The following is a 115,343-nucleotide window of genomic DNA, read 5'->3' as shown; positions in this document are numbered from 1 at the left end:
TGAAGGAATAGCCATCGCTAAATCATTAATTGATGCCGCTGTTGAACTATTTAATGGTATTTACTTAATTACGCCCTTCCTCCGTTATGAAATCACGGAAACACTGACCTATTATATTAAAGAAAAAACAAAGCAGAAAGAAAGGACGTCCATCAATGAAAACCACTCTATTCGAACAACACCTTTCCAATAGAATACTAGTTCTTGATGGAGCGATGGGAACGATGCTCCAAAATGCCGAACTTACCCCAGAAGAATTCGGAGGTGAATTATATGACGGATGTAATGAATATTTAAACATTACATCTCCTGACGTCATTGAAAGAATACACCGAGAATACTTGGAAGCGGGAGCAGATATCATCGAGACGAATACCTTTGGTGCTACGGATTTAGTCCTTGATGAATATGACCTTGGCCATTTAGCGGAGGAAATCAATATCAAAGCGTCAGAAATCGCAAAGAAAGCGGCAGAGGAGTTTTCTACCGAAGACCGCCCCAGATTTGTAGCCGGCGCACTTGGCCCCACTACAAAAACGTTGTCCGTTACAGGCGGGACAACATTCGAACATTTGACTGACGCTTACGAAGAACAAGCCAGAGGTCTGCTAAAAGGTGGAGTCGATTTACTGCTGCTCGAAACTTCCCAGGATATGCTTAATGTTAAAGCAGCTTATCGTGGAATTACACGGGCTTTTAAGCAGCTTGATGTAAAAGTACCCTTGATGGTTTCAGGAACGATTGAACCGATGGGCACCACTCTTGCCGGACAAAACATTGAAGCCTTTTACTTATCTCTTGAGCATATGAAACCGACCGTAGTCGGACTTAACTGTGCAACCGGACCAGAGTTCATGCGGGATCATATCCGTTCTTTATCCACCCTGGCCACGACCTCTGTCAGCTGTTACCCGAACGCCGGTCTTCCTGACGAAGAAGGGAACTACCATGAAACCCCGGCATCATTAGCAGAAAAAATAGCAGGCTTTGCTGAAAAGGGCTGGCTGAACCTGGTAGGTGGATGCTGTGGTACGACCCCAGCTCATATCACTGCTCTTGCAGAGGCGGTCAAAGGTTACAGCCCTAGAAAAGCTCCTGCCTCTCACCCCCATGCCGTGTCCGGGATTGAGCCGTTCATTTATGAGGACAAAAACGATCGCCCCATCTTAATTGGTGAACGTACGAACGTTATCGGTTCACGAAAATTTAAGCGGCTGATTGCAGAAGAGAAATTTGAAGAAGCCTCCGAAATCGCTCGTGCTCAAGTCAAAAAAGGGGCTCAGGTCATCGACATTTGCCTGGCTGACCCTGACCGTGATGAAGTCCGTGATATGGAAGAATTCATGAAGCAAGTCGTCAATAAAGTCAAAGTGCCTTTAATTATCGACTCCACGGATGTAGAAGTCATCGAAAGAGCACTTACTTACTCTCAAGGAAAAGTGATCATTAACTCCATAAACCTAGAAGACGGTGAAGAACGTTTTGAAGAGATCCTGCCCTTAGTCCAGCAATATGGTGCAGCTGTTGTTGTAGGGACTATTGATGAAGAAGGGATGGCCGTCACAGCGGAACGCAAATTAGAAATAGCCATTCGTTCCCGAAATATACTAGTGAAGGACTATGGACTGGATGAATCAGATATCATCTTCGATCCCCTCGTTTTCCCTGTAGGTACTGGAGATGAGCAGTATATAGGTTCAGCTAATGCCACGATCGAAGGTATTAAGCTGATTAAAGAGAAGTTACCTAATTGTCAAACAGTGCTTGGCGTCAGTAATGTATCATTTGGCCTTCCTCCTGTAGGAAGAGAAGTTTTAAATGCAGTCTACCTGTATCACTGTACGAAAGCTGGACTTGATTATGCGATAGTTAATACTGAAAAGCTGGAACGCTTCGCATCAATTGCTCAGAATGAAATCGACCAGGCTGACAAGCTGCTTTTTGAAACGACAGATGCTACCTTAGCCGACTTCACAGCCTTTTACCGCGGTAAGAAAAAGGAAGTTAAGGCCCCCACCTCTACGATGAGCCTGCCTGAACGACTGGCTCATTATGTGGTGGAAGGGACTAAAGAAGGATTACTCCCTGACCTGGAAAAAGCTTTGGAGGAATACCCTACGCCTTTAAAAATTATCAACGGTCCGTTAATGGAAGGGATGGCTGAGGTTGGGCGGCTGTTCAACGATAACCAGCTTATTGTAGCAGAGGTTCTGCAAAGTGCTGAGGTTATGAAAACTTCCGTCGCTTACCTTGAACCGCACATGGAAAAAGACGATACCTCAAACAAAAAAGGCAAAGTTCTTCTTGCAACCGTTAAAGGTGACGTCCATGACATTGGTAAAAATCTCGTCGATATCATTCTTAGTAATAACGGTTTTGATGTGGTCGACCTCGGAATAAAAGTGACTTCTACAGATTTGATTGCTCAGATCAAGGCTGAAAACCCGGACTTTGTAGGACTGTCCGGCTTACTCGTGAAGTCGGCCCAGCAAATGGTGCTGACCGCACAAGATTTGAAACAACAGAAAATAGATATTCCCATTTTGGTGGGAGGAGCTGCGCTTTCCAGGAAGTTCACAAATACTAAGATAGCTCCACAGTATGACGGGACCGTATTTTACGCTAAAGATGCTATGGATGGTCTTTCTCTATCCAATCGATTAAGTCAAAAGGAAGACCGAGAGCTATTAATACAAGAACAAAAAGAAAAGCAGGAAAAAGCAGTGGCACTTGGAGCGAAACAAGCCGCCGTCAGCAAAAACGCCACCGCCGTCATCGAAAAGCCGGTCTCAAACGTATCCAAACGCGTGCCCATTTATAAGCCGCACGATTTCAATCAGCACCTTTTACGCAATTATTCCGTTGCCCATATTGAGCCATTCATCAACATGCAAATGCTCATAGGCCACCACCTAGGATTAAAAGGCAAATTCTCTAAGCTGATGGAAGAAAAAAATGAAAAGGCGCTGCACCTTAAATCGGTCGTAGATGAATTAATAATAAAAGCTCAGAAAGAAGCCTTAATTCAACCATCAGCTCTTTATCAATTTTTTCCTGCCCAGTCTGATGGAGATGACGTCATCATTTACGATCCTAACGATAAAAAAACTATCATCGAACGGTTTACGTTCCCAAGACAGAACCGAGAGCCTTTTCTATGTTTGGCCGATTATTTGCGCTCCGTATCAAGCGGAGAGATGGACTACGTCGGCTTCTTCTCCGTCACAGCTGGAAAAGGAATTCGTGAGCAATCCGTTGAACTTAAAAATCAAGGCGAGTACTTGAAGAGCCATGCTCTGCAGGCTCTCGCCCTCGAGACAGCAGAAGGTTTAGCCGAACATGTGCACCAGCTTATGCGGGATAAATGGGGGTTTCCGGACGCTACAGATTTTACAATGCAAGAGCGGTTTTCCGCCAAATACCAGGGACAGCGCTATTCATTCGGATACCCGGCATGCCCAGACTTAGAAGATCAAAGGAAATTGTTCAAGCTAATCAAGCCTGAACAAATTGGAGTGGAACTGACCGAGGAATGTATGATGGAGCCTGAAGCTTCTGTAACAGCGATCGTCTTTGCTCACCCTGAAGCACGTTATTTTAATGTTCATTAGTAGGTGAAAATGGGTAGACTCGATACCAATGCCGTCATCTTAATGAGTGGAAATTGGTTTCAGGAATGGGCTTACTTTCCGTTGGATTAAGGTGAGCTCTCTTCCCACAGAAGTCTCGCCCACTCCAGCAACCACCTATTTATAATTAACGGATAAATTGAACCATAATCTACATCTCTCACATAAATGACCAACTATAGCATGTAATCTTATTCTTATACTTGAGTAGAAATATTAATAGGGATATTTCTAAAACAAGTATATCAAGCAGGAGGTACTAATTTTCTTCTACAAGTTCTAATAACTTAATAGTGTACATTCATAACTCTCTCTTTGTAATCAATTAATAATGGTTTCGTTCCTTAAACTTTTTTAATAGGTTCTTGGAAATGGGGAGACTCCTGCGGGAATGGATGGACTGGCTAGCCCCCGGAGATCGTTAGATCGAGGAGGCTGGCCGTCATCCCCGCGGAAAGCGAGCCATTTCCAAGAACCTATTTCTCTAGCAAAAATAACGAAACCTATCTTCCAGACAAGGGAGATAAGCGGTATTGATAAGATAAAAATCTGTATTGACGCCTACCTCCTTCTCCCTCACAATAAATCTAACGAAGGGAGCGCTTATTATGGCTGCAATTCCATTAATGATCGACCTAAAAAATAAAAACATAGTCGTCGTTGGAGGCGGGAAGATTGCCGAACGACGAGTTCGTACTCTTCTAAACAGTGAAACTAACATTAAGGTAATCAGTCCTTCACTTACTTCTTCGCTCACAACCCTTCATCAAGAAGGAAAGCTGGACTGGCATGAAAAACCCTTTTCAACTGAGGATCTCCAAGATGCTTTTCTTATCGTTGCGGCTACCAATGATTCGGCAGTCAATCAGGCTATCATCGAGGCTGCTCCTAAAAACACGCTGCTTAATAGTGTCGAGGATGCAGCGTCAGGGAATATTCAATTTCCTACGCAATTCTCAAGAGGAAAGCTTTCGATCAGTGTGTCAACGAACGGCTCAAGCCCTATATTGGCTGCAAAAATCAAACGTGATTTAGCTGTGCAATATGATGAAAAGTATGAGGATTACTTAGATTTCTTATTTGAAGCGCGTCAGCTGATTAAAAGCTCCTCTCTATCTACTGAAAAAAAGAAACAGTGGCTCCGCCGCCTCGTTGAGGAAGATCATTTTCACCCTGAAGACCAGGAATTTGTACTTAAACAACTTAATAACATACAATAAGCCCACCACCTTATAGAAGGTGATGGGCTTTTTTATACTAGAGCCTGCTCTTTATAGTAGTTTGTAAGGGCTACGATCATGGCGCCCATTTTGGGTGTATCCGGTTCAATCAGATAGCTGACACCATTATGACGGAGTTCATCGGCGGTCACTTGACCTACGGCCACAGGCAGTACGTGGTGATGAAATGGTTCAATCAATTCTTCACCAGCGTATGCGAATAGATTCTGGACTTGTGTTTTGCTTGTGAATAGAACGGCATCCAGTTTGTGACTCACGATCAATTTTCTCAGGTCTTCCAATACCTCTTTGTCTGGGGAAATGTAATGGTAAGGTAAGGATTGATAGAGTTCTATAGGCAGGGCTTGAAGGTTCTCAAGTAGCTCCTTTTCATCTTTGTTGTATTGCTGCAGGAAGATTCTATGGCCTTTGATCTCCTCATGTTTCAGTTGCTGAATAAGCTCGTCCATTGTTCCATCATCAGAAAGTAAGTCCGGTTCCAGCCCTTTTTCTTTCAGCCATTTCACGGTTTTGCTTCCGCGAATTGCTAATTTCGTTTGCTGCAGCTTATTAAGATACTGCTGTTGACGGCCGATTCTGATGGAGGCTTCTTCCAAAGCCCGAGCTCCTATGCCAGTCGTTAAAATCACCCAGTCGAATGACGAATCGATTAACCGTTGCACGTCTACTTCCGCTTCTTTCTCGTGAAGCCACTTTTCTCCCTGGATGGACCTTATGATTGGTCTTCCATTCTGTTTTCGAATAATTTCTTCCATCGCTTCTGAGTTCCGTTCCGCAGCAACTGCAATTTTCTTTCCTGCGAGCGGCTTCACTCCGGTAAATGGAGTGTCAAAAGCCTCATGTACTCGGTCAATCATTGCTTTCTTCATGATTTCATGATCATTCAAATGATGACATAGTGAAGCTTGGCCGCCATTTTGATTATAGAACTGGACTTTTTCCTTCATGGACTGAATCAATAATCCGTCGAACCATAAATAAGGAACCACTACTACTGAGGTACTGTTATCCATTTTTTCGATAGCTTCGTTAAACGATGGTTTTGCTGCAGCCAGGTAAGCGATATCCACATCTTCTATACCAAGCCGCTTCTTCAAACCATCCCCGACAGCTCCGATGTCTCTTTTGGTGGCGGGATCATAACTGCCTCTGCCCACCAGCAGTAGTTTCGTATGGGCGTCGACGGGTTCCTTAACTTCTCTGACCCGCTCTTCTACTGCATCAATAATGCGTTCCTGGACACCTAAGGGTTCACCGTAGGTCAGGGTGAGCTGCGGATATTTTTTTTGGACTTTCTCTAATTCGATAGGTATATCACTAAGGGCATGACCGGCTTTCAGTAATAAAACTGGTATGACGGCCACAGACGTAGCCCCTTTATTGACGAGCTCGTGTATACCTTCTTCTATATTCGGGGAAACGATTTCTAAAAAGCAGATTTCCTGTAAGGGTGCATTGACATAAGACTGTATGGACTTTAAAAAGTCTATTGCTTCTTGTTTCCCTCTTTCATAGCGTGTTCCATGACTAACATATAAAACTGCCTGCATAATGAATCTCCTTTACGTTAGATAGCCGGTGATACATCGGGAAGCTGGACCTTTTCAAACCATTGCAGCTGCTCTCGAAGGCGGACCACTTCCCCTATAACGATCATAGATGGATTGGCCACTTCATGTAATTGTTCATGAATTGTCGAGAGGGTTCCCGTAATCGTTTTCTGTTCCTGAGTCGTTCCCCAGTGGATGATGGCGACGGGCATCTGTGGATCCATTCCATGAGCTTTCAGCTGTTCACACGTATACGGGAATTTTTTCACTCCCATATAAATGCAGATGGTGCCTTTACTGCGTGACAGGCCTGTCCAATATTCTACTGTATCCTGCTGAGGATTGAATCCGGAGACAAAAGTAACGGAAGAACTTAATTCCCGGTGTGTTAAGGGAATACCAGCGTAAGCGGGTGCAGCGACACCTGCCGTAATACCTGGAACAATATCAAAATCGATACCCTGCTCATTCAGGACAGCAGCTTCTTCTCCTCCTCGTCCAAAGATGAATGGGTCTCCACCTTTTAAGCGGGTAACTACCTTGTTCTGTCTGGCATACTTACACAATAATTCATTGATTTTTTCCTGTCGTAACGTATGCTGGTCCGGCTTTTTCCCACAGTATATTAATTGTGTTCCTTTTGAGGCAAACTCAAGCAGCTCTTCATTGACTAATCTGTCGTACAAAATGACATCTGCTTTCTGTATAGCCTTCATTCCTTTTACTGTGATTAAGTCTGGATCCCCGGGACCTGCACCAACTAAATATACTTTTGTCATCGTTGTCCCCCTCCCCTCATTTTTATATCCATCGTTTATCTTTTAATAACTGTATGATGCGATCAGCAGACTCTTCTTCGGATTCTTGGTTCGTATATACTACGATCTCACTATTTGACGGCTCCTCGTATGGAGAATCGATACCTGTAAAGGATGGAATTTCTCCGTTTCTCACTTTTTTGTATATCCCTTTTGGATCACGACCCTCACATTCCTCAAGCGGACAGCTTACGAATACTTCGATAAATTCTCCTTCATCTAAACTTTGACGAATTTGGTCTCGATCCGATTGGAATGGAGAGATAAATGAGGCAAGAACGATTGTACCGCTGTCGGCAAACAATTTAGCAACTTCTCCGACACGGCGGATATTTTCCTGACGATCGCTGTCATTAAATCCCAAGTCATTGTTTAAACCATGACGAACGTTATCTCCGTCAAGGACATAAGATTGAAGACTTTTTTCGAAAAGCTTTTGATTTACAATATTTGCGATGGTCGACTTTCCAGAGCCAGACAGCCCTGTCAGCCAGATTACCCCGCTCGAATGTGCGTTTTTCTTGCGGTAATCCTCTTTTTTAATGGTGGTTTGATGCCATGTTAAATTCGAACTCACGTTTACCGTCTCCTTTACTGACTGACTTTTTGTAACCCTTGAATGAGAATACTCGCGACCTCAGGACGGCTGAACGTTTCTGGAGGATGCTCTCCATTGCGCAGCATCTCACGCACTTTCGTACCTGAAAGGATGACGTGTTGATCACTGTCATGCGGACACGTTTTACTCGAAACCATGGCTTTACAGGTGTGGCAATAAAAGCTGTGTTCAAAAAACAACGGCGTGATGCCAAGTTCATCCTCTGTGAAATTGGAGAAAATTTTCTGAGCATCATACGTTCCGTAATAATCACCCACACCGGCGTGGTCTCTGCCTACGATAAAATGAGTGCAGCCGAAATTTTTGCGGACGAGCGCGTGGAATATGGCTTCACGAGGTCCGGCATAGCGCATTGCGGCGTTGAACACACCGAGAAACACGCGGTTTTTCGGGTAATAATTTTCGAGCAGCACGTGATAACTTCTCAGTCTTACATCGCTTGGTACATCATCACTTTTCGTTTCTCCGACCAGCGGATTCAAAAAGAGTCCGTCTACCGTTTCCAGTGCCGTTTTTTGAATATGCTCGTGGGCTCGGTGGACCGGGTTACGCGTTTGAAAGCCAACTACCTTCTTCCATCCCAGCTCAGCAAATTCTTTTCTCGTTTCTTCAGGGTCTAAGTAATACACTTCAGAATGTTTACGAGGTGGTCTTTTCACTAAGTGAATCGGCCCCCCTACGTAATAATCAGGGCGATCGAACAGTTTTTTGACGCCTGGATGCTCAAGCTCTGTCGTCTGATAAACTTTATCCGCTTCTGTATCTTTATCAGAAAGATAGATTTCTTCTATTTCAATATAGCCATAGATTTCTCCATCTTTTGATAGACTTGCCCAGCGGCCCGATTCAAGCTCTTTCGCTTTGACTTCATCCACGGGAAGCGTAATAGGAATACTCCAGGCAGTATCGTCAGCCAGCCGCATATTATGTACGACTGACTCGTAGTCTTTTTGCTTTAAAAAGCCGGTAATGGGACTGTACGCTCCATTTGCAATGAGCTCCAGGTCACTTAAAGCGATATCATCCAGCTCAATATCAAAGGATACCTCTGTTTTTGTCCATTTAGATTCCTCAACGATTCGATTAACTAATACTCCTCCGTGCGGCTTGCTTATTGTCATTTTAAAACTCCTCCTTCAATGTATGGTGTTTACTTTTATTAACAATGGCTCCCCTTCCAAAGTTCGTAAGGATCAAGGTGGCTACTATACCACTTGCAATGATAGCTACTGTATAGAAGTTCGATTGCAGAAGAACTTCTGTCAGACAGAAAGCGATAACCAGCGATATCATCGGAGAGGCTACCCAAACTTTTACGATTTGATGGATGACTTTATTTTCCCAAATGCCTTTCCAATCCTTCACTGCACCTGTACCTACAATGGCTGAAGTCGTAACTTGGGTCATAGGAATAGGAATGCCGATGATCGAAGCGCCTAATACAAGAAGTCCTGAAGTCCCTGAGATGACGACACCATCCGAAAGTGATAAGTAAGAGATCTTCTTGCCATTTGTCTCGAGTACTCTGCCTCCCAAAAACACGCTGCCTAACGCCATGAATAATCCACCTGTGAGTAGTCCAGCATTCATGGATAAAACATCAGCGCCGACAAGTGGTCCAATCGCGTTGGCCACATTGTTCATCCCTGCAGCGAAAGCTTCAAGGAAGCCCGTGAGCACTAATAATATAGAAAGGATCTTTGTCGTCCTCTTAGATGGAAGAAAACGATACTTGCTTTTGTAATGCTTCAAGAGGATCCCTAATATAAACGTCGTAATAAATGCAGCAACAGGGATAATGATCCAAAAAGACAGGATTTCCAGTAAATTTCTCAAATAGAGTTGTTGCAGGGAGATGCTGACCCCCACAATTGCACCGACGGTTACTTCACTAGTAGAAAGCGGAATACCAATGATATTCGTAAAACAAAGAGTCGCAGCAGAAACAAATAAAATGATAGCTGCCGCCTGAATAGTGAGTAAGTCGGAGGAAATCAATCCTTTTCCTATTGTCTCGACGACCTCTCCTCCCCAAAATGCTCCAAGCATACAGCCAGCTCCACTAAGTAATAAAGCTATTCTTTTCTTCTTTACCACTCCTGTGCCGTACGCTATGCCCATTGTTGCTGCTGATCCACTCGCCCCTACGTTAAATGCAAAAAAATGAGCAACAAACAGGCATACAATAATTAACGTCATGTAGCAGAACCTTGATCAGCCGAAGTGTGTAATCCACACTCCGTTTTGCCAAACCCTTCCCATCTTCCTGAACGATCATTAGGATCTTCTGATGGAGAGGTACACGGCATACACCCAATACTGGCATAGCCTTGATCATGAAGGTCATTATATGGCAGATCATTGTCTTTAATATGGTTCCAAACATCATCCCACGTCCAGTGGATCAGGGGGCAGACTTTAATAGACTGAAACCGCTCATCTTTATTGACAAAATCGGTTTTACTGCGGCTCAATGACTGCTCCCTGCGCAACCCGGATACCCAGGCTGTTGCTCCCTGCAACGCTTCTTCCAGAGGTTTAACTTTTCTAATATAGCAGCATTTGTCAGGGTTTGAATTCCAAAGCTTATCTCCGTGTTTATCTGCCTGCTCCTGCAGCGTCAAGTCCGGTTGCTTCATCGTAATCTTCAAATCTGGAAACCTCTTTTTCATTCTGTCGATCAAGTCGTACGTTTCCTGAAAATGGACACCTGTATCTAAAAACACAATGTGGGCATCCTTCCTGACTCTTGAAATCAAGTCGATGAGCACAATTCCTTCTGCCCCAAAGCTGCAAGCATAAACAATGTCATCGTAAGTACTGTAAGCCCACTCTAATACGTTCAAAGCCCCTTTCGTATGGTCGTCAAACTTCTGACCCGAAAAAGGATCGTTTACAAAGGAATCATAAGTTATCAAACTGCTCATCATACAAACCTCCTCTTGTTCTTTCAAAGACCGTCTGACTGAAGAAACATGCACCGCAGCTTATCCTGTAATATAAGAAATCCTCTTCTTATTAGTCATAAGAAGAGGATGAGGGTACCGACTCGGTCTCTTCTTATCTTTCAAGCGATCAAGCTTGCTGGAAGTAGCACAGTACTTACTAAGTCTGTTGCCGAGGTTTCAAAGGGCCAGTCCCTCCACCTCTCTGGATAAGAATTTAATTTTATGTGATTAAATGGAAATATACAGCATCCTTTTCAAGCTGTCAAAGGGGTTAAATGCCTATTACTATGGGAAAAACTCTTCAAACCCTTTTATTCCTAGTGTTTTAGTCGGTTTTTAAAAAATAAAAAAAATTTTGAGAGGTCAGAAATTTGACCTCTTCTAGTTTATACAATTAGATAAGTTCTTGATACAGTCTTTTGTTTTCATCGTCAAAACAAACAAAATATACTTCATCTATATGATCATTCTGCCGTAAAAATGCTTTTACTGTTTTAATAGCTACTTCAGCTGCCTGCTCTTTTGGAAATCCATAAATGCCTGTGCTTATATTAGGAAAGGCGATCGTTGTAAATCCTTCATTCACGGCCAGTTGCAATGAATTTTTATAACAAGAAGCAAGTTGCTCCTCTTCTTGCTGGTCTCCCCCACTCCACACAGGACCGACCGTGTGAATGACTTTTTTTGCGGGGAGACGTCCTGCGGTTGTAATGACCGCTTCACCCGTTTCACACTCGCCTATTCCACGGCATTCTTCCATAATTTCCGGTCCGCCGGCTTTATGAATGGCTCCATCCACTCCACCACCTCCCATAAGCTGGCGATTGGCAGCATTGACAATGGCATCTACTTGAAGTTGAGTGATATCTTTCTCTGTAATATCGATTAATGAACTCATATGAAAACCTCCTTCACCTGTCCTCCATTTTTTTATAAATAGGGATACAAATAATAACAAACAACAAAATTAAGCTTGTGGATGCAATTCCGATCCATTTAAAGGTTTCCCATAGGTTCCCGACTGCCGTACTTCCGACAGCGACCCCAATATAGTAGCTGATCAAATAAAAGCCTGAAGCCCCGCTGCGATGGTGGGAGGCTGATTTGCTGACTAGAGCTGCAGCCATCGAATGAGCAACAAAAAAACCCATACAAACGAGTCCGAGACCGGTCAGAATGAATATTACAGGCTCAACAACTGTTAACCAGACTCCTAGAAGCAACAGACTTAATCCAGCTAACATGACCTTTGGCAATCCGAAACTATTAGCCATTCTCCCGGCCAGCGGCGGGGCAAGAACTCCGAAACCATAGGCTAAATAAGTAAAGGATATCCATTTAAGCGACCATTCATAAGGAGCGGACTGCAGGTAAAACGGTAAATACGTCCATACAGCAGTAAATACAATTTGCAGCACTAACCCCATCAGAAACAATGCAAGCATATTCTTATTCGTTAAATGGATGAGCATTCCTCTTATATCTTCACGTAGGGGAGCAGATTGTTTTTTAAAAAATCGCTCTTTCGGTAACAATAAAATAAATAGAATTGTAGTGATAATTCCAAATGCTGAAACAGAGAGCAGCATCATCTGCCAATCTAATATATCTGTCAGATAACCTGATACTACACGACCGCCCATTCCTCCTAAAGCGTTGCTCGAAATATACAATGTCATAGCAAGTCCTAAATCTCTTGAAGATACCTCTTCCCCCAAATACCCCATCGCTGCCGCAGGTACTCCCGCCAGAAAAAATCCTTGTAAAAGCCTAAATATCATTAACCATTCAAAAGATGCGGCAAACGGCATCGCTGCCAGCAGCAGAACTGTTCCCGTGAGAGAAAGACGCATCATCAGTATTCGTCCGTAACGATCAGCCAGAAAACCGAGAATAAACAGTCCTATGACCATTGAAAGAACCGAAGCCGACATGAGCACACTTGCTTGCGTAGCCGTTACTTGGAATTCATCTACGAATACAGGAAGTAACGGCTGAAAAACATATAACGTAGAAAATACTAGCAAAGAAGCCAGCATCAGAGCGATGGTGACTCGCCAAAATGCCCACTCTTTCGGTGTATAGGGCTTAACCGCCTCTTGACTGATCACCATAACGTCCATCCTTTATTCATTATTGAATTGTTCAGGGAAAGTGGTTAAATCTATTCCCCATACGAGAGGTAAATAATAGTAAATGGCCAGGGTCACTAATACGATAGCCATTACGTTGAGCAGAAATCCTGCTCTCGCCATATCTGGAATCCGCAGATACCCGGAGCCGAATACAACAGCGTTTGGCGGAGTGGCAACTGGAAGCATAAATGCACAGCTAGCCGCTACCCCTGCCCCAATCATTAAGCTGTATGGATGAACATTAATAGCTGCTGCTAATGATGCCATAATCGGAAACATCATCGTAGCCGTGGCCGTATTTGAAGTGATTTCTGTCAAAAAGATAACGAGAGCAATGACGATTGCGAGTATTAGTATAAAACTGACTCCTTCTAAGATCGTTAACTGAGTACCGACCCACTCAGCCAGCCCTGATTCCTCGAATCCGGCAGCTATTGCAAGACCTGCACCAAATAACAAGAGAATACCCCAGGGAAGCCCCTTCGCCGTATCCCAATCTAAAAGGAATGATCCTTTGTGATTTTTAGAAGGAATAAGAAAAAGTACGATGGCCGCAATCATCGCTATGATCGTGTCATCTATATTTTCATTAATATAAGGAGCGAGTAAAAAGGAACGAGTAATCCACGCAAAAGCAGTTACGGAAAAAATAGTCAGTACAATTTTCTCTTCCCAGCTCATTATCCCTAGAGCCTCACGCTCTTCACGGATAACTTGCTTACCTCCTGGAAGCTCCTTCATTTCCATAGGATAAGCTACCTTCACTAAGTAAATCCAGGCAATGGCCATAAAGATCACTGCCAACGGCACCCCAAAAGCCATCCATCCGGCAAAGGAAATCTCGATGCCGTACTGATTTTCCACTACACCTCTGAAAATAGTGTTCGGAGGCGTCCCGATCAACGTAGCCAATCCACCTATAGAAGCGCTGTAGGCAATGCCAAGCATCGTCACTTTGCCAAAATTGAACGAGGAATGATCTATGGAACCATCCCCTTGCTTTTTCAACTGCTCCGAAGCTTGATAAATAACGGCTAATCCTATAGGCACCATCATCATAGCTGTCGCCGTATTAGAGATCCACATTGATAAAGCACCCGTAGCGACCATGAAACCGAGCACGATTCGTTCTGTACTCGTCCCTACGTTTGAAATGATAAATAGCGCAATTCGCTTATGTAAATGCCACTTCTGCATCGCGAGAGCAATTAGAAAACCTCCCATAAATAAGAAAATCGTATTATCTCCATATGAGGAAGCTGTATCGTCACCATTCAAACCACCCGTTAAAGGAAATAAAATCAACGGAAGAAGTGACGTTGCCGGAATCGGCATGGCTTCTGTAATCCACCACGTAGCAATCCACAATGTGCTGGCTAATACAGCAACCCCGCTTTGGGATAATCCCTCGGCCTCAAAAAACAATAATGTAAGCGCAAACAAAATAGGTCCTAAAAAAAGACCGATTTTCTGCCTGTTGTCAAAAGAAGGACCATCACCATTCGGCTTCTCTTCCGCCTTTTTATCATCAGATTGTGCATCAGACATATCATCAGAATGACCGGTTACTGTAAATTTCATCAAATCCTTCGCCTGGTCATGCATATCCCAAAGCCGAGCCCAATAACTTTTTAATAATGACAAATAATGCATATTTTTCCTCCCATCGAGTTTGTTGAGTCATATATGTAAGAATATTCAAATATATTATCAAATTTTAGCACACATAAATATTGGAATATATAGGACGATAGGGTGTAATTCTTGAAGGCAACCCCTGCATAGGGAAAGGGATTGCCTTCAAGCAGGATCTGTTTCGAAAGGTTTTGCCATGTTGTTGACCTTAGAATTTTCAGGCGCTGTCGATCGGTACCAGTGAAGACATAGGATGAACACAATAACCAAGTCTATCCCGTCACCCCCGTAGTACATAAGCATGCCTCCGCTCTCAGCTTGATCGACCGGCACCCCTGCCGGCGGATTTCCATAAATGTATTTTGATAAGATGCCATGACCCGCAAGAGCAGCAATCAGAGTGACAGCTCTATACACATAACCGTTTCTATGAGGTGTGGGATCGATATAAATCATAGAAACGGTAAATAGATAACCCGCAATGAAAACGTGAGCATGAATGAACACATGCAAATAACTATTTTCATGCATCTCCTGATACAAAGGTGTCGTATAAAGAATCCATAACCCCCCGACGTTAAGTAAAGAAGCAGCGACAGGATCTGTTAATACCCGTGACGGCCATGATTTCAGAAATCGCGAAAGCCGCTTTGCCTGCCCTTGAGGAAGCGCACGCAAAAACAGAGTCATCGGGGCAGCTAAAGCCATTAGGAGAGGAGCGAGCATTCCTAACAGTAAATGCCCAAGCATATGCATCGTAAAATCCATATGAGCCAATTGAGCAAGAGGACCACCGACTGCAACAAGGGCACAAGCGATCCCCAGCACCCATAAAACTATCCGGTAAAAGGGCCAAGGTCTTTGACGCTGCCTTGAGAAAAATACTGCTGCGCCATATAGTATGAGGGCGAAAATAAAAGGCAGCGCTAAAAGAATTTGCACCCATTCAGAAAGCTCGGCACCTGTGGTTTGACCATGAATGTGAGAAGTACTAATCACGCTGCTCACCCTTATGTTTCTTCATTTTTTTCTTCGTCCATACTAGAAGAAACGCGCCTGCAAGGATCATGACAACGGCTGTAATATTCCAAACCAGATCATATATAATCAGATTATCCACATAGCGAATCTGGTGAATGCGCATGACCTTATGCTGGATTGTTCCATCGTATAATTGAAAAGCCCCCGCCCCAAGTAAAACGCCGCTCCACCACCTGGTCAGCCATAAAGCGTTCCTTCTCCGCAAATCTGCAAACAGAAATAAACTGCCGATTGTCGCAAACCAGCTGAATGCATGGAATAAACCATCAGATACCAACCCGGCATCCGTGGTCGACTTATCATAAAAATGGTGCCAGTGTAATAGTTGATGAAAAAGAGTTTCATCCAAGAAAGCTGCTAAACCGACACCGAATAAAATACCTGACCACAAATTACGAGTGGAATACGAAAATTGATTGGAAATTATAGAACTTTGATAAGTATTTGCCGTCATAGGAACCTCCTGAAATCGTTAAGTAACGTACAAATAAAATTCCCCCAATATCTTCCTGTAAACTTCTAATTCCTATAATTTCATTAAAAATTCTAAACTATAATCCTTAATCAATATATAATTTTCGACAATTCCAGATTTCTGGCATTATTTTATTTAAAATAGGGAAAGGGTTCTGGAAGGTCACTTATTGAATAGCTAAGAAACGGGGTGTTCTTCATAACAGTTGGCCGATACTTAAGTTTGAACGTGTGTAGATTTAAGACATAATTTTAAATGTTAAAGGAGGCAATGTGATGGACAAATCAAAAAAGAAGTGGAAATTTATGAACAGGGTATTTTTAATCTCTTTTTCTATCATCTTCTTATTCGCTTTATGGGGTGGTCTGGCACCTGAGACCCTCGCTTCGCAAGCTGAAGGAATTTATGGATTTATTGCAGAAACTTTTGGCTGGTTTTATTTAGTCTTTGTGCTATTTTTAATCATCTTCAACTTTTATTTAGCATTTAGTAAATACGGAAAAATCCGCTTAGGCGGGGATGACGTCCGTCCGAAATATCCGCTTTTCACGTGGATCGCCATGCTATTCAGCTGTGGATTCGGTGTAAGTATCGTTTTCTGGGGTGTTGCTGAACCGATGACCCATTTCGGCTCTCCACCTCCGTTTGATGCCAGCATTGAAGCTGAAACGCCTGCCGCTGCGCGTGAAGCCATGTGGAACGCATTTTTCAACAACGGGATCCACCAGTGGGCTTCCTTTACTTTCGTGGGACTGGCTCTCTCCTACTTTATTTACCGTCAGGATGAGCGAAGCTTAATCAGTGATACGATGAATTCCGTCATCGGAAGCACTGGAAAAAAACCACTCCGGAATACGATCGATATCATTGCTATCATAGCAACAGTTATGGGTGTAGCAACGACTTTAGGGTTGAGTGTATTACAAATAAACAGCGGACTTGGAAGTGTATTCAACGCACCAGGTGGAGCTGTCACTCAAATCTCTATCGTTGCTGTCATGTTCATCTTCTTCATGCTTTCCACCCTTTCCGGACTGGACCGCGGTATTAAATACTTAAGTAATGCAAACTTAGGGATCGCCCTTATCCTTATGATTATCGTTTTGTTTATAGGGCCGACCCGTTTCATTTTAGAAACTCTTACAATGGGTGTAGGAGATTATCTGCAGAACTTTTTCCAAGCCAGTTTAAGGCTGGACTCTTATACTGACAGCACGTGGGTGCAGGACTGGCCTGTTTATTACTGGGCATGGACCATTGCATGGGCGCCATTTGTCGGAATGTTCGTAGCCCGTATATCTAAAGGGCGTACCGTAAGAGAATTCGTACTTGGCGTCATGGTCGCCCCGCCTGCTATCGGAATTATCTGGATCGCTATATTCGGCGGAACCGCGATTCATCTCGATCTATTCCAGGGTACTGATATTGCAGCCGCAGTAGCAGAAGATGAAGCAACAGCACTATTTAACATGCTGGATAATCTTCCATTTGGAACGATTTTATCTGTGCTTTCCATCTGTCTGCTGTTCACTTTCCTTGTAACCTCTGCTGACTCAGCAACATTCGTACTGGGAATGATGAGTTCAAATGGCGATAATAACCCTTCTGTGGTGGTAAAAGTGGTATGGGGTACCCTGATTGCTGCACTAGCCACCGTATTAATTATCAGTGCCGGCTTAGAAGGACTTCAGACGGCATCGCTGATTGGAGCACTGCCATTTTCAATTGTCTTGTTCATCTCGTGTGTCTCTCTGTTGAAATCAGTCAGGGAAGATTACAGAGAAGCTAGACTTGAAGAAGAGCGAAAAAGACATCGTCGCATCCAGAAGCAAATTGAAGATTATAATTCAGATGACTAATCGAGACATGTGTTTCTGGTCATCTCGCTTTTAAAAATAACTAAGTACGGGGCTGTCCTAAAAGTCTAAGAAACAGGCTTTTATGGTCAGCCCTTTTTCTTTGCCATCCTCTGTTAATCCTCACCCTTACACACATGATCCCTTTTTTTGAAAACTCCGTTTCGAGACTTTGATATGAGGAAATGGCGGGTTAGAAAACGGATCGCTTTCCGTGACCACTTAAAAACTAAGCTATTTTAAAAAATCGATAAGTACACGTCCATATGAAGGTGCAGCTATGAATGATAGACCCTAATATGGTGGGTAATCATCTGGATTTTTCATTAGCAAGCACTTTTTCATTGGCCACAGTCATTCCTCGCCGCCCCTGTGCACTTACTAAATGAATTATTAAGTGTTCATCCCATAAAAAAACACACCAGGGACTTCCTGTTATGAATTTATAGAACTGTTATTTTAATCTCTGAGTGATTAAAAGATTCGTATGATAAAATAGAAGAATCTTTTACTAGATGATCACAAAAAGCTTAGGAGTGGACGATTGATGGACAAAAAAGATATAGCCGGCATCCGCCGACAGCTTAAAGTGGATAATGACTTATTGAAGATCACTGACATCTTTAACGTATATATCATGAAAGAAACGACCGACATTTACCATCACCAGAGTCAGCCATTTGAAATGCTGGATAGAGATCAGCAGGAGCTGTTCATGGCAAACTTCAAAAAAGTACTGACCGGACAACTTGATGAAAAATTATTCGAGCTGAAATTCAAGCGTGAAGCAGAAGATCACAGTCAGCTCATCCTGCATAAAGGATTACTGAGCAGCGGTGTTGAAGAATGGAAAGAACAAATGCTGCAGATGACAGAAAAAATGATCCATGATCACCCTTATGAAAAAGATGTGGTCATCACTTTTATTCGCGCGGAATACTTAATGAAGACGAAACGAAGTAGTGAAGGATCCGACGAAAGTGAAAGAGATTCCGTTTACGCGAATCCCTTTATCCTTTGCAGCATCAACAAAACGGAGGAACCTAAGAAAGAGATTCAGTTCGACTATATCGAGAAAGAATTCAAGTACAAAATAGAGGTCGATCCAGTCATCGACCTGAAAAATCCAATGTCCGGGTTCCTCTTCCCTACCATCACGGAGGGAGCTTCTGATGTGAACCACGTACTCTATTCCTCAGGCAAAGCCAATGAGCCGGACTATCGCTTTATCGAGGACGTACTAAATGGAGAAGAATTCATGACGGCTCAGGAAGACAAGGCAGTGTTTGAGGAAGTCATCAAGGATGTAGTGGGAGATCAACTTAACCCTTCCACCCTGTCCAGCGTTTACGGAGAAATCAATAGAGTCGTGGAAGAAAACGAAGACGACGAACCACCAAAGCTAGATTACAAAGACGTGGAACGCGTGCTGACCCAAAGTGGCGAACAAGTCGATTCTGAAAAGATTAAAACCGCTTTTAAAAGATTTACCGATGACGAAGGCTATGAGCTGAAAGCAAGCAGCATCGTGCCTAAATACAAATCAAAATCTATTAAAATCAACACCAAGATCGCCAACATCTCGATCAGCCCTCAGGACCTTGAGTATGTGAGGCAGGTCAATTATAAAGGGAAACGATGTATTATGATTGAAGTGGAAGAAGATGCGGAGATTGATGGATTTAAGATGCTTCCTGAAGCATTTGGTGAATGACAAAATTAAACATTAGCTTTCGGTTATGAAAACAGATGGAGGGGTTTTTCTCTATCTGTTTTTCTTATATAGGTGGCCTTGAGCTGAAATTATTGATAGAAAAGCCCGAAGTAAGACCAACATCTTTTTATAAAAAACTCCTTAAATTCAAGTGTACGGTCCACATTTCTGAATATCTCCTATTCCCCTTTCAGTGCGATAATATTTCTCAAATATTCTTTAAAAACACTAAAATCTACTTTATTTTCAGTAAATTTGTTAAAATAGGAATGAAGCCATTTCACCCCCCCCCACAGTCTGCTTTTGATCCAGTCTGCTCCATCCCTGTCATTACACATTCTTTGCTGTCCAATTGAAAATTATTTTCGATAATCTATGTATCTCGCTTTCAATTTCGATTCTAATTTATTATAATTATAATCTAAGAGTGATTTTAATTGTTTGATTCTAACATAAAGAAGGGGAGTATAACTTATGGACAAGAATGAAATGCATGAAAGTCAAGCTGGTAAGTGCCCTGTATCACATGGTAAAACGGAGGAAGAAAGTGCCGTAACGACCTCAAAAGTTGGTACCACAAATAAAGACTGGTGGCCGAACCAGCTGAATCTCCACATTCTCCATCAGCATGATAAGAAAACGAATCCCATGGGTGAAGACTTTGATTATGCGGAAGAATTCAAAAAGCTGGACTATTACGAACTGAAACAGGATCTTCATCAGTTAATGACAACTAGTCAGGATTGGTGGCCTGCTGACTTTGGACACTATGGTCCACTTTTCATCCGTATGTCATGGCACGCAGCTGGAACGTACCGTACAGGAGATGGACGCGGCGGCGGTGCCACTGGTACCCAGCGCTTCGCACCTCTAAACAGCTGGCCGGATAACGCGAACCTTGATAAAGCCCGCCGCCTGCTTTGGCCGATCAAACAAAAGTATGGAAACAAAATCTCATGGGCTGACTTACTCGTTCTGACTGGTAACGTTGCACTTGAGGACATGGGCTTGAAGACATTTGGATTTGCTGGCGGACGTGAAGACGTTTGGCATCCTGAAGAAGATGTCTACTGGGGTACTGAGAAAGAATGGCTGGAGGACAACCGTTACTCAGGCGACCGCGAGCTTGAAAGTCCACTTGCTGCCGTACAGATGGGGCTTATCTATGTGAACCCTGAAGGACCAAACGGAAACCCGGATCCACTCGCAAGTGCTGTAGACATTCGTGAAACATTCGGCCGTATGGGAATGAACGATGAAGAGACTGTGGCTTTGATTGCCGGCGGTCACACATTCGGTAAAGCTCACGGAGCTGGCGACCCTGAAAAAGTTGAAGCGGCACCAGAAGCCGCTGATATTGAAGAACAAGGCTTAGGCTGGCACAGCACTCACGGAAGCGGTAAAGGCCGCGATACCATTACCAGCGGTGTAGATGGTGCATGGACCGCTAACCCGACAGTTTGGGATAACGGATTCTATGATCTATTATTCGGTTACGAATGGGAACTTACAAAGAGCGCTGCAGGCGCCAACCAGTGGGCGCCTGTAAACCCTAAAAAAGAAGATATGGCACCAGATGCCGAAGACCCATCTCAACTCGTTCCTACGTTTATGACAACAGCCGATATGGCGTTACGCATGGATCCTGACTACGAAAAAATTTCACGCCGTTACCATGAAAATCCGGCTGAATTCGCTGATGCCTTCGCACGTGCATGGTTCAAGCTGCTTCACCGTGACATGGGACCGAAATCAAGATACCTCGGCCCTGAAGTTCCAGAAGAAGATTTGATTTGGCAGGACCCGATTCCTACAGTTGATTATGAATTGTCAAACGCTGAAATAACTGAGCTGAAAGCGAAAATCCTTAATACTGGATTGACGATCAGCGAGCTTACTTCAACAGCATGGGCTTCCGCAAGTACGTACCGCGGATCCGATATGCGCGGTGGCGCGAATGGCGGCCGTATCCGTCTAGCCCCTCAAAAGAATTGGGAAGTAAACGAGCCTGAGAAACTGGAAAAAGTACTTTCCGTCTATGAAGACGTGCAAAGCAAGCTTGATAAAAAAGTCAGCATTGCTGATTTAATCGTTCTAGGAGGCAGTGCAGCCGTAGAAAAAGCTGCAAAAGATGCAGGCGTTGACATCACTGTTCCGTTCGTACCAGGACGAGGCGATGCACCCCAGGAACAAACAGATGTAGAAAGCTTTGAAGTATTAGAGCCGATGGCCGATGGCTTCCGAAACTATGAGAAGAAAGCCTACACACTGAGTCCGGAAGAATTATTAGTGGACAAATCTCAGCTTCTTGGCCTTTCCGCACCGGAAATGACTGCATTAATAGGCGGTATGCGTGTGCTTGGTACAAACTATAAAGGAACAGACCACGGCGTATTCACAGACCGTGTCGGCACACTTACGAATGACTTCTTCGTGAATCTGCTTGATATGGGGATTGAATGGAAACCGTCAGACTACAACCTTTACGAAGGACGCGACCGTCAAACTGGCGAACTCGTGCGCACAGCTACACGTGTAGACCTCGTATTCGGTTCAAATTCTGTCCTGCGTGCCCTTGCAGAAGTATATGCACAGGATGACAATCACGAAAAATTCGTGCGTGACTTCGCAGCTGCATGGGTGAAGGTCATGAACGCTGACCGTTTCGACCTTACAACGAAGAGCGATTCTATGATGTATCATAATGCATAATTAAAAAGCACCTTACCTGGATGCCTGGAGCGGAATCTTTCGCTTCAGGATCATTCGGTAAGGTGCTTTTTCAGGTTTTACGACGAGGGTATATAAGTGGAGCGAGAAAGAAGACAGCATCCTCTAATAGTTAGCTGCCTTCTTTTTTTATATTTAGAGCCCCACACTCCGCATCACTAACGTATTTGCTTTTTTTATCGTTTGCTTTTTCCTTTACCAGGCTTTTCACATGGATCGTTTCCGTTTCCTTTCGCATCACATTTCACAACTACAGTCGTTAGTGGATCTATCGTAATTTCGTTTGCATTTTTACTAAATCCAGTCGGTTCACTTACTTTGTCTGTTCCTGCTTCATCGTCATCTACAATCACTTTGCCAGGAGCTAAATTGTAATCTTCCATCGTAAACGTGCGCTCTTCTTCATCCGCATTTACGAACACAAAATACTTACCTGTATCATCTGTAGATTCGGCTTTATAAGCAAGAGCCAAATCATTTTCTTCAATCTCAGGAACTTCAAGCTTTGTCACATTCTCATCCACCTCGTCCATCGTACCTAACCGGAAGGCGTCTGTAGATCGGCGCAGCTCAATTAAACCAGTCGTATATTCACGAGTTAAATTATGAATTGGGTATTTGTCAGAATTCGTTGCTTTTTCCCAGTCAATCATATTTATCGCGTCCGTTGAATCATAAGAATCATGGATGAAATAAGGATAGTTGAAAGGTTCACCCTCTTCGTCTTCCATGTATGTTGATTTGTAAGGAGCTTCATCTGTTTCTGCTTTAAATTGCTTCGTCCGGCCAAACTCCTGGCCTGCATGAAGGAAGGATGTACCTTGAGACATTAACACCATAGAGTTGCCGAGACGGATTCGTTCGTGTATTTCTTCTTCGTGCTCATCAGGGTCCTTTTTTATAGATTGGGCAATCACGTCATGAAGGGTCAAATTATCGTGAGCTGCGATATAAGGTACCACATCCCCAGGATCTGATGCTTCAAAGTTGTGAGGTTTTGCGGTGACGTTATCAAAAATCTGCTGCACGTTCCGTGGACCTCCAGTTAAGAAGCGCGCTTCGCCTTCACTTCCAAATCCAGACTTCAACTCATTACGAAAATCATCAGAGAAAACACCGACACTCTCGGTATCCTTCATCCAGTCCTGGTCAGCCGCCTGCACATTACCGCCATTTTCATCGCCAGCGTAAGTTCTCCAACCTTCCCCGATCATTAAAATGTTCGGGTTTAATTCTTTTGCTTCATCATAAGCGGTTTGAATGCTTTCTGCATCGTGATCGCCCATCATATCAAATCGGAATCCGTCTACTTTAAATTCATCCACCCAATATTTAATGGAATCTACTAAAACTTTGCGAGACATATCATGGGTCGTACCTAAGCGGCCGCCGCCAAAGCTTGTTCGTGGTGTGCCGTCTGCATCCATAAAGTGGTAGTAGTTAGGGACTAAGTCTTCAAAAATACCAACATCAGCCGTATGGTTGTAGACTACGTCTAATACTACACCCATATCACGCTTGTGAATTTCATCAATTAAATGCTTAAGCTCTTGAATTCTAAGTTCCGCATCATCCGGATTCTCAGAATACATCCCTGTAGGGGAGAAATAGCTCTGAGGATCATAACCCCAGTTATAATTGTTGTCATCAGAATCGTAGTCGGGCATACGCTCTGCGCTAGCCCCTTCATCACCAAAGTAATAACTCATCACGGGAAGCAGTTGAATATGAGTAACTCCTAAATCTTCAATGTAATCAAGCTTATCAATAAAAGCTTCAAACGTACCAAATTGCGAACTCAGTTCATCTTCAATGCTCGGATCAGAAGTAAAATCACGTACATGAACTTCATAAATAATAGCATCCTCGCGTTTTTCATACCCATCAATTTCAGCATAATCTAATGCTGGCCCAATGGAGGATGGATCGACAATCGCTGCTTTTCCAATAGAGTCATCGCCTTCATTATTCCATTTGGCCATGGATTTAGCGTAAGGGTCTAACCCTGTTTTCGTTTCGCCTTCACGTTCAATTTCTAAGTGATAATAATATCCAGTTAAGTCATCGACCCCGGTATTGCTCTTATCAAGCGTCACGTTCCATACACCGCGATCTTCCAGGTTCATGTCAACATTCTCTACGACTTCATCTTGATTATCCTTGTTATAAAGTTTTACAGAGACGCGGTCAGCTCCAGGTGACCAAAATTTAAGATTGGCACTGCCGTCTTCTTGAAGATCCATACCCAGGTCTCCATCATACCCATATGTATCATCGATGTAGCGCCAGCTGACATTGGCTGTCGTCGATTTTTCGTTAAATGTAATTTTGTAAGGAGCGGCTTCCACATCAAACGTACCGCTGATTTCTACTTTTCCATCTTTCTTTATCTTCACTTTTTCAAATGAAGCTTCCTCGCCATTCTGATCCTGGATGATTAACCCTTCATGAAGAGCTTCCTTTGTTAATCCCTCTGTCGAAGAGAAAAGTATTTCTAAGGTATTCTCGTTTATGAGTTCCGCTGAGTTAAGACCGATTTCAGGTAAATATTCAGGGTTTGTATAGACCGTGTCATCTCCTTCACGAATATAAAGGTCATCATACTCATCGACGCTGCCCGCCAATTTATCATTGCCGTCCTTGTCTTCATTTTCTGTATTAACGACTACAAATCCAATATCTTCAGCATCCTCCGCTAGTTCTACGTCGATATAAGCTCCACTTTCACCAACCTGCTCGTCTGAAAAATTAGAGGCTCCCGTGGGCCAGGCGCCCGCCTGATCAGAAGGCATAGCAACATCTTCAAACAGCCAAAGCCCCCAATCGCTGTAGCTTTGATCCGACCGATCATAATGGATTCGTACTGTATCTTCTCCTTCTTCTGCTTTTAAATCGCCAGAAACAAAAGGAATGAGACTTAAACTGACGGCTGCTGCAATAGCTGAAATGTACTTAGATTTTCTTTTCACCAAATCATCCTTTATTAGTTTTTTTGTGAAACCGCTTGCATTAATTATATAATTACCGCTCGTTAAAAAACAACTCTATATCCATAATATTGAAAAAATAGATATATAGTTGTGCAAGTTTGTCTTGTGAAATTGTGCACTCGCTTGCATGAAAGATATCCCAAATGGACGACAGGACCTAATTATAATAACAAAATTCACTAAGATTACGCGCAAAATAGATTGTAAGAGTTTTGACATAGATTTAGAAATGTGTGCAAACAAAAAAGGCTTGCCTGCCCTGACACAACTCTCTAACGTTATTGATACCGAATCAATAACAAACGAGGAAGTGAGAGTGCTTGCAATGCCTGAGATCATGAGTATTACAGCTTTAGATTTTAATGAGGTGCGCTTTAAATGTTACTGCTGATATTTATATGGATGTGAAATCATGAATCATGCTGAACCACATGTTTTACACCAGAGGTCATGATATAAAGACGCGCTCCGCCTCCTAATATTAGTGGAAAAAAGGAAGGTATGTCATCAACAATTCACAAGTATCGTTACCACGTTTTTCACATTATTCATATCGTTAAGGGTCACACCAGCACTTGAGCTTTGTCTATCCAATTTGCTAAACGATTAACTTATCATCTCCTAAATAAAAAAAGCAGGGAAGTTTCTCCCCGTTTTTCCTTCACTCATCCATCTCTACTACCCTGACTACTTTATTTCCACAGTTTTTGCATTTTCCCTCCAACATCACTCCCTCAGGATGATCGACAATAATAAAGTCCGTGATAGTGACTGCACCTCTGCATTTGGCACAGAAGCCGTTGTTTATTAGTTTCTTTCTGAATTCATCGGGTATTGATAACCACTTTTTATTCGCTTCCATTGTTGACCCTCCTTATACTATCACCAATTTTGTTTGTACTGCTCCCTCACCGAAAAATCTCGTATTCTGAAAAGCCCTCTAAGGCTTTCTGAGTTCTTTCCTCTCTATTTTTTAACATCGAATCATCGAAAGGTACTTTTCCTTCTAATACTTTGACCGTTTCCCTAATGGCGGCACGTACTTTTCTATAATCGATCTCTTCCCATAATTGCAAGTAAGGAATAAAAGCCTTGTTTCCGGACGCTTTAATTTTCTCAAGCATAAGAAGGATCATCTGCCTGTCCCGATCCTTTAGATAGGTCATGTCGGGATCCTTTTTCCCTTCTCCAATCCACTCTTCCCATTCACGAACCAGTTTATCCGCATACTGAGAGGATTGAATCAGCCACCCCCGGTCTGTGAAAACAATCAGGGGAAGCCTCCCGAATTTTTCGAGCTTTAAAAAATCACGTTGAATCATCCAATTGATCTTGCTTGTAATGTCATCAAGTTTTTCACTATTATAAAACCCATAACCCGGACTTTTGTCCAAATCGCGTTCTAACAGTTTCTTCTCCTTTGATCCCTTCAAGATCTTGGCGAGTTGTGTCCGGCCTCCCCGGGCAATGATCCAATCTGCGGTGGCCAGGATGGTTTTGATTTCTTTATGAGTTAAGGGATTAGGGGCCATTGTACACACACCTCCGAATCAAGGATTACTCATAGCTTCTTCTCCAACCAGGTCACGCACTCCACATGACTCGTCTGCGGAAACATATCTACAGGCTGAACCTCTTTCGTCTCATAGCCTCCATCTTCAAGAACACGCAAATCACGTGCGAGCGTCGATGGATTACAGGATACATACACAATACGCTCAGGCTCCATCTCAAGCATCGCCTGCAGGAGTGCTTCATCGCACCCTTTACGTGGGGGATCGACTACGATCACGTCAGGGCGCAGTCCCTGGTTACGCCACCACGGCATGATTTCCTCGGCTTGGCCTACATAAAATTCTGCATTGTCCATGTTGTTCAGGCGGGCGTTTTTCTTCGCGTCGGTTACGGCTTCAGGAACAATCTCAACGCCATACACTTTCTCAGCTTTCTGAGCTAAAAACAGGGAGATGGTTCCAATGCCGCAATAGGCGTCGATCACGGTTTCTCCGCCGCGTAAGTCGGCATACTGGAGTGCTTGATCATACAGCTTTTTCGTCTGGGTGGGGTTCACTTGATAAAAGGACTTTGGTGAAATCATGAATTTCACGTCGCCGATGGTATCGTAAATGTACTCGCCGCCCCAGAGTACGTGCGTTTCTTTTCCAAGAATTACGTTCGTCCGTCCGCTGTTAATGTTATGCACTATGGATTTTACGTTTGGGAACGCATCGCGTATTTCATCGATCAGCTTTTCTTGATGTGGAAGCTTCTTCGTTCGTGTGACAAGCACGACCATAATATCTTTCGTTGTCTGGCCGGTCCGCACCATGATATGACGCAGCACTCCACGGTGGTTTTCTTCGTCGTACGCGTGAATGCCAAGCCGGCTTGCTATGCGCCGCACGGTTTCGACCATACGATCATTCATTTCGTCTTGAATGAGACACGTATCCATATCAATGATATTATGACTCCGCTTTTGGTAAAAACCTGTCATCAGTTCGCCGTCTTCTTTTTGTCCGACAGGGATCTGGACTTTGTTCCGATAGCGCCACGGATCGGCCATACCTATTGTTTCATGGACGGGTACGTGATCGAGATGAGCCACTTTCTTCATCGCGTTTTTCACTTGATTGTGTTTCATCTCAAGCTGCATACTGTAGCTCATATGCTGCAGCTGGCAGCCTCCACACTGGTAATATACATCACAGGGCGGCTCCACTCGTTCTTCGCTCGCTTCCTCTACGTCCAGCAACTTCCCGAATCCGAAGTTTTTCTTCACTTTGACGACTTTGACTTGTCCTTTTTCTCCGGGAAGCCCATAAGGTACAAACAAAGGATATCCGTCTACTTTGCCCACTCCATTGCCTTCGTGTGTCAAATCCTCAAATGTCAGCTCAATCGTCTGATTTTTTTGTACGGGCGGCTTTGGTTTCGCCATATTACATCCGTCCTTTTCGTTTCTTAGCTGTTCACAGCTTATCACAAAAACGCCGCCGTCACTAGGACAGGCAGCGTTTGACTGTTATCATTTATTCGTTAGATCGGGTGAAAATTTATCTTTTGGTACGAAGAATTCGATATGACGATAAAGATTGACGAACTCTCCAGGGAGCATGCCGCCGAACTCTCCATCTATGTTCAACTGCATCTTCTCTTCTGTATGAACCTTCACTCGACTTGCTGTCGTATGAATGAATTTGGGATGGTTCAAGTGGTTGCCCTGGATTGCTAACGTAGCTAGACGCGCAAACTCCGCAATGTTCATTTTCTCAATGATCATCAGATTGAATAAACCATCATCCATTTTCGCTTCAGGCGCAAGCTTTTCAAGACCGCCGACTGAATTGGTATTAGAAACGAGAAACAGCATGACTTCACCTTTATAGATACGACCGTCATGTTCCATTTCAACATACGTCGGTCTTAATGATGGGAGCATCTCAATCCCTTTAAGATAGTAAGCAAGTTGTCCAAGCATCGTTTTCAGTTTACTTGGAACTTCATAAGACACTTCGGTAATTTTCCCGCCGCCTGCGATATTCATGAAATAATGACCGTTCACTCTGCCAATATCAAGCGGTGTTGAATAATCACCTAAAATGACATCGACAGCTTTATGGATATTACGTGGTACACGAAGTGCACGCGCAAAATCATTCGTTGTCCCTACGGGTATGATGCCGAACTTCGGTCTGAAGTCCTGCTCAGCGATTCCATTAATGACCTCATTAATGGTCCCGTCTCCGCCAGCTGCAACCACGACATCAAATTTCCGTTCCACAGCAACTTTAGCTGCTTTCGTCGCATCACCTTCACACGTCGTCGCGTGGGCAGATGCTTCGTAACCAGCTTGCTCGAAACGTTGTAAAATATCAGGAAGAACCTTTCTGACGATCTCTCTCCCTGATGTCGGATTATAAATAATACGGGCACGCTGCATAGTATGACCCCCTCATCCATCATGCTCCAAATAACATCATAGCGTGTTTTTCAGCATTTGAAAACATTAAAGTGTCTCATTTAAAAAACACACACGAGGAGTGCGTGCTTTTTAATATGGCCGGAGAAGGAGGGTTTCCTTCTCCGATTCATATTATCGCTTGTCCATTTCCTCTAAAATGATCTTGTTGACCATTGGTGGATTAGCCTGACCTTTCGTCTGCTTCATGACTTGACCGACAAGGAAACCTAAAGCTTTATCCTTACCGTTCCTGTAGTCTTCAATCGACTGCTGGTTGTTATCAAGAATGCCGGAAATGATTTCACGAAGCTGTCCTTCGTCAGAAATCTGAACTAGCCCCTTATCTTTAACAATCTTCTCAGGATCTCCACCTTTTTCTACTAAATCACTGAATACTTTCTTGGCGATTTTAGAAGATATCGTACCATCTTCAATCAGCTTAATCATTTTCGCCAGTCCTTCAGGAGTCAGGGCAATATCGCTGAACTCTTTGTAATGCTTATTCAAATAAGCGGATACTTCGCCCATCAGCCAGTTCGAAGCCTGCTTGATGTCCGCACCCTGCGCAATCGTCTCTTCGAAGAAATCGGACATTTCCTTATTATTCGTTAAGACCATCGCATCATAGGCCGGCAGCTGTAATTCTTCGATATAGCGCTTCTTACGTGCATCTGGAAGCTCAGGAATCTGGTTGAAAATACGATCCTTCCACGCTTCATCAATATGAAGTGGAACAAGATCCGGTTCCGGGAAATAACGATAGTCGTCAGATCCCTCTTTGACACGCATCAAAATCGTTTCTTTCGTCTGCTCATCATAACGACGCGTTTCCTGAAGGATCTCTCCACCGGAAAGCAGTACTTTTTCCTGACGAACCTCTTCGAACTCAAGACCCTTTTGTACAAATGAGAAGGAGTTCAAGTTCTTCAGCTCCGTTTTCGTGCCGAACTCTTCCTGTCCAATCGGACGCAGAGAAAGGTTCGCATCACATCTTAAGGAGCCCTCTTCCATCTTACAATCAGAAACACCAGTATATTGAATGATATTTTTCAAAGCCTCTAAATAAGCATACGCTTCTTTTGGTGAACGAATGTCCGGCTCGGACACAATTTCCACCAGCGGCGTACCTTGACGGTTATAATCCACGAGTGAATACCCGTCATCACTGTGCGTAAGCTTCCCAGCATCCTCTTCCATATGAAGACGAGTAATACCGATGCGCTTCTTCACGCCATCCACTTCAATATCAATATACCCATTCTCCCCGATCGGCTGATCGAACTGAGAAATTTGGTAAGCCTTCGGGTTGTCCGGGTAAAAGTAGTTCTTACGGTCGAACTTCGTATCCGTCGCAACCTCACAATTAAGCGCCATCGCTGCTTTCATCGCGAAATTCACAGCTTCCTCGTTTAACACAGGAAGCACACCCGGGTACCCAAGGTCGATCGGGTTAACGTTCGTATTCGGAGAATCCCCGAACATATTCGGAGAAGGACTGAAAATTTTCGATTCTGTTTTTAATTCTACGTGGACTTCAAGTCCAATCACTGTTTCAAAATTCATGAGCTCGCACCTCCAAGGGACGGGCGTTGTTTATGGAAGTCTGTCGCCTGTTCAAAAGCATGAGCAGCACGGTAAACGCTATTCTCATCAAAGTGACGGCCGATGATTTGCAGGCCGATCGGTAAACCTTCAGATGAGAAGCCGCACGGAACAGAGATTCCTGGCACGCCAGCTAAGTTGACTGGAATCGTTAAAATGTCATTGGCGTACATCGTCAGTGGGTCATCGATTTTCTCGCCGACTTTAAACGCTGGGGTCGGAGTAGTAGGTCCGACAATGACATCATAGTCCTGCAGTACTTTTTCGAAATCATTTTTAATCAATGTACGGACTTGCTGCGCTTTTTTGTAATAGGCATCGTAATAACCAGAGCTAAGCGCAAAAGTTCCCAGCATAATACGGCGCTTCACTTCGTCGCCGAAGCCTTCAGAACGGGAACGCTTAAACATATCAAGCATCGTTTCAGCGTTTTCCGTACGCTTTCCGTAACGGACACCGTCAAAACGGGCAAGGTTCGCGGACGCTTCTGAAGAAGAGAGCAAGTAGTACGTCGATACGGCGTACTTGGAGTGTGGCAGGGATACTTCGTCCCAAGTCGCTCCAAGCTCCTCATACTTTTTCAATGCGGCTTGAACGGCCTCTTTCACCTCAGGAGTGACACCTTCGCCGAGATACTCTTTCGGCACGGCAATTTTCAACCCTTTTACATCACCTGTGAGGGCTTCTGTGTATTTAGGTACTTCTACGTTCGCAGAAGTAGAGTCCATATTGTCGTAACCGGCTATCGTCTCAAGCAAGTAGGCATTGTCTTCAACGGAGCGGGTAATGGGACCGATTTGGTCCAGGGATGAAGCAAATGCGATTAATCCAAAACGGGATACGCGGCCATACGTAGGCTTCAATCCAACCACACCACAGAAAGCAGCAGGCTGGCGGATAGAGCCGCCTGTATCAGAGCCTAAAGAGAACGGAACTTCGCCAGCTGCCACAGACGCAGCCGATCCACCACTGGATCCCCCTGGTACGTAATCCGTATTCCAAGGATTGCGTGTCGCGTAGTAGCTGGAGTTCTCATTGGAAGAACCCATCGCAAACTCATCCATGTTCAATTTTCCGATAGTTACAGACTTCGCTTCATTCAGCTTGTTAACGACGGTCGCATCATACAATGGATCCTCGAAGTTATCTAAAATCTGGCTGGCCGCTGTTGTGCGCAAGCCCTTCGTTACGATGTTATCTTTGACACCGATCGGCAAACCGAATAATGCAGCAGCGTCATTGCCGCGCTGTTCATCTAGTTCAGCTGCCTGTTTCAGTGCAGCTTCTTTATTTAATGTAAGGAAGGCTTGGACCTGGCCGTCGACTTCCTCAATACGGTTGTAGGATTCATTAACTAAATCAGTTACTGTAATCTCTTTACTATGTAGCTTATCTTTCAGCTCGCGTAAAGAATGTTCAAACAAAGACATGTAGGTCCCTCCCTATTCCAAAATAGATGGAACTTTAAATTGTCCATCTTTATGATCCGGTGCATTTTTCAGCACATCTTCTTTCTCAACCCAGCGCTTCGGCTCGTCCTTACGCATCACATTGTGCAGATCAAGAACATGCGTCGTCGGTTCTACACCTTCTGTATCAAGCTCATTCAACTGCTCAGCATACGTAATAATATCGTCCAGCTGTTTCGTGAAAAGATCAGCCTCTTCTTCCTTAATAGAAAGACGGGCCAAGTGCGCCACGTGTTTTACATCTTCTTTACTAATACGGGACATATACTTTCCTCCATTCGATCTCACATAATATATGATCATACCAAATTTCTAATTTCATACGCAACGATCAACTATACACCCTTTCTATCATAACATATAGTTCAAGTTCATTCATGGGCGACCTTGCCATGAATGTTACTTGAACTTATCGGGCGTTTACAGAACGTTTTCCCCTAGTCACATTTTACTTTTACTGCCTCATTAGAATTAGGGGAATTACGGACTGTTAACCTGCGGTAAAGCGAAACTTCATTCAGGGGGTTTTTCCTGAATGTTAGTTGAGCCAATCGGGCGTTTACGGACTGTTCCCCCATTTGCACACTTCCGCCAGTTAACTGAATCTGGCATGGGGGTTACAGATCGTTAACCTGCGATATAGTTCAAGTGCTCAGTAATACATTTTCTCCTATAATTTGAGTGTCATACTTGCAATTCAGTTCAGTGATTTGAATGGAAGGTAAGCGTCGTGGATTACAGAACGGTTTATTGTGTCAATGAGGGTATGTCCTTATGTAATACTTCTATTATAAGATATCAAAAAAAGATCTCCAGCGGAATGCTGGAGATCTCTTTATCATATTATTAACGGCGAGCCGCTTCTTCAAAGTTTGCAACAACTTCTTTAGACGGAGCTGGCCCCATCTTACTAACAATAATTGCAACGACAAAGTTCAAGATGAAACCTGGTACGATTTCATAAAGATCGAAAATACCGCCGTTTAACATATCAGCCCACACGACAACGGTCACTGCACCAACGATGATACCAGCCAGTGCTCCATTTCGTGTAATACCTTTCCAGAATAGAGAAAGGATAATCGTTGGACCGAATGCAGCACCAAATCCTGCCCAAGCATAGGATACTAGTCCAAGCACCGTGCTGTCCGGGTTACCAGCAAGCAGCAAGGCGATTAACGCGATAACCGCAACGGCTAAACGTCCAACCCATACAAGTTCACGTTCGGATGCATTTTTCCGGAAAATCGCTTTATAGAAATCTTCCGCTAATGCTGATGATGATACTAATAATTGAGAGTCGATCGTACTCATAATAGCAGAAAGAATCGCTGCCAGTAAGATACCCGCAATTACTGGGTGGAATAAAATCTGTGAAAATACGATGAAGATTTTCTCTCCATCAGCAAGCGTTTGGTAATCACCTTCACTTGTCAGTTGAGCACCTACAGCGCTTAAACCGTTAACATCCTGCGTTGCAATAAACGCTAAACCGAATAAACCGGTGAAAATCGCACCGTATAGTCCGATGATCATCCATCCCATTCCAATAAGACGAGCTTTTGGCACATCTTTTGGAGATCTCAGTGCCATAAAACGCACTAGAATATGCGGCTGGCCGAAGTAACCAAGCCCCCATGCCAGAGAAGATATGATCGAGATGGCTCCGACACCTTGGACCATCGTTAAATGATCCGGGCTTATAGAACCAACAGCGTCAATGGCAGAGTTCCATCCTCCAAGCTCCTGAATTGCCACAATTGGTACAGCAATTAAAGCTAAGAACATTAAAATCCCCTGAATGAAATCTGTCCAGCTTACTGCCAGGAAACCACCGATAAAGGTATAAGAAATTGTTACAATTGCACCGATCCATAAAGCTTGTGTATAGCTTACATCAAAAGAGGATTCAAATAATTTAGCCCCGCCGACTAAACCTGAAGAGGTGTAAAATGTAAAGAAAACTAAAATAACTAACGCGGAAACAACACGTAAAATATGAGAGCTGTCTTGAAATCGATTTTCTAAATAGTCCGGTAATGTAATTGAATCATTAGCAACTTCTGTAAATACTCGTAAACGACGAGCGATGAATTGCCAGTTTAAGTATGCACCAATAGCAAGACCTACAGCCAGCCATGCTTCTCCTAAGCCTGAGACATAAATGGCACCTGGCAAGCCTAACAGCAGCCAACTACTCATATCGGAAGCTCCGGCACTAAGTGCAGCTACTCCTGGTCCTAAACGACGACCACCTAATACATAATCTGATAAATTGCTTGTTAAACGGTATGCAGCAAACCCGATTCCGAGCATACCAACTAAATAAACTATAAACGTAATTAACGTAGCAGTACCCATTTTGTCTTATTCGCTCCTTCCGGTAAATAGTGTGATGATAGATAGTATAATTAATATCGGCATGGGCACAAAAAGCCAAAACCATGCTCCTCCTGAAAGTGAAAAATTGCCTGCAGCGGTTGCTAGTTCAAACACGTTGTCACCCCCATTTTGTAATATACACTTCTATGCATTTTTTTTATAATTCAGAATGCCTGAAACTTCAGCATAGAAGTAGAAAAAGCCAAACACTGGTACAACTATATCATAATATATCCGTTAGAACATTGCAAAAATTATAATATTGACGTTTTAATGTATAATTATACAAATTAACTTCAGATATGCATGTTTTTTTCCAATTTAGATGATATCTATTCATAAAATTTTATAAATAAAAATTTAGCCATACTGTAATTTTTATTCTCTGCAGGTTCCTTTTTCCTAGTTATATGGACACAGTAAACCTTACCTTAGTAGTCTTACTCAATTGGCGGCAGCCTATTCCTGGATTTACAAAATTCGACGTTTTTTTAATCTTATCAATGATTCATCAAAAAAAACACCTTCGAATGCGCTTCGAAGGCGACTCTTAAACTTTTTACAGCATTTCTGAAGTGGTTTTCCCCTGCATGTGATGAATTAAGTAATCCGGTCCGCCGGCTTTTGAATCTGTACCGGACATATTGAAGCCTCCAAATGGGTGATAACCTACAATCGCTGCCGTGCAGCCACGATTGAAGTAAAGGTTCCCGACATGAAAGTCTTCACGTGCTTTTTCCTGGTTTTGACGATTATTAGTAATTACCGCGCCTGTTAAACCATAGTCCGTGTTGTTGGCAATATCAATCGCTTCTTCAAACGATTTTGCTTTCGTAAAACCAACCACCGGTCCAAAAATTTCTTCCTGCATGATGCGGGAATCCGGTGCAAGGTCGGCAAATACAGTCGGCTCGATGAACCAGCCTTTACTGTCGTCCCCTTTTCCTCCAGTGACCAGCTTCCCTTCTTTTTTCCCTATTTCAATATAGCTGAGTATCTTGTCGTAGGCTGCTTGATCGATGACGGGACCCATATACGTATCGTGAGCCGCTGGATCACCATAAGATACAGTTTCTCTCGTTCTCGCTGCCACCTTATCAAGTAATTTATCATAAATTTCTTCATGAGCAACGACACGGGAACAAGCCGAGCATTTTTGACCCGAAAATCCGAAAGCGGAATACGTAATGGCATCAGCTGCAAGTTCAAGATCTGATTCTTTATCAACAACGATCGTATCTTTACCGCCCATTTCAATAATTGTACGCTTCAACCATTTTTGCCCAGGCTGCACTTTAGACGCACGTTCAAAAATGCGCGTACCTACTTCACGTGAGCCCGTAAAGCTTACAAAACGAGTGCGAGGGTGGTCGACAAGATAGTCCCCTACCTCTTTCCCGCTCCCTGGAATGTAGTTGATGACACCAGCAGGAAGACCAGCTTCTTCAAGGACCTCCATCATTTTGTAAGCGATAATAGGAGTAGCGCTAGCCGGCTTCAGCAAAACGGTATTCCCTGACACCATAGAAGCAACTGTTGTGCCACACATGATGGCAAACAGGAAGTTCCACGGAGAAATGACGACTCCTACCCCAAGAGGAATGTAGTGGAACCTGTTGTTCTCGATTGGACGAGAGTTGATTTCCACTCCTTTATCAATTTCAAGGATTTGACGTCCATAATACTCTAGAAAATCTATCGCTTCAGCCGTATCTGCGTCCGCTTCTTTCCACGGTTTACCGCCTTCTTTTACAAGGTGCGCGGTAAACTCATGCTTCCGTCGGCGAATAATAGCGGCGGCTCGGAATAATATATCGGCACGGAACTGCGCTTTTGTTTTGCGCCACCAATTGAACGTTTCATCTGCAATTTGATGAGCTTTTTCCGCCAGCTCCTGATTAGCCTTTGAAACATAACCTATGACTTCCTTCTTATTAGCTGGGTTGACGACTTTAATCTTCTCATCTGTCATGATTCTCTCCCCGCCGATAATTAAGGGATAGTCTTTGCCAAGGTCCGCTTCTATTTGTTTGATAGAGTCCTCAAGAGCCTTGCGATTCACGTCCAAACTGAAATCTGTAAATGGTTCATGTTTATATGGTACGACCACTATAAACCGCCTCCTCATTTTCGATAGGAATCGACGCTTTTATTAGCAAATTACCACGTTAAGCGTTTCCACTAAATATTTTATCCTAAGTTTCCAATTTCATCAATTTAATCTTTCAGCTATTTTGTAAAGTCATTTGTAGTTTTTCATAAGAGAGTTATCCAATGATATGTCCGGATAGTAGAAGACTTTAATTCGTAACCTAGGTTCGTTGCCCTATTAAGAGTCTGGGGTTGTTGGGAAGCTACTCGCTTTCCTGTGGGGGAAGTGGCGAGCTTCCTCGGGCTTGCAGCCCTGTGGGATCTCGCCTACATCCTTCTCCCACGGGAGTCTCGCAGCTTCCCAACAACCCCATTCGATGAAGGTGAGAAACGAACACTCATATAAAAAAAGAGCGTCTTCCCGATTACTGCGAAATGAAAATATTGCGTTCTACCTAAAGTTTCTAACAAGAGATCTATGTTAGGACCATCAGTATGTTATCTATGTTCTTATTTTATTGCGAGGCCGGTGTCTTAAACAACTGGAGCATGCATGGTACTCATCTCCAGCGTTTAGATTTATTAATTAATGAGTTTAAGCTTTTTTCACGGTTCGTAGATTCTAACGTATCTCGAAACTGAGTCTTCAACATATGGAATCTCATATGAACATCAATACGTAAATTCAGCATTGCCCTTCACTAGTAAAAACACGACAGCCTTTATCCAGGCTGCCGTGTTTCATCATTCGTAAATATGGATGAAAGGTTCCTCTTGTCCAGGTTTCTTAACAATCAGACTCTCTTGCTGATCCATACTGTTAATTTTCACTTCTATTGAATAATGGTCTTCAAACATTTCATTGACAAGACTATATATATATTGGGTGAATCCGGTCACTTCTGTTTGAGAATCAAATTGAATCGGAATGTCGATTTTAACATCTTGCAATTCATCATCTACGTAAAAGCCATTCGCAATCATACCGACAAAGTTAGGAAAGTAGTCCGAAACTTCTGTTCGGAAGTCAGAGAAAATCTCAGAATCGTCAAAATGCTCTTCTTCTGCTTGACTGGAAGGGAATAAAACGTAATCTTCGTTAATTTCATCCCAGCCTCCTACCGAGTTATCGGAGCCCTCAGCATAACCTTTGCTTAAGAAGTTCCCAGGAGTTTCTGAGTTGTCGTCTTCCTCTTCATATATTGCAAAAACTACTGGAATATCTTGCAGTTCTTCTCTTTCCCTAATCCTTTTTAAAATAGTATCGGCATACTCCTGGCCTCGGGATAACGATTCGCTGGTCGGGATATCCTCTGAATAATTCCGCCCTTCTGATTCAAACTCATAGGCGGAACGCATGGATATTCCAATGGTCATTCCAGATACTTCTACGACGTCATCATCTTTACGGACAAGATAATCCTGTTCCACAATATTAGAAATGTAACGAGGATTCTCTCTGAATTCTTCCTCAGAAGCTGATTCTTCATCTAAAGCTGGATTTAAACCTTCAGGATTGCCTGGATCTGTTGTTTCTTCGTCAGTAATGGTGGCTTCCTCATAGCGGCCAAGCCAGCTGTATATTGTACTATCATCAAGGTACTGTCCGGGTTGAAAGTAATAGTCTTCTGTACTGAAAAATTCTTTAGAGTGGCGCTGCAGTCCGCCTTCAAACTCAGCAATATCGAGCCGATTTCCCATTTGGTTCGTCGTCACTCCACGAGCCGCCGATATTTTCGAGCTTCCCTCTGTTAAAATCATACGATAGTTATCATCGGTCACATTATAATTTGGAATTATAGCCGACTGTCCATTATCCTCTTCTGTTGTTTCACGGACGACTTCATCTGTATTATCGTATACAGGTGTACACGCGCTGACAATCAGGACCATCGCTAGTAAAAGTGCGTGCAGCTTGCTCATTCATTCCACTCCCCATTATGTTAAAGCATTCGCAAATTCTTCTTCGCTCCAAATCTCCACCCCAAGCTTTTCGGCCTTCGTATATTTTGAACCAGCGTCTTCTCCAGCAATCAATAAGTCTGTCTTTTTACTGACACTGCCTGTAACACTGCCCCCAAGCTCCTGGACGATATTCTTCGCCTCAGAGCGTGTGAAATTTTCCATTTTACCCGTCAATACAACGGTTTTTCCTTTAAAAGGTGAGTCCTCAGGACCTTCATTCTTACTTGGTCCTTTGTATTCCATATTGATCCCGAGCTGCTTCAACTCTTCCATCAATTCAGCCACCTGAGGTTTTGCAAAATAACGGGCGATAGAATCAGCCATTTTCTCGCCGATTTCTGGAACTTCAATAAACGTTTCCATATCCGTATTTAAAAGCTTGTCCATCGTTTCGAATTCCTGGGCGAGTGTGTTCGCTGCTTTCGTACCTACATAACGGATCCCAAGTCCGAACAATAAACGCTCTAATGAATTGTCCTTAGAAGATTCAATGGCTTTTAACAGGTTATCCACCGATTTTTCACCCATTCGTTCTAATTGGAGCAGCTCTTCCCGATCCAGCTTATATAAGTCTGAGATATTGTCGATCAAATTTTCTTTAAAAAGCTGGGCGATCACTTTTTCACCTAGTCCTTCAATATCCATCGCGTTCCTTGAAACGAAGTGAATTAATGCTTCACGGAGCTGGGCTTCACAATTGGGGTTGATACATCTAAGGGCTACCTCTTCTTCTAAGCGGACGAGTTTACTGTCACATGCTGGACAATTTTCAGGCATGAAATAGGCTTCTTCTTCACCACTCCGTTCATCGATCACTACTCGAACGACTTCAGGAATGATGTCTCCTGCTTTCTTTATGACGACTGTATCCCCAATCCGGATATCGCGTTCCCGGATCAAATCCTCATTGTGAAGGGAAGCACGCTGGACGGTCGTTCCTGCTACCTTTACAGGTTCTAGAATCGCAGTAGGAGTGACCACGCCTGTCCGGCCGACACTTAATTCAATATCCTTCAGCTTCGTTACCGCTTCCTCAGCCGGGAATTTATAAGCGGTAGCCCAGCGTGGACTTTTGGCGGTGAATCCTAAAGCCGTCTGTTGATCGAGCCGGTCGACTTTGATAACAATTCCATCAATTTCATAGTCCAAATCAGGGCGGCGCTCCAGCCAGCTGTGAACATATTCAATTACTTCTTCTATATTGTTACACTTTTTCCACTCCGGATTTGTTTTCAGTCCTAAGCTTTCCATCAGCTTCAGACGTTGACTATGAGAGGAGGCAGATTCTTCCTGCCATTCTCCCACCCCGTATAGAAAAATATCAAGATTACGCTTCGCCGCTATTTTCGGATCAAGCTGACGCAATGAACCAGCTGCAGCGTTCCTTGGGTTGGCGAAAGGTTCTTCTCCCTTTTCTTCACGCGCTTCGTTCATCCTCTGGAACGATCGCTTCGGCATAAATGCTTCCCCGCGAACTTCCAAGGTTTCCGGCTTGTTTAATCGTAGTGGAATGCTTTTAATCGTACGGAGGTTCGTCGTAATATCCTCACCGGTCGTTCCGTCTCCTCTCGTGGCACCTCGAACGAAGATTCCCTCCTCATATGTAAGGGAAACGGCCAGCCCATCAATTTTCAATTCACAAACGTACGATACTTCTTCCTCAGTACCTTCGCGAGCACGACGATCAAAATCTCTCAGCTCTTGATCATCAAACGAGTTTCCAAGGCTGAGCATAGCGACATTGTGTCTTACTTTCTGAAAAGCACTAAGAGGCTCACCGCCCACTCGACGGGACGGTGAATCAGGTGTGACAAGACTTGGATGTTCTTCTTCTATATCAAGAAGCTCTCGCATTTTTTTGTCATATTCGTAATCTGAAACGCTGGGCGCATCAAGCGTATGGTATTCATAGTTATAGCGGTTAATTTCTTTGCGGAGGGCTTCCAGGCGCTCTCTAGCTTCTGCTTCATTCATTTCATAACACTTCCTTAAGCTTTCGTAATGGGTGCAAACCTTGCCAGCAGGCGTTTAATGCCAGTCGGAGCTGGAAATGCAATATCCAGTTCCATCGCTTCTCCCTCTCCCTGCACTTTCACGACTGTACCTTCTCCCCATTTCTTATGCTTCGCTTTATCCCCAGGCTGCCAGGTGATTTTCTCTCCGCCAGTCGAAGGCTTTTCCTGTTTTTTTGCTGCACGTTTTTTGACTGGTGCAGCTTGAGACTGCCCAAGCGGGGTAGTTTCTCGTTTTTTATTGAAAAATGGCAGTGATTCTTTTTCTTCTTTTCCGTTCAAAAGGTCCTGAGGGATTTCATGGATGAACCGGCTGACTGGATTCATATTCGTCCGGCCATATAACGTACGCATCTTGGCATGAGTAAGGAAAAGCTGACGTTCTGCCCTCGTAATCCCTACATAGGCAAGACGGCGTTCTTCTTCCATTTCATCATCGTCCATTAAAGACCGCGTATGTGGAAAAACGTTTTCTTCCATACCGATCAAAAATACGACCGGAAATTCCAGCCCTTTTGCTGAATGCAAAGTCATTAAAGTAACCGTATCATCGTTTGAAGGATCATCATTCATAGAATCAATATCTGCAATCAAAGCCAGATCTGTCAAAAAGTTGATCAACGTTTTGTCTTCCGCCGTCTCTTCGAAGTTTTTTGTAACGGATTTAAATTCTTCAATGTTCTCAAGTCTGCTTTGGGATTCGAGACTTTTTTCATTCTTAAGCATCTCTTCATAGCCTGTAACTTCAATGACTTCGTTTACCATATCGGTTGCCGATAAAAACTCCTGCTGCTGAGTCCAATTTTTGATCATTTGATAAAAGTTCATAATTGATTTGGCTGCTTTTGCGCTGACACCGACGAAGTCAATTTCAGCTGAAGCTTCATAAAGAGAAATGTCGTGGGCTGCAGCATATGCTTGTAGTTTATCCAGACTCGTTTTTCCTACGCCCCTTTTAGGTTCATTGACGACGCGCTGATAGCTGAGGTCATCATTCGGGTTCGCAATTAAGCGTAAATAAGCCAACAAGTCCTTGATCTCTTTTCGATCATAGAACTTCGTGCCTCCGATCATTTGATAAGGAACGCCTGCTTTTACAAACGTTTCCTCTATCGTTCTTGACTGAGCATTCGTACGATATAGTATAGCGGCATCTTTGTATTGAAAACGTCCTGATCGGACAAGATCCTCTATTTGGTCGGTGACATAAAGCGCTTCTTCCCGCTCAGTTCCAGCTTCTTTGTACTGGATCTTTTCACCGCCATTGTTATCGGTCCAAAGATTCTTCGCCTTCCGTCCGCTATTGTTGCCGATGACCTTGTTTGCTGCGTTCAAAATGAGTTCCGTTGATCGATAATTCTGTTCGAGAAGTATGGTACGCGCTTTTGGATAATCTTTTTCAAACGATAGAATATTGGTGATGTCAGCCCCTCGCCAGCGGTAAATCGACTGATCCGAATCACCCACAACACACAAATTCTCAAAACGACTGGCTAAATACTTCACCAGCTGATATTGGGCGTGGTTCGTATCCTGATACTCATCCACGTGGATATATTGAAAACGTCGCTGATAATATTCAAGAACTTCAGGAAGTCGTTCAAATAGCGTAAGTGTCTGCATAATCAAATCGTCAAAATCGAGCGATTGGTTTTTACGCAGCTTCTTTTGATAGGCTTTGTAAATTTGAGCGATTTGTTCTTCATGGATATTGCCCGCATCACGTACGTGCTGTTCTGGAGTAATCAGCTCATTCTTTGCATTACTGATTGCACCGATCATGGCCCTCGGGTCCCATTTCTTAGGGTCTAAGTTCAGTTCCTTTAATACTTGCTTGATCACGGACTGCTGATCACTTGAGTCCAGGATGGAAAAATTACGATCATAGCCGATTCGGTCAATATCTCTTCTTAAAATTCGAACACACATCGAGTGAAAGGTGGACATCCATATCTTATCTGCGTCATTTCCGACCAATGACTCGACCCGCTCCTTCATTTCCCGTGCGGCTTTATTTGTAAAGGTAATCGCTAATACGTTTCTAGGAGAGACTCCTCTTTCCTGCAGTAAGTAAGCGATCCTGTGAGTCAAAACCCGGGTCTTTCCACTTCCGGCGCCTGCCATAATGAGAAGAGGCCCTTCTGTATGGGTGACCGCATTTCTTTGCTGTTCGTTCAATCCTTTAACTAATGGGTGTAATGCTTGCGTCATCAAGGACACCTTCCTTTTTAAGTATTAATGCTTACACGCGTTCACCGTTTGTAACGCAGCTTGTACATCTTCATATATAATATTACCGACGACGATAACGTCTGCATGTTCTTTCATAATCTTCGCCTGCTCAAGAGTTTCAATGCCTCCGCCGTAAAATAAGACCGTCTGTTTCAGCTCAGCGGCAACGTCACGCACTAATTCAGCATCTCCCCAAGTACCGCTGTACTCTAAATAGAAAATAGGCAGGTTGAACATGTGCTCCGCCATTTTTGCATAGGCGAGGACATCCTCTTTAGAAGGAAGCTGACATTGTGCTGCTTCAAACACTTTGGCTTGTTCATTCATCACACAATAACCTTCGACCGCCATCTCTCTCCAGTCAATCCAGTCGCCGTACTCTTTGACCGCTTGATGCTGGATGTCCATGACGTAGCGCTTTTCACGACTATTCAAAACGAGAGGGATGAAATAGCCGTTAAAGCCAGGCATAATGGCTTCCATCGTAGAAACCTCAAGAATACATGTAATATCGTATTTCTGAACTCTATCCTGCAAATCGAACACATTATCAAAAGTGATTCCGTCCGTTCCCCCTATGATAATGGCGTCTGTCCCTGATTCACAAAGATCTTTTAAGTATCTTTCCTCTATGGATTTATTTGGATCCAGCTTGAACACATGGCTCCAATTTTTCACGTTCAACACGTCATATATTCCTCCAGAATTTCCTTTAGTTCATTCATATATTATAGCAAACTTTAGCTGTCTACATGAATCGATACGAGGGATTTTTGCAAAGAAAAAATGAAGGTTTTTGTTAGTAGTTTTTGATTTCGTGCCTCGCTTCATTTGAGAGGATAACGTACTTCAGTGGTGAATGGTCAGGCCTTGCGAGCATAACACTCCATCATCATCAAAAAACCGTCCTCACTTAAAGGACGGTTTCTCGTTCTATTCAGTTCTTTTTTCTTGGACACGATCCAATGCCAGAGTATACGCATCGTTCCCATAATTTAAGCAGCGCTTCACTCTGGAAATTGTAGCTGTTGATGCTCCCGTTTCTGTTTCAATCTTATGATAAGTAAACCCTTCACGAAGCATCCTTGCGACTTCTAATCGCTGAGCGAGCGACTGGACCTCGTTCATCGTCGCTAAATCGTCAAAAAACTCATAACATTCCTCTACGTCCTTCAAAGATAAAATAGCTTCAAAAAGCTGATCCAATGTCTTTCCCCTTAATTTATCAATTTGCACTTGTTTGCCCTCCCCTTTTAATCCACTGTTACATGTCCTGTATTTTCCGGGATTACGTTCACCCAAGTTCGGCCCGGCAGGAAATCAACAGGTTCATCCTTTTTATACGGTAAAATCCTTCCGCCTACATTCTTCCATTCTACATTAATTTGTTCCCCATTTTGAAGTAAATATCCTTCTCCGCCAGAAGTAAGGTCGATTTCACGCCGCCCTTTATCATCAACAACTTCATGGGACGTTTTTATAATAAAGACGTTCGAAAGAGTGATAGGTTCATCGTTTTCCGCGTCTATACTCGGAACCCCATTACTTGACCGCAAATACCGCCCGCGCTCTTCATCATAATCAAATGTCACGGTTTCTCCGGCATGGTAGGTGATGGTCACCTCTCCCGCAGGTTCTCCAGCTGAATGAATTCCTCCACTGAATGGTAAAGGCTCAATGTCTTTTTCACTATCATAGCCCTTATTTTCAAGAAACTGTGAAAAGCCGTCAGTTAATAAGTAGGAATTATGCGGAGCCTGCCGTTCCGACGTCCGTTTGAAAAGAATACCATCATTATCGTACTTTGCCCCGTCAGCATAATCAATCCCGCTCGATTGAATGCCCGCGTTAATGAAACCAGCAGCTCCGTGGTACGCGAATACAGCGTCGTATCCTCCGGCTATCTCAGCAAAATAGGGACGTGCACTGCGGATTGGGCCGATCTCTTCAGGCAACTCGCTTTGATACAGTGCAAGTAATCTTGTAATTTGACCTTCTGCCAGTATTTCGTAAACAATATCAGCCTTGCTTAAGCCTGATTGAGGACGCGCTTCTTTAGAGTTACTGACCATCACTGAAAACACTCGCTCGTCCACTTCATCCTCGGCCGGAATCCCCGTCAAAGGATAAACAGGGCCGGTCGTAATCCCTGAAGTTTCCTCTTCAGGATGCTCGTCCTTACTAGAACCATCACCGCTGCAAGCAGTCAGCAACAATAAAATCACTGCTGAGAACATTACAATGAATTGTCTCATACCCCATACACCTTACTCTCTAAAGTTTTCTACTTTAGTCTATCGCATGATGGCGGGGTAGAGAACCTCATTCTTTTTAACATCGACAATTCCGACTGGAGTGATCCTTATAAAAGGAAGATGCATGGAAGATAAGAATAGTAAGGTATATACAGGATCACCATAAGTGTATCCGTATTTTTTAAGTATTTCTTTTAACTCTTTCTCCCTATCCATAAGCTCTTCCATTGGAATATCTGTCATGACGCCTCCTAAAGATAGAGGAAGTTCATAAACGATTTCCCCATCATCTACCAGAACGATACCCCCGCCTATTTCCTTCAGTCGACGAAAGGCAAGCTTCATATCCGCCCTTGATTTACCAAGCAAAATTAAATCACCCGTGTTGGAATAGGAGCTGATCAACGCTCCCAGGGAATCCGTAAATCCTTTTAGCAGTGTATTGACTTTCCACTCCCCATCACGATCAATGAGCGTCAGAAATGCCTCATCGTTCTCAGCGGGAATCCGATCAACGGAAGCATCAAGATCAAGCGCATAAGGTTTCATAATCACTTCATTGACCATTTCCATTCCTACAGGCATCGAGAATTGGAGATCATCATCCGTTATATCAAAAGAAAGAGACAGGGGCTCTAGACCATACGTTTCCCATGGGAACTCTTCATTTTTAGATACCAGCTTATCGTCTTTACGTACCCATTCGCCTTTAGCTAAAACTGAGTGCGGATTAGGGTTGTCCCGGCTTGATAAAAAGTTCAAGTGAGCGACACGACCTGGTGCCAGGCTCCCGAGACGATCATCAATACCAAAGTGTCTGGCAGCATGATAGGAACCCATCATATAAGCATCCACATCTTTGATTCCAGCTTCTAACGCGATTTTAATACAAGGATTGATCACTCCTTCACGATAGAAGCCAGGCGTAGATCCATCAGTCGTAAACATCATCCGATCATACTGCTGATGATTTTTCTCTATTAAACCTTTAAGGATATTTGGAAGATCTGGACGAATCGAAGAGTTACGCAGTCCGGTTTGATATCCATGTGACAAACGCTCAATGACTTCATCAGCTGTCATGGATTCGTGCTCAGAATCTAAACCGAGGAGCTTCATTTTCACTAAAGTTTTCCACGAGGCTCCGGGTAGATGACCTTCCATAGGTTTACGGGATCGCTTCGTTTCCTGCATCCAGTGAAGCATTTGATCATCACCGCCATAAAGCACATCAGGCCAGGCGGTCAATTCACCACCTTGAATAACTGCATCATGCTGAAGCCATGGCAGCACCTGTTCTTCAAACTCTTCCTGCTCTTCGTCATGAAGAGTCGACTGAGAATCGAAGCGGGCCCACCAGTACATAGAAGCGGGAACATTCATAAATTCTTCTAATAAAGAAAACGCTTTTTCTTTATCGGTTAACAATAACCACATCAAGTTATCGTTGATCAAAGTCGTCGTCCCGGTCCCAGCTGCATATTCAGCGAGACTACGGGGATTATATAACTGAAAAGGATGAGCGTGAGGCTCAATATAGCCTGGAACGATATAGCTCTCGCTGCCATCTATAATTTCTGTCCCTTCCGTTGAAGGCGGCCATTCTGGACCAGAGTAGATAATGCGATCGTTGTAGATCCATATATGACCTTGCAACCATTGCTTGAGATAGACATTTAAATAAGTAGTGTTTTTAATCAGTTTTGTTGGTGCTAGCTTCCCATCTACAACAGCCGTATGTTCCCTGAGCTGTCGATTACGCCAGCGAAAGCGTTGCTCGTTCATGAAGCTGCCTCCCTGATTCATTTTTTCTATCGTAACACACCATGATACCGTTCGCATAAAGAAAAGCGGAGGCGGCCGGGTAGACACGACATGCATAAGCAAAATCCCGTAATCGGGCGATCTTTCCCGATGGAGGGAGATTGCTTATGTCACGAGTGTCTGGCCGCCGGAGCTGGACATTAGAAAAGCGGAGGCGAGTGGTCAGGACCGTACGCATAAGCAAAACAACGGAGTGAAGCGTTTTTCCTTCACGAAGTTGGATTGCTTATGTCGCTAGGGCCTGCGAGCCGGAGCTGGACATTAGAAAAGCGGAGGCGGCCGGGTAGACACGACATGCATAAGCAAAATCCCGTAATCGGGCGGTCTTTCCCGATGGAGGGAGATTGCTTATGTCACGAGTGTCTGGCCACCGGAGCTGGACATAAAGAAAAGCGGAGGCGAGTGGTCAGGACCGTACGCATAAGCAAAACAACGGAGTGAAGCGTTTTTCCTTCACACAGAATTTACAACGTGATAAAAAAAGCCAGAAAATAAAAAAAGGCGGGAAGCCCCGCCTGATCATGTAAAGGATGTTGTATGATATGGATTTTTTGGAATACTTGACTGACGTAGGATTCGTCATTTCGGTAATTATCGGAACAGTAGCAGCTCTACTCTACGTTTTGATTCGCCGCAATAATAGCTGACTTCCCGATATCGTTCCTGTAAAAGAAGTCTTCCGTTTCGTCAAACACTTTTAAAGCTTTATTGACACTTTGAAGGGCGCTGGCTAAATCGGGAGCTTTCGTCCCGAACAGTAGAACTCGGCCTCCGTCAGAGACATAACCGTCATTAACCTTTTTCGTACCGGCATGTACCGCAAATAGTCCGCTTTCTTCAGACCATTCAGGTAAAGCTACCCCTTTTTTATAGCTTCCAGGGTAACCGGCTGAAGCGACAACCACGCCTGCACAAGCTTGGTCTGCCCACTGGAGCTGTGGATTTTTACGATCCAGTACGTCAAGGACGACTTGAACTAAATCATTTTCCAGCAGGGGCAGGACGACCTGTGTTTCAGGGTCTCCGAATCTTGCGTTGAATTCGATGACTTTTGGACCTTTGGCTGTCTGGATCAGTCCTGCATATAGAATACCTGTAAATGTACGCCCCTCCTCTACTAAAGCGGAGGCTGTTTTTTGTAAGATGGATTCTACGGCGAATTGATAGGATTGTTCAGGCAAGTCCGGTGCGGGAGCAAATGCCCCCATGCCTCCTGTATTCGGTCCTTGATCACCTTCATAAGCACGCTTATGATCTTTGGCTGTCACCATAGGATAGACGTTTTCGCCATTAACGAATGCCATCAGGGAAAACTCGGCGCCTTCTAAAAATTCTTCGACGACTATTTCCTGACTGGCTTCTCCGAATTGCCCATCTAACAGCATATCTTCGACGGCTTCTAATGCCTGGTCGATCGTGTCAGCTACCACTACACCTTTACCGGCGGCCAGTCCGTCTGCTTTCACAACAATCGGCGCGCCTTTTGCCCTGATATAATCCTTCGCTTGTTCAGCATCTGTAAACGCTTCGTAATCAGCGGTAGGAATGCTGTATTTTTTCATGATTTGTTTAGCAAAATGTTTGCTTCCTTCAATGAGAGCGGCGGCTTTTGAAGGACCGAATACGAGCAAGCCCGCTTCTTGGAAACGATCGACAATCCCATCCAGCAAAGGATTCTCGGGGCCTACAAAGGTCAGGTCCACTTTATTTTCTTTAGCAAAAGTGATGAGCTCGTCATGATTTGTTTCTGGAATCGCTACACATTCCGCCTCTCGTTCCATACCTGCATTACCTGGAGCAGCATAAAGGTCGATCACTTGAGGACTTTGGGAGAACTTCTGTATAAGGCTGTGCTCACGCCCGCCTCGTCCGATCACTAAAACTTTCATGTCGTTTCTCTCCTTCACTTAGTGTTTGAAATGACGCATTTTCGTAAACACCATGGCTATGCCATGCTTGTTGCAAGCATCAATGGAATCCTGGTCACGCTTAGAGCCTCCCGGCTGGATAATGGCTGTTATTCCTGCTTCAGCAGCGGTTTCGACCGTATCCGGCATTGGGAAAAAGGCATCAGAAGCCATGATGGCACCTTTTGCTTGATCGCCTGCTTGTTCAAAAGCGATTTTAGCAGCACCGACTCGATTCATCTGACCTGCGCCGACACCGACGGTCTGATCGGACTTCGCTGCAACAATTGCGTTCGATTTAACATGTTTCACTACTTTCCATCCAAGCTCTAAATCTTTGAGTTCCTGTTCAGTCGGCTGGCGCTCTGTGGCTACTTCAAGCTCTACGTCTTCAAGAGTCCCTTCATCCGTATCTTGAACGAGCATGCCTCCGCTTACTGACGTTAATTTATGAGTCTGGCTTTCGGGCTTCTTCATATCTGCTTTTAGCACACGTAAGTTCTTCTTCTTAGTTAAAATATCGAGCGCTTCTTTGCTGTATGAAGGAGCGATAACAATCTCCAGGAAAATTTCCTTCAGCTTGGCAGCTGTTTGTTCATCGACTTCACGATTAAGAGCGACTATTCCACCGAAAATAGATACAGGATCTCCAGCGTAGGCTTTGCCATACGCTTCAAAAATAGTCTCCCCTGTCCCCACTCCGCAAGGGTTCATGTGCTTCACAGCGACAGCTGCCGGTTTACTGAACTCTAACACCACATCTAAAGCGGCGTTGGCATCCTGGATATTATTATAAGAAAGCTCTTTACCGTTCAGCTGCTCAGCATTTGCCAGCGATGCGCCATCGTAATTCGCTTTCTTATAGAAAGCAGCTGTTTGATGAGGGTTTTCTCCATAACGTAAGGATTGAACTTTTTCATATGTAACGGTGTAGGTTTCAGGGTACGCTTCCTCCGTTACGTCAGCGAAGTATTCTGCAATCATAGCGTCATAGTTTGCAGTATGGCGGAACACTTTGGCTGCCAGTTTTTTGCGGGCTTCGAAGGACAGGTCCCCAGCTTTAAGACTACTGACGACTTCAGGATAGTCTTCTGGATCGACGACAACGGCTACGTCCTCAAAGCTTTTTGCTGCAGAGCGAAGCATCGTCGGGCCGCCGATATCGATGTTTTCGATAGCATCAGCTTCTGTCACATCCGGTTTTGCAATCGTTTGTTTAAAAGGATATAAATTAACTGCTACTAAATCTATAGTTCCGATTTTCAGTTCATCCAGCTGACGCATATGCTCCTCGTTGCTGCGCTTAGCCAGTAATCCACCATGTACAGAAGGGTGAAGTGTTTTCACGCGTCCGTCCATGATTTCAGGAAACTCTGTTATTTCTGAAATAGAAAGTACGGGAAGCCCTGCTTCTTCAATCGCACGTTTGGTGCCTCCAGTAGAGATCAGCTCATAGCCAAGATCGATGAGCCCTTTCGCAAATTCACTTAATCCTTCTTTATTGGATACGCTCAGTAATGCACGTTTCATTTTGCTTCCTCCTTGGTAAGTAGAGATTGGATAACTTGAGGATAGAGCTGATGCTCCACGGCTTGAATCTTGCGTCGGACCTCATCCTTTGTATCTTCTTCTGAAATCGATAGCGCTTCCTGCGCGATGATCGGGCCGGTGTCCATACCGTCATCGACGAAGTGAACGGTTACGCCCGTCACTTTTACTTTTTTATCAATTGCTTGTCCGATTGCATCCTTGCCTGGAAATGCGGGCAGGAGGGATGGATGGATGTTGATGATGCGCTTGGGGTAAGCTGCAAGCAAGGTCGGGCCGATCAGCCTCATGTACCCTGCAAGGATGATCCATTCCACGTCTCTTGCCTGGCAGTCGGCCAGCAGGGCTTTCTCGAATTCTGCTTTGTTTTCGAATGATTTCGGGTTAAAAACGACGGTGTCTACGTTACGTTTCTGGGCTTTTTCGATTACGCCGGCATTCATTTTATCTGAAACGAGTAGTGTGACGTCGGCATTTAAAGTTCCTTTATCGCAGGCTTCCATTATAGCATCGAAATTCGAGCCTGTGCCTGAAGCGAATATGGCTATTTTGTTACTCATGACCATTGAATTCCTTCTTCGGCTGTGACATGTCCTATTCGGACGGCTCCTTCTCCTTGTTCTTTCAAGGATTGAAGGGCTGCTTCCACGTCTGCTTCAGGAACTGCCGCAACCATCCCTATTCCCATGTTGAAAACGCCAAACATATCTTCCGTCGATAATCCGCCTTGCTGCTGCAAAAAGCTGAAAATCTCAGGGGGCGTCCAGCTTTGCGTTTCAATGACAGCTCCTAACCCTTCAGGCATTGCCCGGGGAATATTTTCGTAAAAGCCTCCGCCTGTAACGTGAGCGAGTCCTTTCACCTCGACAGCAGCTTTCAATGCTTGAATCGCCTTCGTATATATTTTCGTCGGAGTTAAAAGCACCTCTCCTAATGGTTGGGAAAAAGAGCCATACTTTTGGGTAAGATCCAGATTTTCTTCTTCAATTATACGACGTACAAGGGAAAACCCATTGGAATGCACACCAGTTGAGGGCAAGCCGATTAAAACATCGCCCGGCTTGATCTGTCCTCCAGTGATCAATTTATTTTTATCAGCCATTCCTACGACAAAACCAGCCAGGTCATACTCTTTTGGGTCATACATGCCTGGCATTTCAGCTGTCTCTCCGCCGACAAGTGCACAGTTAGACTGTTCGCACCCATCCGCTATCCCTTTGACGATTTGTTCGATTTTCTCTGGTTCGTTTTTTCCACAAGCGATATAGTCGAGAAAAAGGAGCGGATCGGCGCCTTGAGCCACGATATCGTTCACACACATGGCGACCACGTCGATACCTATTGTATCGTGCTTGTCCATTTCAAAGGCAAGCTTCAGCTTCGTGCCGACTCCGTCCGTTCCTGTAACGAGCACGGGATGCTGATACGTCATGGAGCTGATGTCAAATAGACCGGCAAATGATCCCAGCCCGCCAATGACTTCAGGACGCATCGTGCGTGCTACGTGTTTTTTCATGAGATCGACAGCTTGATAACCAGCTTCTACATCTACACCGGCTTTTTTATATGATTGGCTCATTATGGCTCCTCCTTCTCCTACGCTTTTTCATAGGGTGGAATCGTATTCGGGTAAATTTCTGTTGGATAATTACCGGTAAAGCATGCGGCACAACCCCCGTGATTTAACGATTCTTCTCCTTGATAAATGGCATCCTGCAGGCCATCGACCGTCAGATAGGCTAAGCTGTCTGCCCCTATTTGTTCTTCGATTTCATCCACTGTATTATTCGATGCGATCAGCTCGCCGCTAGTTGAAGTGTCAATCCCGTAATAACATGGGTTTTGAATCGGAGGTGAAGCGATTCGCACGTGGACTTCAGTGGCGCCGGCTTCTTTCAGTAATTGAACAATTCTGCGGCTCGTCGTTCCACGGACAATCGAATCATCAACCATGACGACACGTTTTCCTTCTACGATTCCCCTTACGGCGGATAGCTTCATTTTCACACCCTGCTCCCTCAATTCCTGCGAAGGCTGGATGAAGGTTCGACCGACATAACGGTTTTTAATCAATCCAAGCTCATAAGGGATGCCTGACGCTTCTGCATAGCCGATGGCTGCAGAAATACTGGAATCAGGTACACCGGTTACAACATCGGCTTCAATCGGGGCTTCAGCTGCTAACGTTTTCCCCATACGCTTCCTTGAAGCATGAACATTTTTGCCGTCGAGGTTACTGTCCGGACGGGAGAAATAAACATATTCCATTGAGCAGAGAGTACGTTGAATTGGTGCAGAAAACCGCTGGGACTGAATGCCGTTTTTATCAATAATAAGCAGTTCTCCAGGCATGACTTCACGTTCATACGTAGCACCAATCACGTCAAATGCACACGTTTCTGAGGAGATGCACCAGGCATCCCCTAAATATCCAATGCTGATTGGGCGCAGTCCGCGCGGATCATTCGCTACATATATTTTATTTTCTGTCATCATTAAGAAGGCATAGGCACCTTTAATCATGGACAACGCCTGGCAAATCGCTTCGTCCATCGGCAGGTGACCCGCACGTTTGATTAAGTGAGCCACTACTTCTGTATCTGAGGTAGTCTGCATAATGGACCCTTGAGCCTCAAGCTGACTTTTCAAAGCCTGGGCATTTACAAGGTTTCCGTTATGAGCCAAAGCGAGTCCGCCAGTCTGGGAACGGAACATAAGCGGCTGGATGTTTTCGTAACTACCATCTCCTGCTGTCGCGTATCGAACGTGACCGATGGACGAATGGCCGCCTAATTCATTCAAACGATCTTGCGGGAAAACTTCAGAAATCAACCCGTGACCTTTGGCAACTTTCATATGCTCGCCATCACTCGTTACGATTCCGGCACCTTCTTGACCTCGGTGCTGCAGCGCATGCAGTCCATAATACGTAAGCTGGGCAGCATCCTGGTGTCCAAATACGCCGAATATTCCGCATTCTTCGTTTAGTCCTTTGATTTCACCAAGCATGGAATAGCTCCTTTCCATAGTTGTTCCAGAGTTTGTGTTTGCTCTTCCACGACGGTTTCCCCTTCGGACTGGACGTGATACACCCCGTCCCCTGTCACTTTCCCAAGCAGGGTTGCGTCTTCAATCTGTTGTTCGAACGCTTTTTGATTTTCCGGTTTAACTGAGACCAAAAAGCGGGACTGAGTTTCTGAAAATAAAGCTGATGTCCGGTCTCCCTGGATGGTCACTTCACACCCAAGTCCGTTGGCAAACAGGCTCTCAGCTAATGCTACGGCTAGTCCGCCCTCAGCTAAATCATGGGCTGACTCAATGATCCCTTGTTGGATCGCTGTCAGTAATTGACTTTGACGAATACCTTCTACTTCCAAATCCAGCTGTGGCGCTTTTCCAAAATGACGATCTTCCAGCATGCCTTGCAGCTCACTGCCGCCGAATTCCGGTTTCGTTTCACCGATGACATAAATAAGGTCATCCGCATTTTTCATGTGAGATTGTGTAATGTGGTCTGTCTTTTCAATGAGACCGACCATTCCGACAACCGGTGTAGGGTATATCGCCTGGCCGCCAAACGATTCGTTATAGAGAGAAACATTCCCGCTGATCACTGGAGCGCTCAGCTCACGACACGCTTCGCTCATACCTTCTACACTCTTCTCCATCTGCCAGAAAATTTCCGGATTTTCCGGCGAACCGAAGTTCAAGCCATCCGTAATTCCCAGTGGTCGTCCGCCTGAACACACGATATTGCGCGCTGCTTCTGCGACGGCGATCTTACCGCCTGTTTCCGGATCCAAATAGATATATCGGGAATTGCAGTCCGTTGTCATCGCAAGTGCTTTTTCGGTTCCGCGCACACGAATGACGGCAGCATCAGAGCCTGGAGTAACGACGGTATTCGTTTGAACCATCGAGTCATACTGATCGTATACCCACTCTTTACTAGCTATCGTTGGCTGCTGCAATAGATTTTTCAGAGTCTCTTTATAGTCTGTAATTTCTGGAACGTAATTCTCCATTTCCTGATACTCTTTGAAATAGGCTGGTACCTTTGAAGGCTGATGGTACACAGGCGCATCCTCAGCAAGGGAATCGACAGGAACGTCTGCAACGATTTCTCCGTGATGTTCAAGACGGAAACGCTGGTCATCTGTCACTTCTCCTACAGATACTGCTTCCAAATCATACTTACGGAAGACTTCAGCGATCTCCTCTTCTCTGCCTTTTTCAACGACGAGAAGCATACGTTCTTGCGATTCTGAAAGCATCATCTCGTAGGCTGTCATATCTTTTTCCCGTTGAGGAACTAAGTTCATGTTCATAAGCATGCCAGTACCTGCTTTACTTGCCATTTCACTGGCAGAAGAGGTTAGTCCGGCTGCCCCCATATCCTGGATGCCTACAAGTGCTTCATGATGAATGACTTCAAGACAAGCCTCGATAAGAAGCTTTTCCATGAATGGATCGCCGACTTGAACAGAAGGGCGTTTTTCTGCCGACTCCTCCGTCAGCTCTTCCGAAGCAAATGTAGCTCCGTGGATGCCATCACGTCCGGTTTTAGCACCTACATACATGACGGTATTGCCGATTCCTGCTGCGATCCCTTTTTGAATATCCTTATGGTCGATCAATCCAACACACATGGCGTTTACGAGCGGGTTACCGTTATAAGCATTATCGAATTGAACTTCCCCGCCAACGGTCGGAACGCCGACACAATTTCCATATCCTGCAATTCCATGAACAACCTCTTCAAATAAAAACTTCACCCGTGGCTGTTTCAAAGAGCCGAAACGGAGAGAGTTCAAAATGGCTACTGGACGAGCGCCCATTGAAAAGACGTCCCTCAGAATCCCTCCGACACCGGTAGCTGCACCTTGATACGGTTCCACGGCTGATGGATGGTTGTGACTCTCTACTTTAAAGACGACGGCTTGCTCGTCTCCTATATCTATAATTCCAGCGCCTTCACCAGGACCTTGCAGTACTTGAGGTCCTTCTGTAGGGAATTTTCTCAGTAGAGGTTTTGAATTTTTGTAGCTGCAGTGTTCAGACCACATAACAGAGAAAAGCCCAGTTTCCGTGTAGTTCGGGCGGCGGCCAAGAATTTCTGTAATCGAGCGGAATTCTTCGTCACTTAAGCCCATTTCTTTATATAATTGCTGCTGTTCAATTTGTTCAGGGCTGATCTCAAGCTTTGATGGCATGCTTATCCCTCCAATGAGTAAGAATCGACTGGAATAGACGAAGGCCGTCTTTTGTTCCAACAAGTGAATCAACGGCACGTTCCGGGTGCGGCATCATCCCCAGTACATTTCCTTGTTCATTCGTAATGCCGGCAATATCGGCCACCGATCCATTCGGGTTATTTTTATAAGTGAAAGTGATCTGATTGTTAGCTTTTAATTTCTTGAAAGTTGCTTCATCGCAATAATAATTTCCGTCACCGTGGGCGATAGGAATGTCGATTTCTTCTTGATCACTGTAATGGTTTGTAAACATCGTGTCCGAATTTTCTACCGTCAAGGTTTCGTAATGGCACATGAATTTCAAGTGTTTGTTCGGAAGCATCGCTCCTGGCAGCAGCCCCATTTCAAGCAGCACCTGGAATCCGTTACAGACGCCAAGAATCGGCTTGCCTGCTTCAGCCGCTTCACGGATTTGGTCAATCACACCCGAAGTGGAGGCGATTGCGCCTGAACGCAAGTAGTCACCATAAGAGAATCCACCTGGCAGAAGGATGGCATCATACTCGGATAAATCAGCTTCCTGATACCAGACAAGATCTGCCTGCTCACCTAGACCTTCAGTGATCGCATAAAACATATCTCGGTCACAATTGGACCCTGGAAAAACTACAACAGCGAATTTCACTTAAACGGCCTCCTCGATCGTATACGAATAATCTTCAATTACTGGGTTAGCTAATAACTGATCACACATTTTGTCAACTTGCTGTTCGATATTGTCTGAATCCTCGAGCATCACTTCCATATACTTTCCAATACGTACGTCTGCTACGTTGTTATATTCGAGTGAATGTAACGAGTTCTGTACAGCCTTCCCTTGTGGATCGAGTACGCCTTCTTTGAGAGTGATGTAAATCTTTACTTTGCGCATGTGTTCTCCTCCAGTCGTTTTAAAATGTTTTCGTATACTGAGATTAAATCGCCTAACCCTTCACGGAATACGTCTTTATCCATCTTCTCACCTGTATTTTCATCCCATAACCGGCATGTATCCGGTGAGATTTCGTCAGCGAGTACGATGGTTCCATCGGCTAACCGGCCGAATTCCAATTTGAAATCAACAAGCTGCAGTCCGGACTGCTTGAACAATGTCTGCAAATGTCCGTTCACTTCTAATGCCTTGTTCTTAATGGATTCAAGTTCTTGTTCGGTTACATCCGTAAGGTGCAGCGCATGCTGGTCATTTAAGATCGGGTCATCTAATTCATCTTTTTTATAAAAAAGTTCGACGAGCGGTGGAGAGAATTCCAGCTTTTCCTCAATACCCAGCCTTCTCGTAATACTTCCAGCCGCAACGTTGCGGACAACGACTTCCAGGGGAATGATCGTCGTCTTTGCGACAAGCTGCTCCGTGTCGTTCAAAGCTTTTATAAAATGCGACGAAAGATTCTGCTGCTGCAAATATTCAAAAATTCTTGAGGTAATCAAATTGTTCAGGCGTCCTTTGCCTTCAAATTGATCTTTTTTCTTGCCATTGAATGCAGTAGCATCATTTTTATAAGACAAAACCAGCTGTTCCGGCTCGTTATCGACGTGATACACTTTCTTCGCTTTACCTTCATATAAAAGAGAACCCTTCATTAGAAACACCTCGCGTTTGGAATTATTGTCAGGAAAGACCGATACGATCAAAAATGCGGTCCACTTGCTTTAAGTGGTGCTTGTAATCGAAGCAAGCATCGATTTGTTCTTTAGATAAGGCGCTCGTAATCTTGTCATCTGCTTCGATAAGGTCACGGAATGGAACACCGCGCTCCCACGCTTCCATGGCTTTAGGCTGAACGAGGTCGTAAGCTTCCTCACGGACAAAACCTTCATCAATCAATGTAAGCAGGACACGCTGTGAGAAAATCAGACCGTACGTTTTTTCCATGTTTGCCTGCATGCGCTCTGGGAAAACCGTTAAGTTCTTCACGATATTTCCGAAACGATTAAGCATATAGTTCAAAGCAATCGTTGCATCCGGTAAAATGACACGCTCTGCTGAAGAGTGGGAAATGTCACGCTCATGCCATAATGGAACATTCTCAAACGCTGTCAGCATTTCACCGCGCAGCACTCGTGCCATTCCGGTCATATTTTCTGATCCGATCGGATTGCGTTTATGCGGCATAGCTGAAGATCCTTTTTGACCTTTTGCAAAAAACTCTTCGACTTCGCGTGTCTCCGTCTTTTGCAGGCCGCGGATTTCTACAGCGATCTTTTCAACCGACGATGCGATTAAAGCAAGAGTTGAAACATAGTGAGCATGGCGGTCTCTCTGCAGCGTCTGTGTAGAAACCGGCGCGGGTTCCAGCCCAAGCTTTTCACACACATATTGCTCAACAAATGGATCGATGTTGGCGTATGTACCAACAGCTCCTGACAACTTTCCAACTTCGATGTGCTTGATTGCAAGATCAAGACGTTCAAGGTTACGCTTCATTTCTTCATAATAGAGTGCTAGTTTCAATCCGAAGGTTGTCGGCTCGGCATGAACACCGTGTGTACGTCCCATCATTACGGTATGCTTATGCTCACGGGCTTTATCGGCTATAATGTCGATGAAATTCACTAAATCCTTACGTATGATCTCGTTAGCCTGCTTAAGCTGATAAGAAAGGGCCGTATCTACCACATCAGTCGACGTCAGTCCGTAGTGGACCCATTTACGTTCTTCACCGACCGTTTCAGATACAGCTCTTGTAAAAGCAACGACATCATGACGAGTTTCAGCTTCAATTTCGTGAATACGATCGATATTGAATGAAGCTCCCTTGCGCAGCTTAGCCACATCCTCTTTAGGAATAACCCCAAGCTCGCTCCAGGCCTCGCAGGCTAAGATTTCTACTTCCAGCCACGCCTGGTAACGGTTTTCTTCTGTCCAAATCGCACCCATTTCAGGTCTTGTATAACGTTCAATCATTCCATTTCCTCCTCTAATTCCTACCACATATGAATATTGTTTTTTGATATGATTTCATCGATTTCTTCTAAATCGTTACCGACCAGCGTGATGTGACCCATTTTGCGGTTCGGACGTGATTGTTTCTTCCCGTAATCGTGAAAATGAAAGCCGTAATAGTCTCCGATTCTGCTCACTAATATATCGTAATGTCTGCCAAGAACATTAACCATTACCGCTGAAGGGAAGCTATGAACCGGCAGTAGTGAGAGCCCGCATATCGCTCGGACATGCTGTTCAAACTGTGACACATTACATGCTTCTATCGTATAGTGTCCTGTGTTATGCGGCCGTGGTGCCATTTCATTAATATAGATGTCTTTATTTTTCACGAACATTTCCACAGCGAACGTCCCTACGATATTCATTCTTTCAGCCAGAGCCGTCGCAGCCTCCTGCGCTTTATCTGCTACCTTCTTTGATACCGTGGCCGGGACTCTCGTTTCATGTAAAATTTGCTGGCGATGAACATTCTCTGCTATAGGAAAGAATGTAATATCCCCACCGATGCTTCTGGTGAAAACTTGAGAGATTTCCAAATCGAAAGCTAACCATTCTTCTACGATGTAAGTGCCGCCTTCTTTTAGAAAATCTTCAGCATTTTCCAAGTCTTCTTCCATCTCAAGCTTCAACTGCCCCTTCCCGTCGTATCCTCCGCTGATCGTTTTGAGAACTACCGGAAATGTCATATCGGGAAGTGCCGCAGCCAATTGGTCATACGATTCGATAATATTGTAATTCGCCACCGGCAGGCCGGCTTCCACAGCTACAGCTTTTTCTTTCGAACGATTCTGCGTCACTTCTAAAGGATACGCACCTTGAGGCAGCTTTCCTGCTTCTTCAAAAAGCCGGGCTACTTGTAAGTCAACATTTTCAAATTCATACGTAATCACGTCGCTTGCTTCACTCAATTTTTGAGCAGCTTCTATATCATCATAATTCGCTTCAATGTGTATGTCGGCAATTTGAGCACATGGGCAGTCTTCCGTAGGATCCAGCACAGCAATCCGATACCCCATATGTTTAGCTGCTGTCGCCATCATTCTTCCCAATTGACCGCCGCCAAGAATTCCGATAGTTTCGCCGGGTTTAACGACTTTATTGGTCACGTAGCTCACCTCTCATACCTTCGACTTTATCTTTCATTTCATTTCTATAATCCTGAAGACGCTCGGCTACTTTTTCATCAAAAGCTCCAATCATTTCAGCTGCGAGTATTCCTGCATTTTTTGCCCCTGCTGTACCGATTGCTACAGTCGCTACAGGCACTCCGCCCGGCATCTGAACGATAGAATATAAAGAATCAATCCCGTTCAGTGCTTTCGATTGAACAGGCACCCCTATGACGGGAAGGGTCGTTTTCGCTGCCACCATTCCTGGTAGATGAGCAGCGCCTCCAGCTCCGGCAATGATGACTTTAAGTCCTTTGCCACGAGCCTGCTCAGCGTATTTAAACATATCTTCAGGAGTACGGTGAGCGGAAATGATCTCTTTTTCATAATCCAGTTCTAGTTCATCCAGTACTAAACAAGTTTGTTCCATAGTGGTCCAGTCTGAAATACTTCCCATAATAACGCCGATTTGAGCCATCTTATCCCTCTTTTTCTCAATTAATCGATTAAAAAAGCCTGCTCATCACCCTCAATATGAGAGGAGATAAACAGGCACACTTGTATCTTGAAAAGTGAATCAGATGCTTGGTCTCCCCTCATAGTCCGGACATTTACGGTGTCCAGGTAGAGACGAATGGGCCTTATTCCCATCTTATATGAGGTCCAATATGCAATTCTGATTCCATCATAGCAATATACCGTTGAATCTGTCAACGCAAATAACGAACATTTAAAAATAACGACTCTTATAATGTTCGGGTTTATTGCTTCACTGCATGAAAAACTATCGTTCTCCCTACAGGTTCAAGGGTTTTTTCACCATTTTCAGTGACTTCTTTAAAAATCGGTTCCTCAGCTCTGCGAACAGGTGCGTATCCATCCTTTTTCATCCGGTCAAGGCACTGGGCAATACTTTCTTGTTCACCGACTTCATAGCGCTTCTTGCTGTTGTTCTTGGGCATCTCGGATCTTTCCTTTCTTCACTTGCTTCACCCAGAAACCCCCATGAATTTGTTTCGGCTCATAAGCAATGATAAAAGCTTTCGGGTCAATGGATTTAATAGTTTCGTACAGCTTCAGTTCATATTTTCTCGGGGTCAGGATCTGCATCGCTAACCGATCCCCCTCCATACCGTATGCGTACCAGCTCGTTACGCCGTAACCTTTATCACGAAGCATTCTCGTAAACTCGATATCAGGGTTTGAAGATATAACGTTCACCGTTGTGTAGCCCAGGGCAAGTTTTTCCTCAATCTTCATACCGATGATCACACCCAGCCCGTAGCCGACTGCATAAGCGATCAAATTTTCAACCTGGTTCAGGTTATCCAGAACCAGACCTAAACCGATGATGTAGATAAGAATCTCAAAGACACTTATCAACGCCGCAAAATACCGCTGTCCTTTTAACGTGAAAATCATCCGCAAGGTAAAAAATGAAACATACACGATGTTGACGATTAAAATGATCGAAACCATCAATAGTGGATTATCCAGCATGGGTATTCCTCCTATGCCTCTTCACCGCAACATGAACAAGCAGGTACATTTAGACGATTCGTTTCGGCTGGAATCCTTCCTGGGCATTCACCTAAACGATCAATCTGCATACACTATATACCATCGACTACAGCTTACACAATAAGATATTTTCATAGCTTTTGTCGAATCCAGGAGGTGCTTGCTCATGAAACATTTTGATGATTGGAAAAAGAATTTAGACCATTTTTTTGGCCAGGATTTCTGGGGTGAATTTGAAGGCTTGATGAAACCTTCTATACCACAAATGAATATTTACCAATATGATAACGAGTTGTTATGTATCGCCAACATTCCCGGAATGAACCACCCCAAGAATGTTGATGTGCTCGTCGATCACTCTTCCCTAATTTTAAAAGGCTCCATCGATCTTAACCACCGCGGCGGGCATCAGTTGATGTCTGAAATTGCTGCGGGTGCCTTTGAAAGAAGCATTGATCTGCCGTTCCCGGTTCGCAGTGACAAAATGGAAGCTACTTATAAGCATGGTCTGCTGATCATTCAGCTCTATCGATTGATCTCTGACTCTACTAGTCAGAAGCCTATTAAGATCCGCCACCTCGAGGATGAATGAGGCCGGCCCTTTCATAAGGGCCCTTCCTCTAATCATCATAGCGTTTAGGCTAAGAATATGAAGTATAGAACAAATATGACAAATAAGAGATACATAATAGGGTGGATTTCTTTTCCTCTTCCTTTTAATAAAAGAGTAATTGGATAAAAGATAAATCCGATCGCAATCCCTGTCGCAATACTGTACGTCAGCGGCATCGCGGCAATCGTGAAAAAAGCGGGGACGGCGATTTCGAACTGGTCCCAGTCGATATTCTTCAGTGTGGAGGCCATGAGTACTCCTACGATGATCAGCGCGGGAGCGGTCACTTCTGCGGTGACGACCGAGAGTAATGGCGAGAAGAAAAGCGCTAATAGGAAAAATGCGGCTGTCACGACGGAGGTGAAACCTGTCCGTCCTCCTGCTCCCACACCTGCGGTTGATTCAATATAAGAAGTTGTCGTTGATGTTCCGGCTACAGCCCCGGCTACAGTCGCAGCAGAATCTGCGAAAAGGGCACGGCCTGCACGGGGCAGTTTGTTTTCTTTCATGTAACCTGCTTGTGTCGCTACGGCAACAAGTGTACCCGCTGTATCAAAGAAATCTACGAATAAAAAGGTTAGGATGACCACGAGCATTTGGATCGTAAAGATCTCCCCGAAATTGGTCAGTGCAGCTCCGAATGTAGGGGCCATGCTCGGAGCAGGTCCTACGACGTCGGTAATGGCTGTCGGAGGGGCAATCAATCCTGTCACCATTCCAGCGATCGCCGTCAAAACCATTCCATAAAAGATTCCACCTTTGATGCCGAGAGCCAGAAGCATGACAGACACGACAATACCAAAAACAGCAAGCAGTGTGGTGGACTGTGTAAGATCACCTAAGGCAACCATCGTATCCTCGTTACCAACGACAATGCCGCTATTTTGGAAACCGATGAAAGCAATAAATAGTCCGATCCCGGCTCCTACAGCCAGCTTTAAGTTCGGAGGGATGGCATTAATGATTTTCTGACGCAGACCGGTTAAGGTTAATATGATAAAAATAAGTCCTGATGCAAGTACGCCAGCCAATGCTGTTTCCCAAGGAATTCCATAAGTAAGTACGACTGTATAAGCAAAAAAAGCGTTAAGCCCCATACCTGGTGCGAGAGCGATAGGATATTTCGCCAATACCCCCATCACTAATGTACCGATCGCTGCTGCAATCGCGGTAGCTGTAAATACAGCTCCTTCATCCATGCGTGTTACGCCTTCTGGTAATTCTTCAATCCCAGCAAGGGTCAGCGTAGACGGGTTGACGAATAAAATATATGCCATAGCAAGAAATGTCGTCATCCCTGCTAAAAATTCTGTACGGTAATTCGTACCATGTTCTTCGAAATTGAAAAACTTCTTCATTTTTCTTTCTCCTCCCCTTTGTATAACCATCGTTATCGTCCCGTTTGCCATTTTTTGTATAAAAAACACTCTCAGCCTGATAGTCGGCCAAGAGTGTTCTACACGATCCAATAAAGAAAATACCCCACGACGCTATACACGTGTGGTACTTTCTGACGTAGGCAGACCATTTACGGCGGTCCGGTAGAAACTCATGGGCCATATCCCCAAAATTATACGACAGTCACTTTTTATTTATTTTTCTATCATACAAGTACCGGAACGAACCGTCAACCTAAATCCCGAACATTAAGTGAAATAACCACCTTAATATTCGTTATTCCCACTCAATTGTGGAAGGCGGCTTACTCGTTACGTCATACACGACTCGATTAATGTGGTCGACTTCATTGACGATTCGATTAGAAATCCGCTCAAGTACGTCCCAGGGGATCCTTGCCCAATCCGAAGTCATACCATCGATAGAGGTAACCGCACGAATACCGATCGTATGATCATAAGTGCGTTCATCTCCCATTACTCCGACAGATTTGATACCAGGCAGCACCGTGAAATATTGCCAAATATCGCGGTCTAATCCAGCATTTTTAATTTCGTCTCGTAATACAGCATCCGACTCGCGAACGATTTCCAGTTTTTCTTCTGTAATATCGCCTAAAATACGAATCGCAAGTCCCGGTCCAGGAAACGGCTGGCGCCATACAATGTGATCAGGTACGCCAAGCTCAGTACCAAGTGCACGAACTTCATCTTTGAACAAGGTATTCAGTGGTTCAATCAGCTGAAACTGCATGTCTTCCGGAAGTCCGCCTACGTTATGGTGAGACTTGATCGTTTGCGCAGTTTCGGTTCCGCTCTCGATAATGTCGGTATACAACGTCCCCTGGGCCAGAAAATCGATATCGCGAAGCTTATCCGCTTCGTCATCAAATACGTAAATGAACTCATTTCCAATAATCTTACGTTTTTCTTCAGGATCAGATACACCAGCCAGCTTGCTGAGGAAGCGTTCTTTTGCGTCTACTTTGATGATATTCATGTTAAAACCGTCTCCGAGCGTACGCATGACATCATCCGCTTCATTTTTCCTAAGCAATCCGTGATCGACGAAAATACAAGTGAGCTGATCGCCGATTGCTTTATGAATTAGAGCAGCTACGACAGAAGAGTCTACTCCACCACTTAACGCACAAAGTACTTTCCGATCGCCAACTTCTGCACGGATTTTTTCTACTTCCATATCAACGACGTGTTCCATCGTCCAATCATCCGTCGCATGACATACATCGAATACGAAGCTGCGCAAGATGTCATTTCCAAATTCGGAATGACGGACTTCCGGGTGAAATTGTACGCCATACATACTTTTTTCGTCACTTCCGATTGCGGCTACCGGGCAGGAAGGACTCGTTGCATCTACTGTGAAGCCTTCTGGTGCTTCAATCACTTTATCACTATGGCTCATCCATACGGTCTGCTCTTTCGGCGTTTTACGGAAAAGTACAGGGTCTTCATTAACGACGATGTCTGCCTTTCCATATTCCCTCTGATTCGCACGCTCTACTTTGCCTTTAAAGTGGTGAGTCATCAGCTGCATGCCATAACAAATGCCCAGTACAGGAATTCCAAGCTCAAACAGTTCTTCATCACAGCGAAAACTATCTTCCCCGTAAACACTGTTCGGTCCGCCTGAAAGAATGATCCCGCTTGGATTGATTGCTTTAATTTCTTCTGCTGTGATTTTGTGAGAATGAAGCTCACTATAGACACCGAATTCTCTGATCCTTCTAGTAATCAGCTGGTTATACTGACTGCCGAAGTCGAGAACGAGGATCATGCCTTGTACTTGTTCCATTGGTGCTCATCTCCTTTAGATCGTATTGGTTGGATATATTGCTTATAAAAAAATAGACTCCTGCCCCGATGTACGGTGAAGGCAGAAGTCCATGTAAATGTAATGCATACATTTGATTCCTGCCTTCATAGTCAGAGCATTTAAGGTGCTCCGGTAGAGACTCTCGATCCGAATTATCGAGGATATATGAAGGATGATCGTTTGATTTTATTCATTCTACCAACCCCAAAGGCGGGAATCAAGACAATGCTTTTTTAATTAAATTTTCCCATAATTCTGTGACCTTGCTCATTTGTTCTGATCCTTGCTCATTACGGTACAGCATACGTTCATAATGATAGGTGAGCTGACGCATGTCGCTGCTTTGATAACGGGCGTCGACCTGGTTCGCAAAATCTCGAAGCGTCTGGTTGGCATGACGTTTCATCTTTCTCTTTTCAAACACTTTCAAAAGAAAAATATACGCTCGTTCAAATGTGTCTCGACCAGGTTTTTTTCTAATTTGACGACGCAAATAAGCTGCCATTAGACGATGTCTCACGAAAAACAGGATAGCTGCAAGGAATATTAGTAAGGCTGAAGTAATCCAGAGCGGTGTCCAGTTGTTATCGTCACCTGCACCTGCTGCTGCCTCGTCGGATTCAGCTTCTTCCTGCTGCTGCGCCTGGTTTGGATTCTCGCTGTTGTCCTCTTCTGTATCTTCTGTTTCGCCGTCCTCGTCAGTCGAAGTTTCCCCATCATCGCTTTGCTCTACTTCTGTGTAGAAGTCGGCGTTGTTGGCGAATCCTTGTGTGGGTTCAAATGGCACCCATCCTACTTCCGGGAAGTAGACTTCGACCCAGGAGTGCGCGTTTCCACTCGTTACTTCATATACGTTCAAGTTCTGATCCTCGACAGAAGCCGTCTCTTGAGTGAGCTCGCCTCCTGTAAAACCTTTCACCCAGCGAGCAGGGATGTCCTGTGATCTCAGAAGTACTACCATGGAAGTTGAAAAGTTATCGCAGTAGCCTAATTGTGTTTCAAAAAGAAATTGATCGACATAATCTTCGTTTCCTTCGGGCACTTCCACATCTTCAGTCTCGTATTCGAAGTCATTTGCGGCAAAATAGGCTTCTACTGCTTTTGCCTGATCATATCGGTTGTCTTCTCCTTCGATGATCTGACTCCCCAGATTGACTACGCGGTTCGGAAGGTTATCAGGCAATTGGGTATATTGCTCAACAATCTCCTCAGGATCTTCTTCATCCGCTTCGCGAAGCTGGCTGTATTCAAACGACGGCATGTTGTAATCCACCACGTATTCTTCTAATTGAACGGGATCACCGGACTCGAACGTATCGATTTCACCTGTATTGTCATGAAGCTGGAATGATAAGTTCTCGGAGAATTCATCCTGGGAAAACCGGCTGATCGCATCAACACCATATGGGTAGACGAGTTTATTGAAATTCGCCTCTCCGGTAAAATCGAGAAATGAGGTGCGCTCTTCCGTTTCAACATCATCAGTGAATGTTGAGAATTCAAGGTCCCGGGAGGTCACTTCACTAGTTTCCTCCTCTAACGTATCTTCCCACCCTTTACCAGTATAGGTGTCTTTCGATTCGACCCTCCAATACTGCTCATCCTGCGACATAGCTCTAAAAACTGGAGTATCATCCTGAATAAACCCGCCTCCCAGTCTTGAATCATTTTCCCCGTACCCTACTTTCTGTACAGGGCCATTACCTGGTCCGTCTCCTGAACCTGCCCCTGGGTTAGCACTCGTTAAATAAGGCACAGGATCAGGCCATTGCGGCGTTAATTTCGGTGATGCAAACCCAAGAACAGAAGAAAGGATCACCATACTAACAAGGGGAACAACCCAGCGATACGTTACCCGCAAACTTTTGACAGATATAGATTCCTTCTCCATTTCTTTGTAAAAATGAGCTAATCCTAAACTTACCATCGCTAAAATAAATGTTCGAATAATCGCCCATTTCCCATCATATACCGTAAAGGTGTCAACCACAGTAACGTAGATGATAGTCAGGACTACAAAGACAAGCATTCTTTTAGCTATGATGAACCAATAAAACAGCAAGTAGCTCATAAGCCAGAGCAGTATCAAAAATAACAGACTTCTAAACATCGGGGTCATATCCCACCATTGCTGGGATTGAATGACTTGGATGTTATAAAGAATCTGATCATAGACGATCGTGAACCAGCCGCCGCTACAAATTCGTTCCCCAATAAAAAGCCCATCCAGAATAAACAATAAACCGATCAGCTTCAAAGGTACCGAAATCATCCAATTCATTTGTATAAAAGAGATGAAGAAGCAGAAAGCCGCATAAATGTAAAAAATACTTACATTATTAAACTCTCCAATGACATCAAGCGGCATTAACCACTCCATAAACAACAAAAAACCACAGAGATAAATTGTGATTTGATAAAATGATTGGTGGCGATCACTTGTGAGGTTCATTATGTATTCACCTCAAATTCTCTCTTCGTCAGTTCTTCTTCAGAAATGACATTTACAACTATTCCTTTATTGTTGAGCTGTTTGACCAGCTTGTGCTGCTTGAAATCCAGATGCTCGTGAGGCTTTACGTAAAAGAAAACCACTCGTTTACTTTTTTGAGCTAATCGTGTGAGGCTATCCAGCATTTGCGCATCCAAATGGTGACTGACGATCAGTACAACCATCCCCGCCGGCAGCTGTGCCCGCTCTCTTTCTAGTTGTTGAGCAAAAGGCGTTTTCCCTATCGGTTTGATTTCAGCTAAATGATGGCGGATCATATCCCTATGTTTTTGATCATGGCGGAAAGGAAAATATCTTCTTCCATCACCCAGACTCATGAAAGCGACCTGGGACGATTTCGTATGCAGCTCTTCCTGCAATGAGGCAGTGAACTCTACTGCCCCTTCAAAACTTAAAGGAGTGGCAGACTCTTCATGAACAGCATTCAGGATAATCATCATATCCACGCTTTTTTCCTGTTCAAACTCTTTCGTCATCATTTGATTGCTTTTAGCAGTCGTTTTCCAGTCGATCCACGAAAAGCGGTCACCCGGTACATACTCCCTCACACCTGAAACAATGTTTGTATTTTTTTCATTCAATTTAAAGGAAGGGCTGGCCCCTTGCTCAAAGCTGTACGCTCGCTCTTTCAATTGAACCGGCCGTTCATACGGAAAGACGAGCAGATAATTATCCAATTTAAATACGTACTCTTTCTTGATGAAACCAAAGAAATCACCTGTCTTCACGCGTAAAGCACGAAATTGGTGTTCTCCCCTCGGTAACTTTTCTAGTTCATAATCATAACTTATATGGCGGTTGAACCACGGAAATGATATTTTTTTCATTTGCCTCGCTTCGTCCAGGTATCCCTTTTCATCCATATGCCGGTATTTTTCAAAGTGGAGGTCTTTCTTCATTAAGGAGTTCGGAAAATACTCCTCGATCACACAATAATAGAGCGGAAAAGGAAATCCTCTATCGATCGTAACGTGGACTTTCACAGTCTCCCCGGCTGTAGCCAGTCTCTTCGATAACTTACGACTGACATCCCACTTGTCGATCGGGTAAAACGTAAGGGCGATCATGTAAATAAGAAAAGGCAGAAAGCTGTAAAATAGAAACCAGCTTACAAATCCTCCTTGAAACATCGCATAAGAAAACAACACTATAAATAAAAGGGAAACGATCACGATCCTGGCAGTAAAGTGGAGGGTCTGTTTCATTCACTCACATTCCTCTGTACAGGAACTGAGAGTTTAGAAAGAACATCGGCAATAATACCTTCCGGAGAGCTGCCTTCAAATTTCGCCTCAGAAGTCAAAATCATACGGTGGGAAAGAACAAATGGAGCTAAGTACTTTACATCATCCGGCAATACGTAGTCACGGTCTCTGATAAATGCGTACGCCTTTGCCGCTTTCATCAATGCAATTGAACCTCGGGGACTGACTCCTAAATAAACTCCTTCATCATTCCTCGTTCCCCTGACTAAGTCTACGATGTAACGAGTAACAGTAGCATCAACGTAAACTTCTTCAACCTTATCTTGAAGCGCCACCAGCTCTTCTCGACTCAACACAGCTTGTACTTCGTGGATCGGATGGGTCCCGGAGGTACGATTGAGCATCTCCATTTCTTGCTTAGCTGAGGGGTACCCCATTTTCAATTTCAGCAAAAAGCGGTCGAGCTGCGCTTCAGGTAGAGGATAAGTCCCTTCATATTCAATCGGGTTCTGTGTCGCCATGACGAAAAAAGGCTTCTTTAAAGGAACGGCTTCCCCTTCTACCGTTATGCTCGTTTCTTCCATCCCTTCCAATAGAGAGGATTGGGTTTTAGGAGAAGTACGATTAATTTCATCAGCTAACACTATATTTCCTAATATAGGACCTGACCGAAATTCGAACTCTAACGTTTTCGGGTTGTATATTGAAACTCCTGTTACATCGGAAGGCAGTAAATCGGGGGTAAATTGAATACGTTTAAAGTCGCAGTCAAGGGACTTCGCTAAAGTGCGGACAAGCATCGTTTTCCCAACTCCAGGGACATCTTCCAATAAAACATGACCTTTCGCCAATAAAGCTACTATACTTAAAAGCGCTTCTTCGTCTTTACCTATAATAACTTTATTAATATTCCTCAAAACTTCTGAAATCTTTGGTTGATATAAAACCGTCTGGCTACTCATACGTCACACCCCTCATTTATAAAAACACTATTTTCTGAAAACTCATACTTACTGATACTATACTATATCTAAAGTATTACGACAAAACATGTGTAAAGAACAGTATGTTTTTTAACATACGGTAAATATTTGTCTGTTTATAGGGAATTTGCAATTATTTCCGGGGGAATAATTGCAGTTTCTTCAAATCGTATTTAATCATCCAAAAATTCCCTTAGGAGTTTATATATGCGTAACCTTTGTAACATACAAGTAACATTCGTAAACTTCTCCCATCAATTTGAAGTCTGTCAAGTCTAGTTATTTGTTAATATTTATCTTATAAAACATGAATCTTCCAATATGTCATGATGTTCTCAACTACAGAAAATTCAGGTAATCCTTTGTAATCCAAGGACTTATCCTGCCCAATAAGGAAAAACCCCACCCAATTGCCCCATAATAAATCGGGATTCCTTCCCTTTCCATTAATATCCACTAATATTACAAAAAACAGATGGTAGGATGAAGTTGTTGAAAAAACAAAAAACTTTTTAGGAGGAATCAAGTCTATGAAGAAAAAGTCATTGATTGTTTCAGGAGCTCTTGCCCTGTCCCTACTGGCAGCTCCAGCTAGTTCTTTAGCATCTGCAGGAGATAACCAAGGGTTTAAGGTTGAGACCGAATCCTTTAATATAGAAGGTGTTTACGATTGGGTCAATAAAAATGAGGAAGCACTAAAAACGAATAACATACAAGCCATTGACATTCAGTCTTTGCTTGATCAAATGCAGCAAGGTACTCAACAGCCAGCTGAAGCTGACGAAAAGCCTCAAGCTGAAGAACAACCAGCTGAAGCTCCAGCAGAACAGCCTCAAGCTGAAGAACAACCGGCTGAAGCTCCAGTAGAGCAGCCACAGGCTGAAGAACAACCGGCTGAACAGCCAGCCGAAGAGCAGTCTACTCAAGAATCTGCTCCACAAGAAGAGACTACAGAACAAGCTGATGAAGGATCAGAAGTTTCCGCTTTTGAGCAGCAAGTAGTCGAACTGACTAATGAAGAGCGTGCGAAGCAAGGACTGGAGCCGCTTGAATTAGATACAGAACTAAGCGCAGTAGCTAAAGATAAATCTATAGACATGCAGCAAAACAATTATTTCTCACACGACAGCCCGACTCATGGTTCACCGTTTGATATGATGAATGCATATGGAATCGATTATACGACTGCTGGTGAAAACATTGCCATGGGACAAACTTCCCCAGAGGAAGTTGTTCAAGGATGGATGAACAGTCAAGGTCACCGTGAAAACATCATGAACTCATCCTTTACTCACATTGGTGTAGGGCACACTGAAGACGGTAACTACTGGACGCAAATGTTCATCGCTAAATAATATAATATTTTTTGACACACCCACCGGGGGCATGATTCCCGGTGGTTTTTTTAATTAAAGGCTCTGTTGAGCTTCCGTTACTAAGAATAGAGGTTAAAGGTCCGGGAAATTACTCGCTTTCCATGGGCGTACGGTGAGCTTCTTCCGGCTGAAGAGCTGCGAGTTCTCACCATGTACTGTCATCATTTCTCACTTGCGTTTGTGAGCATAACTGAAACAACTGAAGCAGTAATATAATTAAAAAGAGATCCCTGTGATTGAAAACCTTCTTTCGAATAGCTTAGGGAAGAAGGTACAACCTCAATAGAATAGGTTAAACAAGAACTAATTACCATACTGAGAAAGGAAATAATTTTGCATAATCATAAGGTAAGCGTTCTGGTAGGTTCTAACATTATAGTTTAATGAAAACTTCTTCATACTAGACAGAATTGAATGATAGCGATTCCGAGAACATTTATAGCGCATGGGGCGGAGGGAAACGGTGAGACTCCTGTGGGATACGCGGGTTAGGTGAGACCCCGGAAGGCGTAGCCTGAGGAGGCTCAGCGCACGCCCACGGAAAGCGATCCGTTTCCCGGAGTCCCTAACTCTCACTAAAATCTCGGAATTAAGTCTTCAATTATCCTGCCGTATCATTCATTAATTCTATTATGAAAACTAACAACGACTTTTAACATAGTAATAAAAAACTCCCATAAGTTCTTACTAACTCATGGGAGTACAAGTCTAACTATAGAGAGTGGAAGCAGATCGGATCACACTTTACGTGATGACTCTTCGCGTATCGTACGTCTTAAGATCTTCCCTACATTCGTCTTCGGAAGCTCCGTACGAAATTCGATTTCTTTCGGGACACGGTATGCCGCCATATGGTCACGGCAGTATGAAATCAATTCTTCTTCTGAAGCTTTCCGACCTTCCTTCAGAACGAGTACGGCTTTTACACTTTCTCCACGGTATTCATCAGGAATGCCAATGACGACAGCTTCCTGGATATCCGGATGTTCATACAGTACTTCCTCGACTTCCCTCGGATAGACGTTGAATCCGCTTGCGATAATGATGTCCTTTTTTCTGTCTACGATATAGAGGTAGCCTTCATCGTCCATCCTTCCGATATCTCCAGTGTACAACCACCCATCTCTCAGGGCGATCTTGGTTTCTTCTTCCATTTGCCAGTAGCCTTTCATTACTTGAGGCCCACGAATGACCACTTCCCCTTGTTCTCCGACAGGCAATTCTTCCGTGCCCGTTTCGACGTCGACAATTTTATAATCAGTAGAGGGCACACCTATTCCGACGCTGCCCGGTTTCCTTTCCCCGAATAATGGATTGCAGTGAGTGACTGGTGCTGTTTCCGACAGTCCATATCCTTCAAAAACACGGGCACCAGTCTTAGCTTCAAAACTCCTCATCAATTCCTGCGGCATTGGCGCACTGCCGCTATTACATACATTGATGCTCTCTATACCATAATCTTCAGCTTGGGGATGGCTGGTGATCCCGACATACATGGTAGGTACTCCTGGAAACATGGTGGGCTGTTCTTTTTTTATCGTTTCGAGTACTTCTTGTAATTCGAATCGTGGCAGTAAAATACTAGTGGCTCCTGAGAAAATCGACAGGTTCATGCATGATGTCATACCGAACACGTGGAATAAAGGAATGACTGTCAGACATCGTTCCTTTCCCATTTCCATTTCATCCTTAAAATATTCATAGGTCTGAACAACATTAGCAACGAGGTTTCGATGAGTCAACATCGCTCCTTTAGAACGACCGGTCGTTCCTCCCGTATATTGCAATACGGCTAAATCTTCACCAGGCTCAATTTCTACTGGTTCAGGACTGCCGGGAGCTCTTTTTAAGAATGAAGTGAACTCCGCCACATCCTCTGAATACTCATTTTCCTCTCCTAACTCTACTACGATTACATTTTTAATCGATGTTTGCTCTTTGATTTTATCTAAAACTGGCAGAAGCGGAGAATATATGACTATTGTTTCGGCACCTGAATCTACTAAAATGTGCTGAAGTTCGCGATCAACCAGCATAGGATTCACTTGAGTGACAACAGCTCCCGCCTGTAAAGTGCCGTAATAGGCGATTACGTAGTGTGGACAATTAGGCAGCATTATGGCCACCCGGTCTCCTTTTTTACCCCCGGCATCCTGTAAAGATGCTGCAAAAGCGGCGCTCTGAACTGCCAGGGTTCTATAACTTGTTTCATTTCCATAAAAAGATAAAGCAGGCTGGTCAGGATACTGATGAACGGTTTGCTGTAATAAATAAGTAAGAGGGACATTAGGAATATCAACTTCTGTTCGTATATGGCTTGGGTAATGCTCTTTCCATACTTGATTCATTTCATGATTCCTCCCTTTTCAAATTAGGCTGATTTTATGATTTTTCATAATTGCCAAGTTCTTTATCAGGATTACAGTACATGATGAGATCTGACATGGGCATAGCCGAGGTAGCTCACCGTGCTTCCGTCGACAGAGAGTGAATTCCCGACCTTCAACCCCCAAATGAAACACCGAAGATAAATCGAAACTGAAGCTTCCAGAAGAGTTAAAAAGACCACCGCAAAGCTATCAATTTAAAATGTCAGACCTCCCCCGTCTACCATTAACGTCTCCCCCGTTATGTAAGAGGATTGATCTGAGGCCAAAAATACTACCGCTTCTGCTACTTCTTCTGGTTTGCCGATACGTCCCATGGCGTTGGCAGCCGACATAAGCCCCCATTTTCTTTCATCTTGTTTCCAACCATCCACTATTGCTGTATCGATGACACCTGGAGCTACAGCGTTGACACGAACTCCATATCTTCCATACTCTAAAGCGGCATTCTTTGTAAGCGTCACAAGCCCGGCTTTAGAAGCATTGTATGGCCCTACTCTTTTTTTACCTTTAAAACCAAGCAGACTGGAGGTATTAATGATCGCACCCTTCTTCTGGTCCATCATGTGAGGGACAGCATGCTTCATCCCAAAGAACACGCCCTTTAAATTTATATCAACGACGTAATCCCATTCTTCTTCAGTCAACTCATGCAGTTTCTTCTCCTCACCTCCAACGCCTGCATTATTGAATAGTACATCAATACTTCCCAGGTTATGTTCTGCATATGAAATGACTCTTTTAACACTTTCTTCTTTCGCCACATCTATCTTATGAAACAGAGCTTCGCCTCCCCCGGCCTCAATCAATCGCACCGTTTCTTCTCCTTGCTTTTGATTACGGTCGCAGACGAGCACCGACGCCCCCTCTTTTGCCATCAATAATGCCGCAGCTCTTCCAATTCCACTTGCTCCTCCCGTTATAATCGCATTCCTTTTATCCAGCCTCATCATATCCCCCCCAAGTTTCAAGATGCATTGACAGCGCTTTCAATAGTCGTCAAGTATGTATCTTAAAAGGTTAAATCTTTCTTCACAAATAGTTCTTGAAGGTCGAGGAAATTTTGAGCCACCCTGATGATGATAATGACGAAACCATGAAGTATTAGAGCATGTACCCTCCCCTGTCAATGAATCACCATTTATAGAAAGTCATCCAAACTTTTTACTTAGCCCTACAAAATGATCCATCGACATACTAACCAGTTAGTATTGTTTAAGCAAATAATTAGAATGTTCTAATTATTACTATATATTAACTTTTATGAAAATTAAAGGATTTTATATATAGTCAAAAAGATATAATTTGTAAAATATAGGTTTATATGGAACATTCAGCGTCAATTAAATTTACACTAAGATTAAAGGAGTTTTCTCATGAATAAATGGGTTCTATTATTTATGTCACTGGCGCTTTCTTTCCTTTTGGCCGCCTGCAACAGTGGGGATGACACGCAATCAGACGCACCGGATACAGGAGATGAAAACACCTCTCAGGAACAACAAGCAAATACTGATGAAGCAGAGGAGTCCGGTTCTAATGAAATGGTAGCCGTTGAGCTGAGGACCAGTGAAGGGAATGCTGCTGGATCAGCGGAATTAATTGAACAGGAAGACGGGGTACTTATCCATTTACAGGCTGAAGAAATTCCTGAAGGAGACCATGGATTTCATATTCACGAAGCTGGTTTGTGTGAAGAGCCAGATTTTGAGTCGGCTGGCAGTCATTTCAACCCGGATGATGTAAGTCACGGCACACAATCCGAAGATGGTCCTCATGCTGGTGACCTGCCTAATGTGACAGCAGATGAAGAGGGGACTGTGGATGAAGAAGTCACGGCAGAAGGCGTCACATTAAACAAAGGAGAAGCCATGTCCTTACTAGATGGAGACGGGACTGCCCTTGTTATTCATGAAAACCCTGATGATCATGAATCACAACCATCCGGAGATGCTGGGAGTCGTATAGCCTGTGGAGTTATTGAATAATTTGATGAACGGTCACTGCTTGCAAGCAGTGGCTTTTTTTGCATTGTGAAGAAATGTAAATTAAGTCAGCGCATCAGGGTAGAACAGGGAATAGCCGGATGTTCCCCTTTACACTGCGCCCATTGCCGCTCCCCTTTACGTTTGAATTTTTAATTAATGTATTCTATAAATCCAGGAATGTTTTAATATTTATAACTTCCTAATTAAGCATTTCAAGTTCGTCTTTTCCATATAATTATATCAGACTACTTATATAAGAATTTTTTCTTACTGCCACAGCTCCAAATGAAACAAAACGGAAAAATAACGTCAGCATGAGAAATTTGGAGGGGTCTATGATGAAGACAGATCGCCAGGAATTATTATGTGTAAATGTAGATAAAGTTTACGACTGGATCGTAAACGAAGCGTCTTTTGAATTGACTTTAGTTGATGAGGCGCTGCCTGAAGACCTTGAATGTGATGATTTCGACACAGCAGATGTAACTTGTGAAGTAACGCCTAGTAGTGTGGATATTTTAGAACGTGAAGATCGCACGTTCATTATTGATGGTGCTGAAACGATTCTCCAATTAGTTTCCATCCGCAAGAACTTCACGCTCACCCTTTTTATTCCGACCAACCTTAATACTTTGGAAGAGATAGAGTTGGATCTTTCCCGCTGTGAGCAGGTCATTCTCTGTGCCCCTGAAGGTACGGAGATTGATGTTACGTACACTGACGCTGATTGCTTCATATGTACATTGACTTGCGACCCTGGAGACACATCATTCGGGGCGACGATCGATGCGATTATTAACGTGAGTTTATGCCAAAGCATCCAATCCACATTCCCTGTCACCGTTGAAGTCTTGACTGAATTCTGTGAGCCTAGAGAAAATCTCCCCACTCCATGTCCAGCCCCTATTCGACCGCCACAATGCCCTGTCATCTTCCGTTCCAGTGAAGAAGAGGGTGAAGAGTGAGTGAACTAAAAAAAGAGGAAGCCAAGGCTTTCTCTTTTTCTATTTATATCAGTTTCCAGCTCACCGGTGTTCCTTTTTTAATATCTGCAGCAGCTTTCTTGCCTAGTATAATATCCATATACTTAGAAGGTAATCCGTAGCCTGGGCGAATAGCTCTTATATTTTTCTTAGTGAAAACTTCCCCGGCTTTTACATCCTGGACTACATATAAAGTTCGGCGATATTGTCTTGATGAGCTTTCACTGGCGGTCTGTCCATAACTGACCTCCCCGAGTGCCTCCCAAGCTCTCTTAGACTCGTCGACAAGAGCTTGCAATTCCTCAGGCTCCATAGAAAAGGCTGAATCCACTCCTCCCTCTTTTCTTGATAAGGTCAAGTGTTTTTCTATGACTACTGCTCCTAAAGCTACACTTGCGACAGCCGCCCCTAACCCAAGCGTATGGTCAGATAGTCCAGTGTGGCACTTAAATAATGTTTTCAAGTGAGGGATGGTGCGGACATTAGAATATTCGGGAGTGGCCGGATAGGTACTTGTGCATTTTAATAGAATCAGGTCGCTGCATCCAGATTCTCTTGCCGTACGTACCGCCTCATCTATTTCAGCTACTGTAGCCATGCCAGTTGAAATGATTAATGGTTTGCCCGTTTTTGCCGCTTTCCGAATCAAGGGTAAATCGGTATTTTCAAAGGAAGCAATTTTGTAGCATGGAACGGAAAGGGATTCCAAAAAATCAACAGCTGTTTCATCAAAAGGAGAGCTGAAGCCCAGGATTCCAAGCTCCGCACAACGGTCGAAGATGGGCTGATGCCATTCCCAGGGCGTGTGGGCCTGCTCATACAGTTTATATAAAGATGAATGATTCCATTGATTATTTTCATCCAATGAAAAATCTCCTTGAGAGAGATCGAGTGTCATCGTATCTGCTGTATAAGTTTGCAGTTTTAATGCGTGCACCCCTGCACTAGCTGCTTTCTCCACGATTTCTAAAGCTTTTTGTAAGGATTGATTATGGTTTCCTGACATTTCCGCAATGATGAAAGGAGGATGGTCTCCACCAATTATTTTGTCCTTAATTACAATAGAGTTCATGCTTCCTTCCCCCCCATCTCTCCTAACAACCTTTGTTTCACATGCGGCCATTCATCTTTAAATATTCTCATAGGAATGACATCCATAAACCTCTCCGTCTTCCATACATGCTTTTGAAACCGCCCCTCTTCCTGGAAGCCCATCTTCTTATGAAAGTTCAAGCTTCGACTGTTGGCTTCCAGCACTTCTGCGCATACTTTACGGAAACCCTTCTTGTCAAAAATATAATCTAAAGCTAGTATACCTAATGCCGTCCCCGCCCCCCTCGGAGCCGGATCGGCACCTATATAAAAACCCCACATACATTTATTATTTCTCGTATCGATGTTTGAAAAGTTGACGAGTCCGAGCGGCGTTTCATCGTGAATAAACAACTTAGCAATGACGCTCTTTTGCTCCTCTATTTTTTTGTACCATGCAAGATGCTCTTCCATCGTAATTTCATGATCACTGTACATTGCTTCCTTAATTACTGGTGAGTTCCGCCATGTTAAAATCAAGTTCAAATTAGATTTTTCTACATTCTTTAATGTATATCTGTGCAAATCTGCAGCCATTCCATCATCCCTCCATTATATGCCGAATTACAGCTCCTTCTTTGTGATTACTTATGAGTGCCAGCGCTGCTTCAGCCATTCGCTTGATTTCAGAAGGGTTTTTTAGAAGGCGTTCCAAGCATTTCGCTATTTCACTCTCCCCCACGTTTTCACTTTTCCCTAAATGACATATCGCCCCTTTATCTGCCAACAATATTAGAATTTCAGATTGATTTACCGCCATTTCTATGGTTACAGCAGGTAACCCAAGATAGCACCTTTCCCACGTCGTGCTTCCTCCGCCTCCGAGCGCCAGGTCAGCACGAAGCATAAGATCAGCCATATAATCGATCTGGCAATGATAGGTGATGTTAGGAAAACCTTCACACATGTCTTTGATTTTTTTCTTTTTCAGATTCGTCTCGCCAACTACAACATCGACGTAAAAATCTATCGTATGCAAATGTTTTAAAGCATTCATAGCTTTTATAGTTTCATTTGTCGGATCACTTCCGCCAAACGCTATAAGTACTCGTTTCACCTTCCCTTTTCTATTGTGAAGCCGGCTTCTGGCTTTCCGGAATTCTGGACGGAACAATATATATGAGGGACCCAGCAGAGATAAAGAAGATTCAGGCACCAGACCTGTGTAGCGATTTTCCATATTTTTATAAAGGTTTTGATCCAAAAGAATATCACACACATGGGGACGGTCAGCTAAGTCATCAATGACCATGATTTTCCGCACCGAACTCTTCATTTGTTCTTCCCACTTGGCATCAATGGCATAGTGGTCAATAATCAGCCAGTCGATTGGTTGTTCATTATTGAGATATTCCTTTGTCTGTTTACTATCTACCCTCCAGTCTGTTCGCAGCCAGTGTACATGAGGATGGTCCGGGCTTTCCCCTACATGGGCTGCTCCACTGTAAGGCAGCACATAAACTGAAAAGTTTTTCTTTTTTATCAAATGAATGAGGTCCCCTTTTAACTCACGGCAAATGAATGTAACACTTGCTCCAGCATTCCTTAATTGCTCTGCCAGTGTCAGACAGCGCATCACATGACCTGTTCCGATTTCTGAAGAGGCATCTGTCCGGAATATAATTTTCATGTTTTTTTCTGCTCGATATGACGGTTTAATAAACACCATTCAGGGTGACGCTGCAGGAGCGCAAGTGAATCTTCGAGTGTGAAATGAGGATTTAAGGGGTAAAGCTTCTCAATAATACGTCTCACCAATTGAAAATCTTCTTCTGTATCTACAGTCCACCGATGGCGGCTCTGGTCTTTTTGATAGGATACATTTTCACAAGTGAAGCGGGCGTCCTTGATCATATAGGAAGTTACGTGTTCACGATCTGATTTCTCTTTGGCTTCTTGATGACTGATCTGTAACGTTGAAATAGAAAAAACTTCTGTATCCATTCCTCTTGGATATGACCTTATCAATGTATTAGAAACGTAAGACCAGCTGCCGTTCAAGTAAACATCAGTTACTCGATCAACGACATGAGGGTCGATAAGCGGGCAATCAGAAGTCATACGCACGATCACATCCGAATTGAACCTTACCGCCGCTTCATAATACCGGGCAAGCACATCTTCTTCAGAACCCCTGTAACACTCTACCGACAATTGCTGCGCCAGTCGTTCAATCGGATCATCACCGACCTTACTGCTTGTAGCTATTATAATCTGGTCGATAAGCTTGCAGCGTTTAAGACGTTCAATCTGATATTCCAGAAGAGGCTTTTGTAAAACCTTCTTCAGCACTTTACCAGGTAAACGAGTCGACCCCATGCGTGCTTGAATAATCGCTGCTACCTTCACTACATCACCTCAAATAATAGGAAACTACTTTATTCACGCCTTTAATCACACTCTTTACGTCACTTTCTGTCATAGCAGGAAATAAAGGAAGAGTGATCATAGACTCATACAATTCCTCAGCATAGGGACATAAACCTTTGTTGTACCCTTTCTGTTTATAATAGGGATGCAGGTGGACTGGGATGTAATGGACATTCACTCCGATATTTTCTTTTTGAAGTGCTTCAAACACTTCTCTACGGGAAGCTCTCAGCCGATCAGTCTGGAGCTTAATGACGTACAAATGCCAACTGGAATCGGTGCCTTTTGATTGTTCTGGGATAATGACTGATTCAACCTTTTCAAATGCTTTGTTGTACATACTTACATATTTTTTGCGGAGTCCAATAAATGACGGAAGCTTTTTCAATTGACTGACACCTAAGGCAGCCTGGATATCTGTCATTCGATAGTTAAAGCCTAAGTGCTTCATTTCGTAATACCAGGGTCCATGATTCTCTGTTAATTGTTCTTGCTGACGTGTTATTCCATGATTCCTAAATAAGATCAATTTTTCATAATACTGACGGTGGTTGGTCGTGATCATCCCGCCCTCACCGGTCGTCGCGTGTTTGACCGGGTGGAAGCTGAACATCGTCATATCACTTAGAGAACCGACCATCTTCCCTTTATATTTTGCTCCTAAAGCATGAGCTGCATCTTCAATGATGGTAAGTCCATACTTGTTTGCCAGTGCAGTGATTTCATCATAAGCAGCAGGTTGTCCTGTGAAGTCTACAGGGATGATCGCCTTTGTTCGTTTCGTAATATTTTTTTCTATGGATCCGGGGGAGATGTTGTAGGTGGCAGGATCAATGTCGGCAAAAACCGGCTGACCACCAACATAGAGGACGCAATTGGCACTCGCTGCAAAAGTCATGGAAGTGGTGATGACTTCATCACCTTCCGCAATTCCTGCAGCGAAACATGCCGCATGAAGCGCTGCTGTACCATTCGAAAAAGTGACGGCATATTGTGCTCCAGTATAAGCTGCGAGTTCTTTTTCAAAGGCTGAAATCATAGGACCTGTCGTTAAAAAGTCGCTCTTCAATACATCAGTTACCGCTTTTACGTCCTCGTCATCTATCCACTGCCTCCCATAAGGAAGATAATGACTGCGCACAGGCTTGCCTCCATGAATCGCTAACTTTTCCATATGAGATTGACTCCTTATTAAATAAGGTTTGTGGACCCGATCCACTCTTCTGTACGCTTCAGTCCGTTCTCTAAGCTGAACTTAGGTTTCCACCCTAATAACTTCTCTGCTTTACTGTAATCACAAAGCAATTTTTGAATTTCACTTTGAGGGTGAATGTGTTTGACGTGCTGTATTTTTAAAGGATCGGAGATAATCAGCTCTGCTAAATCGTTGATACTGATATCTCTCCCTAACCCCGCATTCAGAATTTCACCGTTCACCTTATTTGAATATCCCGCTTCCACAACAAAACGGGCACAATCCTCGACATAGAGCAAATCCCTCGTCTGTGTGCCATCTCCATAAATTTGAATCGATTTCCCTTTCAGTTTATTTTTCAGGAAAATGGCGACCACGCCGCCTTCGCCTCCAGTTTTTTGAAAAGGACCATAGGTGTTGAAGGGGCGGACAACTAACGCCGGCAGTCCATAGGCAAAATAATAAGAAAGCACCATATTTTCCGCTGCGATTTTTGCCCCTGCGTAAGGTGAAGCCGGTTTAATGGCATCCTTTTCGTTAATTCCTGCAGGCGTCAAAGCACGGTCATAAACCATACAAGTACTCATAAACACAATCTTCACTTTATGTTTTTTGCACTCTTCCAATATATTAAACGTTCCTACGGTATCATTCTCGAAGGTAGTTTTCGGGTCGTCAATACTATCTTGCACGTTGATGCTTGCAGCCAAATGATAGCAAATATCAAAATCCTTTAAGAATAAATCAGTAAGCAAAGAAACATCTTTGATGTCCCCTTGAATAAATTTCTTGAAGTTTTTCTCACTCAGCATATCAGTAATATTTTCGATCCGTCCGTTAGATAAATCATCCAGGACCCATACTTGATGCCCATCATCCAGAAGCTTTCGAACAACCCATCTTCCTATAAATCCTGCACCGCCTGTGACGAGAACTCTCAAATCGAACTCCCCCTCTTCAATCCCTTCAGAGCCATCCTATTTCAATTCAAGATAAAATATTCATAGGATTTACAAAGAGCGAACTCAGATTTAGTTCTTGAGAGGTTTGTGATCTTTATAAGTTGTTCAAGTGGTCAACGTATTTATCAGCCGGATCAGTCTTCCAGTGGATGACTGATCCGGCTCAGGATAATACGCCTTTAAGAGTTCAGATTGATCACTTAGCGATGAGTGAGTGGATTTCAAATAGCTGCATACCTTGTTCGTTAATGCAAGTGGATTGTGATCAAGCAAATGATCCATCGCACCGAAATATTCTGTAGTACTCTCCGTTTTTATCCCCCAAATAAATACAGTTTTCCCTGCCAAAAGAGCCTCCAAAGCAACTGTCGAAGGATAGCTCACCACCGCATCAACATGGCGCAGCAGATCATATAAATGAAGATCATGAGGCGGAACGTATAAATTAGGATATCTTTTCTTAAGGATTTTTGTCTCCTTTGGGCTGCCACGAGGTTTTATTATGAGATTTACATCCCCGTTTTTAGACAACTCATGGATAATGGTCCGAGTTACAGCGGTTTCTTCATGATGACCGACAAGTAAGACAGACTTCTTCGTTTTATCGATGTTTGTTTTCTTAATAAACTGTTTGAGGGACAGTTTATTTCCCTTGCGAATATCATCAAACCGGGGGTGGCCGATAATCTTAAGCTCTTCCTCACGCACTCCCCTCTGTTTATACCAATCCACTTCAAATTCCCCGTACACAGCTTGAACATCAGCAACTTTCGGCATGTAACCGAACTCCAATGCAATGATCCCGTGCTGCATACAGATGCTGGGCACCCCCATCTCAAGCGAAGCTATAGCCAACGCTCGGCTCTCCGGAAGGTTGGTACTGCCAAGAATGATACAAGAGGCAGGAATTTTATCGAAAAGTGCCCGCGCTGCACTCATACTTTCCACGACATCTGGTATTTGCTTCATCAATCGGTTCTTGAACTCATCATGTGCAAAAATCGGATGATCTTTATTCATCTGCAATGCTTTAATTGTCTTTTTCTTGTAGTATTTGACCAGCTTCGATGTATCCATTTTATAATCGGTAAGGCTTTGAATCGGGATTTTATCGTTATTATTTCTCAGTTTTGTACGGTTTTTGATAATCAATGTATGTTCAGGATCGAACTTTCTCCAACTCGTTTCCGGAAACCTCAACAGCTTGTCATGAAAAATGACTTTCTTTCCCCTGTTACTCCGAGGTTTGGTGCTTTTAAATGGCTGCAGGAAAGACTCGAAGTACTTCTGAATTTGTTCTGCATCTTGAAGCTGGCATATAGAAATTTCTGTAAATGATTCTGATTTCAAGTATTTATTGATGAAAGGATCTCCTTTTACCAGTCCATAAAAATGGCATAACAGCCCTACAGGTATGTCATTGAATCCTTTGAAAACTTCTAAAAAGTCAAAGTATAGAGACCAATAGTTTTTATCAAAAGTGCGGATGACTTCCACCCCATTATTTAACAGACTCTATAACAAAAAGCCGATCGGATAGTTTTCGGATAGACACTCTATTTTTATTACCTTCGACTTCATCTATCTTATAAAAAAAACGTTTGATCTCTTCTTCACGGAAATATGGGAATCTATATTTGATATGTTTGCTTTTCACATCGCTGACGATGCTTGTAGAAAAAGGCTTTGCTGTGACCTTGCATCGAGCAAGTAATTCCAAGATATTTTCATAGGCGTAGCCATTCTCATGATAATAACGAGCTAAATGTTCTGTTCTCTTTACATTGGGTTGTAGATTCAAAATTGATTGAATATGTCCGCATACCTCTTGAAAATCGAAAGCCTGTAAACTGACTTCATTAGGTAATGCTACATCATATAACTTGGACTGAACCGGCTTGAAAGATATGACTGGTTTATCTAATATGGAGGCCTCTATTCCTGTCGTACAACCGTTATGAATGACAAGCTTAGAAGCGAGGATCCAATGAATCACGTTCCCTTCATGAATGATATGAACATTCGGATCGGTAGAGAAAGCTCTGCGGTAGGATTGAAAGTCTTCTGCGGGGTGGGGGCGAATGACAAGCTTAAACTGAGGGTAAGTTTTTCTTAGTTTTTTTATCATCTCAATAAAATGAACATAGAGCTGTCTAATGTAATCGGTGTGCGATCCTTTTTCGGCTTTTTTCTTACCGTTGATATGATTGTATAAAGTAAAGCGAGTATTTATAAGTATAAATTCTCCATATTTTTTTCGGAGGCGCCCGGTTTCATCTTCGTAAAGACTGCGGAATTTAGGTTTCAATAAGTCAAATCTTAAACTGCCTGTGCTCGTGCATTTGGAGCTTATTCGAGGATAAGCAGCGCGTATCAAGTCTCTTTGATAATCGCCCCAACAGAATTCCTGTGAAACCATCTTTAAAACGTCTTCTTTCATTCGCGTCTTTAAATAATCAATTGAATTATGAAAGATCAACCCTTCCTCATCCATCTCTACAATTTCGTGTCCCAGCTTTTTCGCTTTGCTGATGATCCTTTTTCTATGGGAATGGGGGTACCCCTTTGAAAAAAAGATACCCTGTGCGAATGAGGATAAAGATTTCTCAACGGCTAATTGTTCCCCGATGATGACACGATAATTTTGTTTGGTTGCATAATATGCAAATAGGAGCTTGGATTCTAATTCCCTGGATTTAATTTCGATAGGTATATAAAGTGTTTTTTTAGCCTTTGAGAGGTGATTCATTGAACTTCCACCCTTCTTCCAACTTGTAAAGAGTGTATGATTGCAACTAACTTTTTAGTCATTCAGGAAACCTCATGACTCACACCCCTTTTATTGAATTGAGCTGGAAATATTGAAAGAATTGAATCCTTTTGAAACGTCCTCACTTGTCCTCTTGAATAGCAGAAGGCAAGCAAGTGGTTTTCCCTTTCCTCCACCACTTTGATCATCCGTTGAGATATAGTACCATCACTGGCACAATAAATGATTTCTAGTTTCTCCCCTGTCTGAAGAGCACGAGCGATCAACCCATTCATTCCTCTCACCCCCTTAGTACGAACGTTTGTTCTTATTATATCTCTTTACCCAATAAATATTCAACACAAACAAAAAGGTACCAGAGGAAATCCCTGGTACCTTTTTGGTATCAAAATATTATATACGAAAAAACCACATAGACCAGACTGACAATCATAGACGGTGCTATATAGCGCCACTGATTACTTATGGCCGGACGCCAAAGCAAATATATCGTCACCAGGGTCATGAATACACCCAATAACCCTATAAAAATGTGTGAGTTCCCTGCCGCTGATAAAATGGCTTGGTCTCGATAAAGAATATCAGTCAAAACTAACAGCTGCATGTTAAAAATATTACTTCCGAGTATGGATCCGATTGCCATACCATAATTGGCTACCTTAAAAGCGGCCAATACGGTTACAAGCTCTGGCAGTGATGTAGAAGCAGCAATCAAGAAACTTCCGACAAAGCTTGAATCCAATCCCGATACTTGCGCTAGTTGATCGCCAGAAATGGAAAGCGCGCTTCCTGCTCCAAACACAACTAGAGCCATAACGATAAATCCGGTGACTGCTGTTTTCAATTTATAGTCTTTTACAGGAAGGTCTTCATCAGCCTTCTCTTCTTCTCCTTTATTAGAGAAAAACTTGATCATAAGGATGTATAGTAAGGCAAGAACGACCATTTCGATTCCTACCCCGAACCATTCAATCGATTGCGGGAGGGCTAATGCACCAATGATAATGATCATAAAAATCAGTCCCATAATGGCGGCAGGCTTATGTTCTTGATAGCCTACCCGCTGAAAAAGACGACGTCGGCGGTAAATGATATCGACGATAGCTAAGATTAATAGATTAAATACATTACTCCCGATCATGTTCCCTACGGCAATATCAGGATTATCAATGTAGACAGCCGTCAAACTAGTTGTCAACTCAGGCAGTGAGGTGGCTCCTGCAATTAAAAACGTACCAACAGCAGCACCGCTTAAAGCTGACTTTCTGCTAATGACATCTCCGAACTCATTAAGCTTGATCGCAGCTCCAACGACGACAATAGCAGCGACTAAAAAAATTATATAAACCATGGGTTTTCTCCTCTCCACCAGCACAAAAAAGACCCTGGTACAGAAATTGTACCAAGATCTCGCGTACTAACGTTAATAGCCTTTCGGACCAGGCAGTTTGCTGCCGAAATGACGATCCGAAAGCCGCATAGGCGGTCGCTACTCCTCTTGTTACTACTACTATATTTTATTTCTATATAAAGAGTCAAGAATTTTATTTGGGGTTCGTCACAAGTCTAGTATCTATAATTTCATAATGATGGTATATCTATTATCTTACAGAAAAAAGTCACCATTTAATTACGATACACAGGTTATCTCCCACATATATCCACTTATTAATGCCTATTGACTTGTTTGTTCTTTATCATATTGAATTTATTTGTGGGGTTGCTATGATAGTATCTAACCCCTAAAAAAATCAGATATCTATGAATATCGTAGGAAAGGCAGGCTAAATTATTAGTGCTTTCAATTCACAAGTAAATAAGAAGTGTTTGTACCCAAGTATGGCTTTAGGACTATTAGGAATTCTATTAGTTTTATGGTTCCTTCCTTCCCCAGTTGAAGCCGAAGAATCAGACGAATATAGTGTGGATGCAGCTGGTGGTTTGAACGTAAGGAGTTCTCCTGACATCCAATCTACTATTATCGGTTCACTCTCTGACGGCTCTACAATTAACGTGCAGGAGCAAGAGAACGGATGGTCCAAAATTAATTACAACGGAGTCACCGCATGGGTTTCCTCAGATTTTTTGAATTCTTCAGGTTCTTCCCCCCTGGATGGTATTAACATCACCCTTGACCCTGGCCATGGAGGTTATGATCCGGGAGCAATCAGTGTTGACGGAACATATGAAAAAGACCTTAATTTAAGGACAGCACAGCATACATATGAAAAGCTTAAGGAAGCAGGCGCTGTCGTAACGATGACAAGGTCGGGGGATCAATATCTGTCATTAGAAGAAAGAGTTGAACATAGTCATTCAACCAATGCAGATGCTTTTATTAGTATTCATTACAATTCAAGCATTACTTCAAGCGCTAATGGAATAAGCAGTTATTACTACAATGATTCTAAAGATCTGCCCTTCGCTCAAGAACTGCAAGGTGAGTTATCTGAGCAAACAACCCCTCAGAATAATGGGGAGTACCATGGGGACTTTCATGTAATGAGAGAAAATAACTCTCCGGCAGCTCTCCTGGAACTCGGTTTCTTATCCAATCCGGAAGAAACGGTTCTTGTTCAAACAGATAGTTACCAGTCTCAGGTATCAAGCGCCATTGTTGATGGAATTATAAATTATTTTGAATAATGATCGAATAATGAAGTAAGAAGCCGCCGTTGAGAACAATACGGCAGCTTCTTACTTCTTTTATTCTTTGATGAATTCCTTTGTACTCCTTACTGTATCGATCGGTCGTACTTTTTCTTCAATTTGTTTTCTTTTTGGCTCTAATATTGGAGGAAGCGATAACTTTTCGCCTAATGTTTCATAGGGTTCATCTCCCATGAATCCCGGACCGTCAGTGGCAAATTCAAATAAGATTTGCGGCGCCACTTTTACATATAAAGATTCAAAATAGTGGCGGTTGACATAACCGGACGTTCTGAATCCAAAGGTCGGCATGCGCTCGATCCACTTTTCTAATGTTTCGCGGTCATCTACGCGGAAAGCTGCATGATGAACCGTTCCGAAACCTTGACGAGCTTGGGGAAGAATAGGATTATATTCTACAACAATTTGCGCGCCGCTCCCACCTTCTCCTGTTTCAAATAAATGAAAAGCGCCTTCTTCATCAATTTCTTTAAATAACAACACTTTCTCAAGCATGTCTTTGAAATAATCGAAGTTTTCAACACGGACGTACAGTGGTCCTAAACCAGTTATAGCAAATTGCAGCGGTACAGGCCCTTTCTGCCACGGTATACCTGCTGGAACACCATCATTTTTTTCATCAGATATCAGTTCATAGGATTGATCATCAAAATCGGTAAAAGGCAGCACCTTTTTGCCGAAGCGTTCCTCGATACCTTTATGTTTTATATCCATGCGATCAAAGCGTTCCACCCAATACTCCAATGCAGCATCACTGGGAACTCGAAAGGAAGTTTTGGAAATTTCATTTGTCCCGTGGGATCCTTTTGGAATACCTGGAAAATCGAAGAATGTCATATCTGTTCCGGCGCTTCCTTTATCATCCGCAAAGAAAAGGTGGTACGTCTGAATATCATCCTGGTTGACCGTTTTCTTAACTAATCGCATTCCTAGAACATAGGTGAAGAATTCATAATTTTTCTCTGCACTGCTCGTAATAGCTGTGACGTGATGCAGTCCTTTTAATTCGTTCATGAGTAACTCCTCCATCTTTATATTCTTCATTCATTTTTCTTTTAGTTCTGTTAAATCTTAAATTTACTCTTTCACATAAGCTCTCTTTAGTGGAAGACTCAGTTTCGAGACATCATGAGAATTTAGGGGCTCCGGGAAACGGATCGCTTTCCTTGGGGCGGGCGCTGAGCCTCCTCGAGCTTCGCTCTCCGGAGTCTCACCTGTCCCGCTCCTCCCCCAGCAGTCTCGCCGTTTCCCTCTGCCATATAAGTATCTCGAAACCGCTTCAACAAAAGCAAACATTTTTGTTAGTACGCAGTTTCTCGATCCAAGTGTCTCAGGCTGCAAAACCTTGCTATAAAGCTCTTAATCCGAAAGAACAGAGGGATGAAAAACACTTCTTCTGAGTAAAAGCGTTTTTTATCGCTTACTTCGCAGGGAGGAATGGGAACTGTGATGCTCCTTTTTTAAATACGAAAGCGCTTCGTTCAGCGGCGTATGAACTGGAATGAGCTGCCAGAGATAAAGGAAACAAGAAGACCATAGTGATTCGATCTTGACTTACAAAAATCGTTAGTCGCTAATCGCTAGATCTCGGAATACGCAGCTTTGTTGAGAGATCAGAAGTCTTTTTCTGTGCCAGGGTGTTCGTTCATTCCATTTCGCATGGGATGGTTGGGAAGCTAGGAGACTCCCGTGGGAGAAGGAAGTAGGCGAGATCCCACAGGGATGCAAGCCCGAGGAAGCTCGCCACTTCCCCCACAGGAAAGCGAGTAGCTTCCCAACCACACCAGACTCTCATTACAGCCACGAACCCAGGTTATCTCAAAACCAAGTCTTCCACTATCCTGCCATATTATTTAGTAACAATGTTATGAAAAACCACCAACTGCATCTACCATAGCTTATCCTGTATGATTATCTTATACCTATTTTATCTCGATTTCAAGATAAATGTTTTTTATGATTGTGCGAAGGCGCATGATACAATATTAATAGAATGTTACAAGTAAGAAAGGAAGTTTTTCACCATGGGTACCACAGAAAAATTCAAACCGTTAACCCCTTCCTATGACCCCTGGGAAGCTTACATGGATGTAGAAGAATTTGGAGAGATGACACTGTCAAACGTGGAGTTCACAACGACATACTTATGCAATATGCGCTGCGCACACTGTGCCGTCGGCTATACACTTCAAAATAAAGACCCTGATGCCTTGCCGATAGATTTAATATTAAAAAGATTAGATGAAATTGAACATTTACGTACGATCAGCATCACAGGCGGAGAGCCGATGCTTTCCAAAAAGTCTGTCGAACAGTATGTCGTTCCACTGCTTAAATATGCTCACAACCGCGGAGTCAGAACCCAGATCAATTCGAATCTGACGCTTCCTTATTCGCGCTATGAATCGATCATTCCCTACTTGGATGTACTTCATATTTCCCACAACTGGGGAACAGTCGACGAATTTGCTGAAACCGGTTTTGCTCTGATGGATCGTAAGCCTAAATTTGAAAACCGCGCTAAGTTTTTCGACCGGCTTGTAGAAAACAGCCAGGCTTTATCTAAAGAAGGCGTCATGGTGTCTGCTGAAACGATGCTGAACAAACGGACGTTTCCTCACTTAGAAAAAATCCACGATCACATTTTGGAAATGGGCTGTGCCCGCCATGAGATCCATCCTATGTACCCAGTTGATTTCGCTAGTAATTTAGAAACGTTGACTTTAGAAGAAATGCGTGAAGGGATTAGCAGACTATTGGACCATCGTGATCCAAATATGTGGATGCTGTTCGGCACGCTGCCGTTTTATCCTTGCAATAAAGACCAGGAAGATTTGGAGATGCTGAAGCGCCTTGACCAATCACCGAACGTTACCGTTAGAAATGACCCGGATGGGCGTTCTAGACTGAACGTCAATATATTTTCCGGGGAAGTGATTGTCACAGACTTTGGTGATGAACCGGGTCTTGGAAACATAAAGAACACGTCCTTACCTGACGCTTTTAACCAATGGATGAAATCGAAGACCGCCCAGTCTTTAAACTGCCATTGTCCTGCAGCTAAATGTCTCGGTCCGAATTTATTAGTTAAAAATACTTATTATAAAGATGTGGATTTTCAAAGCCAACAAGCCAAAATTGAACTGAATCGTTAAGAGTAGAGCACTGTCAATTGACGGTGCTCCTTTTTATCCAGTTTTATAACGATACTTTAGCGGTATATACCTGTATAAGTGAAACAATGTAAACTTACTTCCTAGAGAGTCACACATTATCCATCAGTTCATAACTAGGAGGAAATCATGTCATGTTGACACTCAGGCAAAAAGAAAAACTCGCCCCTATGCGAGCGGATCAGAAACGGCTTCAAACTGTAATTTCTGGTGTGCAAGCCACCCAGCGTGCCATTCAACAAAATGAAAAAGCTTATTATGATCGGGAAGCGGATCAGAACGCGATCAAAAGTTATTATGCAACTATTGATTTCAAACATCAAACCAATGACGAATTGCTCAATAGTTTGACTGAAAAACTGCAATCTTCCCATACCAATAAAGTGCGCTATAACCCTACCGAGTATGTATATCCACTGGTGGATTTACGACCGGACGGCAAGCTTCTTAATATCTATTCAGGAAAAAGCCGTGGAGCCGAAGATGTGATTAAGGAAGACTATGAAACTACCTTGAGCCGTATTCAGAAGAGTAAAAACCTTCCGGATCACGACCAAGCCCAAGTCATCAAAGAGCTGCACCACATTACTGAAAAACTAAAATATAACTGCGAACATGCAGTACCACAGTCATGGTTTACTGAAAAAGAGCCGATGCGCGGAGACCTCCACCATCTGTTCACGTGTGAACCGGCCTGCAATTCACTCCGAAGTAATTATCCCTATCATGATTTTCCTGATTACCATCCAGATGAGTTACTTTCGCAGAGAATCGAGGATGAATGTGGAAAGATAGATGGAGAACTGTTTGAGCCGGAATACGGAAAAGGCCCTGCCGCTCGTGCCATGCTATACTTCCTTATCAGATATCCTGGCCAGATCGGCAAAAAATACAGAAATAAAATTGATAAAAAATTGCTCTTAAAATGGCACCAGGACTTTCCCCCTGATTTGTATGAATTTCATCGTAATTACACGATTCAAAAAATCCAGGGTAACCGTAATCCGTTTATAGATTTCCCTGAAAAAATGACAGAAGTATTATCCTGAATATCAAACAGCCGCAAGCCTCCCCTGGCAATGCGGCTGTTTTCTAAAAATCATATTCTTCTATAATTTTTTCTGTAATTAAATTATACCCTTTCTCATTAGGATGAAGAGCGTCACTGAAGTATTCAGTAGACTTTTCGGGAAACAGATCGTTTGTAGGAATGAATTTTACATTCGAATAATCATCTACGATTCGCTGGCTTCTATCATTCCATTGGACGACCTCTTCTTCTATTTGTTCAGAATAGGGGAAAGGGTTGTACAATCCTAAAAACAAAATAGGTGCGTCCGGATTTTCCTCACGGATGATGTCGAGGATTTCCTGTAGGTTGTCCTCATACTCTTCCTTCCCTGCCTCAATCTGTTCTTCATAAATCTTCACTAAGTCACCGCCATTGCTATCTATTAGATCATTTGTTCCGATGAATAAAGTGAAATAATCGGCTTCGTTCAATCTATTTTTTACATCCGAGTGCTGAATCTGCTGCAGCAACCCATCTGTTTGCTGGCCGGGGATTCCTAAGTTCCGGACATCTACCGTATCCTCGCGGCCTTCATTGAATAATTCTTCAAGGTTCTCAGCATAACCATCTCCGGATGAGTCACCAACCCCGTGGGTAAGCGAGTCACCTAAAGCATAAATTTGTTTCTCATTACTAGTTATACCATTCGCCTGTATAATCCAAGTTCCTGCACCTGCAACTAGAACAAGAACCACTGCATAGAATACTATTTTTTTCATAAGCTGCCTCCTAGGACAACTGATTTCCCCTTTTGTGAAATTTTCAAACTGTGTCCCTGGTCCTGTGCTGATAGACCTTCAAAAGCAACACAAAAAAAGTGCCCCCCACAGGAAGCACTTCTTCTTCTCATAGTGACTGGTCAAACTTCATGAGCGGCCTTTTCCCAAGCTTTCTTAGATTCCTGGTATATCCTAATATTGTAGGATTTCTCTGTTGCAAGTTTTCCATGATTCCCTTTACATTATGACTTTTATATCCTCCATCTGCTTCTTCGAGAGCAGATGCCTCTATAAAAATTAAACGGGAAGCTTCAAAAATCGTATCAATGAGTTCTTCATATTCATCACAATGGTGAAGGATACTCAATGCTAAAATCACATCAAAATCCTCCTTTTCCGTGAGAACCTTCAAACTATCAACATTTACTTCTTCACGGATCAGCTTAACGTTCTTATTGTTGTTCTGCCTTATAATGTTATCGATTTTTTTGTCGGAGGTAAGCATCGTCACTTGTGCGTTGAAGTCCTCGGCAATCCTGAAGGAAAAATAACCGGAGTCCGCCCCAATATCAAGAACTGTAAAGGGCTGCTTTATTCGATTAAGCTGTTCTTTAATCTTCTTATACCTTTTCTCGCATTCTCTTTTTCCCTTTTTGACTACTTTCCCTTTAATCCAAACATCTTGATACATCCACCCTTCTCCTTTCTGTAATGCTTTGTTCAAACTGGCTTTTTGGCAGAACAATAATAAGTGATTACTGCCCGTCCCTTACCCGCTTCTTATTATTCCAGCAAACCTATTCTACCCGCCTTTTCTATTCCATTATTTTCAAAATAATTAGTGAAAATCCTAAGGGCCGTTTCTTGATCATACGTCTTGTTGCGAACTTGAAACCAGGTATCAACTTCATTTGGATTAACCACTCTGACCCAATGAGGCTGGAGCTTCACTGAAACAGTTTGAATACCTAATACGCTCAAAGCGGCCAGGCGGTGCTGCCCTCCCCCTGCGAGAAAACGATAATCCTCTCCCTTTTTAAGAAACTGTCCTCTTATATAGCCGTCCTCATTTTCTTCAGGCAAGTACCCATCTTCCTTTAACTTTTTATATATACTTACAACTCTTAAAAACTCCTTTTCACCGAATTCATCAGAGTTAGGACCAAAGTGCTGGTTCTCTCCTGTCATCCATTTAGTATTAGGACGCCACGGTAAAGGAGACCATGGCGTCCTGAGACGTTTGTAACCCTCTCCATAAAATAAACATTCCATTAATGATTTCGGTTGATATAAGTCATAGTACTTTTTCAAGACAGAAGATTGATAATCAAGGGCTGGGTTATTTATAAACTGCTTTAACACCGCAGTTAAATAATGCCAGCCTTCTGAGGAATACGAGTAACATTGCCAATCGCAGCATTTAGACACATCAACTCTGACTATGGAGGTCCTGCTGTTGAGAGCTGCTTTCCCTCTAAAGATAGACATATAGGTTTACTCCTTTTTCCAATAACTGAACGACCGATACTCTAAGGTCCACCTATAGGTTCTGTCACTGAGCGTATCAATCTGATTAACCGTTTGGCAGAAAGGGTTCTCACTGGGTAGGCGTACTCTAAAAACTCACGAATTTTGTTTTGGGCTTCACTTCTCATTTTATTATCCATCAAGTATTTTGAGACCTTTTCTGCTAAGATTTCTGGTTTAATTTGAGCGTACTCCTGAAGGCGTTCAAAATAACCAGAGTTTCCAGGAAAGGAACTATTCAATATAAATACAGGCTTGTTTGCCAGCATAGCTTCTAATGCCACAGTCGAACTGTAGGATACTACAGCATCGCAATGATGCAGAAGATCATATAAAGGAACATTCAACGAAGGAAGCAGCTGGGGATATTTATTAGTGAGGAAGTGGGGTTTGATCCCAGGGTAGTCTTTTATAACGATGTTTACCTGTTCCATATCAGGCAACGCTTTAATGAATCCTTCTAATTCCCGTAAATAGCGTTCCCCTCTCACTACCATTAAGATCGTCTTTTTCTTTGGATCCATCCGTAATTCCTTATTCAAACCCTGCTTATTGATGGACGATGGATTCAAGAGGCGATCGAACCTTGGACTTCCAATGATGGCTACTTGCTCGATCGGTACGCCTCTTTCGTTGTACCAATCCGCTTCAAATTGGCCGTAAACAGCCTCTGTATCTGCTATTTGGGGCAGGTATCCGAATTCACTTGATATAATACCGTGCTGCATACAAATTGTAGGAATACCTTTTCTCGCGGCTACCAGTGCCAGTGTCCTGCTTTCTGGATAATGGGTGGAAGGCACGACTACACAGGAAATTTGTACAGATTTGAAAAGCTTTTCCGCTTCATCTATACGTGTGATGACTTTTGTAAGCTGCTCGTAGAATCTTTCTTTAAAAAGCTTATGACTGAACATTGGATGGTTTTTATAGAGGTGGGTTATTTTTTTGGCTTGCCGTTTGATGTTTTGAACCTCATTCGTATTGTTAGATGAAAATTGATCAAAATATCCAGTAGTTATCAGCTGACCCTTTGTACTGGTGGTGCTCCGGACTTTTTGCAATGCCGGTTGGTTCGTTCTGCGTTTCCTTAAGGTTCGTTCTTTTCGTTTGGATGACTTCTTGCCCTCGGCTTTCTTTTTTCTCTTTCGTTCTTTAAGTATGATCGTTTGATGAGCGGGGAAATATTTTTTTATGACTTCGGGCGGAAAGCGAAGTAAATTATAAATATCATAAAGCATGACTTTGCCCGAATTACTTCTTTTCTGTTTCGCCGCATGAGCATTTTTAAACTCATTAAATTTGTGCTGGATATCGCTGCTGCTTTTCACATCGTTTATTAATACATCTTGAAATGCCTCAGAATGAAGCCGCTTCATGACTGTAGGATTATCAACAATTAAACTTCTATAATGACATAAATAGGGTAAAGAAAAGCCCTTATACTGCAGTTCTTCATATGCATCGATGAAGTCAAGATAGAGTGACCAATAATTATGTTCGTACGTATCCATAGATTCTTTACCCTACCTTTCAAATCAGATTTTCACTGAGCAGCATGTGTCTCAGTTCACTCATTGTAATTGGTTCTGGCCCCATGGAACTATAAGTGCCAGGAACGGCTTTTTTTCCATTTTTATAAGAAGAAAGAGGTTGATAAGCGCCAGGAATGATATACATGCCTGGCAATTCCCAGGCTGTCGCAGATTCTTCATACGTCATCAATTCCTCATACATTTTTTCACCAGGCCGCAGTCCTATTTCAGATATTTTGATTTCATCCTTATTTAGATGATGTTTCTTACACGTTCCTTCAATAACTATCTGAGTTAGATCTTTAAGGGAAATGACAGGCATTTTCAAAACAAAAACCTCTCCTCCCTTTGCTTCTTTCAAAGCCTGTAAGGTGAGTTCTGTAGCTTGACTCAACGACATCATAAAACGTGTCATATTAAGGTCAGTTACTGTCACTTCTTTATTTTTCAAGATTTGTTTTTTAAACAGAGGGATTACTGAACCTCTAGCCCCCATCACATTACCAAATCTTACACTGGCAAAAATCGTCTGTCCTTTCCCTTTACTGTATTCGGCAGAAGAAATCAGCCTTTCAGCCATTAACTTAGTGGCTCCGTACGTATTCGTCGGGCTGATCGCTTTATCTGAGCTTGTGAATACCACTTTTTTTACGTTTTGAGAAATCGCAGCTTTAATGACGTTGTTCGTACCATGCACGTTCGTAAGTACAGCTTCGTAAGGGTTGTATTCACAAGCCGGGACATGTTTCATCGCTGCTAGATGAAAAACATAATCGATATCCTGCATAGCGTTGTGAACGCGATCATAATTACGTACATCTCCGATCAAAAATCGCAGGTTGCTGATTTCCCCTAACTCATTCTGTAACTGATACTGCTTGAACTCATCCCTGCTGAAAATCCTGATGATTTCCGGCTGTTCTTTAAGCAGGGCTTTCACTATACTTTGGCCTATCGTTCCGGTTCCTCCAATGACTAATATCTTCTTTCCTTTAAAGAACACGACTGCGCCTTCTTTCACTGTAAAGTTTCTATTTATATTCTCTGTCCGTCTGATTCTTAAAATAATGATGCTGGAGTAATATATATATTCATGTGCAAATCCTTCGGTACCTCTAATAGATTGCAGTCTAATAAAATGGTCACACGCCCTGCGCTTCTTTATTCGCCACAATAAAAAAAGAGCCGGTTTCCATAAGGTGGAATCGACCCTTTGAGCAAGAACTAATAATCATTGGTTACGGTATTTGTTCTAATAACGGCTTCATTTTAGTGAGCCATAATTTGTCAATCAAATTCAGTGAGTGACTCGTAACCGGATACCCCTGCATCATCTCTTGTTTGAACATTTCAACTGCTTTGAAAGAAGGCTGTTCCTTTCTCATGTCGGCAATCACGTCTGCACTAAGAGTAATAAGCTGATCTGCTTTATTTAATGAGTTTGTTGAGGGTGCAGCATATCCAAGGCCATTCAATGTAGCTAAATGCCCTAATCCTCTCCCATCTTCTGCAATTAACAAACTAGGTTTCCTTGTTCTTAAAAACCAAATATGAGCGTGAAGCCGGAAACCGATATGAGCATCCATATGGTGATAAAAATCAAATTTTTCCGAGCTCCCCGCAAATTCCTTAATGTTGACCTGGGTCTGATCCCAATGAGGAGGTATATGTTTCCCGAAACTGCCTCTATACCCATGCAAGGTCATGAACACTTCACAATTGAATGCCTGTTTTAATTGTAACGCTAATGAATAACTCATATCCCAGTGATCTTTATTGTGAGGTAAAGATAACGCAATATTATCCATTTTCCTGGGTAAATTATGTCTGGTCATCAAACAGTCGGTGTCAAATAGGGCACAGTCACCTGTCGTTCCATAACATTGCACCCCATTATAATGAAGCAGATTCTCTGTTGTAATGTCTCTAGCTGAGATGACTCCTCGTTTATTTCCATGTGATGTTTCTCCAAAAATTGAGATCAATTGCTCTCGATCTTCAGAGTTCATTTTCAAAGAAGTAGACTGTTTGATCGTTCCCGGGTATGCTCCCCATCCAGCTCCTATCGCAAAAACTGGAATAGAACGCTTTTCTGCTTCTTTTAAAAAAGCATATCTGTTTTTCGGAGCTATCACATCCCCTTCCAGTGTCGGTCTCATGGCTGGGGATAGAATAGCTGTATACTTGGAGAGGTCGGGAACATCTTTAACCTCATGATCTACAACACTGTAAATATCGATGTCAATTTGTTTCCCTTTTACCGCAATTAATAGATCTTTTAAACTTTTACTAATTAAATGATCTCCTGAATTCCTCGACCCTTTGCCGGGATAAGTGGAAAGAATGAGATATGCCAATATTGCTCCCCCCTTTTCTAAAGATTTATGGTTCCTTGTTGAAATACATGGTTCCATTATATGAGTCCTTCTCCCCCCGCATGCCCGACCACCTCAAGCCCTTAACATTAGCAATCTCATGGGATCTGATAAAAAAGTATAAAATTATTTTGGTTTGGCCACAATGTAGTAAAAAGTGTCAGGAGGATGTCTATGAGAAGGAACCGCTCGAAAAACGCCTCCCCTCCTAATCATACAGACGACAGCTTGATCATCTCTAAAGACGTGGAACAGAATATCAAACAAATCAAGCAATCTCTCGGAGAACCTTTTGACTTCATCAGTAAAATATATTCATTCAAACATACCGCTTTCGCTTTATGTTATATTGACGGACTGATTAGTACGGAAGACATTGAGCTGAACGTGATTCCTCCGATGATGGACTGGTTCAAAGAGAATGACTCTAGTAGAGATTATGTAATCAAAGATTTCAAGCAGCATATCCAAATTCCTAAAAAATTAAAAACGACGACTGAATTTTCGGAAGTGCTTCAATCCCTCCTGAGAGGTCATGTCATTTTGTTTGTTCAAAAGGGAACAGAAGCCTATTTGATTTCAGACCAGCGTTGGGAAACAAGAGGGATTGAAGAACCAAGTTCCCAAACGATGGTAAGGGGACCAAGGGAAGGGTTTGTAGAAACTCTTTCAATTAACTCAACGTTAATACGAAGAAGAATCACTAACCCGAAATTACGGTTTAAAACTTTCATCGTAGGTGAAGTCACGCAAACTACTGTAATCGTTACTTATATCGAAGGGTTAGTGAATGAAGATGCTCTGAAGATCGCATGTCAGCGAATCTCTGACTGTAAGGCAAAGGAAGTCTTTGAAACAGGAATGCTCGAAGAATTGATTGAAGATAAAGGGTATACTCCTTTCCCCACTTTGATTGACACGGAAAGGCCCGATGTCGTTTCTTCTGCGCTTGCAGAAGGTAAGTTAGCCATTATGATGGAAGGCACTCCTTTTGCTTTAATCGGTCCTGCCACACTGATTTCTTATTTCCAGACTGCAGAGGACTATTACAATCGGTTTGATTTATCGACTTTCTTACGTCTCATTCGTTTTATCGCATTTTGGATCGCTTTTGCTTTACCAGCGACTTTTGTGGCACTTACGACTTTCCATCAGGAATTGATTCCAACAGACCTTTTAATAAGCTTAGCTGCCCAAAGAGAGGGTCTGCCATTTCCAGCACTCGTGGAAGCCCTGGTGATGGAGACTGTTTTTGAAATTCTTAGAGAAGCCGGGATACGTATGCCGAGACCAATCGGTCCTGCCGTATCAATCGTTGGTGCCATTGTTATCGGAGAAGCTGCCGTTTCTGCGGGGCTTGTATCCCCTGCTATCGTTATTGTCGTATCTCTTACAGCGATATCAAGCTTTGCCAACCCTTATTATTCAATTGCAGGCTCTGCCCGTATGCTTCGTTTTATATTGATGCTGTTCGCAGCTTCAGCAGGGATTTTCGGAATATTCATCTTTACGATGATTATCTGCATTCATCTCGTTTCATTAAAATCATTGGGACAACCTTACATGGTCCCTTTCGCTCCTTTTTCTCTGAAAAAGCAGAAGGATACCCTTTTACGGTTTCCATTATGGTGGAGCAAACGTAAAAATAGAAGAAACGGGGAGGTTTTAAAATGAAATTTTATTCCTCTCTCTTATTAACACTTCTTATCTTCTTAGGAGGATGCAGCGGGCAGGAAGAACTGAACGAGCTGCTCATTCTAACAGGGATAGGAGTAGATCTAGGAGAAGACGATACAGTGAAAGTCACGTTTCAGGCTACAAACCCTCAGGCACAAGCGGGAGGGGAAGCCGGGGGCGGCGGTGCCAGTCAAGCCAACAGCTATACCTTTGAAAGTGAAGGTGAAGATATGGTTGAGGCCGTATTTAACGCCAGGGACTTATTATCAAGAAAGCTGTTTTTCCCGCATATTTCTTCACTCCTCATCAGTGAAGATTTTGCCAGAGAACGTGGAGTTCATGAAGTTTCCGACTTTCTTGAACGTCATTATGAAATCAGGGACAGTTACTTACTCTTCATCACTAAAGGTGCTACTGCAGCTTCTATATTGAATACATTTACACCGCTTGATAACTCCTCCACTAAAAATATAGAAAGTTTAACAAAGGTAAGGGGAGGGACACTCAGCATCAAAAATGGCACTGAATTGGAAGACTTCATTAGATGGAGGTACGGTGATGACAGGGACCCGGTGGTGATGGGGGTTGAAAAAGTGAATAAACAGTCAAGCTCGACCAATACAGAAGACTTAAATGAAATCGAAGGGAACAAAAGCGCTTTACGATTAACAGGATTAGCTTTATTTGATAAGGATTACTTAGCGGACTGGCTTTCTTACAAAGATTCGATTGCCTGGGCTATTATTACGAAGGAATCAGATAATGTAAGGTCCTATGCTGTAAAATGTCCTGAAGATGGTGGAACCATTGGTTTCTTACTCAAAGAAATGGAAGTCAAAGCAGAACCGAAGCTAGTTAATGATCAATTAAATTATTCCGTCCAGTTAGAAGGGCACATTAATTTACAAGGACTAAATTGCAAAATCAAACTGTCCACCGAGCAAGGAGTTAATGAACTTCAAACTATAATAAACGAGGATATGGAAAATGAGTTGCAAACGGCTCTTACAAATGCCAAGGAATCACAGCTGGATTACTACGGGATTAAGAACCAATTATCCCGGAACCAGCCCGATGAGTGGAAGAAATTGAAGGACGACTGGAGCAGCCTTTATGAAAACATGTCGATAGAAACAGATGTGAACATTTATTTAGAATCTCCAGGTTCGAGAGTGGATAACAATGAAGCACAATAAACGAAAGCCAAAAGAAAAGCTGATCATCACTGGTGTATGGCTTTTCTCCATCATATATATGTTGGGGTATCTTTATGATCAACCGGTTTTCCCTGTAACAGAAGGTCTCAAGGCCGTCTTTGAACCTATTTACTACGGCATGTTCGGAGGTCCATGATGAATACTCAAATCACAAAACGTCAGTTATTTATGGTCGTTATTAATTTCGTCATTTTCAGCTCTATTCTCATGGCTCCTGCCATCACCGTAGTAGCAGCCGAACAGGATGGGTGGATTTCAATGCTCCTCGCTTTGATCATAGGGCTGATATTGAATGTGCTTTACCTTTTCCTTTTTAAAAAATATAATTATCCTTCATTATTTGAGCTGATGAATCGAGCAGCCGGGAAATGGTTAGGTACTGTAATGAATATATTGATTGTATTTTACGCTCTTCACCTTGCCGCCATGGTCGTAAGAAATTTAAGTAATTTTATGGTAGCGAGTGTCATTCCCTACTCACACCCGTGGACATATCAAATTCTCATTATTGTCGTCGTCATGTACTCAGCAGTTTTAGGTGTGAAAAATTTGTTTCTATTGAATGATTTACTGTTCCCAATCGTTATTTTTCTCACGCTTATTTCCTTTATTTTAATGATGAAAGAGTTCTCCTTCTTAGAACTTAAACCAGTCTTCCATTCAGGACCTTCAGCTATTTTTCAAGGAGCCTATGCCACACTCGGCTTTCCTTTTATTGAAGCTTTAATCATAGGATCTTTTTTCCAATATGTTAAGAAAAAAGAAAAGCTCATGCTTACCTACTTATCTGGTATCGCTGCAGGAGGGCTCGTGTTAGTCATTACAGTCTTTATCATCATAGCAGATGAAGGGACTTATCTAGTTTCTAGAGAAACATTTCCCACATATTCTGTTATAAGGGATATTGATTTTATCACTATATTTGAAAGAATTGAAATTTTGCTTGCCATCGCCTGGATGATCGGATTGTTCGTCAAGATTTGTGTATGCTTCCTCGTAGTCATGATGGGGCTGAAGCATTTATCAGGCTCAAAAACATACCGTCCCTATCTTATCCCTATCGGTATTCTGATTTGGGCAATGAGCAACCACCTTCATAAGACGGTTATGGACTTCAGTAACTTTGTAACGACGAGCTGGACGATGTACTGGTTTGCTCTTTATTGTTTGGTTATTCTAGTTTTTCTAATCGGTCTGATAAGAAACAAGCAGACAAGTTTACAATCATAATGCCTGCAGAAGTTAACTAACTTCTGCAGGCATTCTAAGTTTATTTATGAAATTCCAGCCCTGAGTGAACGGCTTCGACGTATCCTGCTCTGATGACGTAGTCACCAAAGTGCTCATTCTCTTCCCGTTCTTTTGCATAATTGATAAGAATAGGTTTAAGTTCTTGTAATATCTCTTCTTCTCCAATATTTTCACGGAACAATTTATTGAGTCTGTCACCTCTGAATCCTGCTCCCAAATACATATTATATTTACCAGGAGCTTTTCCGATAAAGCCTATCTCACCAAGGGCTGGTCGGGAACACCCATTTGGACAGCCTGACATACGAATAATGATTTCTTCGTCTCTTAATCCTGCTTCATCAAGAATGTCTTCTATTTTATCAATCAAAGAAGGAAGATACCTCTCGGATTCCGCCATAGCCAGCCCGCAGGTAGGAAAAGCGACACATGCCATCGAATTCCTTCGGAGAGCGGAGTTCTCTTTTCCGTCAGTCATTCCGTATTTGTTAACGAGCTCTTCGATACGGTCTTTATTTTCACTCTCAACATTCGATATGATGAGATTCTGGTTAGGAGTCAGACGGAAATCACCGGTATGGACTTTAGCGATTTCACGCAAGCCGGTCATCAAAGGATATTCATCTTTATCTTTAATTCTTCCATTTTGGATAAAAAGAGTCAGATGCCATTTCCCATCGCCCTCGATCCATCCGTAACGATCTCCGTTATGATCGAAGCTGTAGGAACGCTCCTCCTCTAAGCTCCAGCCAAGCCTGTCATTAAGTTCTTCCTTCACCCAATCAATACCCTTTCGATCGATTGTATACTTGAATCTCGCATTCTTTCTCTCCGAGCGGTTCCCATAATCGCGCTGGATCGTAAGAATTTTTTCAGCAACGTCCAGGATTTGGTCAGGCTCACAAAAACCGATGACTCTGGAAAGCTGAGGGTAGGTGTCCGTATCTCCGTGCGTCATCCCCATTCCCCCGCCAACTGCCACGTTGAATCCTTGCAGTTGTCCATCTTCTAAAATGGCGATGAAACCAAGATCCTGAGAATATACATCCACATCATTTGATGGAGGTACAGCTACTCCAATTTTAAATTTTCTCGGTAAATAAAGAGGGCCGTAAACCGGCTCCGGCTCGGTCTCTTCTTCCGTATCCCGGCTATCAGTCACTTTCTCTTCATCAAGCCAAATTTCATGATAGGCTCTTGTTTTTGGCAGCAGATGGTCACTTAAACGATTAGACCAGTCGTACACCTCAGAATGTATGTCTGACTGATAAGGGTTGGCGTTACACATGACATTCCGATTCACATCGCCACAAGCCGCAATCGTATCCATAAGCGCTTCATTCATCCCTTGAATACTTTTCTTCATATTCCATTTCAACACACCATGCAGTTGGAAGGTTTGCCGCGTCGTCAGCTTCAATGTTTCATTGCCATACGTATTTGCTAGTTCATCCATTTTCAGCCACTGATCGGGAGTTGCAACGCCGCCCGCTAAACGGACACGGATCATAAACTGATAGTTCGGTTCTAACTTTTGCTGTTTCCGTTCATTCCTGACGTCGCGGTCATCCTGCATATAACTTCCGTGAAACTTCAACAGTTTCGTTTGTTCCTCGGGAATGCCAGCGGTGATCCGCTCCTCGAAGCTTTCTACAAGAGTTCCTCTTAGGAAATTACTTTCATCTTTAATCTTTTCCATTTCACTCGGCGGGCCGTGCTGTTCTGGAAATCTATTTTTCGTCATGATTCATCTCCTCCCCTTTTAGTACACATCACGCTGGTAGCGCTTCTCTTTACGCATATCCGTTAAATATGCTTCGGCTTGTTCGTCGTTCATTCCGCCTTCTTGCTTCAGGATGGTAAGAAGGGCACTTTGAACATCTTTCGCCATCTGCTTTTCATCACCGCAAACATAAACTACAGCACCGGCCTGAAGCCACTCATACAGGGACTGACTATTTTCAAGCATGCGATGCTGGACGTACACTTTCTCAGAAGTATCACGAGAGAAGGCGACATCCATTTTTGTCAGGACGCCTTCTTTCAGCCATTTCTGCCATTCAATCTGATATAAAAAGTCAGTGACAAAATGCTGGTCACCAAGGAACAACCATGCATCGCCCTCGACATCCATTTCTTCTCTTTCCTCCAAGAAAGCGCGGTACGGTGCTACCCCGGTACCTGCTCCAATCATGATGACGGGAGTGTCCGGGTTCTGCGGCAACTTAAAGTTCTGATTTCGCTGGACAAATACAGGTAAAGATCCGCCCGGCTCTGATCGTTCTGCACATTGGACTGAGCATACTCCCGTACGGTTTCTCCCATGTGAGTCATAACGAACGGCACCTACCGTCAAATGAACCTCATCCGGATTCGCTTTTCCACTGCTTGCAATCGAATACAGACGGACAGGAATTTTCCGTAAAATAGAAATGAACTCACTAGCGGATACTTTGAAGGGACCATAATCATTGACTAAATCAATAAGGTCACGCCCATAAATATAGTCTTTTAATTTTTCCGAGTGGACAAGCTCTCGCAGCTCCTCATGATTTGCAAGCTCTGCCACCTTCTCAAGCAGCGGTTTCGTTAAGCTCGTAATTTCAAAAGTAGTGCTTAACGCTTCACGCAGAGGTTTTGATTCCCCTTGTTTGTTGATCTGCACAAGTTCCTCTGGATCCCATTCCATCACTTCAAGCAGCTGTTCAACTAGAGTTGGATCATTCTCAGGGAAAATCCCAAGACTATCACCTGGCTCGTATTGTAAACCTGAGCCTTCTAAATCCAGTTCAAGGTGGCGGGTTTCTTTATTAGATCCGCGCCCATTCAAATTGATATTTTCCAAGATTTCTGCTTGAAAGGGATTGCTTCTTGAGTAAGAAGTGGCAGAAGTCGCTTGATCGACTGGAGCCTCTGATGATATTGAGGCTTCTGATTGCCGCCCTTTATTCAATTGCTCCAGAACTCCTTGCATCCACTCTTCGGCAGGATCTTCAAAATCTAAATCACAATCCATTCGTTGAAATAACCTTTCTGCTCCCAGCTCCTCTAATCGTTTGTCAAAGTCTTTGCCGGTCTGGCAATAGAATTCATACGAGCTGTCACCGAGAGATAGTACGGAGAACCTTACATCATCAAGCTTAGGCGCCCGTTTACTATGAAGAAAATCATAAAATGGAATCGCATTGTCAGGCGGATCGCCATCCCCGTGCGTACTCGTCAGAATGAGTATATCTTCAGCTTTTTTTAAGGCTTTAGGTTTGTAATCATCCATAGAAGACAACGTTACTTTAAAATCCTGTTGTTTCAGCCGTTGAGCAAAATCTTCCGATAAAGACTGGCAATTCCCCGTATGGGAACCATAAAGAACCGTAACTTCCCTCGTTTTGGCTGGAGCTTCTGTAGAGGCTGCCTCTTTTGTTTGGGGAGGATCATGAACCGCAGCACCAGAAGATGCCGGCCCCGCCAAATACCCGCTCAGCCATATCTTTTGATTTTCTGTAAGTGTAGGAATCACACGATTCAATTGTTCTGCTTGTTCCTGGTTAAACGGACTATTCTTTTCCTGTAGCTGCAAAATTACCCACCTCGCATCAATATTTTTCCTTTTTCTCTGGCTACATCCATTTTCCTTATCTTAATTATGTAAGCCATTGTAATCATAGTTGTTTAGTCGGGATTATAGCCGCACGTATTTACATTTAAATCAAGAATAAGAGTTTCTTAACCTCACTTCCCTAAAATAAATAAAAAACCTTTCTTCCCAAATAGACAAGAAGAAAGGTATACGATGACATCATATATCGAACAATCTTCTTATCTTCCAGGCACCACAATCACCTGCTGGAATTGGCACAGTGTCTAAAACTAACGACCCGTTGCCGAGGCTTCGCAGGGCCAGTCCCTCCACCTCTCACAATAAGAAAGTTTCTATGAAATTGTAAGGTAATTAATGGTACATATACTATGCTTATTTTGCTGAATTGTCAATAGATTCTGATAAGATCATTCTTGTAACCTTACTTCTATTCGGTGATATTTTTCCTTACGTGCTGCCATAGAGCTGGATTTATTTACCCTTCTGAATCTTTTTCCATAAACCCGTCGATATGATAAATAGAATAATTACAACAAAAGCGGCTGCAATGAATTTGATCAACTCGTTTTCTTGATAAAGATAAATAGCTCCATATCCCCACACGAAAACAAGAGGGAAGAGAAAATCTTTTTGCAGAAAGTAAAAGGCTAAAGCAATCAACCCTCCAATCGTCAGTAAAATGACTGACCAGCCAAGTTCACCGATTGAAAATAATTCTTCTATCCCATTGGCTTTCAACACAACGAAAGCGTCTACAATCGTGGCAATGGATGTCCACCCAAGGTAAATGGAAAACGGAACCCTATACTTTGCAGAGGATAGATAAAGTCCTTGAATAATCGTATACACGATACAAAGCGTCAATAAGGATAGGGAGATGAATAGGATCGCAGGTGTGGTGCCTACAATGACAGAAGTTCCTGAAAGAATCATACTGATAGGAAACCATAGCCCGATCCGGCTGACGAATAAGTCTTCTTCTTCATTGGCAAAAAAGGATTTCATAATCAATAGGAACAGCAGTAAATAAATCAGACCCCATATTGAAAAAGCAAACGGCGCCGGCATGACATACACTTCTTCACTGCCCATTCCACTAGAAAAATCTGCGATAAACAATGAAGCAACAATCATATAGATGAAACTAGCCAGATTGAACAGTTTCAACATTAACAGCTTCATAAAGGTCCCTTCTTTCTCTCTTCATAATTGTACATCCCCCGTTTAATGTATTCTCTAAAACGACTCAATAGCACACGTAAGTCACCTTCCCATTTAAGCCTCCTAAAAAACAAGTACAAAATAAGCGGTATTCCTAAACAGTAAGAGCCGTCCCATCATAAAATAAACAGAGAAAACATCACCTTTGCTTACGGTTTTGACTATTTGAGAAAGAAGAGGAAGATATGCCTAAGTACAACCACAGAAGTTTACGGCCGAGAGTTTGTGTACTGCCGGGATATAATTGGTGCGGACCAGGCTGTAATGGGCCGGGACCTCCAGTCAATGCAGTAGACGCTGCATGTAAAGCACACGACATCTGTTATCAAAGGTCCCGACATTATTGTTCCTGTGACCTAGCATTCATACAACGGCTCGAACGTCTTCAAAATCCTTACACAGAAGAAGGACGTCATGCAAGAATGCTTCTTCACTATATGAAAATCCAGAGATTTTTCACTTGTTCGTTTTGATATGTGAGAGATTAAAGAAGGAGGCCTCCCTTTGTTTGAGAGGCCTCCTCTTGCTGTTTTCAGCAGACCTGGAAAGATAAGATTTTGGAGATTCCGTTACTCATAGTAGAGCTTGAAGGTCCGGGAAATCGAACCGTTTCACGGAGCCCCTAACTCTCACTAATTTCTCGGAATCGATTAGAGGGTATCAACTATTTGTTAGGAATAATCGTATGTTTCGAAATTGACCAGTCGAATTGATCGCTTCTCAGCCATTTCGATAGCGCTTCAATATCTCTAGCAAACACACGGTCTTCTGTAATGCTCGGTACAACTTCTCTCCCTTTTTCAAAAAGTTCCTGCACGGAAGTTGAGGCTGAGTTTACCCCTCTATACTCGAGCGCCTGCATCGCACAAATCAACTCAATGGAGGAGACGTTTTGGGCGTTAAGGATGATTTGATAAGCATGGCGCGCTCCAATCGTCCCCATACTCACGTGGTCCTCTTGACTGGCAGATGAAGGAATCGAATCAACACTTGCCGGGTGAGCGAGCGTTTTATTTTCTGAAACGAGAGATGCTGCGGCATACTGCAGAATCATCGCTCCGGATTGCAGTCCAGGATTCGGACTTAAGAACCCGGGCAGATTATTAAGCTGCGGATTGACGAGCCGTTCAATTCTTCGTTCAGATATGCTGGCCATTTCTGCTGCAGCAATTTTCAAAAAGTCCATCGCCAGAGCAATCGGCTGACCGTGGAAATTACCACCTGATACGATCAGGGTTCCATCCTCTAAAATCAAAGGGTTATCGGTAGCCGCATTCATTTCAATCTCCAGCTTTTCCTTTACATAAGCAAGACTCTGCCTTGATGCGCCATGAACCTGAGGGATACACCTTAAGGAATACGCGTCCTGTACCCTTTTGTCTCCTTGATGCGTAAGGAGTTTGCTGTCATGTGTGATAAGACGTACCCGTTCCGCCACTTCCATCTGTTCTTTATATCCGCGCGCTTCATGGATAGCAGGGTGAAACGCATCGATAATTCCTTCTAAAGCCTCCAGCGTCATGGATGCAATCCAGTCACTTTGGTGGAATAATCGTTCAGCTTCAATAAAATTGATGACCCCGACCGCCGTCATCGCCTGCGTGCCGTTGATCAAGGCGAGCCCTTCTTTAGCTTTTAAAGTGAGTGGCTGGTAACCATACTTGTGGTACACCTCTGAAGTCTTCTTTATTTTTCCTTCAACATGCACTTCACCTTCTCCAACAAGGACGAGAGCTAGATGAGACAGGGGAGCCAGATCTCCTGAAGCCCCGAGGGAGCCTTGACTTGGAACTACTGGAATTATATGATCGTTGGCTAAGTCACATAATCGCTCCACTACACAAGGCCGGACGCCTGAGTATCCTTTCAGCAGGGCATTGAGTCGTAAAATGACCATGGCCCTACTCACTTTTTCCGAAAAAGGCTCCCCGACTCCGCACGCATGCGAGCGAATTAAATGGAGCTGCAAGTCATCTACATCATCATCACGGATTCGCACATCACTGAATTTACCAAAACCGGTATTGAGTCCATATACCGTCTTGCCGCTTGTAACCACTCGCTCGACGGCGACCCTGCTTTTCTTTACTTTTTCCATACTGACCGGATCGATTGTAATCTTTTCACCTTTGTATAAGATTCTCTTCATTTTGCTCAGCGTTAAATCCGATCCGTTTAATTGAATCATAGCCATTCTCCTCTCAAAGAACAAAAAAAGAGACGACAATGGCATACGTAATACCATTGCCGCCTCCTCATAACTTATGACTATAGGCAGCCATTATCCTATATGGTTGATACCAAGCCCGAACGTTTCGTGTTCAAGTCCCTTGACCGGCGCACCGATCGTCCCATAAAAAGCGACGGCGAGCCATTCTCCTTCATCAAATTTCTCATAAGGCGAACCACGGACGACCGCAAAGCGTAAACCGACCGTCCTCATCATATCTCCAGCAGCCATCTGCCCCCGCATCACGCCTTCTAACGCTTCTAGAATCGCATGATACAACGCATGAGTTTCGCGGTACAGTTCATCTGATATAATATGATTTCTTTTGGCTGCGGTTTCTACGGCAGAAATCACTTTTTGCATATTCATTGAACCAGATTGGCCCTGACAGTAGTCGACGTCCTTTAATCGTTCCGTGAAAGGCTCCAACTCTTCAGGAGTCAAAGCTGCAACGAGCATCGCTAACTTTCCTATTGGAATCTTCTGAGTCATAGTCTTCACCTATTTCACTGTATCTAATTAAATTGTAAACGTTTTCTATACAAAGTTCAATTTCACTTGGAGAAGTTCAGGCTTCTGCCTAGTTACAGCATAAAAGACACAGTATCAATAATTTTACTTCTAAATTATATTCAGCCGCCGAAAAAAGCTGTACTTAAACTTTTGTCTAATCCATTAATTCCATCATATTTCCATACTATACTTTATTCTGTCTTAAGCAATATCCCGTCAAAAATGACAGCATGACATGAACGGCGCTCTTGATGCCAAACTCCCCGATATCTTTGCGAGGATCAAGGCAGACGATGTCCATAGCTTTCACTTTGGGATGAGCCCCTGCTATTTGGACTAATTCAAACAATTCATGAGTGAACATTCCGCCCGGCGTGGCAGCAGGAGCCCCCGGATTGTGAGTGATATCAAGAACATCCATATCCACTGTAAGATAGATGGTGTCGACTTCTCGCCCCAGCTGCTCCAGGGCACTACGAATTACGGTTCCGATCCCTTCACTCCTGGCCTGCTTCATCGTTGTATAATGCACCCCTTTTGCATCAGCATAGTCTTTGAGTGCTTTTGCGTTAAAAAATCCATGCAAACCAATCGTATGGACGTGTTCCCCTTTCACGATCCCACTCTCTAAAAGACTGCGGACCGGTGTACCGTTTGCTGGTCCTATGTCCGTGAGATCGCGTAAATCAAAGTGGGTATCCAGTTGCAGCAGTCCAATCGTTTCTTCCATATGCACCTGTTTCCAACCTTCGATCAGCTTAGCTGTGATCGAATGATCGCCGCCTAGTGAAATCGGAAGTGTATGAGGGTGATAGGTCCTTACCGCAGCCATAGCTTCTCTAATCTGCTTCTGCGTCCATTGTATATCTGTGACATGCTGACGCACATTGCCAAGATCAAGGACTTTTAATGCAGCCAAATCAATATCCTCGTCAAGATTATACGTCCCGAATGATTTCCAGGCCTGACGCATGGCCTCCGGGTTTTCACTGGCCGCCGATGTACTGATAGACGATTTGGAAAGCGGTGCTCCTAAAATCGTTACATCGTACTCTTCCCAATGGATCGGTCCTTCCCCTATATATTCAACCCATTCGTGCACTTTAAGGTCACGTAATTGATCGGTTGGCTTCGTCCATATTCTTTCTGGGCGTTCAAGCATAGGATATGGATAGTTTGTCATTGCAGCCGCCCTCCTATTACGACAGGTTTGCCAGATTTTATGACCGTATCCACATGATTCATGCCGTATTGATAAGATAGCGTCAAATAATTAGGCACGTTAAAAATTGTCACGTCCGCTTTCTTTCCACGCTCCAGACTGCCTGCCTCTCTGCCGCAGCCAATAGCATGTGCGGCATTGATTGTAGTTGCCGTCAGTACCTCTTCAGGAGTCATGCCCATTTTTAAACAGCCTAAATTCATCATGAAGGGCAAAGAAATAGTCGGTGAAGATCCGGGATTCGCATCAGTCGATAACGCTATCGGAATACCTGCTTCGATCATTTTCCGAGCTTCAGCGAATTCAGCCATAAGGAAAAAAGCAGTGCCTGGCAGCAAAACTCCGACTACTCCAGACTCAGCAAGAGCCTTGATTCCCTTATCAGATGCTTTTAACAGGTGATCTGCTGAAACGGCTCCAACCGAAGCGGCTAATTCCGCTCCCTCATAAGGTTCGATTTCATCAGCGTGAATCTTCGGCATTAAGCCATGCTGCTTCCCTGCCTCAAGTATCCTGCGTGACTGCTCAGGAGTGAACACACCACGTTCACAAAATACATCGTTAAAAGTGGCAAGCTTTCTCTTCGCTACTTCCGGAATCATTTCATGAATCACACGCTCAACAAAAGGCTCTGGATCATCTTTTTCAGCCATTGGGATGGCATGTGCACCCATAAACGTTGAAATCAGATCAACCGGATGATTTCGATGCAGCTGGTGCGCGACTTCCAGCTGTTTGATTTCATGTTCCAGAGTCAGTCCATATCCGCTTTTTGCTTCGACTGTCGTAACACCATGCAGCAAAAATTGATCGAGCCGCTTTTTCGACTGCTCATATAACATTTCGCGGCTGGCTTTCTGAGTGGCACGCGTTGTTGCATGGATCCCTCCCCCCGACTCCATAATCTCCATATATGTCTTACCATTCAGCCGCATGGCATACTCGTTCTCTCTCGTCCCCGCGTGGACAAGATGTGTATGAGGATCGATCAACCCGGGGGTTACCACTTTACCAGATGCATCAATTCGCTGATTCGACGAATAATTAGATGAAATCTCATCTGTAGGACCGACCGCAGCAATTTTTCCATCTTCTATATAGACCGCACCATTTTCGATGATATCAAGCTCAGCCATTTCCCCTTGAATAGCTGGACGGTCACTATGCCCTTTCATCGTGATCACTTGCGCGGCATTCATTATGAGCAGCTTGTCTGTCATTCGGACTCCTCCTTAAGCATCGGGATTTGGATTCCTTGTTTACGAGCTGTCTGTTCAGCGATAGCATAGCCTGCGTCCACGTGACGTATAACGCCCATTCCTGGGTCTGTAGTCAATACACGTTCCAGCCGCTGTGCTGCCCCTTTTGTGCCGTCAGCTACAATCACCATTCCCGCATGCAGAGAGTAGCCCATCCCGACACCGCCTCCATGATGAACACTGACCCAGCTTGCTCCACCCACGCTGTTGATCATAGCGTTCAAGATCGGCCAGTCGGCAACAGCGTCACTGCCATCTTTCATCGATTCTGTTTCTCTATTTGGAGAAGCGACAGATCCGGAATCTAAATGGTCACGGCCGATAACGATAGGTGCGCTCAGTTCTCCGCTTGCCACCATGTCGTTAATGATTTTCCCGAATCTCGCACGCTCACCATATCCTAACCAGCAAATACGAGCAGGTAACCCTTGGAAACTGATTTTCTCACGAGCCATCCGAATCCAGTTGCACAAGTGTTCGTTATCACTAAACTCACGTAAAATCACTTCATCGGTCTTATAAATATCTTCAGGATCACCAGATAACGCGACCCAGCGGAACGGTCCTTTTCCTTCGCAAAACTGCGGCCGGATGTAAGCGGGGACAAAGCCTGGGAAGTCAAACGCCGCTTCAATCCCTTCATCCTTTGCGACCTGTCGGATGTTGTTTCCATAATCGAACGTTACTGCACCTTTCTTTTGCATATCAAGCATAGCCTGGACGTGAACAGCTATGCTTCGTTTGGAACGTTGAATATAAGTTTTAGGCTCTGTTTTACGCAGTTGTTCAGCTTCTTTTAAATTCATGTCAACCGGAACGTATCCATGAAGGGGGTCATGAGCTGAGGTTTGGTCTGTCAGTACGTCAGGGATAAACTCATTTGACAGCATCTTCGGCAGCAGTTCAGCCGCATTTCCGAGCAGCCCTATTGATAGCGCTTTCTTTCCATCGCGGGCTTCTTCTGCTAACTTAATGGCTTCATCCATATTATCAGTAGAAACATCTAAGTATTTCGTATCTATTCGACGCTGAATCCGTTGCGGATCAATTTCAACAGCGATGCACACCCCGCCGTTCAACGTTACAGCCAACGGTTGCGCGCCACCCATACCACCTAGTCCGGACGTCAGCGTGATCGTTCCTTTTAAGCTTCCGTTAAAATGTTGTTTTGCACATTCGGCAAAGGTTTCATATGTTCCTTGAACAATCCCCTGACTGCCGATATAAATCCAGCTTCCAGCCGTCATTTGCCCATACATCATCAGACCTTTCTGATCAAGCTCATGAAAATGGTCCCAATCCGCCCAGGCTGGCACCAGGTTGGAGTTGGCGATCAAAACTTTAGGAGCATCTTCATGCGAACGGAACACAGCGACTGGTTTGCCAGATTGAATAAGTAAGGTTTCATCATTTTCAAGGTTTGTAAGAGACTCCACGATCGCTTCGTAACAGTCCCAGTTTCGCGCCGCCTTGCCGATTCCTCCATAAACAACGAGTTCATCAGGGTTCTCAGCAACATCAGGATGAAGATTATTATTCAACATCCTTAAAGCCGCTTCCTGAATCCATCCTTTGGTATGCAATTTCGTCCCTTTGAACTGCTTTACTTTTTTGGATTGATCTTTATCCATCAAACCTGCCCCTCTCTTCATTCATTTCTCTGCCCTTACGTCAAAAAGGGTACATGACCTACTATATGGGCAATCAAAAGACCTCATGTGTTCCAGTCCGGCATCATACTCTTTCTTCTATAAGCTCATAGTAGCACAAAAAGTATATACACTACCCACTATTTTTTTACATTAATAACGGCAAAAAGACCAGCGGGAACAAAAGAACCCACCGGATATTTTCCAGCGGGCATTTCAGCTACTTCCCTTTCTTTTTGAACACTCGGAGCGTGTAATGTTCCAACCCGCCCTCTTCACAGCTCTTTTCCTCAACTTGCCGGAATCCGTATTTCTCAAAAATCTCCTTATAGTTCCTCGGGAAAAAACGCCAGTTGGCAGCCGTTTCCGCTTCAATAGTGATCAAATACTCTCCTGATATTCTTGCGATTTCTTCAAGAATCCAGTCACTGTCCGGGTGAATATGTTCCAATACAGCCATTGAGAAGACTAAATCAAAACCATCAGTCGGGAGTTTTTTAATAACATTTTCTACTGGCGAATGAATGATATTCGCTTTTTTCGCAAGTTGAGGATATGTTTTTTTCATTGCTTTTACTGCTTGCTCACTGATTTCAATCCCCGTCACGTCTTTATATCCGTGACTGAAAAGGTGATTAAGATTACGCCCTACATTACAACCGACTTCAAGAACTTTTCCTTTCTTGGCAACGTACTTCTTCACATGTTTCGTTAAAAATTCACTTCGTTCCACTCTTTGCGCATATAAGTCAGGTGTGCTCGATTTCACCCAATAATCATGTATTTCTTTTAGCTTTTTTCGCTCTGTCATTCCCTTATCTCCTCTTTTATACAATGTATAATAGTATATGTAACAATAGGGAAAGCGTATTGGTTTATGACACAGGGCAGCTGCCCTCATTAAAGGTGATTACACCGATTTGCTAGTTAAGCGTTGTTGGTTTTCATAAGAGTTAATTGAAAGACTTCAACTCTTTCTATAAAAATCAGTACATGGGTACATAAAAAACTCCTGTCGCAGCAGTAAAAAGCTGTTAAAGGAGTTTTTTATTATGCCTTCAAAGACTGAATTAATGCTTTCAACTGGTGGATTGATGTCGCTGTTTGAGCGAAATACTTCGATGCCAGGAACTCGGTCTTCTTCCTTTCCCACGTCTGTTTATCGAAATCGGCTTCTAAAGCAGCCGTTACACTTTTGACTAATGTACCGGCATCCTGAAAGATATAGTCATTCAACTGCTCATAATAATTTGTTGAGCTCGGTACTAAGCTTCTCAACTTCCAAATGAATACAGGTTTAT

95 protein-coding genes and 5 riboswitches (2 of these 100 only partly in view) are annotated in these 115,343 nt (G+C 43.4%); of the genes, 19 read left to right on the top strand and 76 right to left on the bottom strand.

Annotated features, from left to right (window positions below):
* The 3 genes from LF817_RS01570 to LF817_RS01560 form a co-directional block, all read left to right on the top strand.
* Positions 1–193: the 3' portion of a bifunctional homocysteine S-methyltransferase/methylenetetrahydrofolate reductase gene (locus tag LF817_RS01570; protein ID WP_253934001.1), read on the top strand. It extends 1,685 nt beyond the left edge of the window; the window shows 193 of its 1,878 coding nt (coding positions 1,686–1,878); the start codon falls outside the window, past its left edge; it ends in the stop codon at positions 191–193.
* Positions 156–3,611 (top strand): methionine synthase, encoded by a 3,456-nt coding sequence (metH, locus tag LF817_RS01565; RefSeq protein WP_253934000.1) that lies wholly within the window; start codon positions 156–158, stop codon positions 3,609–3,611. The genes LF817_RS01570 and metH overlap by 38 nt, the downstream gene beginning before the upstream one ends.
* A 626-nt stretch (positions 3,612–4,237) precedes the next feature.
* Positions 4,238–4,849 carry an NAD(P)-binding protein gene (locus tag LF817_RS01560; RefSeq protein ID WP_253933999.1) on the top strand — a complete coding sequence of 204 codons (612 nt, stop codon included), beginning with the start codon at positions 4,238–4,240 and terminating at the stop codon, positions 4,847–4,849.
* A 32-nt stretch (positions 4,850–4,881) separates the two neighbouring features.
* Here LF817_RS01560 and LF817_RS01555 read toward each other — a convergent pair whose 3' ends face one another.
* From LF817_RS01555 to LF817_RS01505, 11 genes are all read right to left on the bottom strand, one after another.
* Positions 4,882–6,420: a uroporphyrinogen-III synthase gene (locus LF817_RS01555; protein WP_253933998.1), complete on the bottom strand. Its 1,539-nt coding sequence runs from the start codon at positions 6,418–6,420 to the stop codon at positions 4,882–4,884.
* A gap of 17 nt (positions 6,421–6,437) precedes the next feature.
* Positions 6,438–7,199, bottom strand: coding sequence for a uroporphyrinogen-III C-methyltransferase (gene cobA, locus LF817_RS01550; protein WP_253933997.1), 762 nt, complete (start codon positions 7,197–7,199; stop codon positions 6,438–6,440).
* Positions 7,200–7,221: 22 nt separating this feature from the next.
* A complete protein-coding gene (gene cysC, locus LF817_RS01545; RefSeq protein ID WP_253933996.1) occupies positions 7,222–7,815 on the bottom strand; it encodes an adenylyl-sulfate kinase in 594 nt (197 codons plus the stop codon).
* Between the two features lie 14 nt (positions 7,816–7,829).
* Positions 7,830–8,978 carry a sulfate adenylyltransferase gene (sat, locus tag LF817_RS01540; protein ID WP_253933995.1) on the bottom strand — a complete coding sequence of 383 codons (1,149 nt, stop codon included), beginning with the start codon at positions 8,976–8,978 and terminating at the stop codon, positions 7,830–7,832.
* A 1-nt stretch (position 8,979) separates the two neighbouring features.
* Positions 8,980–10,056: a sulfate permease gene (locus LF817_RS01535; protein ID WP_253933994.1), complete on the bottom strand. Its 1,077-nt coding sequence runs from the start codon at positions 10,054–10,056 to the stop codon at positions 8,980–8,982.
* Positions 10,053–10,787: a phosphoadenylyl-sulfate reductase gene (locus LF817_RS01530; protein WP_305882205.1), complete on the bottom strand. Its 735-nt coding sequence runs from the start codon at positions 10,785–10,787 to the stop codon at positions 10,053–10,055. The genes LF817_RS01535 and LF817_RS01530 overlap by 4 nt, the downstream gene beginning before the upstream one ends.
* 127 nt (positions 10,788–10,914) lie before the next feature.
* A riboswitch (SAM riboswitch) is annotated at positions 10,915–11,018 on the bottom strand.
* Between the two features lie 181 nt (positions 11,019–11,199).
* Complete coding sequence (locus LF817_RS01525) at positions 11,200–11,703, bottom strand: O-acetyl-ADP-ribose deacetylase (protein WP_253933992.1); 504 nt, start codon at positions 11,701–11,703, stop codon at positions 11,200–11,202.
* Positions 11,704–11,716: 13 nt separating this feature from the next.
* Complete coding sequence (locus tag LF817_RS01520) at positions 11,717–12,919, bottom strand: MFS transporter (protein ID WP_253933991.1); 1,203 nt, start codon at positions 12,917–12,919, stop codon at positions 11,717–11,719.
* A gap of 12 nt (positions 12,920–12,931) precedes the next feature.
* Complete coding sequence (locus LF817_RS01515) at positions 12,932–14,593, bottom strand: SLC13 family permease (RefSeq protein ID WP_253933990.1); 1,662 nt, start codon at positions 14,591–14,593, stop codon at positions 12,932–12,934.
* A gap of 147 nt (positions 14,594–14,740) precedes the next feature.
* The gene (locus LF817_RS01510) at positions 14,741–15,571 is read right to left on the bottom strand and encodes a cytochrome c oxidase assembly protein (protein ID WP_371924988.1); all 831 of its coding nucleotides are present in this window, start codon (positions 15,569–15,571) and stop codon (positions 14,741–14,743) included.
* Positions 15,567–16,070, bottom strand: coding sequence for a DUF2243 domain-containing protein (locus tag LF817_RS01505; protein ID WP_253933988.1), 504 nt, complete (start codon positions 16,068–16,070; stop codon positions 15,567–15,569). Before LF817_RS01505 ends, LF817_RS01510 begins: the two co-directional genes overlap by 5 nt.
* Before the next feature lie 296 nt (positions 16,071–16,366).
* Here LF817_RS01505 and LF817_RS01500 point away from each other — a divergent pair, with 296 nt between their 5' ends.
* The 3 genes from LF817_RS01500 (at position 16,367) to katG (ending at position 22,373) form a co-directional block, all read left to right on the top strand.
* On the top strand, positions 16,367–17,950 hold the full coding sequence (locus LF817_RS01500) for a BCCT family transporter (protein WP_253933987.1): 1,584 nt from the start codon (positions 16,367–16,369) through the stop codon (positions 17,948–17,950).
* 544 nt (positions 17,951–18,494) lie between these two features.
* Positions 18,495–19,661, top strand: a complete 1,167-nt coding sequence (locus tag LF817_RS01495) for a DUF4317 domain-containing protein (RefSeq protein WP_253933986.1) — start codon at positions 18,495–18,497, stop codon at positions 19,659–19,661.
* Positions 19,662–20,135: 474 nt separating this feature from the next.
* Entirely contained in the window at positions 20,136–22,373 is a 2,238-nt protein-coding gene (katG, locus tag LF817_RS01490; RefSeq protein ID WP_253933985.1) for a catalase/peroxidase HPI, read from the top strand.
* Positions 22,374–22,567: 194 nt separating this feature from the next.
* Here the strand turns inward: katG and LF817_RS01485 are convergent, their stop codons facing one another.
* From LF817_RS01485 to LF817_RS01405, 17 genes are all read right to left on the bottom strand, one after another.
* Positions 22,568–25,360 (bottom strand): pullulanase, encoded by a 2,793-nt coding sequence (locus LF817_RS01485; protein ID WP_253933984.1) that lies wholly within the window; start codon positions 25,358–25,360, stop codon positions 22,568–22,570.
* A 682-nt stretch (positions 25,361–26,042) separates the two neighbouring features.
* Positions 26,043–26,243 (bottom strand): hypothetical protein, encoded by a 201-nt coding sequence (locus LF817_RS01480; RefSeq protein ID WP_253933983.1) that lies wholly within the window; start codon positions 26,241–26,243, stop codon positions 26,043–26,045.
* A gap of 46 nt (positions 26,244–26,289) precedes the next feature.
* On the bottom strand, positions 26,290–26,913 hold the full coding sequence (locus LF817_RS01475) for an RQC-minor-1 family DNA-binding protein (protein WP_253933982.1): 624 nt from the start codon (positions 26,911–26,913) through the stop codon (positions 26,290–26,292).
* A 29-nt stretch (positions 26,914–26,942) separates the two neighbouring features.
* A complete protein-coding gene (gene rlmD, locus LF817_RS01470) occupies positions 26,943–28,322 on the bottom strand; it encodes a 23S rRNA (uracil(1939)-C(5))-methyltransferase RlmD (RefSeq protein ID WP_253933981.1) in 1,380 nt (459 codons plus the stop codon).
* Positions 28,323–28,409: 87 nt separating this feature from the next.
* A complete protein-coding gene (locus tag LF817_RS01465; protein ID WP_253933980.1) occupies positions 28,410–29,324 on the bottom strand; it encodes a diacylglycerol kinase in 915 nt (304 codons plus the stop codon).
* Positions 29,325–29,477: 153 nt separating this feature from the next.
* Positions 29,478–30,908 carry an Asp-tRNA(Asn)/Glu-tRNA(Gln) amidotransferase subunit GatB gene (gene gatB / locus LF817_RS01460; RefSeq protein ID WP_253933979.1) on the bottom strand — a complete coding sequence of 477 codons (1,431 nt, stop codon included), beginning with the start codon at positions 30,906–30,908 and terminating at the stop codon, positions 29,478–29,480.
* Positions 30,905–32,377 (bottom strand): Asp-tRNA(Asn)/Glu-tRNA(Gln) amidotransferase subunit GatA, encoded by a 1,473-nt coding sequence (gatA, locus tag LF817_RS01455; protein ID WP_253933978.1) that lies wholly within the window; start codon positions 32,375–32,377, stop codon positions 30,905–30,907. Before gatA ends, gatB begins: the two co-directional genes overlap by 4 nt.
* Before the next feature lie 12 nt (positions 32,378–32,389).
* A complete protein-coding gene (gatC, locus tag LF817_RS01450) occupies positions 32,390–32,680 on the bottom strand; it encodes an Asp-tRNA(Asn)/Glu-tRNA(Gln) amidotransferase subunit GatC (RefSeq protein ID WP_253933977.1) in 291 nt (96 codons plus the stop codon).
* A gap of 582 nt (positions 32,681–33,262) precedes the next feature.
* Positions 33,263–34,777 (bottom strand): sodium/proline symporter PutP, encoded by a 1,515-nt coding sequence (gene putP, locus LF817_RS01445; RefSeq protein WP_253933976.1) that lies wholly within the window; start codon positions 34,775–34,777, stop codon positions 33,263–33,265.
* A 580-nt stretch (positions 34,778–35,357) separates the two neighbouring features.
* A complete protein-coding gene (gene pruA / locus LF817_RS01440) occupies positions 35,358–36,908 on the bottom strand; it encodes an L-glutamate gamma-semialdehyde dehydrogenase (RefSeq protein ID WP_253933975.1) in 1,551 nt (516 codons plus the stop codon).
* A 725-nt stretch (positions 36,909–37,633) separates the two neighbouring features.
* Positions 37,634–38,812 carry a CamS family sex pheromone protein gene (locus LF817_RS01435; RefSeq protein WP_253933974.1) on the bottom strand — a complete coding sequence of 393 codons (1,179 nt, stop codon included), beginning with the start codon at positions 38,810–38,812 and terminating at the stop codon, positions 37,634–37,636.
* Between the two features lie 15 nt (positions 38,813–38,827).
* Positions 38,828–40,828, bottom strand: a complete 2,001-nt coding sequence (ligA, locus tag LF817_RS01430; protein ID WP_253933973.1) for an NAD-dependent DNA ligase LigA — start codon at positions 40,826–40,828, stop codon at positions 38,828–38,830.
* 14 nt (positions 40,829–40,842) lie between these two features.
* On the bottom strand, positions 40,843–43,077 hold the full coding sequence (gene pcrA, locus LF817_RS01425) for a DNA helicase PcrA (protein WP_253933972.1): 2,235 nt from the start codon (positions 43,075–43,077) through the stop codon (positions 40,843–40,845).
* A gap of 24 nt (positions 43,078–43,101) precedes the next feature.
* Positions 43,102–43,785: a heptaprenylglyceryl phosphate synthase gene (pcrB, locus tag LF817_RS01420; protein WP_253933971.1), complete on the bottom strand. Its 684-nt coding sequence runs from the start codon at positions 43,783–43,785 to the stop codon at positions 43,102–43,104.
* A gap of 246 nt (positions 43,786–44,031) precedes the next feature.
* A complete protein-coding gene (locus tag LF817_RS01415) occupies positions 44,032–44,334 on the bottom strand; it encodes a YerC/YecD family TrpR-related protein (protein ID WP_101845825.1) in 303 nt (100 codons plus the stop codon).
* A gap of 17 nt (positions 44,335–44,351) precedes the next feature.
* Positions 44,352–45,353: a DUF3048 domain-containing protein gene (locus LF817_RS01410; protein WP_253933970.1), complete on the bottom strand. Its 1,002-nt coding sequence runs from the start codon at positions 45,351–45,353 to the stop codon at positions 44,352–44,354.
* 39 nt (positions 45,354–45,392) lie between these two features.
* Complete coding sequence (locus LF817_RS01405; protein ID WP_253933969.1) at positions 45,393–47,138, bottom strand: adenine deaminase C-terminal domain-containing protein; 1,746 nt, start codon at positions 47,136–47,138, stop codon at positions 45,393–45,395.
* Positions 47,139–47,707: 569 nt separating this feature from the next.
* Between LF817_RS01405 and LF817_RS20330 the strand changes: the two genes are divergently transcribed.
* Positions 47,708–47,824 (top strand): EYxxD motif small membrane protein, encoded by a 117-nt coding sequence (locus LF817_RS20330; protein ID WP_352232216.1) that lies wholly within the window; start codon positions 47,708–47,710, stop codon positions 47,822–47,824.
* Here the strand turns inward: LF817_RS20330 and purD are convergent.
* The 14 genes from purD to LF817_RS01335 form a co-directional block, all read right to left on the bottom strand.
* Positions 47,789–49,066 (bottom strand): phosphoribosylamine--glycine ligase, encoded by a 1,278-nt coding sequence (purD, locus tag LF817_RS01400; protein WP_253933968.1) that lies wholly within the window; start codon positions 49,064–49,066, stop codon positions 47,789–47,791. The two genes, LF817_RS20330 and purD, sit on opposite strands and share 36 nt — an antisense overlap.
* A gap of 18 nt (positions 49,067–49,084) precedes the next feature.
* Positions 49,085–50,614 carry a bifunctional phosphoribosylaminoimidazolecarboxamide formyltransferase/IMP cyclohydrolase gene (gene purH, locus LF817_RS01395; RefSeq protein WP_253933967.1) on the bottom strand — a complete coding sequence of 510 codons (1,530 nt, stop codon included), beginning with the start codon at positions 50,612–50,614 and terminating at the stop codon, positions 49,085–49,087.
* Positions 50,611–51,192 carry a phosphoribosylglycinamide formyltransferase gene (gene purN / locus LF817_RS01390; protein WP_253933966.1) on the bottom strand — a complete coding sequence of 194 codons (582 nt, stop codon included), beginning with the start codon at positions 51,190–51,192 and terminating at the stop codon, positions 50,611–50,613. The genes purH and purN overlap by 4 nt, the downstream gene beginning before the upstream one ends.
* The gene (gene purM, locus LF817_RS01385) at positions 51,189–52,211 is read right to left on the bottom strand and encodes a phosphoribosylformylglycinamidine cyclo-ligase (protein WP_253933965.1); all 1,023 of its coding nucleotides are present in this window, start codon (positions 52,209–52,211) and stop codon (positions 51,189–51,191) included. The genes purN and purM overlap by 4 nt, the downstream gene beginning before the upstream one ends.
* Before the next feature lie 17 nt (positions 52,212–52,228).
* Positions 52,229–53,641: an amidophosphoribosyltransferase gene (gene purF / locus LF817_RS01380; protein WP_253933964.1), complete on the bottom strand. Its 1,413-nt coding sequence runs from the start codon at positions 53,639–53,641 to the stop codon at positions 52,229–52,231.
* Positions 53,617–55,845: a phosphoribosylformylglycinamidine synthase subunit PurL gene (gene purL, locus LF817_RS01375; RefSeq protein WP_253933963.1), complete on the bottom strand. Its 2,229-nt coding sequence runs from the start codon at positions 55,843–55,845 to the stop codon at positions 53,617–53,619. Before purL ends, purF begins: the two co-directional genes overlap by 25 nt.
* On the bottom strand, positions 55,829–56,512 hold the full coding sequence (gene purQ, locus LF817_RS01370; protein WP_253933962.1) for a phosphoribosylformylglycinamidine synthase subunit PurQ: 684 nt from the start codon (positions 56,510–56,512) through the stop codon (positions 55,829–55,831). Before purQ ends, purL begins: the two co-directional genes overlap by 17 nt.
* A complete protein-coding gene (gene purS, locus LF817_RS01365; RefSeq protein WP_253933961.1) occupies positions 56,513–56,758 on the bottom strand; it encodes a phosphoribosylformylglycinamidine synthase subunit PurS in 246 nt (81 codons plus the stop codon).
* The gene (purC, locus tag LF817_RS01360; RefSeq protein ID WP_253933960.1) at positions 56,746–57,468 is read right to left on the bottom strand and encodes a phosphoribosylaminoimidazolesuccinocarboxamide synthase; all 723 of its coding nucleotides are present in this window, start codon (positions 57,466–57,468) and stop codon (positions 56,746–56,748) included. Before purC ends, purS begins: the two co-directional genes overlap by 13 nt.
* Before the next feature lie 28 nt (positions 57,469–57,496).
* A complete protein-coding gene (purB, locus tag LF817_RS01355; protein WP_253933959.1) occupies positions 57,497–58,792 on the bottom strand; it encodes an adenylosuccinate lyase in 1,296 nt (431 codons plus the stop codon).
* A gap of 20 nt (positions 58,793–58,812) precedes the next feature.
* Positions 58,813–59,940, bottom strand: a complete 1,128-nt coding sequence (purK, locus tag LF817_RS01350; RefSeq protein WP_253933958.1) for a 5-(carboxyamino)imidazole ribonucleotide synthase — start codon at positions 59,938–59,940, stop codon at positions 58,813–58,815.
* Positions 59,930–60,421 (bottom strand): 5-(carboxyamino)imidazole ribonucleotide mutase, encoded by a 492-nt coding sequence (purE, locus tag LF817_RS01345; protein ID WP_253933957.1) that lies wholly within the window; start codon positions 60,419–60,421, stop codon positions 59,930–59,932. Before purE ends, purK begins: the two co-directional genes overlap by 11 nt.
* A 101-nt stretch (positions 60,422–60,522) precedes the next feature.
* Positions 60,523–60,623, bottom strand: a riboswitch (purine riboswitch).
* Positions 60,624–60,704: 81 nt separating this feature from the next.
* Positions 60,705–60,905: an NETI motif-containing protein gene (locus LF817_RS01340; protein WP_253933956.1), complete on the bottom strand. Its 201-nt coding sequence runs from the start codon at positions 60,903–60,905 to the stop codon at positions 60,705–60,707.
* The gene (locus LF817_RS01335; protein WP_253933955.1) at positions 60,874–61,443 is read right to left on the bottom strand and encodes a DUF2179 domain-containing protein; all 570 of its coding nucleotides are present in this window, start codon (positions 61,441–61,443) and stop codon (positions 60,874–60,876) included. Before LF817_RS01335 ends, LF817_RS01340 begins: the two co-directional genes overlap by 32 nt.
* A gap of 187 nt (positions 61,444–61,630) precedes the next feature.
* On the opposite strand from LF817_RS01335, the gene LF817_RS01330 reads away from it, so the two are divergent.
* Positions 61,631–62,056, top strand: coding sequence for an Hsp20/alpha crystallin family protein (locus LF817_RS01330; RefSeq protein ID WP_253933954.1), 426 nt, complete (start codon positions 61,631–61,633; stop codon positions 62,054–62,056).
* Positions 62,057–62,100: 44 nt separating this feature from the next.
* On the opposite strand, the gene LF817_RS01325 is transcribed toward LF817_RS01330, so the two are convergent.
* The 5 genes from LF817_RS01325 to LF817_RS01305 form a co-directional block, all read right to left on the bottom strand.
* Positions 62,101–63,435: an NCS2 family permease gene (locus LF817_RS01325; RefSeq protein ID WP_253933953.1), complete on the bottom strand. Its 1,335-nt coding sequence runs from the start codon at positions 63,433–63,435 to the stop codon at positions 62,101–62,103.
* A gap of 138 nt (positions 63,436–63,573) precedes the next feature.
* Positions 63,574–63,675: riboswitch (purine riboswitch) on the bottom strand.
* 76 nt (positions 63,676–63,751) lie between these two features.
* Positions 63,752–65,290: a glutamine-hydrolyzing GMP synthase gene (gene guaA, locus LF817_RS01320; protein WP_253933952.1), complete on the bottom strand. Its 1,539-nt coding sequence runs from the start codon at positions 65,288–65,290 to the stop codon at positions 63,752–63,754.
* A 108-nt stretch (positions 65,291–65,398) separates the two neighbouring features.
* Positions 65,399–65,500: riboswitch (purine riboswitch) on the bottom strand.
* 28 nt (positions 65,501–65,528) lie between these two features.
* On the bottom strand, positions 65,529–67,763 hold the full coding sequence (locus LF817_RS01315; protein ID WP_253933951.1) for a transglutaminase TgpA family protein: 2,235 nt from the start codon (positions 67,761–67,763) through the stop codon (positions 65,529–65,531).
* Positions 67,763–69,028, bottom strand: coding sequence for a DUF58 domain-containing protein (locus LF817_RS01310; protein WP_253933950.1), 1,266 nt, complete (start codon positions 69,026–69,028; stop codon positions 67,763–67,765). Before LF817_RS01310 ends, LF817_RS01315 begins: the two co-directional genes overlap by 1 nt.
* Entirely contained in the window at positions 69,025–69,990 is a 966-nt protein-coding gene (locus LF817_RS01305) for an AAA family ATPase (RefSeq protein ID WP_253933949.1), read from the bottom strand. Before LF817_RS01305 ends, LF817_RS01310 begins: the two co-directional genes overlap by 4 nt.
* Before the next feature lie 551 nt (positions 69,991–70,541).
* On the opposite strand from LF817_RS01305, the gene LF817_RS01300 reads away from it, so the two are divergent.
* The gene (locus LF817_RS01300; protein WP_253933948.1) at positions 70,542–71,366 is read left to right on the top strand and encodes a CAP domain-containing protein; all 825 of its coding nucleotides are present in this window, start codon (positions 70,542–70,544) and stop codon (positions 71,364–71,366) included.
* 758 nt (positions 71,367–72,124) lie between these two features.
* Here the strand turns inward: LF817_RS01300 and LF817_RS01295 are convergent.
* On the bottom strand, positions 72,125–73,735 hold the full coding sequence (locus LF817_RS01295) for a long-chain-fatty-acid--CoA ligase (protein WP_253933947.1): 1,611 nt from the start codon (positions 73,733–73,735) through the stop codon (positions 72,125–72,127).
* Positions 73,736–73,971: 236 nt separating this feature from the next.
* Complete coding sequence (locus LF817_RS01290) at positions 73,972–74,724, bottom strand: SDR family NAD(P)-dependent oxidoreductase (protein WP_253933946.1); 753 nt, start codon at positions 74,722–74,724, stop codon at positions 73,972–73,974.
* Positions 74,725–75,150: 426 nt separating this feature from the next.
* On the opposite strand from LF817_RS01290, the gene LF817_RS01285 reads away from it, so the two are divergent.
* Both LF817_RS01285 and LF817_RS01280 read left to right on the top strand, forming a co-directional pair.
* Positions 75,151–75,762: a superoxide dismutase family protein gene (locus tag LF817_RS01285; protein ID WP_253933945.1), complete on the top strand. Its 612-nt coding sequence runs from the start codon at positions 75,151–75,153 to the stop codon at positions 75,760–75,762.
* Between the two features lie 338 nt (positions 75,763–76,100).
* On the top strand, positions 76,101–76,727 hold the full coding sequence (locus tag LF817_RS01280) for a BMQ_0737 family morphogenetic spore coat protein (protein WP_253933944.1): 627 nt from the start codon (positions 76,101–76,103) through the stop codon (positions 76,725–76,727).
* A gap of 43 nt (positions 76,728–76,770) precedes the next feature.
* On the opposite strand, the gene pseI is transcribed toward LF817_RS01280, so the two are convergent.
* From pseI to LF817_RS01230, 10 genes are all read right to left on the bottom strand, one after another.
* Entirely contained in the window at positions 76,771–77,817 is a 1,047-nt protein-coding gene (pseI, locus tag LF817_RS01275) for a pseudaminic acid synthase (protein WP_253933943.1), read from the bottom strand.
* Positions 77,814–78,374, bottom strand: a complete 561-nt coding sequence (gene pseH, locus LF817_RS01270; RefSeq protein ID WP_253933942.1) for a UDP-4-amino-4,6-dideoxy-N-acetyl-beta-L-altrosamine N-acetyltransferase — start codon at positions 78,372–78,374, stop codon at positions 77,814–77,816. Before pseH ends, pseI begins: the two co-directional genes overlap by 4 nt.
* A 4-nt stretch (positions 78,375–78,378) precedes the next feature.
* Positions 78,379–79,467, bottom strand: a complete 1,089-nt coding sequence (pseG, locus tag LF817_RS01265) for a UDP-2,4-diacetamido-2,4,6-trideoxy-beta-L-altropyranose hydrolase (RefSeq protein WP_253933941.1) — start codon at positions 79,465–79,467, stop codon at positions 78,379–78,381.
* A complete protein-coding gene (locus LF817_RS01260) occupies positions 79,464–80,186 on the bottom strand; it encodes a cytidylyltransferase domain-containing protein (RefSeq protein WP_253933940.1) in 723 nt (240 codons plus the stop codon). The genes pseG and LF817_RS01260 overlap by 4 nt, the downstream gene beginning before the upstream one ends.
* Before the next feature lie 4 nt (positions 80,187–80,190).
* Complete coding sequence (gene pseC, locus LF817_RS01255) at positions 80,191–81,381, bottom strand: UDP-4-amino-4,6-dideoxy-N-acetyl-beta-L-altrosamine transaminase (protein WP_253933939.1); 1,191 nt, start codon at positions 81,379–81,381, stop codon at positions 80,191–80,193.
* 17 nt (positions 81,382–81,398) lie between these two features.
* Positions 81,399–82,343, bottom strand: coding sequence for a dTDP-glucose 4,6-dehydratase (locus tag LF817_RS01250; RefSeq protein ID WP_253933938.1), 945 nt, complete (start codon positions 82,341–82,343; stop codon positions 81,399–81,401).
* Positions 82,344–82,469: 126 nt separating this feature from the next.
* Positions 82,470–83,861 (bottom strand): capsular polysaccharide export protein, LipB/KpsS family, encoded by a 1,392-nt coding sequence (locus tag LF817_RS20325; protein WP_253933937.1) that lies wholly within the window; start codon positions 83,859–83,861, stop codon positions 82,470–82,472.
* A gap of 4 nt (positions 83,862–83,865) precedes the next feature.
* Positions 83,866–85,113 carry a surface carbohydrate biosynthesis protein gene (locus LF817_RS01240; RefSeq protein WP_253933936.1) on the bottom strand — a complete coding sequence of 416 codons (1,248 nt, stop codon included), beginning with the start codon at positions 85,111–85,113 and terminating at the stop codon, positions 83,866–83,868.
* 62 nt (positions 85,114–85,175) lie between these two features.
* Positions 85,176–85,409 (bottom strand): WYL domain-containing protein, encoded by a 234-nt coding sequence (locus tag LF817_RS01235; protein WP_253933935.1) that lies wholly within the window; start codon positions 85,407–85,409, stop codon positions 85,176–85,178.
* A 110-nt stretch (positions 85,410–85,519) separates the two neighbouring features.
* Positions 85,520–86,485, bottom strand: a complete 966-nt coding sequence (locus LF817_RS01230; RefSeq protein WP_253933934.1) for a sodium:calcium antiporter — start codon at positions 86,483–86,485, stop codon at positions 85,520–85,522.
* A 488-nt stretch (positions 86,486–86,973) separates the two neighbouring features.
* Between LF817_RS01230 and LF817_RS01225 the strand changes: the two genes are divergently transcribed.
* Positions 86,974–87,780, top strand: coding sequence for an N-acetylmuramoyl-L-alanine amidase (locus LF817_RS01225; protein ID WP_253933933.1), 807 nt, complete (start codon positions 86,974–86,976; stop codon positions 87,778–87,780).
* Positions 87,781–87,840: 60 nt separating this feature from the next.
* Here the strand turns inward: LF817_RS01225 and LF817_RS01220 are convergent, their stop codons facing one another.
* Positions 87,841–88,818 (bottom strand): ring-cleaving dioxygenase, encoded by a 978-nt coding sequence (locus tag LF817_RS01220; protein WP_483867074.1) that lies wholly within the window; start codon positions 88,816–88,818, stop codon positions 87,841–87,843.
* A 1,010-nt stretch (positions 88,819–89,828) separates the two neighbouring features.
* Between LF817_RS01220 and yfkAB the strand changes: the two genes are divergently transcribed.
* Both yfkAB and LF817_RS01210 read left to right on the top strand, forming a co-directional pair.
* On the top strand, positions 89,829–90,959 hold the full coding sequence (gene yfkAB / locus LF817_RS01215) for a radical SAM/CxCxxxxC motif protein YfkAB (protein WP_253933932.1): 1,131 nt from the start codon (positions 89,829–89,831) through the stop codon (positions 90,957–90,959).
* Positions 90,960–91,111: 152 nt separating this feature from the next.
* On the top strand, positions 91,112–92,026 hold the full coding sequence (locus LF817_RS01210) for an endonuclease I family protein (RefSeq protein ID WP_253933931.1): 915 nt from the start codon (positions 91,112–91,114) through the stop codon (positions 92,024–92,026).
* Positions 92,027–92,069: 43 nt separating this feature from the next.
* Here LF817_RS01210 and LF817_RS01205 read toward each other — a convergent pair whose 3' ends face one another.
* From LF817_RS01205 to LF817_RS01180, 6 genes are all read right to left on the bottom strand, one after another.
* Entirely contained in the window at positions 92,070–92,768 is a 699-nt protein-coding gene (locus LF817_RS01205; RefSeq protein WP_253933930.1) for a DUF459 domain-containing protein, read from the bottom strand.
* A gap of 127 nt (positions 92,769–92,895) precedes the next feature.
* Entirely contained in the window at positions 92,896–93,459 is a 564-nt protein-coding gene (locus tag LF817_RS01200) for a class I SAM-dependent methyltransferase (protein ID WP_253933929.1), read from the bottom strand.
* A 92-nt stretch (positions 93,460–93,551) separates the two neighbouring features.
* Complete coding sequence (locus LF817_RS01195) at positions 93,552–94,256, bottom strand: hypothetical protein (RefSeq protein WP_253933928.1); 705 nt, start codon at positions 94,254–94,256, stop codon at positions 93,552–93,554.
* Positions 94,257–94,297: 41 nt separating this feature from the next.
* The gene (locus LF817_RS01190) at positions 94,298–95,809 is read right to left on the bottom strand and encodes a glycosyltransferase (protein WP_253933927.1); all 1,512 of its coding nucleotides are present in this window, start codon (positions 95,807–95,809) and stop codon (positions 94,298–94,300) included.
* 19 nt (positions 95,810–95,828) lie between these two features.
* Complete coding sequence (locus tag LF817_RS01185; protein WP_253933926.1) at positions 95,829–96,833, bottom strand: UDP-N-acetylglucosamine 4,6-dehydratase family protein; 1,005 nt, start codon at positions 96,831–96,833, stop codon at positions 95,829–95,831.
* 235 nt (positions 96,834–97,068) lie between these two features.
* Positions 97,069–98,187 (bottom strand): polysaccharide pyruvyl transferase family protein, encoded by a 1,119-nt coding sequence (locus LF817_RS01180; RefSeq protein ID WP_253933925.1) that lies wholly within the window; start codon positions 98,185–98,187, stop codon positions 97,069–97,071.
* A gap of 192 nt (positions 98,188–98,379) precedes the next feature.
* On the opposite strand from LF817_RS01180, the gene LF817_RS01175 reads away from it, so the two are divergent.
* From LF817_RS01175 to LF817_RS01160, 4 genes are read left to right on the top strand one after another with little or no spacing between them, the layout of a single operon-like run.
* Positions 98,380–99,879 (top strand): spore germination protein, encoded by a 1,500-nt coding sequence (locus LF817_RS01175; RefSeq protein WP_253933924.1) that lies wholly within the window; start codon positions 98,380–98,382, stop codon positions 99,877–99,879.
* Entirely contained in the window at positions 99,876–101,078 is a 1,203-nt protein-coding gene (locus tag LF817_RS01170) for a Ger(x)C family spore germination protein (RefSeq protein ID WP_253933923.1), read from the top strand. The genes LF817_RS01175 and LF817_RS01170 overlap by 4 nt, the downstream gene beginning before the upstream one ends.
* Positions 101,065–101,235: a hypothetical protein gene (locus LF817_RS01165; protein WP_253933922.1), complete on the top strand. Its 171-nt coding sequence runs from the start codon at positions 101,065–101,067 to the stop codon at positions 101,233–101,235. The genes LF817_RS01170 and LF817_RS01165 overlap by 14 nt, the downstream gene beginning before the upstream one ends.
* Positions 101,235–102,329 (top strand): GerAB/ArcD/ProY family transporter, encoded by a 1,095-nt coding sequence (locus tag LF817_RS01160; RefSeq protein WP_253933921.1) that lies wholly within the window; start codon positions 101,235–101,237, stop codon positions 102,327–102,329. The genes LF817_RS01165 and LF817_RS01160 overlap by 1 nt, the downstream gene beginning before the upstream one ends.
* Before the next feature lie 40 nt (positions 102,330–102,369).
* Here LF817_RS01160 and cysI read toward each other — a convergent pair whose 3' ends face one another.
* The 3 genes from cysI to LF817_RS01145 form a co-directional block, all read right to left on the bottom strand.
* Positions 102,370–104,094, bottom strand: coding sequence for an assimilatory sulfite reductase (NADPH) hemoprotein subunit (gene cysI, locus LF817_RS01155; RefSeq protein ID WP_253933920.1), 1,725 nt, complete (start codon positions 104,092–104,094; stop codon positions 102,370–102,372).
* Between the two features lie 18 nt (positions 104,095–104,112).
* On the bottom strand, positions 104,113–105,927 hold the full coding sequence (locus LF817_RS01150; RefSeq protein ID WP_253933919.1) for an assimilatory sulfite reductase (NADPH) flavoprotein subunit: 1,815 nt from the start codon (positions 105,925–105,927) through the stop codon (positions 104,113–104,115).
* A 236-nt stretch (positions 105,928–106,163) separates the two neighbouring features.
* Positions 106,164–106,275: riboswitch (SAM riboswitch) on the bottom strand.
* Positions 106,276–106,419: 144 nt separating this feature from the next.
* Entirely contained in the window at positions 106,420–107,130 is a 711-nt protein-coding gene (locus LF817_RS01145; RefSeq protein ID WP_253933918.1) for a hypothetical protein, read from the bottom strand.
* Between the two features lie 224 nt (positions 107,131–107,354).
* On the opposite strand from LF817_RS01145, the gene LF817_RS01140 reads away from it, so the two are divergent.
* A complete protein-coding gene (locus tag LF817_RS01140) occupies positions 107,355–107,642 on the top strand; it encodes a phospholipase (RefSeq protein WP_253933917.1) in 288 nt (95 codons plus the stop codon).
* 191 nt (positions 107,643–107,833) lie between these two features.
* On the opposite strand, the gene hutH is transcribed toward LF817_RS01140, so the two are convergent.
* From hutH to LF817_RS01105, 7 genes are all read right to left on the bottom strand, one after another.
* Positions 107,834–109,357: a histidine ammonia-lyase gene (hutH, locus tag LF817_RS01135; protein ID WP_253933916.1), complete on the bottom strand. Its 1,524-nt coding sequence runs from the start codon at positions 109,355–109,357 to the stop codon at positions 107,834–107,836.
* Between the two features lie 93 nt (positions 109,358–109,450).
* The gene (gene hutP, locus LF817_RS01130) at positions 109,451–109,891 is read right to left on the bottom strand and encodes a histidine utilization transcription antiterminator HutP (protein WP_253933915.1); all 441 of its coding nucleotides are present in this window, start codon (positions 109,889–109,891) and stop codon (positions 109,451–109,453) included.
* 205 nt (positions 109,892–110,096) lie between these two features.
* A complete protein-coding gene (locus LF817_RS01125) occupies positions 110,097–111,095 on the bottom strand; it encodes an agmatinase family protein (RefSeq protein WP_253933914.1) in 999 nt (332 codons plus the stop codon).
* Positions 111,092–112,354, bottom strand: a complete 1,263-nt coding sequence (hutI, locus tag LF817_RS01120; RefSeq protein ID WP_253933913.1) for an imidazolonepropionase — start codon at positions 112,352–112,354, stop codon at positions 111,092–111,094. The genes LF817_RS01125 and hutI overlap by 4 nt, the downstream gene beginning before the upstream one ends.
* A complete protein-coding gene (hutU, locus tag LF817_RS01115; RefSeq protein WP_253933912.1) occupies positions 112,351–114,024 on the bottom strand; it encodes a urocanate hydratase in 1,674 nt (557 codons plus the stop codon). The genes hutI and hutU overlap by 4 nt, the downstream gene beginning before the upstream one ends.
* A gap of 238 nt (positions 114,025–114,262) precedes the next feature.
* A complete protein-coding gene (locus tag LF817_RS01110) occupies positions 114,263–114,853 on the bottom strand; it encodes a class I SAM-dependent methyltransferase (RefSeq protein ID WP_253933911.1) in 591 nt (196 codons plus the stop codon).
* 239 nt (positions 114,854–115,092) lie between these two features.
* On the bottom strand, positions 115,093–115,343 hold the 3' end of the coding sequence (locus LF817_RS01105) for a glycosyltransferase family protein (RefSeq protein WP_253933910.1). It continues 1,147 nt past the right edge of the window; the window shows 251 of its 1,398 coding nt (coding positions 1,148–1,398); its start codon lies beyond the right edge, outside the window — the gene reads right to left on this strand; its stop codon occupies positions 115,093–115,095.

It is taken from the genome of Halobacillus sp. A1, assembly GCF_024189295.1.
GTDB lineage: Bacteria > Bacillota > Bacilli > Bacillales > Halobacillaceae > Halobacillus_A.
Note: the sequence above shows the minus strand (reverse complement) of the source record. Positions and strands in the feature narration are given on the sequence as shown.

Bases quoted from the DNA above. Each gene is read 5' to 3' on its own strand.
- LF817_RS01335 (WP_253933955.1), bottom strand. From the start codon at position 61,443: ATGCTGGATAATCCACTATTGATGGTTTCGATCATTTTAATCGTCAAC.
- LF817_RS01340 (WP_253933956.1), bottom strand. From the start codon at position 60,905: ATGCCCAAGAACAACAGCAAGAAGCGCTATGAAGTCGGTGAACAAGAA.
- LF817_RS01285 (WP_253933945.1), top strand. From the start codon at position 75,151: ATGAATAAATGGGTTCTATTATTTATGTCACTGGCGCTTTCTTTCCTT.
- purH (WP_253933967.1), bottom strand. From the start codon at position 50,614: ATGAAACGTGCATTACTGAGCGTATCCAATAAAGAAGGATTAAGTGAA.
- LF817_RS01315 (WP_253933951.1), bottom strand. From the start codon at position 67,763: ATGAACCTCACAAGTGATCGCCACCAATCATTTTATCAAATCACAATT.
- rlmD (WP_253933981.1), bottom strand. From the start codon at position 28,322: ATGGCGAAACCAAAGCCGCCCGTACAAAAAAATCAGACGATTGAGCTG.
- LF817_RS01195 (WP_253933928.1), bottom strand. From the start codon at position 94,256: ATGTCTATCTTTAGAGGGAAAGCAGCTCTCAACAGCAGGACCTCCATA.
- LF817_RS01325 (WP_253933953.1), bottom strand. From the start codon at position 63,435: ATGAAGAAGTTTTTCAATTTCGAAGAACATGGTACGAATTACCGTACA.
- LF817_RS01170 (WP_253933923.1), top strand. From the start codon at position 99,876: ATGAAATTTTATTCCTCTCTCTTATTAACACTTCTTATCTTCTTAGGA.
- LF817_RS01535 (WP_253933994.1), bottom strand. From the start codon at position 10,056: ATGACGTTAATTATTGTATGCCTGTTTGTTGCTCATTTTTTTGCATTT.
- purC (WP_253933960.1), bottom strand. From the start codon at position 57,468: ATGAAGGGTTCTCTTTTATATGAAGGTAAAGCGAAGAAAGTGTATCAC.
- pseG (WP_253933941.1), bottom strand. From the start codon at position 79,467: ATGAAAATTATATTCCGGACAGATGCCTCTTCAGAAATCGGAACAGGT.
- hutI (WP_253933913.1), bottom strand. From the start codon at position 112,354: ATGACAGACAAGCTGCTCATAATGAATGCCGCGCAAGTGATCACGATG.
- LF817_RS01310 (WP_253933950.1), bottom strand. From the start codon at position 69,028: ATGAAACAGACCCTCCACTTTACTGCCAGGATCGTGATCGTTTCCCTT.
- LF817_RS01515 (WP_253933990.1), bottom strand. From the start codon at position 14,593: ATGCATTATTTGTCATTATTAAAAAGTTATTGGGCTCGGCTTTGGGAT.
- LF817_RS01140 (WP_253933917.1), top strand. From the start codon at position 107,355: ATGCCTAAGTACAACCACAGAAGTTTACGGCCGAGAGTTTGTGTACTG.
- LF817_RS01205 (WP_253933930.1), bottom strand. From the start codon at position 92,768: ATGAAAAAAATAGTATTCTATGCAGTGGTTCTTGTTCTAGTTGCAGGT.
- LF817_RS01555 (WP_253933998.1), bottom strand. From the start codon at position 6,420: ATGCAGGCAGTTTTATATGTTAGTCATGGAACACGCTATGAAAGAGGG.
- purE (WP_253933957.1), bottom strand. From the start codon at position 60,421: ATGGCTCAAATCGGCGTTATTATGGGAAGTATTTCAGACTGGACCACT.
- purF (WP_253933964.1), bottom strand. From the start codon at position 53,641: ATGCTTGGTGAAATCAAAGGACTAAACGAAGAATGCGGAATATTCGGC.
- LF817_RS01500 (WP_253933987.1), top strand. From the start codon at position 16,367: ATGGACAAATCAAAAAAGAAGTGGAAATTTATGAACAGGGTATTTTTA.
- cysI (WP_253933920.1), bottom strand. From the start codon at position 104,094: ATGACGAAAAATAGATTTCCAGAACAGCACGGCCCGCCGAGTGAAATG.
- LF817_RS01295 (WP_253933947.1), bottom strand. From the start codon at position 73,735: ATGAATCAAGTATGGAAAGAGCATTACCCAAGCCATATACGAACAGAA.
- guaA (WP_253933952.1), bottom strand. From the start codon at position 65,290: ATGGAACAAGTACAAGGCATGATCCTCGTTCTCGACTTCGGCAGTCAG.
- metH (WP_253934000.1), top strand. From the start codon at position 156: ATGAAAACCACTCTATTCGAACAACACCTTTCCAATAGAATACTAGTT.
- hutP (WP_253933915.1), bottom strand. From the start codon at position 109,891: ATGACTCAGAAGATTCCAATAGGAAAGTTAGCGATGCTCGTTGCAGCT.
- gatB (WP_253933979.1), bottom strand. From the start codon at position 30,908: ATGAATTTTGAAACAGTGATTGGACTTGAAGTCCACGTAGAATTAAAA.
- LF817_RS01305 (WP_253933949.1), bottom strand. From the start codon at position 69,990: ATGAGTAGCCAGACGGTTTTATATCAACCAAAGATTTCAGAAGTTTTG.
- LF817_RS01175 (WP_253933924.1), top strand. From the start codon at position 98,380: ATGAGAAGGAACCGCTCGAAAAACGCCTCCCCTCCTAATCATACAGAC.
- LF817_RS01330 (WP_253933954.1), top strand. From the start codon at position 61,631: ATGAAACATTTTGATGATTGGAAAAAGAATTTAGACCATTTTTTTGGC.
- LF817_RS01505 (WP_253933988.1), bottom strand. From the start codon at position 16,070: ATGACGGCAAATACTTATCAAAGTTCTATAATTTCCAATCAATTTTCG.
- LF817_RS01525 (WP_253933992.1), bottom strand. From the start codon at position 11,703: ATGAGTTCATTAATCGATATTACAGAGAAAGATATCACTCAACTTCAA.
- LF817_RS01300 (WP_253933948.1), top strand. From the start codon at position 70,542: ATGAAGAAAAAGTCATTGATTGTTTCAGGAGCTCTTGCCCTGTCCCTA.
- LF817_RS01225 (WP_253933933.1), top strand. From the start codon at position 86,974: ATGGCTTTAGGACTATTAGGAATTCTATTAGTTTTATGGTTCCTTCCT.
- LF817_RS01190 (WP_253933927.1), bottom strand. From the start codon at position 95,809: ATGGATACGTACGAACATAATTATTGGTCACTCTATCTTGACTTCATC.
- katG (WP_253933985.1), top strand. From the start codon at position 20,136: ATGGACAAGAATGAAATGCATGAAAGTCAAGCTGGTAAGTGCCCTGTA.
- purM (WP_253933965.1), bottom strand. From the start codon at position 52,211: ATGAGCCAATCATATAAAAAAGCCGGTGTAGATGTAGAAGCTGGTTAT.
- LF817_RS01435 (WP_253933974.1), bottom strand. From the start codon at position 38,812: ATGAGCAAGCTGCACGCACTTTTACTAGCGATGGTCCTGATTGTCAGC.
- LF817_RS01160 (WP_253933921.1), top strand. From the start codon at position 101,235: ATGAATACTCAAATCACAAAACGTCAGTTATTTATGGTCGTTATTAAT.
- LF817_RS01235 (WP_253933935.1), bottom strand. From the start codon at position 85,409: ATGAATGGGTTGATCGCTCGTGCTCTTCAGACAGGGGAGAAACTAGAA.
- pseH (WP_253933942.1), bottom strand. From the start codon at position 78,374: ATGGCTGCAGATTTGCACAGATATACATTAAAGAATGTAGAAAAATCT.
- yfkAB (WP_253933932.1), top strand. From the start codon at position 89,829: ATGGGTACCACAGAAAAATTCAAACCGTTAACCCCTTCCTATGACCCC.
- LF817_RS01220 (WP_483867074.1), bottom strand. From the start codon at position 88,818: ATGAACGAATTAAAAGGACTGCATCACGTCACAGCTATTACGAGCAGT.
- LF817_RS01495 (WP_253933986.1), top strand. From the start codon at position 18,495: ATGGACAAAAAAGATATAGCCGGCATCCGCCGACAGCTTAAAGTGGAT.
- purN (WP_253933966.1), bottom strand. From the start codon at position 51,192: ATGAGTAACAAAATAGCCATATTCGCTTCAGGCACAGGCTCGAATTTC.
- hutU (WP_253933912.1), bottom strand. From the start codon at position 114,024: ATGGATAAAGATCAATCCAAAAAAGTAAAGCAGTTCAAAGGGACGAAA.
- purD (WP_253933968.1), bottom strand. From the start codon at position 49,066: ATGAAAGTTTTAGTGATCGGACGAGGCGGGCGTGAGCACAGCCTTATA.
- LF817_RS01200 (WP_253933929.1), bottom strand. From the start codon at position 93,459: ATGTATCAAGATGTTTGGATTAAAGGGAAAGTAGTCAAAAAGGGAAAA.
- pseI (WP_253933943.1), bottom strand. From the start codon at position 77,817: ATGAACTCTATTGTAATTAAGGACAAAATAATTGGTGGAGACCATCCT.
- LF817_RS01405 (WP_253933969.1), bottom strand. From the start codon at position 47,138: ATGAACGAGCAACGCTTTCGCTGGCGTAATCGACAGCTCAGGGAACAT.
- LF817_RS01240 (WP_253933936.1), bottom strand. From the start codon at position 85,113: ATGAATCACCTCTCAAAGGCTAAAAAAACACTTTATATACCTATCGAA.
- LF817_RS20330 (WP_352232216.1), top strand. From the start codon at position 47,708: ATGTTGTATGATATGGATTTTTTGGAATACTTGACTGACGTAGGATTC.
- putP (WP_253933976.1), bottom strand. From the start codon at position 34,777: ATGGGTACTGCTACGTTAATTACGTTTATAGTTTATTTAGTTGGTATG.
- pseC (WP_253933939.1), bottom strand. From the start codon at position 81,381: ATGGAAAAGTTAGCGATTCATGGAGGCAAGCCTGTGCGCAGTCATTAT.
- LF817_RS01110 (WP_253933911.1), bottom strand. From the start codon at position 114,853: ATGACAGAGCGAAAAAAGCTAAAAGAAATACATGATTATTGGGTGAAA.
- LF817_RS01480 (WP_253933983.1), bottom strand. From the start codon at position 26,243: ATGGAAGCGAATAAAAAGTGGTTATCAATACCCGATGAATTCAGAAAG.
- purS (WP_253933961.1), bottom strand. From the start codon at position 56,758: ATGCGCAAAGTAAAGATTTACATCACTCTCAAAGAAGGCGTACTCGAT.
- purB (WP_253933959.1), bottom strand. From the start codon at position 58,792: ATGATTGAACGTTATACAAGACCTGAAATGGGTGCGATTTGGACAGAA.
- sat (WP_253933995.1), bottom strand. From the start codon at position 8,978: ATGACAATAAGCAAGCCGCACGGAGGAGTATTAGTTAATCGAATCGTT.
- LF817_RS01145 (WP_253933918.1), bottom strand. From the start codon at position 107,130: ATGAAGCTGTTAATGTTGAAACTGTTCAATCTGGCTAGTTTCATCTAT.
- LF817_RS01290 (WP_253933946.1), bottom strand. From the start codon at position 74,724: ATGAGGCTGGATAAAAGGAATGCGATTATAACGGGAGGAGCAAGTGGA.
- LF817_RS01280 (WP_253933944.1), top strand. From the start codon at position 76,101: ATGAAGACAGATCGCCAGGAATTATTATGTGTAAATGTAGATAAAGTT.
- LF817_RS01410 (WP_253933970.1), bottom strand. From the start codon at position 45,353: ATGAGACAATTCATTGTAATGTTCTCAGCAGTGATTTTATTGTTGCTG.
- hutH (WP_253933916.1), bottom strand. From the start codon at position 109,357: ATGATTCAATTAAACGGATCGGATTTAACGCTGAGCAAAATGAAGAGA.
- LF817_RS01230 (WP_253933934.1), bottom strand. From the start codon at position 86,485: ATGGTTTATATAATTTTTTTAGTCGCTGCTATTGTCGTCGTTGGAGCT.
- pcrA (WP_253933972.1), bottom strand. From the start codon at position 43,077: ATGACGCAAGCATTACACCCATTAGTTAAAGGATTGAACGAACAGCAA.
- LF817_RS01560 (WP_253933999.1), top strand. From the start codon at position 4,238: ATGGCTGCAATTCCATTAATGATCGACCTAAAAAATAAAAACATAGTC.
- purL (WP_253933963.1), bottom strand. From the start codon at position 55,845: ATGCCATCAAAGCTTGAGATCAGCCCTGAACAAATTGAACAGCAGCAA.
- ligA (WP_253933973.1), bottom strand. From the start codon at position 40,828: ATGAATGAAGCAGAAGCTAGAGAGCGCCTGGAAGCCCTCCGCAAAGAA.
- LF817_RS01210 (WP_253933931.1), top strand. From the start codon at position 91,112: ATGTTGACACTCAGGCAAAAAGAAAAACTCGCCCCTATGCGAGCGGAT.
- gatC (WP_253933977.1), bottom strand. From the start codon at position 32,680: ATGTCCCGTATTAGTAAAGAAGATGTAAAACACGTGGCGCACTTGGCC.
- LF817_RS01465 (WP_253933980.1), bottom strand. From the start codon at position 29,324: ATGCAGCGTGCCCGTATTATTTATAATCCGACATCAGGGAGAGAGATC.
- LF817_RS01530 (WP_305882205.1), bottom strand. From the start codon at position 10,787: ATGATGAGCAGTTTGATAACTTATGATTCCTTTGTAAACGATCCTTTT.
- LF817_RS01520 (WP_253933991.1), bottom strand. From the start codon at position 12,919: ATGGTGATCAGTCAAGAGGCGGTTAAGCCCTATACACCGAAAGAGTGG.
- LF817_RS01475 (WP_253933982.1), bottom strand. From the start codon at position 26,913: ATGGCCCCTAATCCCTTAACTCATAAAGAAATCAAAACCATCCTGGCC.
- LF817_RS01165 (WP_253933922.1), top strand. From the start codon at position 101,065: ATGAAGCACAATAAACGAAAGCCAAAAGAAAAGCTGATCATCACTGGT.
- gatA (WP_253933978.1), bottom strand. From the start codon at position 32,377: ATGTCTTTGTTTGAACATTCTTTACGCGAGCTGAAAGATAAGCTACAT.
- cobA (WP_253933997.1), bottom strand. From the start codon at position 7,199: ATGACAAAAGTATATTTAGTTGGTGCAGGTCCCGGGGATCCAGACTTA.
- LF817_RS01125 (WP_253933914.1), bottom strand. From the start codon at position 111,095: ATGACAAACTATCCATATCCTATGCTTGAACGCCCAGAAAGAATATGG.